The 91,122-nt window shown below is 72.9% G+C and carries 73 protein-coding genes, 1 pseudogene and 1 riboswitch (1 of these 75 running past the window's edge); of the genes and pseudogenes, 38 read left to right on the plus strand and 36 right to left on the minus strand.

The window, feature by feature from the left end; translation table 11 throughout:
- From GA0070560_RS19005 to GA0070560_RS19025, 5 genes are all read left to right on the plus strand, one after another.
- Positions 1–493 carry the 3' portion of an acyltransferase family protein gene (locus tag GA0070560_RS19005; protein ID WP_091299647.1) on the plus strand. Its footprint begins 767 nt before the window's first position, so 493 of the gene's 1,260 nt are visible here — the last part of the coding sequence; its start codon lies off the left edge, out of view; its stop codon occupies positions 491–493.
- A gap of 117 nt (positions 494–610) precedes the next feature.
- On the plus strand, positions 611–1,111 hold the full coding sequence (locus GA0070560_RS29130; protein WP_211565911.1) for a hypothetical protein: 501 nt from the start codon (positions 611–613) through the stop codon (positions 1,109–1,111).
- Positions 1,112–1,238: 127 nt separating this feature from the next.
- On the plus strand, positions 1,239–2,003 hold the full coding sequence (locus GA0070560_RS19015) for a hypothetical protein (protein WP_245675591.1): 765 nt from the start codon (positions 1,239–1,241) through the stop codon (positions 2,001–2,003).
- 306 nt (positions 2,004–2,309) lie between these two features.
- Positions 2,310–2,451: riboswitch (cyclic di-AMP (ydaO/yuaA leader) on the plus strand.
- Between the two features lie 205 nt (positions 2,452–2,656).
- Complete coding sequence (locus GA0070560_RS19020; protein ID WP_170839480.1) at positions 2,657–3,505, plus strand: C39 family peptidase; 849 nt, start codon at positions 2,657–2,659, stop codon at positions 3,503–3,505.
- A gap of 136 nt (positions 3,506–3,641) precedes the next feature.
- Positions 3,642–4,391, plus strand: a complete 750-nt coding sequence (locus GA0070560_RS19025) for an alpha/beta fold hydrolase (protein WP_091299400.1) — start codon at positions 3,642–3,644, stop codon at positions 4,389–4,391.
- A 22-nt stretch (positions 4,392–4,413) separates the two neighbouring features.
- Here GA0070560_RS19025 and GA0070560_RS19030 read toward each other — a convergent pair whose 3' ends face one another.
- From GA0070560_RS19030 to GA0070560_RS19045, 4 genes are all read right to left on the minus strand, one after another.
- Positions 4,414–6,126, minus strand: coding sequence for a CDP-glycerol glycerophosphotransferase family protein (locus GA0070560_RS19030; RefSeq protein WP_091299403.1), 1,713 nt, complete (start codon positions 6,124–6,126; stop codon positions 4,414–4,416).
- A 32-nt stretch (positions 6,127–6,158) separates the two neighbouring features.
- The gene (locus GA0070560_RS19035) at positions 6,159–7,658 is read right to left on the minus strand and encodes a bifunctional cytidylyltransferase/SDR family oxidoreductase (protein WP_091299407.1); all 1,500 of its coding nucleotides are present in this window, start codon (positions 7,656–7,658) and stop codon (positions 6,159–6,161) included.
- Positions 7,659–7,802: 144 nt separating this feature from the next.
- Positions 7,803–8,603: an ABC transporter ATP-binding protein gene (locus GA0070560_RS19040; RefSeq protein WP_245675599.1), complete on the minus strand. Its 801-nt coding sequence runs from the start codon at positions 8,601–8,603 to the stop codon at positions 7,803–7,805.
- 28 nt (positions 8,604–8,631) lie between these two features.
- The gene (locus GA0070560_RS19045) at positions 8,632–9,525 is read right to left on the minus strand and encodes an ABC transporter permease (RefSeq protein WP_091299413.1); all 894 of its coding nucleotides are present in this window, start codon (positions 9,523–9,525) and stop codon (positions 8,632–8,634) included.
- A 178-nt stretch (positions 9,526–9,703) separates the two neighbouring features.
- Here GA0070560_RS19045 and GA0070560_RS19050 point away from each other — a divergent pair, with 178 nt between their 5' ends.
- The 3 genes from GA0070560_RS19050 (at position 9,704) to GA0070560_RS19060 (ending at position 14,568) form a co-directional block, all read left to right on the plus strand.
- The gene (locus tag GA0070560_RS19050) at positions 9,704–10,342 is read left to right on the plus strand and encodes a TetR/AcrR family transcriptional regulator (protein WP_170839481.1); all 639 of its coding nucleotides are present in this window, start codon (positions 9,704–9,706) and stop codon (positions 10,340–10,342) included.
- Positions 10,343–10,502: 160 nt separating this feature from the next.
- Positions 10,503–12,578 (plus strand): DUF6077 domain-containing protein, encoded by a 2,076-nt coding sequence (locus tag GA0070560_RS19055; protein WP_091299415.1) that lies wholly within the window; start codon positions 10,503–10,505, stop codon positions 12,576–12,578.
- Between the two features lie 226 nt (positions 12,579–12,804).
- Complete coding sequence (locus tag GA0070560_RS19060) at positions 12,805–14,568, plus strand: CDP-glycerol glycerophosphotransferase family protein (RefSeq protein ID WP_091299418.1); 1,764 nt, start codon at positions 12,805–12,807, stop codon at positions 14,566–14,568.
- Positions 14,569–14,633: 65 nt separating this feature from the next.
- On the opposite strand, the gene GA0070560_RS19065 is transcribed toward GA0070560_RS19060, so the two are convergent.
- Positions 14,634–14,972, minus strand: coding sequence for a DUF952 domain-containing protein (locus GA0070560_RS19065; protein ID WP_091299421.1), 339 nt, complete (start codon positions 14,970–14,972; stop codon positions 14,634–14,636).
- A gap of 146 nt (positions 14,973–15,118) precedes the next feature.
- Here GA0070560_RS19065 and GA0070560_RS19070 point away from each other — a divergent pair, with 146 nt between their 5' ends.
- Both GA0070560_RS19070 and GA0070560_RS19075 read left to right on the plus strand, forming a co-directional pair.
- Entirely contained in the window at positions 15,119–15,775 is a 657-nt protein-coding gene (locus tag GA0070560_RS19070) for a response regulator transcription factor (protein ID WP_091299423.1), read from the plus strand.
- 10 nt (positions 15,776–15,785) lie between these two features.
- Complete coding sequence (locus GA0070560_RS19075; protein WP_091299426.1) at positions 15,786–17,171, plus strand: sensor histidine kinase; 1,386 nt, start codon at positions 15,786–15,788, stop codon at positions 17,169–17,171.
- Here GA0070560_RS19075 and GA0070560_RS19080 read toward each other — a convergent pair.
- From GA0070560_RS19080 to GA0070560_RS19095, 4 genes are all read right to left on the minus strand, one after another.
- Positions 17,161–18,129 carry a TAXI family TRAP transporter solute-binding subunit gene (locus tag GA0070560_RS19080; protein ID WP_091299429.1) on the minus strand — a complete coding sequence of 323 codons (969 nt, stop codon included), beginning with the start codon at positions 18,127–18,129 and terminating at the stop codon, positions 17,161–17,163. The two genes, GA0070560_RS19075 and GA0070560_RS19080, sit on opposite strands and share 11 nt — an antisense overlap.
- A gap of 64 nt (positions 18,130–18,193) precedes the next feature.
- Positions 18,194–18,853 (minus strand): hypothetical protein, encoded by a 660-nt coding sequence (locus GA0070560_RS19085; protein ID WP_091299432.1) that lies wholly within the window; start codon positions 18,851–18,853, stop codon positions 18,194–18,196.
- A gap of 99 nt (positions 18,854–18,952) precedes the next feature.
- Positions 18,953–19,750, minus strand: coding sequence for a peroxide stress protein YaaA (gene yaaA, locus GA0070560_RS19090; protein WP_091299435.1), 798 nt, complete (start codon positions 19,748–19,750; stop codon positions 18,953–18,955).
- 22 nt (positions 19,751–19,772) lie between these two features.
- Positions 19,773–21,380 (minus strand): hypothetical protein, encoded by a 1,608-nt coding sequence (locus GA0070560_RS19095; RefSeq protein WP_091299439.1) that lies wholly within the window; start codon positions 21,378–21,380, stop codon positions 19,773–19,775.
- Between the two features lie 117 nt (positions 21,381–21,497).
- On the opposite strand from GA0070560_RS19095, the gene GA0070560_RS19100 reads away from it, so the two are divergent.
- Positions 21,498–22,538 (plus strand): App1 family protein phosphatidate phosphatase, encoded by a 1,041-nt coding sequence (locus GA0070560_RS19100; RefSeq protein WP_245675592.1) that lies wholly within the window; start codon positions 21,498–21,500, stop codon positions 22,536–22,538.
- Positions 22,539–23,039: 501 nt separating this feature from the next.
- Here the strand turns inward: GA0070560_RS19100 and glgB are convergent.
- A complete protein-coding gene (gene glgB / locus GA0070560_RS19105) occupies positions 23,040–25,142 on the minus strand; it encodes a 1,4-alpha-glucan branching protein GlgB (RefSeq protein ID WP_091299445.1) in 2,103 nt (700 codons plus the stop codon).
- On the minus strand, positions 25,130–27,223 hold the full coding sequence (locus GA0070560_RS19110) for an alpha-1,4-glucan--maltose-1-phosphate maltosyltransferase (RefSeq protein ID WP_091299449.1): 2,094 nt from the start codon (positions 27,221–27,223) through the stop codon (positions 25,130–25,132). The genes glgB and GA0070560_RS19110 overlap by 13 nt, the downstream gene beginning before the upstream one ends.
- A 171-nt stretch (positions 27,224–27,394) precedes the next feature.
- On the opposite strand from GA0070560_RS19110, the gene GA0070560_RS19115 reads away from it, so the two are divergent.
- From GA0070560_RS19115 to GA0070560_RS19125, 3 genes are read left to right on the plus strand one after another with little or no spacing between them, the layout of a single operon-like run.
- Positions 27,395–27,742: an ArsR/SmtB family transcription factor gene (locus tag GA0070560_RS19115; RefSeq protein ID WP_091299452.1), complete on the plus strand. Its 348-nt coding sequence runs from the start codon at positions 27,395–27,397 to the stop codon at positions 27,740–27,742.
- The gene (locus GA0070560_RS19120; protein ID WP_139131539.1) at positions 27,739–28,203 is read left to right on the plus strand and encodes an SRPBCC family protein; all 465 of its coding nucleotides are present in this window, start codon (positions 27,739–27,741) and stop codon (positions 28,201–28,203) included. The genes GA0070560_RS19115 and GA0070560_RS19120 overlap by 4 nt, the downstream gene beginning before the upstream one ends.
- On the plus strand, positions 28,200–28,595 hold the full coding sequence (locus GA0070560_RS19125; RefSeq protein WP_091299454.1) for a nuclear transport factor 2 family protein: 396 nt from the start codon (positions 28,200–28,202) through the stop codon (positions 28,593–28,595). The genes GA0070560_RS19120 and GA0070560_RS19125 overlap by 4 nt, the downstream gene beginning before the upstream one ends.
- A 49-nt stretch (positions 28,596–28,644) precedes the next feature.
- Here the strand turns inward: GA0070560_RS19125 and glgA are convergent, their stop codons facing one another.
- Positions 28,645–29,853 carry a glycogen synthase gene (gene glgA, locus GA0070560_RS19130; protein WP_091299457.1) on the minus strand — a complete coding sequence of 403 codons (1,209 nt, stop codon included), beginning with the start codon at positions 29,851–29,853 and terminating at the stop codon, positions 28,645–28,647.
- A 95-nt stretch (positions 29,854–29,948) separates the two neighbouring features.
- Between glgA and glgC the strand changes: the two genes are divergently transcribed.
- Positions 29,949–31,181, plus strand: coding sequence for a glucose-1-phosphate adenylyltransferase (glgC, locus tag GA0070560_RS19135; RefSeq protein WP_091299461.1), 1,233 nt, complete (start codon positions 29,949–29,951; stop codon positions 31,179–31,181).
- Between the two features lie 65 nt (positions 31,182–31,246).
- Positions 31,247–32,890 (plus strand): phosphoglucomutase (alpha-D-glucose-1,6-bisphosphate-dependent), encoded by a 1,644-nt coding sequence (pgm, locus tag GA0070560_RS19140; RefSeq protein ID WP_091299464.1) that lies wholly within the window; start codon positions 31,247–31,249, stop codon positions 32,888–32,890.
- 71 nt (positions 32,891–32,961) lie between these two features.
- Here pgm and GA0070560_RS19145 read toward each other — a convergent pair whose 3' ends face one another.
- Positions 32,962–33,891, minus strand: coding sequence for an NAD(+)/NADH kinase (locus GA0070560_RS19145; RefSeq protein ID WP_091299467.1), 930 nt, complete (start codon positions 33,889–33,891; stop codon positions 32,962–32,964).
- Positions 33,892–34,002: 111 nt separating this feature from the next.
- Here GA0070560_RS19145 and wecB point away from each other — a divergent pair, with 111 nt between their 5' ends.
- The gene (gene wecB, locus GA0070560_RS19150; protein ID WP_091299470.1) at positions 34,003–35,127 is read left to right on the plus strand and encodes a non-hydrolyzing UDP-N-acetylglucosamine 2-epimerase; all 1,125 of its coding nucleotides are present in this window, start codon (positions 34,003–34,005) and stop codon (positions 35,125–35,127) included.
- Positions 35,128–35,220: 93 nt separating this feature from the next.
- Here wecB and GA0070560_RS19155 read toward each other — a convergent pair whose 3' ends face one another.
- Positions 35,221–38,322 carry a M14 family metallopeptidase gene (locus GA0070560_RS19155; protein WP_091299473.1) on the minus strand — a complete coding sequence of 1,034 codons (3,102 nt, stop codon included), beginning with the start codon at positions 38,320–38,322 and terminating at the stop codon, positions 35,221–35,223.
- A 197-nt stretch (positions 38,323–38,519) separates the two neighbouring features.
- Here GA0070560_RS19155 and GA0070560_RS19160 point away from each other — a divergent pair, with 197 nt between their 5' ends.
- On the plus strand, positions 38,520–39,239 hold the full coding sequence (locus tag GA0070560_RS19160) for a class I SAM-dependent methyltransferase (protein WP_091299476.1): 720 nt from the start codon (positions 38,520–38,522) through the stop codon (positions 39,237–39,239).
- Positions 39,240–39,395: 156 nt separating this feature from the next.
- Here the strand turns inward: GA0070560_RS19160 and GA0070560_RS19165 are convergent, their stop codons facing one another.
- Both GA0070560_RS19165 and GA0070560_RS19170 read right to left on the minus strand, forming a co-directional pair.
- Positions 39,396–40,247 carry an FkbM family methyltransferase gene (locus GA0070560_RS19165; RefSeq protein ID WP_091299478.1) on the minus strand — a complete coding sequence of 284 codons (852 nt, stop codon included), beginning with the start codon at positions 40,245–40,247 and terminating at the stop codon, positions 39,396–39,398.
- Positions 40,248–40,288: 41 nt separating this feature from the next.
- Positions 40,289–41,587, minus strand: a complete 1,299-nt coding sequence (locus tag GA0070560_RS19170) for a hypothetical protein (RefSeq protein ID WP_211565913.1) — start codon at positions 41,585–41,587, stop codon at positions 40,289–40,291.
- Positions 41,588–41,876: 289 nt separating this feature from the next.
- On the opposite strand from GA0070560_RS19170, the gene GA0070560_RS19175 reads away from it, so the two are divergent.
- On the plus strand, positions 41,877–43,073 hold the full coding sequence (locus GA0070560_RS19175; protein ID WP_170839482.1) for a glycosyltransferase family 4 protein: 1,197 nt from the start codon (positions 41,877–41,879) through the stop codon (positions 43,071–43,073).
- Positions 43,074–43,149: 76 nt separating this feature from the next.
- Here GA0070560_RS19175 and GA0070560_RS19180 read toward each other — a convergent pair whose 3' ends face one another.
- Complete coding sequence (locus GA0070560_RS19180; protein WP_091299488.1) at positions 43,150–44,385, minus strand: glycosyltransferase; 1,236 nt, start codon at positions 44,383–44,385, stop codon at positions 43,150–43,152.
- Between the two features lie 388 nt (positions 44,386–44,773).
- On the opposite strand from GA0070560_RS19180, the gene GA0070560_RS19185 reads away from it, so the two are divergent.
- From GA0070560_RS19185 to GA0070560_RS19200, 4 genes are all read left to right on the plus strand, one after another.
- Positions 44,774–46,192, plus strand: a complete 1,419-nt coding sequence (locus GA0070560_RS19185) for a hypothetical protein (protein WP_139131541.1) — start codon at positions 44,774–44,776, stop codon at positions 46,190–46,192.
- Between the two features lie 137 nt (positions 46,193–46,329).
- Positions 46,330–47,367, plus strand: a complete 1,038-nt coding sequence (locus tag GA0070560_RS19190) for an SDR family NAD(P)-dependent oxidoreductase (protein WP_091299499.1) — start codon at positions 46,330–46,332, stop codon at positions 47,365–47,367.
- Positions 47,361–48,485 (plus strand): polysaccharide biosynthesis C-terminal domain-containing protein, encoded by a 1,125-nt coding sequence (locus GA0070560_RS19195; RefSeq protein WP_091299502.1) that lies wholly within the window; start codon positions 47,361–47,363, stop codon positions 48,483–48,485. The genes GA0070560_RS19190 and GA0070560_RS19195 overlap by 7 nt, the downstream gene beginning before the upstream one ends.
- Positions 48,482–49,720 carry a glycosyltransferase family 4 protein gene (locus GA0070560_RS19200; protein WP_091299506.1) on the plus strand — a complete coding sequence of 413 codons (1,239 nt, stop codon included), beginning with the start codon at positions 48,482–48,484 and terminating at the stop codon, positions 49,718–49,720. The genes GA0070560_RS19195 and GA0070560_RS19200 overlap by 4 nt, the downstream gene beginning before the upstream one ends.
- Positions 49,721–49,792: 72 nt before the next feature.
- Here the strand turns inward: GA0070560_RS19200 and GA0070560_RS19205 are convergent, their stop codons facing one another.
- The 6 genes from GA0070560_RS19205 to GA0070560_RS19230 all read right to left on the minus strand — a co-directional run bounded on the left by GA0070560_RS19205 (position 49,793) and on the right by GA0070560_RS19230 (position 54,960).
- Positions 49,793–50,431, minus strand: coding sequence for a GNAT family N-acetyltransferase (locus tag GA0070560_RS19205; RefSeq protein ID WP_091299509.1), 639 nt, complete (start codon positions 50,429–50,431; stop codon positions 49,793–49,795).
- Entirely contained in the window at positions 50,425–51,546 is a 1,122-nt protein-coding gene (locus tag GA0070560_RS19210; protein WP_091299512.1) for a hypothetical protein, read from the minus strand. Before GA0070560_RS19210 ends, GA0070560_RS19205 begins: the two co-directional genes overlap by 7 nt.
- Positions 51,543–52,142 carry a sugar transferase gene (locus tag GA0070560_RS19215; RefSeq protein WP_245675593.1) on the minus strand — a complete coding sequence of 200 codons (600 nt, stop codon included), beginning with the start codon at positions 52,140–52,142 and terminating at the stop codon, positions 51,543–51,545. The genes GA0070560_RS19210 and GA0070560_RS19215 overlap by 4 nt, the downstream gene beginning before the upstream one ends.
- A gap of 31 nt (positions 52,143–52,173) precedes the next feature.
- The gene (locus GA0070560_RS19220; protein ID WP_091299518.1) at positions 52,174–53,214 is read right to left on the minus strand and encodes a GNAT family N-acetyltransferase; all 1,041 of its coding nucleotides are present in this window, start codon (positions 53,212–53,214) and stop codon (positions 52,174–52,176) included.
- Complete coding sequence (locus tag GA0070560_RS19225) at positions 53,211–54,341, minus strand: DegT/DnrJ/EryC1/StrS family aminotransferase (RefSeq protein WP_245675594.1); 1,131 nt, start codon at positions 54,339–54,341, stop codon at positions 53,211–53,213. Before GA0070560_RS19225 ends, GA0070560_RS19220 begins: the two co-directional genes overlap by 4 nt.
- A gap of 187 nt (positions 54,342–54,528) precedes the next feature.
- Positions 54,529–54,960: a hypothetical protein gene (locus GA0070560_RS19230; RefSeq protein WP_091299521.1), complete on the minus strand. Its 432-nt coding sequence runs from the start codon at positions 54,958–54,960 to the stop codon at positions 54,529–54,531.
- Between the two features lie 218 nt (positions 54,961–55,178).
- Between GA0070560_RS19230 and GA0070560_RS19235 the strand changes: the two genes are divergently transcribed.
- Positions 55,179–56,138 carry an LCP family protein gene (locus GA0070560_RS19235; RefSeq protein ID WP_245675595.1) on the plus strand — a complete coding sequence of 320 codons (960 nt, stop codon included), beginning with the start codon at positions 55,179–55,181 and terminating at the stop codon, positions 56,136–56,138.
- A gap of 39 nt (positions 56,139–56,177) precedes the next feature.
- Here GA0070560_RS19235 and GA0070560_RS19240 read toward each other — a convergent pair whose 3' ends face one another.
- Complete coding sequence (locus GA0070560_RS19240) at positions 56,178–58,583, minus strand: Tex family protein (protein ID WP_245675596.1); 2,406 nt, start codon at positions 58,581–58,583, stop codon at positions 56,178–56,180.
- Positions 58,584–58,789: 206 nt separating this feature from the next.
- Between GA0070560_RS19240 and GA0070560_RS19245 the strand changes: the two genes are divergently transcribed.
- Positions 58,790–60,301 (plus strand): deoxyguanosinetriphosphate triphosphohydrolase family protein, encoded by a 1,512-nt coding sequence (locus tag GA0070560_RS19245; protein ID WP_091299662.1) that lies wholly within the window; start codon positions 58,790–58,792, stop codon positions 60,299–60,301.
- Between the two features lie 68 nt (positions 60,302–60,369).
- Here the strand turns inward: GA0070560_RS19245 and GA0070560_RS19250 are convergent, their stop codons facing one another.
- From GA0070560_RS19250 to GA0070560_RS19275, 6 genes are all read right to left on the minus strand, one after another.
- Positions 60,370–61,515: an MBL fold metallo-hydrolase gene (locus tag GA0070560_RS19250; RefSeq protein ID WP_091299527.1), complete on the minus strand. Its 1,146-nt coding sequence runs from the start codon at positions 61,513–61,515 to the stop codon at positions 60,370–60,372.
- A 441-nt stretch (positions 61,516–61,956) separates the two neighbouring features.
- Entirely contained in the window at positions 61,957–62,901 is a 945-nt protein-coding gene (locus tag GA0070560_RS19255; RefSeq protein WP_091299530.1) for an SDR family NAD(P)-dependent oxidoreductase, read from the minus strand.
- Positions 62,898–64,082, minus strand: coding sequence for a zinc-dependent alcohol dehydrogenase (locus tag GA0070560_RS19260; protein WP_091299533.1), 1,185 nt, complete (start codon positions 64,080–64,082; stop codon positions 62,898–62,900). Before GA0070560_RS19260 ends, GA0070560_RS19255 begins: the two co-directional genes overlap by 4 nt.
- A gap of 182 nt (positions 64,083–64,264) precedes the next feature.
- Positions 64,265–65,026, minus strand: a complete 762-nt coding sequence (locus tag GA0070560_RS19265) for a succinate dehydrogenase/fumarate reductase iron-sulfur subunit (protein ID WP_091299536.1) — start codon at positions 65,024–65,026, stop codon at positions 64,265–64,267.
- Positions 65,023–66,960 (minus strand): fumarate reductase/succinate dehydrogenase flavoprotein subunit, encoded by a 1,938-nt coding sequence (locus tag GA0070560_RS19270; protein WP_091299539.1) that lies wholly within the window; start codon positions 66,958–66,960, stop codon positions 65,023–65,025. Before GA0070560_RS19270 ends, GA0070560_RS19265 begins: the two co-directional genes overlap by 4 nt.
- Positions 66,961–66,962: 2 nt before the next feature.
- Positions 66,963–67,694: a succinate dehydrogenase cytochrome b subunit gene (locus tag GA0070560_RS19275; RefSeq protein WP_091299542.1), complete on the minus strand. Its 732-nt coding sequence runs from the start codon at positions 67,692–67,694 to the stop codon at positions 66,963–66,965.
- Positions 67,695–67,729: 35 nt separating this feature from the next.
- Between GA0070560_RS19275 and GA0070560_RS19280 the strand changes: the two genes are divergently transcribed.
- Both GA0070560_RS19280 and GA0070560_RS19285 read left to right on the plus strand, forming a co-directional pair.
- Positions 67,730–68,659 (plus strand): LysR family transcriptional regulator, encoded by a 930-nt coding sequence (locus tag GA0070560_RS19280; RefSeq protein ID WP_091299545.1) that lies wholly within the window; start codon positions 67,730–67,732, stop codon positions 68,657–68,659.
- A 61-nt stretch (positions 68,660–68,720) separates the two neighbouring features.
- On the plus strand, positions 68,721–70,082 hold the full coding sequence (locus tag GA0070560_RS19285) for an FAD-dependent oxidoreductase (protein WP_091299548.1): 1,362 nt from the start codon (positions 68,721–68,723) through the stop codon (positions 70,080–70,082).
- A gap of 4 nt (positions 70,083–70,086) precedes the next feature.
- Here GA0070560_RS19285 and hrpA read toward each other — a convergent pair whose 3' ends face one another.
- Positions 70,087–74,145, minus strand: a complete 4,059-nt coding sequence (gene hrpA, locus GA0070560_RS19290) for an ATP-dependent RNA helicase HrpA (protein ID WP_091299551.1) — start codon at positions 74,143–74,145, stop codon at positions 70,087–70,089.
- Positions 74,146–74,354: 209 nt separating this feature from the next.
- Here hrpA and GA0070560_RS19295 point away from each other — a divergent pair, with 209 nt between their 5' ends.
- Positions 74,355–74,828 (plus strand): cytidine deaminase family protein, encoded by a 474-nt coding sequence (locus tag GA0070560_RS19295; protein ID WP_091299554.1) that lies wholly within the window; start codon positions 74,355–74,357, stop codon positions 74,826–74,828.
- Between the two features lie 5 nt (positions 74,829–74,833).
- Here the strand turns inward: GA0070560_RS19295 and GA0070560_RS19300 are convergent, their stop codons facing one another.
- The 4 genes from GA0070560_RS19300 to GA0070560_RS19320 form a co-directional block, all read right to left on the minus strand.
- Complete coding sequence (locus GA0070560_RS19300; protein ID WP_091299558.1) at positions 74,834–75,193, minus strand: YciI family protein; 360 nt, start codon at positions 75,191–75,193, stop codon at positions 74,834–74,836.
- A gap of 326 nt (positions 75,194–75,519) precedes the next feature.
- Complete coding sequence (locus GA0070560_RS28805) at positions 75,520–76,824, minus strand: endonuclease domain-containing protein (protein ID WP_170839483.1); 1,305 nt, start codon at positions 76,822–76,824, stop codon at positions 75,520–75,522.
- Between the two features lie 136 nt (positions 76,825–76,960).
- Positions 76,961–77,557, minus strand: coding sequence for a GNAT family N-acetyltransferase (locus GA0070560_RS19315; RefSeq protein ID WP_091299571.1), 597 nt, complete (start codon positions 77,555–77,557; stop codon positions 76,961–76,963).
- Entirely contained in the window at positions 77,554–79,620 is a 2,067-nt protein-coding gene (locus GA0070560_RS19320; protein ID WP_091299667.1) for a penicillin acylase family protein, read from the minus strand. Before GA0070560_RS19320 ends, GA0070560_RS19315 begins: the two co-directional genes overlap by 4 nt.
- Positions 79,621–79,719: 99 nt before the next feature.
- On the opposite strand from GA0070560_RS19320, the gene GA0070560_RS19325 reads away from it, so the two are divergent.
- From GA0070560_RS19325 to GA0070560_RS19355, 7 genes are all read left to right on the plus strand, one after another.
- Entirely contained in the window at positions 79,720–80,430 is a 711-nt protein-coding gene (locus tag GA0070560_RS19325) for a siderophore-interacting protein (protein WP_091299576.1), read from the plus strand.
- On the plus strand, positions 80,427–81,671 hold the full coding sequence (locus GA0070560_RS19330) for an MFS transporter (protein WP_091299580.1): 1,245 nt from the start codon (positions 80,427–80,429) through the stop codon (positions 81,669–81,671). Before GA0070560_RS19325 ends, GA0070560_RS19330 begins: the two co-directional genes overlap by 4 nt.
- Before the next feature lie 136 nt (positions 81,672–81,807).
- Entirely contained in the window at positions 81,808–83,367 is a 1,560-nt protein-coding gene (locus GA0070560_RS19335; protein WP_091299583.1) for a pyridoxal phosphate-dependent decarboxylase family protein, read from the plus strand.
- Positions 83,368–83,386: 19 nt separating this feature from the next.
- Positions 83,387–84,679: a lysine N(6)-hydroxylase/L-ornithine N(5)-oxygenase family protein gene (locus GA0070560_RS19340; protein ID WP_091299585.1), complete on the plus strand. Its 1,293-nt coding sequence runs from the start codon at positions 83,387–83,389 to the stop codon at positions 84,677–84,679.
- Entirely contained in the window at positions 84,676–85,251 is a 576-nt protein-coding gene (locus GA0070560_RS19345) for a GNAT family N-acetyltransferase (protein ID WP_091299588.1), read from the plus strand. The genes GA0070560_RS19340 and GA0070560_RS19345 overlap by 4 nt, the downstream gene beginning before the upstream one ends.
- Entirely contained in the window at positions 85,248–87,032 is a 1,785-nt protein-coding gene (locus tag GA0070560_RS19350) for an IucA/IucC family protein (RefSeq protein ID WP_091299591.1), read from the plus strand. Before GA0070560_RS19345 ends, GA0070560_RS19350 begins: the two co-directional genes overlap by 4 nt.
- Positions 87,029–88,528, plus strand: a complete 1,500-nt coding sequence (locus GA0070560_RS19355; protein ID WP_091299595.1) for an MFS transporter — start codon at positions 87,029–87,031, stop codon at positions 88,526–88,528. The genes GA0070560_RS19350 and GA0070560_RS19355 overlap by 4 nt, the downstream gene beginning before the upstream one ends.
- A gap of 213 nt (positions 88,529–88,741) precedes the next feature.
- Here the strand turns inward: GA0070560_RS19355 and GA0070560_RS19360 are convergent, their stop codons facing one another.
- Positions 88,742–89,389, minus strand: coding sequence for a hypothetical protein (locus GA0070560_RS19360; RefSeq protein WP_091299670.1), 648 nt, complete (start codon positions 89,387–89,389; stop codon positions 88,742–88,744).
- A gap of 176 nt (positions 89,390–89,565) precedes the next feature.
- Between GA0070560_RS19360 and GA0070560_RS19365 the strand changes: the two genes are divergently transcribed.
- From GA0070560_RS19365 to GA0070560_RS19375, 3 genes and pseudogenes are all read left to right on the plus strand, one after another.
- Positions 89,566–90,348 (plus strand): TnsA-like heteromeric transposase endonuclease subunit, encoded by a 783-nt coding sequence (locus GA0070560_RS19365; protein WP_091299599.1) that lies wholly within the window; start codon positions 89,566–89,568, stop codon positions 90,346–90,348.
- Positions 90,305–90,838, plus strand: coding sequence for a hypothetical protein (locus GA0070560_RS19370; RefSeq protein ID WP_091299603.1), 534 nt, complete (start codon positions 90,305–90,307; stop codon positions 90,836–90,838). Before GA0070560_RS19365 ends, GA0070560_RS19370 begins: the two co-directional genes overlap by 44 nt.
- Before the next feature lie 24 nt (positions 90,839–90,862).
- Positions 90,863–91,122 (plus strand): annotated as a pseudogene (locus GA0070560_RS19375) (IS982 family transposase); the annotation flags it as partial.

A 91,122-nucleotide genomic window follows, 5' to 3' on the forward strand; every position in this document is an offset into this window, starting at 1 on the left:
GGCAGCCATCCTCTCCGCCGCGTACGTCCTGGTGATCGCCGCCGCGGCGGACGCCGACGTGCGCGGGCGGCGCTCGCCGTGGCGGCATCCCCGGCTGGTCTGGCTCGGTGAGGTGTCGTTCGCCTTCTACCTGGTGCACGTGCTGGTGATGGTCACCGTGCTGCGGGCCACCGGGCATCTCGGGGTCGGGCTGCCCGGCTGGTGGGGCCCGCTGGTCGTGCTCGGCTTCCTGGCGGTCAACCTGCTACTCGCCGCACTGATGCACCGCTGGGTCGAGATGCCGATGATGCGCCGCCTCGCGCCCCGCCGCCGCCCGGCGCCCGCCGGTCCACCGACCGCCGTCGCCGGTCCGGGCGACACCGCGCCCCCGGTCGCTCGTGCCGGCGCCACCCCCCGGCCCCGGTCCGTGGCCACTTCGCCGCCGCGGCCGGCCGTCGGCGAGGCGCCCGCCGGCCGACCCGTCGAGTACGCACACCGGCACGACCCGGCCTAGCGGTCTCCACGGTGGCCGGTGGCGGACGCGACGTGCCGGCCAGGGTCCACTCGCGGCGGATGCCGCGACACGCCCGGCGCCGCTGCGCCCGGGTGGCATCGGCGGTAGCGTGGAACCGTGCTCCCGGTCGCGCTCACCAGTCCTCTGTGGTGGGTGGCGCGCTGGAGTTCCCGACTGCTGACCGGCCTCGCCGTGGCGCTCGCGCTCTCCCTCGGTGGCTCCGCCGTGCCGGACGGGGTGGCCCTGCCGGCCGGTGCGGTCCCGCCCGCCGCCGCGTTCCTCGCCGGTCCCTCGGCGCCCGCCGCCGTGGCGCCACCGGTCCGGCACGCAGGCGTGGAGCCTCTGGTCCGGCCCGTGGCCGTGCCCGCCGGCCCGGCGTACCTGGCGCCTGCCGCCGCGAGGGCCCCGGGCTGCGGGTCCCCCGCCGCGGCGCCAGGCCGGGACGTCCGTGGCGCGGTTCCGGCCCTCCCCGACGCCCCGCTGGTCGCGCCCTGCGCCGCCGAAGGGCCCGGTGTCGACGCGCCGGGCGGCCCGGCCGCCCCGCAGCCGCACGCGCCGCCCGCCCTGAGCGGGTCGTCGCCGGCCGGCTCCGGCCCGCGCGCGCCGCCCGCCGGCTGACCGCCGCGCGGCGACGACCCGCGACCACACGCCCTCCGACCTCACCCCCGCATGCGCCCCTGGGCCCAGTCGCCCGTCGCGTGGTGCGGGCTCCTCTTCCGCGTCCCGCTCCCGGGAGGTGCCCACCGTGAACACCGTCCTCTACCAGTTCCTGATCGAGGTCCCGACCGCTGCCGCCATCTGGTCGGCGCTGCTCGTGCTCGCCCTGACCGTGCTCACCGTGCTGGTGGCCCGCCCCGAGCGGGACCGCCGGTCCGACGAGGCGGCGGCCGAACCGGCCCCGGCCGACGTCGCCGTCGAGGCGGCCGACCTGCGCCGGTACGCCGAGGAGGTCGCCGTCGCCGCGTCCGGCGCGGCGCAGACCGCCCGCCGCTGGCGCGAGATGTGGCTGGCCGCCCAGGAAGAGGTGGACCGGGCCTGGTCGGCGTACGACGAGGCGGAGTCGGCCGCCCGCCGGTTCGCCGGGGCCGGTGCGCTGCCCGTCCCGCGCACCCCGCGTACCCCGGCCGAGTACGCCGCCCGGGAGCGCTGGCTGCACCAGGCGGCGGTGGTCGCCCACTGGCGGGGTGAGCTGCCGGTGGAGCGGCTGCGGGACGTCTTCGCCCACCGCGACGGCTGGGATCCCCGGCGGCACCCGGTCGAGCAGGAGGTGCTGCTCGCCCGGGCGGTACGTGACAGCCGGCGGGACGACTACCGGCGGGCGGTCGCCCGGGAACGGTCGGCGTGGCGGGACGCCGATCTGGCGGCCGACGCGGCCCGTGCGCTCGCCGCCGAGGCGTACGCGGCGGCGCAGCGGCTGCGCCCCGGTCGGGTGCCCGCCGTGCCCCGGACCGCGCCCTCGGTGGCGCCCGCGTCCTCGGCGGCGCGGTTACGGCCGGCCCGGGTCGGTTGAGCGGCGGAGAGCGCCGAAATCGTTACCCGGAATTCGGTGAGCCCGGTCACGGCCGGCGGGAACCGGACTCTGGTGACAGAGCGTGACAGTGGCGTCGGTGCGTCGGGGAAGTGTGGTCGCGGCTGTCCGGTTGTCCCCCGCCGGTGCCCGGACAACCGCTTGTCCCATTGAGTGACGTCAGTGCAGAACTGCACGGAAATTGCTCGTCTTGATCAGGTTTACGCAGCTCGGAGCGCTTGGCGAGGCGCATACCGACCAGTACTGTCACTTCGGTCCGGCGCGGTTCCCGATCGCACAAGGCGACGCCGCGTCGACCCGCTCAATCGTGGATTCCACGAACCGGGGACCCATGCACCACTGGGGTGAATCCGCGGGCCACGGCCCGTGGTAGGGCGATCTTCCCGCCCGAATCCGTCAGCTAACCCGGTAGGCGGCGTCGGAAGGAGTTCCATCCTCGTGCAGCACCACACCATCCCTGCCTCGGTACCGGGGTGCATCCGCCGGTAGGTCGCGCCGTCGCGTCCTGAACTCCGGCATCCGCCCCCGACGCCCGGTCGCCCGGGCGCTCCCCCCGCCGAGCGGCCTGAGATCCCCGATCCGCGTGTGACGCCCCGTCACGCGCCGGTCCGGCGTGCCGCTCCCGCCCTCGTACCGTGGAGGACACGTTGAAGCACCACCTGAAGCGGCAGTTGCGGCGCCTGGCCACCGAGCGCCCGTACCAGGTCGTCGCCGGCTCCGCCGCAGCCCTCCTGCTGGCCTCCGGCACCGGCGCCCTGCTCGCCGGCACCGACGAGTCGCCGGCCCGCCAACAGGCCCCGGCCGCCGTCGCCGAGGCGGCTCCGCGCCTGGCCGACGTGGCCACCCGCTCCCAGGCCCGGGTCGCCGCCACCACCCCGGCGGCCAGCCCTTCGCCTTCGGCGAGTGCCACCAGGTCGGCCAGCCCCCCGAAGGCCAAGGCCGACCCCGACGTGACCCGCAAGGCGGCCCCGAAGCCCCCGTCGTCGAAGGTCCTCGACTACGACTACCAGGCCCAGTTCACCTACTACACCTGCGGTCCGGCGGCGGTGCGCAACGCGCTCAGCGCGGCCGGCATCGAGCGGACGCAGGACGAGCTGGCCGGGCCGCTCGGCACCACCGAGATGGGCACCAACTCGGCGCAGGACACCACCCGGGTGCTGAACCAGGTCGTCAAGGGCGACCCGTACCGGACCCGGATGTTCGCCGGCACCCCGAGCTCCGCCCAGATCGACCAGCTCCAGGCCGACATCGTCGCCGCGGTCACCGCCAAGCGTGGCGTGGTGGCCAACGTGGCCGGCACGGCCACCGACACCAACGGCGGATGGCACTCCTTCCCGGGTGGCCACTACGTCGCCGTGGTCGGCTACCGCGACGGTGGCGAACTGGTGCGGGTCGCCGACTCGGCGGACCCGAACCTGCCGGAGTACTGGATGACCACGATCGACCTCGCGAACTGGATCGCCACCCGCGGTTACTCCGCCTGATCCCGCGCGTACGCCACGGGCGCCGATCCCCTCCGGGGGACCGGCGCCCGTGCGCGTCCGACCGCGCTTGCCTGGCCGTCGTGGTGGGCATCCTGGCACTCGCGCCGACTGTGCCGGCGATGGCACACTGCGGCGCATGGACGACGACTCGGGCCGCGGACCGGTCCTGGTGCTGCTGCACGGCATGGGGGCGACCGGCGAGGTGTGGCTGCCCTGGGCGCCGCTGCTGGAGGAGCGCTGGGCGGGCCGCTGGCTGGCGCCCGACCTCGCCGGCCACGGGCACGCCCCACCGCTGGCGCGGTACTCCTTCGCCGGTCTGGCCGACCGGGTCGCCGACGGGCTCGCCCGGCTGGGCGACCGGCCGCCCCGGCGGCTGGTGCTGCTCGGTCACTCCCTCGGCGGTGTGGTCGCGCTGGCACTGGCCGCCCGCGCCGGTGGGCTGCCGGTCGACGCCGTGGTCGGGCTCGGCATCAAGGCGGTGTGGTCCCCGACCGAGCTGGCCAAGGCCGGTGAGCTGGCCCGACGCCCGGTGACCTGGTTCGCCACCCGGGACGAGGCGGCTCGCCGCTACCTGCGGGTGGCCGGCCTGACCGGCCTGTTCGCGCCAGAGGACCCGGTGGTCGACGCGGGACTGCGGCGGGTGGACGGGCGGTGGCGTCTGGCCATGGACCCGGCGGCCTTCGCGGTCGGCCCACCCGACCTGGCGGCGCTGCTGTCGGCCACCGACGTGCCGGTGGTGCTGGCCCGGGGCGAGCACGATCCGATGGTCACCGACGCCCAGCTCGAGGAGGTCGGCGTGCCGGTGGTGACCCTGCCCGGCCTGGGCCACAACGCGCACGTCGAGGACCCGGCGGCGGTGCTCGCGCTGCTCGACGCGTACCGCTGAGACGACGGCCCGACCGGGGCGGTCAGCCGGCGGGGGAGAAGGTGCCGCCCCGCTCGACCGGCACCGACGTGCGCGGCGACGGGGGCTCCCAGGCGCCGTCCAGCTCGCGCCGGGCCGCCTCCAGGAAGCCCTCGGCGTACGAGGCGGCCGGGAAGTCGCCGAGGTAGCGGCGGCGGGTCTCCCACCGGGCCTCGGCCAGCGGGTCGGTGTCCAGCAGCCGGGTCAGCACGTCGTCCACGTTGGACATGTCCCGACGCAGCACGTAGCCCGAGCCGGCCAGCGGGAACCGGGCGACGAAGTCGTCGCCGTCCACCCCCATGTCGGTCACCGCGTACGGCTTGCCGGAGTAGAGGAAGTCGGAGATCACCCCGGACACGTCGGAGACCAGCGCGTCGGCCCGGTTGACGCAGTCGGTCAGGGTCAGCTCTCGGCTGGCCGCCGCACCCCACAGGTGTGCCCGGCCGGTGCGGGACCGGTCGGCGGCGAGCAGCTCGGTCAGCCGGGCGAGCTGCCGCGCCGACGCCGGGTTCTGCGTGGTGTACGGGTGGGCCCGCAGGATCACCGTGGCACCCCGGTCGAGCAGGCGGCGCAGCAGCGTCTCGGCAACCGGTAGTGAGCAGTAGTTGGCGTCGGCGTGGTGCCCCGTCCAGGTCGGGGTGTACAGCACGGTCGGGCCGGTCAGGCCGCCGGCCGGCGTGGCGCGTACCTCGATCGCCTCGACCTGGGGCCGGCCCACCACGACGAACTTCTCCGCGGGGATCTCCACGCCGGCCCGGGCGTACCGCTCGATGGCGGCCGGGCCGGCCACGAAGATCCGGTCGAAGATCGCCGAGACCGGGTTGGCGCTGGGCGCCTTGTCGCTGTCGCCGTGGTGCAACTGCACGTGGGTGAGCTGGTGGAACCGGATGCAGTGGCTGTTCTTCGCGCCGTGGTTGACGTAGAACGCCACCCGCAGGCTCGGCACCAGCGCCTCGTCCATCGCCTTGAGGGTGGGGCAGTGGACCACCGGGGCGGAGGTGGCCGCGGCGATGGTCGGCAGGAACTCCGGCTCGCGCAGCATCACCAGGAACGGCCGGCCGAGCCGCTCCAGGTACGGCAGCCACATGGTCACCTGGTACTCCGACCCGGGCGGGGCGGAGAAGTAGAGCAGGAACTCCGGCTGGTGCGCCCGCAGCGCCCGGGTCACCGGCCCGCCCCCGGCGCCCGGTCGGAACCGTCGCCGGGCCAGGTCGAGGCCGACCGCCCCGCACCCGGCGGTCACCAGCAGCGCGGCGGCCAGCGCGACGACGGCGGGCAGCGCGAGGGCGGCGGCGACCGCGACCGCCCCGAGCAGCGCCAGCAGCACCCCGCCGAGCCGCGCGGCCACCACCGGCGTCCAGGTGCGCACCGGCAGGTTGGCCGCCCGGATCTCCAGGTTGCCGGCGTCGCGCAGCGGACCGACGAGCAGCACCAGCCCGAGCAGCACCAGCGCGGTCGCCGTCAGCGTCGGGTCGAAGCCGTTGTCGAGCCGGCGGGCGTACCCGATGAGGATGCCGGCCGCGAGCAGCACCGTCTCGGCGGTGATGTCGGCGTTGGCCCGGACCCGGCGCTCCACGGCCGCCGCGGCCAGCGCGGCCACCGCCAGCGCCAGGCCCGCGCCGGTCGCGCCGGTGAGCGCCACCACCAGGAACGCGACCACGGCCAGGCCGGTGGTCAGGCCCCGCGCGATCAGCTTCCTGACCAGGTCACCACGCATGTCGCTCGCCCGTTTCGCCTGATGGGTCGGGGTCAGCCGGCGGCGACGCCGCCGGCCAGCCGGTCGGCGTCGGCGGCGGCGGGCTGGGCCGGGACCTCGCCCGGCGCCCGGCGTACGTCGATCACCTGGCCGGTGAGGTCGGAGATCAGTACGTCCAGCGAGGACTGGGCCACCGTCTCGGCCGCCAGCAGGGTGTGCTCCGGTTCCTCCCCGAACGCCTTGGTGCGCATCGGGGTGGCGGTGCGCTCCGGGTTGATGCAGTTGACCCGTACGCCGAACTCGGCCCACTCGTCGGCGAGCGCCTGGGTGAGGTTGACCAGGGCGGCCTTGGTGGAGGAGTAGAGGGCGTACCGGGCCCGGCCCCGGGTGTAGGAGCTGGAGGTGTAGAGCAGCAGCTGGCCCTTGGTCTGCTGCAGGTACGGCAGCGACTGCCGGGCGGCGATGACCGGCCCGACGAAGTTGACCTGGAGCACCCGGTCCATGGTCTCCTGGTCCATGTCGGTCAGCGCGCCCTTCTCCAGGATGCCGGCGGTGACCACCACGTGGTCGATCCGGCCGGTGGCCTCGAAGGCGGTCTTCAGCGCGGCCTCGACGTCCTCGGCGCGCTCGACGTGGGTGCCGGTGCTGGAGCGGCTGAACGGGAAGACCTGGGCACCGTAGCGGCGGGCCAGCTCGGCCAGGTCGTGGCCGATGCCGTAGCTGCCGCCGAAGATGACGACCGTCCGGCCGGTCAGCTCCTCGGTGTAGCCGCGGTCGCTCAGGCGCGGGGCCTGGGCGGCGGCGAGTTGGAAGAGCTTGTCCGCCAGGTGCACGTCGACCGGGTGGGTGACCTTGATGTTCTCGTCCGAGCCGTCGATCACCTTGATCGGCGTGCCGGGCAGGTAGCGCAGCACCACACCACAGTCGTCGGTGGCGGCGAAGTTCGGGTCGCCCTCGGCGCGTCGGTACGCCTCGCGGATGGTGCCGGAGCGGAACGCCTGCGGGGTCTGGCCGCGGCGCAGGGTGGCGCGGACCGGGATGTCGGTGATGCAGTCGTTCTCGTCGACCTGGATGATCGTGTCGGCCGAGGGGATCGCCACGTCCACGGCGCAGTAGGTCCAGAGCGCGTTCACGCACTCACGCACGATCCGGGCGCTGACCAGCGGCCGTACGGCGTCGTGGAAGAGGATGTTGACGTCGCCCTCGCCCACCGCGTCCAGTGCGATCCGGGTGGTGGCGTTACGGGTGTCGCCGCCCTCGATCACCTTGCTGACCTTGCGGAAGCCGGCCTTGTCGACGATCTGCTGGGCCTGGTCGACGTGGCCGGTGGCCATCAGCACGATGATCTCGTCGATCTCCGGCGCGGCCTCGAAGACGGCCAGGGTGTGCTCGATGATCGGCTTGCCGGCGATCTTCAGCAGCTGCTTCGGGATGCCCAGGCCGAGCCGGGTCCCGGTGCCGCCGGCCAGTACCACCGCCACCGTCCGCGAGGGCCGCCACGGCGCCGGGTTCTCCGGTGCGGCGTCCGGGCCAGTGGTGTGGTCCTGCGTCATTGCCGATCCTCACTCTCAGGGATACCTGAACGAAAGATTGCGCCAGCCTGGCGACGGGATGAACCTTAACGCGCGGACCGCGTCGCCCCAACGGGGCGACGCGGTCTCCGGCACCGTGTCGGCACTGCGGCGTTCACGGTGATTTTACTTGCTGTTCGAGAATGCCTCGTATGCCCGGATGACCTCGTCGGTCGGCCCGTCCATCCGCAGGACGCCCGATTCCAGCCAGATCGTCCGTTCGCAGGTGTCCCGGATCGAGGAGAGCTGGTGGCTCACCAGGAACACCGTGCCGGCGCCTTCACGCAGTTCGCGCACGCGCTTCTCGCTGCGCTTGCGGAAGCCCTTGTCGCCGGTGGCGAGGGCCTCGTCGATCAGCAGCACGTCGTGCTTCTTGGCCGCGGCGATGGAGAACCGCAGCCGGGCCGCCATGCCGGAGGAGTACGTGCGCATCGGCAGGCTGGCGAAGTCGCCCCGCTCGTTGATCCCGGAGAACTCGATGATCTCCGGGGCGATCCGGGCCACGTGGTCCGGGTGCATGCCCATGGCCAGACAGCCCAGGGTGACGTTCCGCTCGCCGGACAGGTCGTTGAGCAGGGCCGCGTTCACGCCGAGCAGCGAGGGCTGGCCCTGGGTGTAGACCGCGCCCCGGTTCACCGGCAGCAGCCCGGCGATGGCCCGCAGGATGGTCGACTTGCCGGAGCCGTTGCTGCCGATCAGCCCGATCGCCTCGCCCCGGTACGCGGTGAAGGTGACCCCCTTCACCGCGTGCACCTCCCGGACGTTCGGCGCGGAGGTGCGCTTGATCAGCCGCCGCAGCGCGGCCACCGGGGTGGTGCCGCCGCCGGCGCCCTTGTGCACCCGGTAGATCACGTGTGCGTCGTCCACCACCACGGTCGGGATCCGCTCTTCGGTGGGGATCTGCTCCTCGACCCGGGGCAGGGTGATCGTCGCGTCGTTGGACGCCTCGTAGTGCTCAACCACGGCCGTACTCCTGTTCGCCGCGCCAGAAGTAGATGAAGCCACCGATCCCGGTCGCCAGGGCCCAGGCCAGGGCGACCAGCCAGAGCTGGACCAGGGACCCGTTGAGCACCGGCGCCTGCTCCAGCAGCGCGTGCCGGGCCAGCTCGATGTAGACCAGCATGGGGTTGTACTGGATGACCGTCGCCGCCCATTCCGGCAGCCGGGTGAACAGCGTCACGCTGTACAGCACGCCGGAGCCGTACATCCAGGTGCGCAGGATGAAGGGCATGACCTGCTTGAGGTCGCCGGCCTTCGCGCCGAGCCGGGCGACCGTCATCACCACCCCGGCGTTGAACACCGCGTGGAGCAGCAACGCCGGCACCAGCATCAGCCAGTCCAGGGTGATCGGCTCGCCGGTCACCAGCACGATGGCGATCAGCACCACCATCGACGCCAGCAGCTGCTGGAACTGGGTCAGCGTGGCGGCCAGCGGCAGGCTGGCCCGGGGGAAGTGCAGGGCCCGGATCAGCCCCAGGTTGCCGCTGATCGACTGGATGCCGGCCAGCACCGCGGTCTGCGTGAAGTTGAAGATGAACAGCCCGGTGCTCAGGTACGCGATGAAGTTCGGGATCTCTCTCTGCTCCAGCACCACGCCGAAGATCAGGTAGTAGACCGCGACGTTGGTGAGCGGGGTCAGCACCTGCCAGATCTGACCCAGCTTCGCGTTGCTGTACGAGGCGACGAGCTTGGCGTTGGCGTACGCGGCGATGAAGTGCCGGTAGGCCCACAGCCGGCGGCTGTATTCGGCCAGGGAGGGGCGCTCGCCCGCGACCCGTAGTCCGTGCCGGGCGGCCAGCTGCGCCTGGGTCAGGCCCGTTGCGGGGTCGACCAGCGCGGTGTCGGCCATGGAAGGGCGCTCCGATCTTTCGTGCCAAAGGGATGCGCGCGACGATGGAATCTTAGAGGGAGCTGTGCGCGGGAGGGCCGCCTCGTCGCTGCGTGGACGGTAGTGCAAAACACGTCGGGACGCAACCGTACCGTCGTTGCGCTACCCTGGCCTGCGTGACAGGTGCGGAGATACCCCGATGACCAGCGAGAAGAGGCGTACGCCAGCCGGCGCCGCGGTGCTCCGGGGCGACATCACCAGGGCCATCCGGCGGGCGCTGATGCAGGAACTCGCCGCGGTCGGCTACGGCCGGCTGTCGATCGAGGCGGTCGCCCGCCGGGCCGGGGTCAGCAAGACGGCCATCTACCGGCGGTGGAGCTCGAAGCTGGACCTGGTCCTGGAGACGGTGGTGGCCGCCGCCGGCAGCAAGCTGCCCGCACTGGACACCGGCACCCTCCGCGGTGACCTGGCGCTGCTGTTCCAGGTCGTGGCGCACGCGCTGAGCCACCCGCTGGCCTCGCAGATCATCCCGGACCTGCTCGCCGAGGCGGCCCGGAACCCGACCATCGACCAGACCCTGCAGCAGGTGCTGCGCGCCAAACAGCAGGAGATCGGCGGCCGGCTGATCGCCCGGGCGGTGGAGCGGGGCGAACTGCCGGTCGGCACCGACCCGGACGCCGCGGTCGACCTGATCGTCGGTCCCCTCTACTGGCGACTCGCCATCGCCCGCACCCCGCTGACCGGGACGTACCTGGAGACGCTGGTGGAGTCGGTCGCAGCCGGGCTGGCCGCCGAGACGGCGCTGCCCCGGCAGCGGGATGCGTCGGTCGGCGGGTGACCATGACCACGAAGCGACACCCCGAGGCCACCGCCCGGAGCTCACGAACCGACCGCTGCGGCTAGTCTCGGTCCGGACCGGAGCAGAGCGGACCGCCTGGTGCCGCCGCCCGCCCCCGCGCTCTTCGCGCACCTCGCCCGTACGACGACAAGGACGATTCGTGTCTGACGCCGATCCCGTTGCCGTCGCGCCGCGCCCCGCGGCGGACGCCGCCGACCGACCGCAACCGCCGCGCGGTGGCCGCCTGCGGTCCCTGCTCGCCGCGGCGCCCGCCGTCGTCGTCGACGCCGCGGTGCTCGGCTTCGCCCTCTGGACGGTGCTCTACCACGCGGCCCTCGTCGTCGACCTGCGCCCGTCGGTGACCTTCCTGACCTGGGTGGCGGGCTGCGTCGTGCTCGCCGGCGTGGTCGCGGTCCGGGCCTGGCGTCGTGGCGACGCCGGGACCGCGTCGCAGGTGCCGGTCGCCGAGGCGCCCGCCGACGCCGTTCCGCCGCGCCGCTGGCTGCTTGCGGTGGTGGCGGCCGGTGTGGTCGCCGCGGTCACCGCCGGCCTCGCCGGCACCCAGGCCGGCGATCCGATCTCCTGGTGGATCCCGGCCGCCGCCGGCGCCGTCGCCGCCGTCGGTGTCATGCTGCTGACCCGCCGCGCCTGGCGGGCCGGTCCCGCGCCCACCGCGCCCGCCCCGACCGCCCTCCAGTCGGCGTACGCGCTGCTCGTCTCCGTCGGCGTGGCGATCTCCTCGCTCTACATCGTCCGGAACACCCCGGACGACGTCTACTACGTCGGCAAGTCGACCTGGGTCGCCGAGCGCGACACCGTGCCGATGAACGACTTCCTGTTCAGCGAGAACGTGCTGCCGGCGATGGGCTCGCAGCCGCCGACGCCGTCGATCGAGGTCTTCACCGGCGCGCTCGGGCACGTGCTCGGCATCCACGGCGCCTCGGCCACCTGGTACCTGGCGCTGCCGGCGATGGCGGTGCTGGCCGTCCTGGCGCTGTGGCGGCTGACCCACCGGTGGGCGCCGCGCCGGCCGGTGCTCGCCTTCAGCGTCGCCGTCACCTACCTCTACCTGGTGGCCGGGGCCGACGCCGCGCTCGGCACCTTCCACCTGCCCCGGCTCTACGAGGGCAAGGGCATGTTCGTCTCGGCGGTCATCCCACTGATGTGGCTGTACCTCACCGAGTGGTTCGACACCCGGTCCCGCCGGTCGCTGCTGATGATCTTCGCGCTCTCGGTCACCGCGACCGGTCTCACCACCACCTCGGCCATCATCCTGCCGATGCTGGTGGGCGCCGCCGGGCTGGCCATGCTGCTGGTCGGCCGCTGGAAGGACGCCGTCATCGGCGGGATCGCCGCGGTCGCGTACCCGGTCGGGGCGATCGTGGTGTCCCGGCTGCTGCTGGGCGGGACGGAGGCGGCCGGCGCGGACGACGCCTTCTTCGACGCCGAGTACACCTACCGGCGGACCCTGATGGTCGGGATCGTCGGCGTGATCAGCGGGCTCGCCCTGTGGTGCGGGCCGCTGCTGGCCCGCCGCCGCACCCCGGCGCTGCTCGCCGCCGGCGCGGCGCTGACGATGAGCGTGCTGCTGGTTCCCGGGGTGCTGGAGGTGCTCGGCGAGCTGAGCGGCATCTCGGTGGTGCTCTGGCGGGTGCCGTGGCTGCTGGCCCTGCCGACGCTGATCGGTCTGCTCTGCACGGTCGACGTGCCGTCGCCGTCCCGGCTGCTGCGCGGCGCCGTCGGCGCCGTCGTCGCCGCGGCGATGGTCGTCTCGTTCGCGGTCTGGGCCACCCCGATGTGGTCGCCGGACAGTTGGGTCGAGATGCAGGACCGGCCGACCTGGAAGCTGCCCCAGCAGCGGCAGAAGATCGCCTTCTGGATCGCCGGGCAGGACCGGCCGGACGGGCTCCTGCTCGCCCCGTCGGTGATCATGCGCACCTCGCTGATCGTCACCAGCGAGGTGCGGGTGGTGCTGCCCCGTGACTTCTACCTGGTGGAGTACGACCTCGAATCGGAGTTCGCCAAGGACCGGACGCTGCTGGCAGGCTTCGCCGACGGCACGGAGAAGCCGTCCCGGGCCGAGGTCGAGGCCGCGGTCCAGCGGGTCGGCGTGGGCACCATCTGCGTCTACAACGGCAACCGTCACGCCCGGGACATGGCCGTCGACATGGGCTTCCAACAGCTCGCCCAGCGCAAGAAGCCGGGCGCCATGACCTGTTTCGGCCGGTCGGGCTGAGCCGCCGGCAGGTCGCCGGGGCCCTGACGTCGTACGGAAGATCGCATGCGGTGTGACCGTCATGGGCCCGCTACCCGAAGAATGCCGGAACGTCCCTTCGCGTTAAGGTCGCAGTCACCGTCCGACCGGTCGGCCGGTCACGGTGCAGTGGCGGCCACCGGGTCGCACTGTGCCGTCGACCGCCGTCGGGCCCGGCCCGTCATCGATCTCGTAGGGAGCGAACTCGTTGTTCGGCACGTTGACAGGACGCATCGGCACGGCCGCCCGCAGCGCGCTGCTGGTGCTGTCCTACCTGGTCATGCTCGTCGCGGGCACCTTTGGCTGGGTGCCCGTCTTCGCCGTCGCCGGGCTGGCCGCCGTCGTCGGCGAGTACGCCCTCACCCGGTGGTCGCCACCGTCGGACGTGCTGCTGGAGAAGGTCGGCCTCAACAGCGGCTACCGGCAGCTCAGCCGGGACCTCGCCACCGTGCTGCTGGTCGCCGCCACGGTGCCGCTCACCCCGGTCGAGCTGACCTGGCTGCTGCTCCTGCCCGCGGTGGTCTGGGTGGCCGCGGTCTTCGGCGGTGCGCTGAACACGATGATCGACCGGCGTAACCCGCTCTCCGCGCTGGTGCGCAACATCGAGCTGGGGGCCATCCGGTCCGCGCCGCGCCCCCCGCGGTGGGCGTCGGAGAACGCCGGCGTGCGGATGGCCGTGATCAACGTGCTGCTCATCCCGGCCGCCGTGGTGGCGGCCGTCCAGGAGGACGTCGCCCCCGTCCTTCTCGTCGGTGGGGTCGCGGTCGCCGTCGCGGCGGTGGTCGGCGCGATCATCGTGCTGACCTGGCTGCGCGGCCGGGGCACCGGCACCGGCAAGGACCAGCTGCTGGCGCAGGTGCAGCGCTGGCTCGACAGCTACCGCCCCGAGGTGGCGCTCTACTTCGCCGGCCCCGCCAAGGACGTCTACCAGGCCAACATGTGGCTGGCCCCGACCGAGGCGCTCCAGCAGCGGGGCGTCGTGCTGATGCGCAGCAGGGAGGCGTTCCAGGAGCTGGCGGACACCCGGCTGCCGGTCATCTGCGTACCGGCGGGCGTGGACTTCATGAACCTGGAACTGGGCAGCGTGCGCACCGCCCTCTACGCCGCCAACGTCGGCGCGAACATCCACATGCTGCGCGAGCCGGGCATGAAGCACGTCTTCGTCGGCCACGGCGACAGCGACAAGCAGGCCAGCGTCAACCCGTACAGCAAGGTGTACGACGAGGTCTGGGTCGCCGGCCTGGCCGGTCGTGAGCGCTACGCCCGCGCCGGGGTGGGCGTACGCGACGAGGACATCGTCGAGATCGGACGCCCGCAGCTCGCCGGTGTGCACACCTTCGGCTCGGAGGCCGTGCAGCGGCCGTTCACCGTCCTCTACGCCCCGACCTGGGAGGGCTGGCTGGACGACGACCCGTACCACACCTCGCTGGTGCTGATGGGGGAGCGGATCGTCAAGGGCCTGCTCGCCACCTCGCCGGCGGTGCGGCTGATCTACAAGCCGCACCCGCTGACCGGCTCCCGGTCCAAGGAGGCCAAGGCCGTGCACGAGCGGTTGGTGGCGCTGATCCGGGCGGCCGGCGGCGACACCGAGGCGACCTCGCTGGACGGGCCCGCCCACCGGGTGGTGACCGGCCGCGTCCCGGCGCTGTTCGACTGCTTCAACCAGACCGACCTGCTGATCAGCGACGTCTCCAGTGTCGTCTCCGACTTCGTGCAGAGCCAGCGGCCGTACGTGGTGGCCAACCCGAGCGGCCTTCCGGAGGACCAGTTCCGCCGGGACTTCCCCACCTCGCGGGCGGCGTACCTGCTCTCGGTGGACTGCGGTGAGCTGGAGAAGATCCTCGCGCTGACCCGGGCCGGCGACGACCCGATGACCGACGCCCGACGTGAGCTGAAGACGTACCTGCTCGGGCCGGCCGAGGCGAACCCGATGGACCGGTTCCAGGAGGAGATCGCGCGGCTCTGCCGCTGACCCCACCGGCACCGTACGGGCCCGGGACGACACCGCGTCGTCCCGGGCCCGCGTGCGTCGGCCCGTCAGCCCAGCAGGTCGGCGACCGCGTCCGCGACCGGCACGTCCGCCGGCAGCTCGTGCACCCCGACGACCGCCTCGACCGGCAGCGACCCGTACAGGTGGGGGAAGAGCGCGCCGCCACGGGACGGCTCCCAGCGCAGGTCGCCGCCGAGGCGCTCGGCGTCGACGGCGAGCAGGACCAGCCCGGTGGCCCCCGCGTAGTGCCGCCGAGCGGTCTCCACGATCTGGTCCTGCGCCGACAGGTGGATGAACCCGTCCTGGCGGTCCAGGGCCGACGGCGGCACCTCCTGCTCGGCCGCCACCCGCGCCCAGTCTGCGATCGGCACCAGCTTGTAGATCATTCCGGCAGCCTACGGCCCGCCCCCGACGCCCGGGCCTCCTCGCCCGATCCGGCCCGCCGGACGTCCGCGCCGGAGGCGGGCCTCCCGCCGCTCGCGCGCTTCTGCCACCATTCGCACGTCATCCGTACGACGGAAGGGAGTCACCGGTGCGCATCCTGCTGGTCGAGGACGACCGACGGGTGGCCGCCGCCCTCTCCTCGGCGCTGACCCGGCGCGGGTACGAGGTCGAGCACGCCGCCACCGTCGCCGCCGCGCTCTCCGCCGCCCCGTGCGACCTGGTGCTGCTGGACCTGACCCTGCCCGACGGCGACGGCACCGACGTCTGCCGGGAGCTGCGCCGACGCAGTCCGCAGCTCGGCATCATCGCGGTGACCGCCCGGGGTGAGGAACGGGACCGGGTCCTCGGACTGCGCATCGGGGCCGACGACTACGTGGTGAAGCCGTTCTCCATGGTCGAACTCCAGGCCCGGATCGAGGCGGTGCTGCGCCGGGCGGCGCACACCGTGCCGACGCGGAACCTGATCGAGGCGGGGCCGGTCCGCATCGACGTCGCCGCCCGTACGGTCACCGTCGACGGGCGTGCGGTGGCGCTGACCCGCAAGGAGTTCGACATCCTGCTCTCGCTGGCCCGCCAGCCCGGGGTTGCGGTGCCCCGCGACCGGATCCTGCTCGACGTCTGGGGGACGACCTGGGCCGACCGGCACACCGTCGAGGTGCACGTCGGCTCGCTGCGCGGCAAGCTGGGCGACCCCCGCCTGGTGGAGACGGTACGCGGGGTCGGCTACCGGCTCCGCGCCGAGTGAGAGGCCCGCGGTGCGTCGTCGACTGGTCATCAGCTACCTGCTGCTGATGGTGCTGGTGCTCATGGCGTTGGAGACGCCGCTCGCGGCGACCCTCGCCTCCCGGGAGACCGACCGGGTCCGTGCCGACCGGCTCGCCGACGCGACCCGGTTCGCCTCGTTGGCCGGGCCGGCGCTGCGCGGCAACGTGCCCGGGCCACTCGGCGGCGAACTCGCCGCCTACGACGAGCTGTACGGCATCGGCGCGGCCGTCGTCGACCGGGACGGGCGCACGGTCGTGGTGTCGCCGGCCTGGCGGACCGGCCCGGGCACCGAGGCGGCGTTGGCGACCGCCCTGGCCGGCCAGCAGTTCAGCGCCCCCGAGGCCGTCTGGCCGTGGGTGGACGGCCCGCTGGTGGTGGCGGTGCCGATCAACGACGGCGGCGAGGTGCTCGGTGCGGTGGTCACCGCAACCCCGGCGGACCGGGTCCGGAGCACCGTCACCGCCTGGTGGCTGCTGCTGGCCTTCATCGGGCTGATCGCCGTGCTGGCCTGCGTCTCCACCGCGTTCGGGCTGGCCGGCTGGGTGCTGCGCCCGGTGACCGAGCTGGACGCGGTCACCCACGAGATCGCCGAGGGGGACCGGGGCGCGCGGGTGCAGCACCAGCTCGGCCCGCCCGAGCTGCGCCGGCTCGCGGCCAGCTTCAACCACATGGCCGACGTGGTCTCCGACGTGATGGACCGACAGCGCGCCTTCGTGGCGCACGCCAGCCACCAGCTGCGCAACCCGCTGACCGCGCTGCGGCTGCGGGTCGAGGAGCTGGGGTTGAGCCTGACCGATCCGGAGGGCCGGGCCGAGCACCGGCTGGCGCTGGAGGAGACCGACCGGCTGGCCCTGGTGCTCGACGCGCTGCTCACCCTGGCCCGCGCCGAGCGGGAGGAGAACGAGCGGGTCACTGTCGACGCGGCGGCGCTCGCCGCCTCCCGGGTCGCTGCGTGGCAGCCACTGGCCCGGCACCGCGCGGTGACGCTGCGGCTGTGCGCCGACGGACCGGCGTACGCCCGGACCGTGCCCACCGCCGTCGACCAGGCCCTCGACGCGCTGATCGACAACGCGGTCAAGTTCAGCGGTGTCCAGGGCGAGGTGACCGTGACCGTCCGGCCCGTCGACGGCGGCACCGCCCTTCAGGTGCGCGACACCGGCCCCGGCATGACGCCGGCCCAGCTCGACCAGGCCACCGAGCGGTTCTGGCGGGCGCCGGACGCGCAGAACGTCGAGGGGGCCGGGCTGGGGCTGACCATCGTCGCGGTGCTGGTCGACGCCTCGGACGGGCGGCTCACCATGCGCGCGGGCGACCCGCGCGGCCTGGTCGCCGAGGTGTGGTTCCCGGCCCCGGGAGACGGTTCCGTCAGGGCTTGACCGAGCGGTACCACTGCGCTGCGCCCGGGTGCAGCGGCAACGGCGCGGTGGCGATCGCCGAGCGGGGGCTCATCCGACCGGCGGCGGGGTGCGCCGCCGCCAGTTCGGCCCGGCGCTCCATCAACAGTCGGGTCACCTCGCGTACCAGGGGTTCCGGCAGGTCGGCGCGGACGGTCAGGTAGTTCGGGTTCGCCACGGTGGTCACCGGGGCCGCGCCGTACACCGAGCGGGGGATGTCCCGCGCCACGTACACCTCGCGGTAGCTGCGACGCAGCGGCTCGGTCCACTCGCCGAGGTCGACGATCCGGGTGGCCGAGGCGTCGGCCAGCTCGTCCACCGCCCGCACCGGCAGCCCGCCGGAGAAGAAGAACGCGTCGATCCGGCCGTCGCGCAGCGCCGCGACCGAGTCGTCGAGGCCGAGGCGCTGCCGGCGTACCCGGTCGCCGCCGAGCCGGGCCACCTCCAGCAGCCGGGTCGCGGTGATCTCGGTGCCGGAGCCGGGGGCGCCCACCGAGACCCGACGGCCGCGCAGGTCGGCGACCGTCTGCACGGGTCCACCGGCGGTGGTGACCAGGTGCAGCAGGTCGTCGTAGACCCGGGCCACCGCGAGGATCGACGGCTGCGACGCGGGGCCGGTGGGCAGCACGTCGGCCTGGGTGAAGCCCAGCTCGGCCCGACCGGCGCCGACCAGCCGCATGTTCTCCGCCGAGGCCGCGGTGACCACCACGCTGGCCCGCACGCCGGGCAGCTCACGGTTGAGGATGGCGGCCAGCGACTGCCCGAAGGCGTGGTACACCGCGGTGGGGCTGCCGGTGGCGATCCGGATCGCCACCGGCTCGGCGGGGGACTCGCGGCAGCCGGCGAGCCCGGCCGCCGCCAGGACCAGCAGCATCAGCAGCGCGGACGGGGCGGCGACGCGCCGCCGGCCGGCGGCGGACCAGCAACGGCTCACGGGCATGCACTCTGCGCCGTGGGCCGCCCCCGGCGCAAGCTCAGGCCGGTGGCGGGTCGTGGGCGAGCCCTCAGGCGGGCGGCCTGGCGGGGGCCAGGGCGGCGCGTTCCATGATCCTCCGGCGGTCCGGGCCGTCGGCCACGCTCACCACGAAGCAGCCGGCACCCGGGCGGAGCAGGGCGGGCACCTCCAGCAGGGCGGCGCCGCGCACCAGCACGGCAGCCAGCTCCCGGTCGGTGAGCCGGACGCCGAGGATGTGCCGGCGCACGTGCCGCCCGCCGGCGAGCAGCGCGGAGCGCCAGGCCGCCGCGGCGAGCCGGCCCCGCCAGGCCGCCCGGGCCGTCGACGCGCCGGGCGCCGGCCCGCCCAGCAGTTCGCGGCGGCCCCGCCGCCACCCCGACTCGTACAGTTCGGCGTACGTCGCCCGGTGCTCGCCGGGCACGTGCAGCCGGTGCAGCTCGTAGCGGCGGCGCAGGCCGCCACTGACCACCTCGTGCTCCACCGGCACGTCGAGCCGGGTCAGCAGTTGCCGCAACCGCAGCGCGGCCTCCGGCCGGTTGAACTCCGCCACCGGCCGGTACGGCTCGGCCGGGCCGCGAACGGCGGCGGGCGGGGGCGTGCAGCGGACCAGACAGGCCACCTCGAACGCGTCGCCCAGGGTCAGCCAGTCCATCGGCGGTGGGGGCGACGACGGGCGGGGCCGGTCGAGCAGGGTGGTGTGCGGGGCCATCGACCGCTCCTTCGTCGGCTCGGGATCTCCATACCGTGGCCCGTCGGCCGGCCCGGTTCCACTGATCCGGCCGAGCCTTGAGGAAATCTTGCGGCTGGCCTAGAGGGCGGTCACCACCACGTCGAGCTGCCGGGGCCGGCCGGTCGTCACCGGCTGCTCCTCCACCGTGTACTTGAGGTCACGCAGCGCGGTGACCAGTCCGGCCGCGCTGCGCGGCCGGGCGCCGGCGAGCAGCAGGTCGCGCACCAGCCGCCCCTTGGTGGCCTTGTTGAAGTGGCTGACCACCGTCCGGGTCACCCGACCGTCGGTCTCCCGCTCGTGCAGCACCCGCACGGTCACCGTCCGCCCGGCCCGCTCGCCGCGGGGCGTCCAGGTGGCGGCGTACGCGCCGGAGCGCAGATCCAGCACCGGCCCGTCGCCGGCCGCCGACTCCAGCGCCGGGGCCAGCGCCCGCCGCCAGTACGCCGACAGCGCGCCCACCTGCGGCAGTCGCGCCCCGATCGGGCAGCGGTACGGCGGGATGCGGTCGGTGAGGCGTACCGCGCCCCACAGGCCGGAGCTGATCAGCACCGACCGGCGGGCCGCCCGCAGCGCCGGGGCGGGCAGCGTGGCCAGGTCCAGCGCCTCGTAGAGCACCCCGGTGTAGACCTGCCCGGCCGACGCGGTGGCGGCCCGGTCCAGCCGCGCGTTGCGGGCCAGCTCGCCCCGCTGGCCGGCGCTGAGCCCGAGCGCGGCCAGCGCCGCCGCCTCGTCACCGGAGCCGCTGAGCGCCATGAGCGCGGCCAGCACCTCCTCCCGGGCCGGGTTCAGCTCGGGCAGGGAGAGCCGGGCGAGGTCGAGCCGGCGGCCGGCGCCGGCGTCGGCCTTGCCCTCGGAGGGCGGCAGCAGGATGAGCACGCGGCCAGCGTACGGGCCGGTATCAGCGCCACGGCCGTACGGCGCTCGGCGGGTGGTACACGCGATACCCGGCCACCTCGACCAGGCGGGCGGCGTCCGCGCCGTCGCCGAGCAGCCGGCGTAGCCGGCGTTCCGCCGGGGAGTCGACCGGCAGCACGTACCCGGGGCGCTCCGCCCGCCCCACCTGCCGCCAGTACGGCCGGTAGCGGTTCTGCCCGGGGGTGAGGGCGTCGTCGAGCACCGCGCAGACCACCCGTTCACCGGTGTCGAAGGTGAGCCGGTTGCAGGTCCAGTAGTCCCCGTACACCTCGCGCAGGCCGGTGGCGCGCACGGCGGCGGCCAGCTCGACGGCCCGGCGCTGGTCGGCGCGGGGCGCGTCGAGGTCGGTGACGAAGAGGCCGGTGGCCACCGCGGCGGTGGCGGTGAGCCCGGCCAGCGCGGCGGTGGTGGCCGCCCCGACCAGCCGTCCGAGGACCCCGACCGTGCCCTGCCAGCAGGCCACCGCCGCCGCCCAGAGCGGCCAGAGCACCGCCGGCAGCGAGATCTGCAGCACCGACAGGTAACGCGCGTTTCCCAGCGGGTCGGTCGCGGCGAGCGGGCTGCGCACGTACGCGATCAGGGTCAACGCCGCGCCGGCGACCAGGGTGAGTTGCGCGACCGGCCGGACCCGTTCGGCGGTCGGCCGGCCCGCGGCGCGACGGTACGCGAGCAGCGCGAGCAGCGCGGCGGCCACCAGCAGCACCGGGTACAGCGCGCCGAACCACTGCTGCCAGCGGGCGCAGCCGGTCACCGGGCAGAGCCCGGAGGCCAGCGGCACCCCCTCCAGCAGCCCGCCGCCGATCCGCTGCGACCACGGCGGCGCCGGCCCGGCCCCGGCGCTGATCTCCCGCAGCACCGACAGCGAGTCCTTCCCCGGCGGCGCGCGCAGGTTGTCCCAGATCATCGGCGCCACCCCCACCACGAACCCGGCCACCAGCAGCACGCCGGCCCGGCCGAGCAGCTCCCGCCGGGCCGCGTAGACCAGCAGCAGCCCCGCCACCGCCAGGTACGGCACGATCAGCCAGTCCGACCAGAGAGCGAACCCGGCGAGCAGCCCGGCCAGGCCGAGCGCGGCCGGACGGTGGGCCACCCGACGCTCGGCCAGCCCCACCGCGATCAGCAGCATCGCCAGCACCGCCGGTTTCACCTCGGGCCGCCCGCCGACCACGGTGAGCTGGTCGCGCACCACCCGCTCCGTGCCGAGCGCGAGCAGGCCCACCACGAAGGTGGCGAGCCACGGCGACCAGAGCCGGCGGGTCAGCCGGTACGACAGCCAGAGGAAGACGGCGTAGAGCGCCAGCAGGGGCAGCCGCAGCACCGGCCAGCTCGGCCCGGCCAGCGCCACCAGCGGCGCGGCCAGGTAGGACTCCGCCATCCCCATGTAGTGCTGCCCGTACAGGAAGACCGGTCGTTCCCGGCCGTCGGCGATGTGCAGCGCGGCCAGGCCGAAGGTGGCCTCGTCGCTGTTGCCGTTGGGGACGGTGAGCAGGGTCAGGACCAGCCGGTAGCCCACCCCGGCCAGTCCGAGCAGCAGCGCTACCAGCGCGGGCGGGTCGAGCCGCGCGCGGTGCTGCGGTGCAGGTGTCGACACGACCAACGCCCCCGTCGCCGTCCCGATCCGGAGTGTTTCATGCCGCACCGGGCACCCGTGGTCGATCCCACGACTCCTCGCGTGGCCGGTTCCGCCGGGGTGTGGCAGGGTTGCCGTGTGCCACCCACTCCCGCAGGCCAGCTGGCCGTACCGAACCTGCACCGGGCAGCGCGGATCGAGGACGCCGTGCACCAGCTGGTGGAGCGCCGGCTGCGGCGCACCGGGTGGCAGATCAACATCGTCGCGTACGCCGGCTACGGCGCGCCCGGTTGGGCGCGGGTGCTGTGCCGGGTGCTCCTCGGCCGGCCGGACACCCGGCAGCGCGGCCGGCTGGAGAAGGTACGCGGCTGGCGCAGCTTCACCACGCTGCCGGCCAAGCACGTCAGGGTGACGATCGAAGCGGGCGGGGTCGTCCACGAGGCCCAGGCCGACCGCAGCGGCTTCGTCGACACCGTCATCGAGGGCGATTTCACCCCCGGCTGGTCCTCGGTACGCCTCAGCGTCGCCGACGCCGAACCGGCGGAGGCCCTGGTCCGCGTCCTCGACCCGGACGTCCGGTTCGGCATCCTCTCCGACATCGACGACACGGTCATGGTGACCGCGCTGCCCCGGCCCCTGCTGGCCGCGTGGAACACGTTCGTCCTCGACGAGCACGCCCGTGCCGCGGTGCCCGGCATGGCGGTGCTCTACGAGCGGCTGGTCACCGCCCACCCGGGCGCCCCGGTCTTCTACCTGTCCACCGGCGCGTGGAACGTCGCGCCGACGCTGACCCGCTTCCTGTCGCGGCACCTCTACCCGGCCGGTCCGCTGCTGCTCACCGACTGGGGGCCGACGGCGGACCGGTGGTTCCGCAGCGGCCGGGAGCACAAGCGGGCCACCCTGGCCCGGTTGGCGAAGGAGTTCCCGGAGGTCCGCTGGCTGCTGATCGGCGACGACGGGCAGCACGACCAGGAGATCTACCGCGAGTTCGCCGCCGCCCACCCGGAGAACGTCGCCGGGGTGGCGATCCGCCGCCTCTCGCCCACCCAGTCGGTGCTCGCGGGCGGCCTGCCCGCGCCGGCCGGTCAGTCCTCGACCGGGCCGGTGGGGCAGAAGTGGCTCTCCGCGCCGGACGGCGCCGGACTGTGGAAGCTGATGCGGGACGCGGGCCTGGTCTGAGGTACGACCGGCCCGCGCTCCACGTCCGTCGGGTCAGCCGCTCTTCGAACCGGTCAGCGCGCCATCGTCCGCGCCCGCGCCGTCCGCCTCGTTCGCGCTGTCGCCGGTACCGGCGTTCGCGTCCGCGCCGGGGCCGGGCAGGGTTCACGCCGTTGGATGGTGCCGTCCCGTCCGCCATCCACGTGACGCACGGTGTAGATGGTGATGCGTCACTGTGTGTCACAACCGTGGCGGGGGTCGGTGGGACGTGCTGGTCCCTTTGCTGTGCAGCCACGGGCGCACCACCCCGGCATCCTGCGGTTTCGTTCTTCCTGTGCCGCCATGGGCCGGACCATCCGGCTACCATCCGTGACCGGTGCGTCGGTGGCAGCAGAGCAAAGGATGCGAACAGCAGAGGTGGGGTGTCCCACGGACAGCACTGCCGGTGACGGACCTTCCGGGGTGCCCGGACCACCGCCCGCCAGGCAATGACGAAGGCGGGGCGGGGACCGGCGGACGGCGTCAGCCGCGGCGGAGCCAGAGCACGCCCAGCGGCGGCACCCGCAACGCCACCGACGCCGGCAGCCCGTGCCACGGCACGTCCTGCGCGTGCACCGCGCCGAGGTTGCCCACCCCAGACCCGCCGTAGTGGTGCGCGTCGGTGTTGATCACCTCGGTCCACGTCCCGCCCGCCGGCAGTCCGACCCGGTAGTCCTCCAGTGGCGTGGCCGAGAAGTTGGCCACGCAGACCAGGGTCGCGCCGTCGGGGGCGATCCGCACGAACGAGACGCTGTTGTTGGCGACGTCGTCCCCGGCGATCCACCGGAACCCGGCCGGCTCGGTGTCCTGCGCCCAGAGCGCGGGCGTGGCCCGGTAGGCGGCGTTGAGGTCGGCCACCAGCCGTTGCACCCCGGCCCGGGCCGGGTCGTGCAGCAGGTACCAGTCCAGGCCCCGCTCCTCGCTCCACTCGCGGTCGTCGGCCAGCTCGCAACCCATGAAGAGCAACTGCTTGCCCGGGTGCGCCCACATGTACGCCAGCAGCGCCCGGACATTGGCCAGCCGCTGCCAGGTGTCTCCGGGCATCTTGCCCACCAGGGAGCCCTTGCCGTGCACCACCTCGTCGTGGCTGATCGGCAGCACGTAGTTCTCGCTCCAGGCGTACGCCAGGGAGAAGGTCAGCTGGTGGTGATGGTGCTGGCGGTGGATCGGGTCCTTCGAGGTGTAGAGCAGGGTGTCGTGCATCCAGCCCATGTTCCACTTGAACCCGAAGCCGAGCCCGCCGTCGGCGGTGGAGCGGGTCACCCCGGGCCAGGCGGTGGACTCCTCGGCGATCATCACCACCCCGGCGTGGTGCTTGTAGACGGTGGCGTTGACCTCCTGCATGAAGGCGATCGCCTCCAGGTTCTCCCGGCCGCCGTGCACGTTGGGCAGCCACTGCCCCTCCGAGCGGGAGTAGTCCAGGTAGAGCATCGAGGCCACCGCGTCCACCCGCAGGCCGTCGACGTGGAACTCCTCGCACCAGTAGAGCGCGTTGGCGACCAGGAAGTTGCGCACCTCGTGGCGGCCGAAGTCGAAGACGTACGTGCCCCAGTCGGGGTGCTCGCCCCGGCGCGGGTCGGGGTGCTCGTAGAGCGGGGTGCCGTCGAAGCGGGCCAAGGCCCACTCGTCCTTGGGGAAGTGCGCCGGCACCCAGTCGAGGATCACCCCGATCCCGGCGGCGTGCAGCCGGTCGACCAGGTGGCGGAACTCGTCCGGGTCGCCGAACCGGGCGGTGGGCGCGTAGTAACCGGTGACCTGGTAGCCCCAGGATCCGCCGAACGGGTGCTCCATCACCGGCAGGAACTCCACATGGGTGAAGCCCAGCTCGGTGACGTAGGCGGTGAGCTGCTCGGCGAGCTCGCGGTAGCCGAGGCCGGGCCGCCAGGAGCCCAGGTGCACCTCGTAGACGCTCATCGGCTCCTGGTGCGGCTGCCGTTTCGCCCGCCGCGCCAGCCACTCGGCGTCGTGCCACTCGTACGTCGAATGGTGCACCACCGACGCGGTGGCCGGCGGCACCTCCGCGTACGTGGCCAGCGGATCGGCCTTGTCCCGCCACTGCCCGTCGGCGCCGAGGACCCGGTACTTGTACCGGGCTCCGACCGGCACGTCCGGCACGAAGATCTCCCAGACGCCGGTGGAGCCCAGGCAGCGCATCGGCCAGCCGTCGTCCGGGCCCCAGCCGGTGAAGTCGCCCACCACGCGCACCCCGCGCGCGTTGGGCGCCCACACCGAGAAGGCCACGCCCTCGTCGAAGACCCGCGCGCCGAGCGCCTCCCAGAGCCGTTCGTGCCGCCCCTCGCCGATCAGGTGCAGGTCGAGGTCACCGAGGGTCGGCGGGTACCGGTACGGATCGTCGGCGAGCCGGCCGTCGGCCTCGATCCGGTAGTCGAGGACCTCGCCCGGCACCACGGCCTCGAAGACGCCGACGTCGTGCACCTGCTCCATCGGGTGCCGCTCGCCGTCGACGACCACGGCCACGTCCCCGGCGCCCCGGCGCATCGCCCGGATCGTCGTACGCCCGTCGGTGGGATGCGCGCCGAGCAGAGCGTGCGGATCGTGCGTCTCGCCGGCGATCAGCTGGTCCATCGGTCCTCGTCCTTCGGGGCGGGAGCGGTCGGGGCGGTGCCGCCGGAGAGGTCTGCCGGCACGTCGGTCACGGTCAGTTCGGCCGGGGCGTTCCCGGCCGGCGTCGGCTCGCCCGCCGTCGGCCGACGCAGCGTGAACACGTGCGCGGGCTGCAGGTACGGGTCGAGGCGGACCGCATTGCGCTGGCCCCACTCGTAGTTCGCGCCGGTCAGCTCGTCGTGCACGGTGAACCGGTCGTGCCAGTCGAGGCCCAGCGCCGGCATGTCCAGGGTGGTGTTGCCCCACTGCACCGACCGGGAGTCGAACGAGCAGACCACCAGGACGGTGTTGCCGGTGTCCGGGTCGTGCTTGGACCAGCACAGCAGAGCCGGGTTGTCGATGTCGTGGAAGCGCAGGTTGCGCAGCCGGTGCAGGGCGGGGTTGTCGCGGCGTACCCGGTTGAGGGTGGCGATGAACGGGGCCAGCGAACGGCCCTGCTGCTGCGCGCCGGCCCAGTCGCGGGGGCGCAGCTCGTACTTCTCGTTGTCCAGGTACTCCTCCGCGCCGGGGCGGGCGACGTGCTCGAAGAGCTCGTAACCGGCGTACATGCCCCAGGAGGGGGAGAGCAGCGCGGCCAGCACCGCCCGGATCTTGAACATCGGCGGGCCGCCGTGCTGCAGCGAGGAGTGCAGGATGTCCGGCGTGTTGGGCCAGAAGTTGGGCCGCATGTAGTCGGCCGCGGCGACCAGTTCCTCGCAGTACTCGCGCATCTCGGTCGCGCTGGTACGCCAGGTGAAGTACGTGTACGACTGGGTGAAGCCGATCTTGCCGAGCCCGTGCATGATCGCCGGACGGGTGAACGCCTCGGCGAGGAAGAGCACGTCCGGGTCGACCTTCTTGACCTCGGCGATCAGCCAGTGCCAGAAATCGAACGGCTTGGTGTGCGGGTTGTCCACCCGGAAGATCCGGATGCCCTCGCCCACCCAGTGCAGCACCACCCGCAGCACCTCGGCCCGGATGCCCTCGGGGTCGTTGTCGAAGTTCAGCGGGTAGATGTCCTGGTACTTCTTCGGCGGGTTCTCCGCGTACGCGATGCTGCCGTCGGCGCGGGTGGTGAACCACTCCGGGTGCTCGGTCACCCAGGGGTGGTCCGGCGCGCACTGCAACGCCAGGTCCATCGCCACCTCCAGGCCCTGCTCGGCGGCGGCGGCGACGAAGTCGCGGAAGTCCTCCGGCGTACCCAGGTCGGGGTGGATGGCGTCGTGGCCGCCCTCGGCGGCGCCGATCGCCCACGGCGAGCCCACGTCGTCCGGGCCGGCGGTGAGCGAGTTGTTGCGGCCCTTGCGGTTGACCCGGCCGATCGGGTGGATCGGCGGCAGGTAGAGCACGTCGAAGCCCATCGCCGCCACGCCGGGCAGCCGGTCCATGGCGGTGACGAAGGTGCCCGACTGCGCCGGGGCGTCGACCGTGGCCGGGATCGCTCCCTCCGAGCGGGGGAAGAACTCGTACCAGGCGGAGAAGAGCGCGCGGGGGCGGTCCACCCAGAGCCGGTGCTCCTCGCCGGTGGTGACCAGTTCCCGCACCGGGTACGCCCAGAGCAGCCCGGCCAGCTCCAGCGCCGGGGCGACCCGCGCGGGCAGCGCCCGCCCGGTGTCGCGCAGCGCGGCCACCGCCGCCCGCACCCGCGCCACGTCGGCCGCCGGCACCAGCTCCAGGGCCTCGGTGAGCACCCGTACGCCCTCGGCCAGGTCGTTGGCGAGATCCTCCACGCCCTGCCCGGCGGCGAGCTTCTTGGTCACCGCGTTCTGCCAGGTCAGGTACGGGTCTCCGAACGCCTCGACGGTGAAGACCCACTCGCCGACGGCGTCCGGGCGGATGGTGGCGTGCCAGCGGTCCTGGCCCGGCTCGCCGGGGCGCATCCGGATGAACGGGCGCGCCACGCCGTCCGGGCCCAGCCAGACCACGTTGCAGCCCAGCGCGTCGTGCCCCTCCCGGTACGCGCGGGCCGACACCGGGACCATCTCGCCGACCACCGCCTTGGCCGGGTAGCGACCGCAGGCGACGACGGGGGAGACGTCTTCGATCGGGAACCGTCCGCTCACGTCTGTCAACCTACTGCCAGAGATCGGCACGCGCTCGGCCAAGTACCCCGTTTGGGGCGGCACCGGGCATGGTCTCGCCGAGGTGCGCCGGTGTCGGGCGGCGAGCGCCGACACCCGGGGCCTTCACAAACAGGTGCTTGCGCAAACCAACGTTTTAATTATGCTGGGGCAATGTCCTCGACTCTTGTGGCGCCCGGCCCGGACCTCGACTCGGCCTTCGCCGCGCTCGGCGATCCCGTCCGTCGGGCCCTGGTGGCTCGTCTCGCCCGGGGTGACGCCACGGTCGGCGAACTCGCCGAGCCGTTCGATCTGACCCCCCAGGCGATCTCCCACCACGTCGGCGTGCTGCGCCGGTGCGGCCTGGTCGAGCAGCGACGCGAGGGCACCAGACGTCCCTGTCGGCTGAGCGTCGACCGACTGTCGCTGCTGGGCACCTGGATCGATGCGCAGCGCCGCACCTGGAACGACCGGCTCGACGCCCTGGAGCGGCACCTCGCCGACGACGGAGTGGTCCGTTGACCGCCGGAGCGGAGTTGCGCGGTGACGAACTGATCGCCAGGCGCCAACTCCCGGTGGCACCCGAACGCGTCTGGGCCGCCTTCACCTCACCGGCGAGCATCGCGGCGTTCTGGGGCGGCTCGCACGCCACCGTGCCCGCCGGGTCCGTCACCGTCGACCTGCGACCCGGCGGAGAGTTCGCGCTCGACACCCGCGCGCCGAACGGCGCGACCCGCCGGCTCCGCTTCGTGTACGTGCGCGTCACCGCACCGCACGAACTCGTGTTCGACGAGCCCGTCACCGGCCTGCGCACGACCGTCACCGTCCTCCCGGCCGGCGACGGCACGGAACTCACCGTCCACCAGCGCCGGCTCCCGCCGGAGCTCCGGACGGCCCAGGCGGCCGGCGGACTCGCCTCGATCCTCGACGCCCTCGCCGCGCACCTGCGGCATCAACCCACACCGGCACGGAGGACGCCATGACCCAGCCGACCCAGCGTGACCTCGTCGCGGAGTACTTCGACGGATTCCGGACCAGCGACCACCCACGCATCCTCGCGACCCTCACCGACGACGTGGAGTGGGTCATCCACGGCCACCGGACCACCCGGGGCAAGGCGCAGTTCGACGACGAGATCGAGAACCCGGCGTTCACCGGCAGCCCCGAACTCGACGTCCAGCGGGTCTACGAGGACGGCCCGGTCGTCATCACCGTCGGCGAGGGCCGGGGCGTCAGCCTCGTCCACGGCCCGTTCCGGTTCGCCTTCAACGACCTGTTCACCTTCCGCGACGGGCGCGTCGCCCGCGTCGACTCCTACCTGGTCCCGCTGTCGGCGACCGCAGGGGACCCCACCGGCGGGGACTCCGCGCACTGAGCGGACTCCGCCCGTCAGGGCCCGTCGCCCCCCCGGGGGGGGCGACGGATCAGCCCGCCGCGCCCACCGACCGGTACACCTCGACGGTGCGGGCCGCGATCGCGTCCCAGGAGAAGTGCTCCACCGCCCGCCGACGGCCGGCGAGACCGAACGCCTCGGTCCGCTTCTCATCGGCCAGCAGCTCGTTGATCGTCGCGGCCAGGTCGGCCACGAAACGCCCCGGGTCCAGCGGCCGGCCGCTGCCGTCGGCGGCCTGCTCGATCCCGACCAGCAGCCCGGTGTCGCCGTCGGCCACCACCTCGGGGATGCCGCCGGTCGCGGTCGCCACCACCGCCGTCTCGCAGGCCATCGCCTCCAGGTTCACGATGCCCATCGGCTCGTACACCGACGGGCAGACGAAGATCGTCGCGTGGGTGAGCACCTGGATCACCTCGTGCTTGGGCAGCATCTCGGCCACCCAGACCACCCCGGAGCGGTTGGCCCGCAGCTCGGCCACCAGCCCTTCCACCTCGGCGGCGATCTCCGGGGTGTCCGGTGCGCCGGCCAGCAGCACGAGCTGGGTGTCGGCGGGCAGCTCCCGGGCCGCGCGCAGCAGGTACGGCAGGCCCTTCTGCCGGGTGATCCGCCCGACGTACACCACGCTGGGGCGGGACGGGTCGATGCCGAGCCGGTCCACCACGTCGGTGCCGGTGTCGGGGGCGTACTGCGCGGTGTCGATGCCGTTGTAGACCACCCGCACCCGGTCCGGGTCGACCGCCGGGTAGGCGGTCAGCACGTCGCGCCGCATCCCCTCGCTGACCGCGATCACCGCGTCGGCCGCCTCCACCGCCGTGCGCTCGCACCAGGAGGAGAGCGCGTACCCGCCGCCGAGCTGCTCGGCCTTCCACGGACGCAGCGGCTCCAGGCTGTGCGCGGTCACCACGTGCGGCACCCCGTGCAGCAGCTTCGCGGTGTGCCCGGCGAGGTTGGCGTACCAGGTGTGGCTGTGCACCACGTCGGTGCCGGCGCAGCCCGCCGCCATCTCCAGGTCCACCCCCATGGTCCGCAGCGCGGCGTTCGCGCCGGCCAGGCCGGCCGGCTCGGTGTACGCGGTGACGCCCGGCTCCGCGCGCGACGCGCCGAAGCAGTGCACCCGTACGTCGGCGAGTCGGCGCAGCTCCCGGGCCAGGTACTCGACGTGCACGCCGGCCCCGCCGTACACCTCCGGCGGGTACTCCCGGGTCAACAGGTCGACGCGCAGCGACGCAGAGTCCGTCATGTCCGGCACCCTAGTGCAGAAACACGCCCCGCACCGGATGCGTGACTCGGCCCGTACGAGTGGTGAAGTGGCGGCGGGATGGATAGCGTCGGGACATGGCTGCCAAGGTGCTCGCGATCGTCCTGGCCGGCGGAGAGGGCAAGCGCCTCATGCCGCTCACCACGGACCGGGCCAAGCCGGCCGTCCCGTTCGGCGGGATGTACCGCATGGTCGACTTCGTCCTGTCCAACCTGGCGAACGCCGGCTTTCTGAAGATCGTCGTGCTGACCCAGTACAAGTCCCACTCGCTGGACCGGCACATCACCAAGACGTGGCGGATGTCGACGCTGCTCGGCAACTACGTCACGCCCGTGCCGGCGCAGCAGCGCCGCGGCCCGTGGTGGTTCGCCGGCTCCGCCGACGCGATCTACCAGAGCTTCAACCTGATCAACGACGAGCAGCCGGACCATGTGATCGTCTTCGGCGCCGACCACATCTACCGGATGGACCCGCGGCAGATGGTGGAGGACCACATCGCCTCCGGCGCGGCGGTGACCGTCGCCGGCATCCGGCAGCCGCTGGCGATGGCCGACCAGTTCGGGGTGATCGAGGTCGGCGAGGACGGTCGGCGGATCCGGGCCTTCCGCGAGAAGCCCACCGACGCGGTGGGCCTGCCCGACGCCCCGGACCAGATCTACGCCTCGATGGGCAACTACGTGTTCAGCACCCGGGCGCTCTGCGAGGCCGTCGAGCGCGACGCGGAGGACAAGACCAGCAAGCACGACATGGGTGGCAGCATCATCCCGATGCTGGTCGAGCGGGGCGAGGCCAACGTCTACGACTTCAAGGACAACGAGGTGCCCGGCAGCACCGACCGGGACCGCGGCTACTGGCGGGACGTGGGGACGCTCGACTCCTTCTACGACGCGCACATGGACCTGATCAACGTCCATCCGGTGTTCAACCTCTACAACTTCGACTGGCCGATCTACACCGAGCAGCCGCCGTGGCCGCCGGCCAAGTTCGTGCACCAGTGGGGCGAGCGGGTCGGCCGGGCGGTCGGCTCGATGGTCTCGCCCGGCGCGGTGATCTCCGGCTCGCTGGTGGAGAGCTCGGTCGTCTCGCCGAAGGTGAAGGTCCACTCCTGGGCGCACGTGGACGGCGCGGTGCTGATGGAGGGTGTCGAGATCGGCCGGCACGCCGTGGTCCGCCGGGCCATCCTCGACAAGAACGTCTTCGTCCCGGAGGGGGCGGAGATCGGCGTCGACCTGGAGAAGGACCGGCAGCGCTACACCGTCTCCGACAACGGCATCGTGGTGATCGGCAAGGGGCAGCGCGTCGAGCCGTGAGTCACGTGTGACCCCGGTGCCCGCCGGGTAAGAGTGAGCCCACCCGTACCGAGGAGGATCCCGCAGTGGCCCACCCCCGTGCCGGACAGCCCGCCGAGCCCGCCGACCTGGTGGACGTGCCCCGGCTGGTCACCGCCTACTACGCCGAGCACCCGGACCCGGACGACCCGGCGCAGCAGGTCTCCTTCGGCACCTCCGGCCACCGCGGGTCCTCGTTGCGCAACGCCTTCAACTCCGACCACATCCTCGCGGTGACCCAGGCGCTCTGCGACCACCGGCGGGAGCAGGGGATCGACGGGCCGCTCTTCCTCGCCCGGGACACCCACGCGCTCTCCGCCCCGGCCGCCGTGGACGCCCTGGAGGTGCTCGCCGCCAACGAGGTCGCCGTGCTCGTGGACAGCCGCGACGGCTACACCCCGACCCCGGCGTTGTCGCACGCCGTACTCACCCACAACCGGGGTCGCACCAGCGGCCTCGCCGACGGCATCGTGATCACCCCGTCGCACAACCCGCCCGACGACGGCGGCTTCAAGTACAACCCCACCCACGGCGGCCCCGCCGACTCCGACGTCACGAGGTGGATCCAGGACCGGGCCAACGCGATCCTCGCCGCCGGGCTCAAGGAGGTGCGGCGGATCCCGTACGCGCGGGCCCGCGCCGCCGACACCACCGGGACGTACGACTTCCTCGCCGGCTACGTCGACGACCTGCCCGCCGCGATCGACATCGACGCGATCCGCGACGCCGGGGTGCGGATCGGCGCCGACCCGCTCGGCGGGGCCAGCGTGGCGTACTGGGGCGAGATCGCCGAGCGGCACCGCCTCGACCTCACCGTGATCAACCCGACGGTCGACCCGACCTGGCGGTTCATGACCCTCGACGGCGACGGCAAGATCCGGATGGACTGCTCCTCGCCGAACGCGATGGCCTCGCTGATCGCCGCCCGCGCCGACTACCAGGTCTCCACCGGCAACGACGCGGACGCCGACCGGCACGGCATCGTCACCCCCGACGGGGGGCTGATGAACCCCAACCACTACCTGGCGGTGGCGATCGGCCACCTGTTCCGTACCCGCCCGCAGTGGGGTCCGGCCGCGGCGGTCGGCAAGACGCTGGTCTCCTCCTCAATGATCGACCGGATCGCGGCCGACCTGGAACGGCCGCTGCTGGAGGTGCCCGTCGGGTTCAAGTGGTTCGTGCCCGGCCTGCTCGACGGCGCGGTCGGCTTCGGCGGTGAGGAGAGCGCCGGCGCATCCTTCCTGCGCCGCGACGGGAGCACCTGGACCACCGACAAGGACGGCATCCTGCTCTGTCTGCTCGCCTCGGAGATCGTCGCCACCACCGGGCGCACCCCCAGCCAGCACTACACCGAGCTGACCGAGCGCTTCGGCGCCCCCGCGTACGCCCGGATCGACGCCCCGGCCGACCGGCAGCAGAAGGCGGTGCTCGGCAAGCTCTCCCCGGAACAGGTCGGCGCCACGGAGCTGGCCGGTGAGCCGATCACCGCCACGCTCACCGCCGCCCCGGGCAACGGCGCGGCGATCGGTGGACTGAAGGTGACCACCGCCTCCGGCTGGTTCGCCGCCCGGCCCTCGGGCACCGAGGACGTCTACAAGATCTACGCCGAGTCGTTCCAGGGCCCGGAGCATCTCGCCCGGATCCAGGAGGAGGCGAAGGCGCTGGTCGACGGGGTGCTGGCGAAGGCCTGACGCGGTCCGGCGAAATCGGCGCCCAGGACCGGAAGGCGGCAGTGGCGAGCGGGCCGCTGCCGTGCCCCTGGTCAGCGCGGTGGGGGCAGCTCCTTGCGGTGCAGCTGCTCGCGTAGCCCGTCCGGCAGCAGCTCCCGCAGCTGCTCGGGCAGCAGCGGCAGGTCCAGCAGGCTCAGCTTGAGCTGGTTGCGCTCCTGGTAGCGGCGGGGGTCGAGGCGGACCACCAGCCCGGCGTCCCGCTGGTACCGCACGTGCACCGTCCCCTCGGTCGCGGCGTCCCGGATCACCAGGCCGTCCATCTCCACGGTCACCGGCGCGGAGTCGGGGCGCAGCTCCAGGTGGATGGTCTCGCCCGGGGAGAGCACCACCGAGCGGGAGATACCGGCCATCGGCGCCGACGGGGTCACCACCACCGCCTGCGTCGCCGGGGAGACCAGCGGCCCGCCCGCCGCGTAGCTGTACGCCGTCGAGCCGGTCGGCGTGCTCACGATCAACGCGTCACAGCGGTAGTAGCCGTACCGTTGCCCGTCCACGGCGAGGGTGGCGGTGACGAAACCGGAGCCGGGTTGGCGCACCAGGGCCACGTCGTTGAACGCCACCACGTCGTCGCCGCAGACGTCACAGGCCAGGCAGGCGTGCGATTCCACGGTGAAGTCGTGCGCCACCAGCCGGTCCAGTGCGCGCGGCAGGTCCGGCGGCTCCACCTCGACCAGGAAACCGACCCGGCCCAGGTGCACCCCGAGCACCGGCTTCGGGGTGCGTACCGCCGAGCGCAGGGCGCCCAGCATGGTGCCGTCCCCGCCGATGCTGATCAGCGCGTCCGACCGGGTGGCCAGTTCCGCCGCCGGGACCGCCTCCACGGAGGCGGGCACCCGGTGCCGGTCCTCGGCCCGGACGGCGAGGGCCTTACCGTGTCGGGCCGCCCATCGCTCGATGATCCCGACCACCTCGGTGACGTCCCGAGTGGGATGCAGCACCAGACCGAAGACGTAGCCCGCCACCGGTACAGCTCACCACAGGGTCCACGCCCCGCGGAGTAACTCGGGCCGAGGATCTCTCGTTGAGGCGACAGCGGCGGTGGTCGTCGGTGCGACCTGCGGGACGGGGGACGGATGACTCGCGTGATGACGGTGGTGGGCACCCGGCCGGAGATCATCCGACTGTCCCGGGTGCTGGACCGGCTGGACCGGACCGTGGACCACATCCTGGTGCACACCGGGCAGAACTGGGACCGCAGCCTATCGGAAATATTCTTCACCGAGTTGCGGCTGCGCCAGCCGGACCGGTACCTCAACGTGGACACTTCCTCGCTGGGGCGCGTCCTCGCGGGCGTGCTGACCGGTGCCGAGGAGGCCATCGGGGAGCTCCGCCCGGACGCCCTGCTGGTGCTCGGTGACACCAACAGCTGCATCACCGCCCTGATGGCCCGGCGGATGCGGGTGCCCGTCTACCACATGGAGGCGGGCAACCGGTGCTTCGACCTCAATGTTCCTGAGGAGACCAACCGCCGGGTGGTCGACCACGTCGCCGACTTCAACCTGGTCTACACCGAACACGCCCGGCGGAACCTGCTCGCCGAAGGACTGCACCCCCGCCGGATCCTGCACACCGGCTCGCCCATGCGCGAGGTGCTGGAGCACTACCTGCCGGACGTCGAGCGGTCCACCATCCTCGACCAGTTGGCACTCGCCCCGGGTGGGTACTTCCTGGTCAGTGCCCATCGCGAGGAGAACGTCGACCGACCCGACCGGCTCCGCCGGCTGCTCGACTGCCTGCGGGCGGTCCACGACCGGTGGCGGTTGCCCGTCCTGGTCTCCACCCACCCCCGGACCCGTAAGCGGCTGGAGGCCCTCGCCCCCGACCCGACCGTCCTGGACGGCATCACCTTCCACGAGCCCTTCGGCCTCATCGACTACGTCCGTCTGCAACGCCACGCGCGCTGCACCCTCTCCGACAGCGGCACCATCAGCGAGGAGGCGGCCATTCTCGGATTCCCGGCGGTGACGCTGCGCGAGTCCATCGAACGGCCCGAGGCGCTGGACACCGGGGGCATCGTCATGACCGGGCTCGACCCGGCGGGGGTGGTGGAGGCGGTCGGTGTGGTGGTCGACCAGGTGGCCGCCGACGGTGTGCCCTGCCCGGCGGACTACCGGGTCACGGACACCTCGCGGCGGGTGGTCGACTTCATCCTCTCCACGGTCCGCCGGCACCACGACTGGGCCGGCATCCGTCGCTGAGCCCGGACGTGCGGCGAAGGCCCGAAGCCGCCCCGCCGTGCGACCGTCGGCCCGGCGGTGCGGCGGGAGGCACTGCCTCCCGCCGCACCGTGCTCACCGTCGGGCGAACAGGTGCCTCAGCGACCGGGCGACCAGGTCGTCCCGGGCCGCCGGGGCCAGCCCTTCCAGGCCGAAGCCGAGGTAGACGGTGTCGTCGGTGACCACCACCGCCCCTTCCTCGAACGCCTGCTGGCTGCGGGCCCAGTCGTTGGCGCCCGTCGTGGAGCCGGCCGGCGGCCCGCTCACCGTCCAGCCACCCAGGTCGGCGGACTCGAAGGAGGTTTCCGAGACCACCGTGCCGTCGACGAACACCCGGGCGTCGTCCAGGAAGACACCCAGGCCCTGGGTGCCCCAGTCGGAGACGTACGAGATGGAGATCTCGACCTGCCTGCCGGCGTACGCCGACAGGTCGACCGAGAACTCCTGCCAGCCGCCGGACGCGCCGGTGGCCGCGTTCCAGGTGCCCGTGCTGCCGGTGGGGGAGCAGTCCGCGCCCTGGTAGTGGGCGAGGAACGGGTGCACCGTCACCCAGCCCGAGGCGCAGCTCTCCCCGGTCACCGTGCCGGTGCGGCCGTTGCGGTCCGGCAGCGTCGTCCAGTCGTCGCTGCCCACCTCGTGCGCCTCGACGATCAGGAAGTCCCAGTCCTGCTCGATGTCGTACGAGGTGAAGAAGCGCAGCTCACCGCTGGTGGCCGAGGTCAGGTCGACGGTCCGGGTGAGCCGCTTGTACGACTCGTCGGCCCGCCCGCTGTACAGGTACCAGTCACCGGTGCGCGGATCGAACGGGGCGGCGCCCGGCCGGCCCCAGTCCACCGTCGCCGAGCTGGCGAACTGCGGGAACTGCTCCGGCGACAGGAAGCTCGACGTGGACAGGAACGACGCCGTGTGGTCCTGGTTGCCGGCGGAGCCCGCCGCGTTGAGCTGACCGGAGAACCCGGCGAACGCCCCGTCCGCGCCCCGCACCGGGTACGGGTCACCGTCCGGGCCGCTGCCGCCGTCGCTGACGTAGTTGTACGCCCCCAGGTAGTACTGCTGGAAGTCGTTGAACAGCGCCAGGCAGGTGACGTCGTCGGGATCGGTGCACTCCGCCGGCCCGTTCGGCTGGTACGCGTACGTGCCGTTCGCGGCCTGCGCGAAGAGCGCGTACTTGCCGCTGACCAGGAGCTTGCCGCCCTCGTTCAGGTAGTCGCGGACGGCCAGCTCGGTCTCCAGCGCGGCCCGGGCGGCGGTACCGGCGACCTGGCCCGGGGAGCGGAGGATGATGTCGTCGCCGGTCTCCCAGACCACCGCCCGGTAGTGCGACAGCACGCCCAGGTGGTGCGGCGCCCGGCGCCCCATGACGTCGAAGTCGTACACGTCGCTGCTGCGGCCGGCCCTGGTCAGGGAGGCGGCGATCTCGTCGGCGTACTTCGCCGTGGTGTCGGTCTGCGCCGGGCTCAGCCCGGTCACGTCCTCCATCGCCAGCACCAGCACGTCGCCGCCGATGTCGTCGTGCACCCGGTAGGTGAAGCGTTCGCTGGCCACCGGGCCCTTGCGTGGCTTGACCCCGGTGAACCAGACCTCGACCCGGTCACCCGGTTTCGTGCCGGTCACCGTGCCGCGCAGCTCGGCGTAGTAGTCGGAGTGCGTGTCGCCGTACCGTTCACCGCCGCGCCACTCGCGGACCTTGGCCGTCTTCGGCCGGCCGCCGTTGACCACGTAGTGCATCCGGACGTCCTTCAGCGCCCGCCGGGTGATCGAGGCGACCTGCTGGGTGCGCCCGTACGAGGTGTCGAAGGCGTCCACCACGAAGTCGGGGGTGCTGCGGCCGACCACCGACACCGGGTCGTCCGGGTCGGCCGCCGACTTCGCCACCGCCAGGGCGAAGGGCAGGTTCTTCGCCACCTCCGCCGAGATCAGCTTCTCGTCGTCGGGGAAGACGAAGCCGCTGACGCAGTCCTCCGGTCGCCACTGGTCGTCCGGGTCGGACGCCGCCGCCGACTGGCAGGTGGACATCTCCGGGGTGAAACCGAGGGTGCCGTAGCGGACCGTGGCGTGCGAGTCGGTGTCGCCGTTGGTGGTGTACAGCTCGGCGGAGATGTCCGGGTCGTAGCCGGGCACCGCCGGGTGGGCGTCGTCACCGACCATCGCCTCGTAGATGACGTCGTCCGGGGTCGGCGTGCTCACCTGCCAGCCGACGCCGTAGAGCAGCAGCTGGGCGGCCGAGTGGTAGTTGACGAAGAACTCGAAGCCCACCCGCTTGAACAGCCGGTCCAGCGCCTTCGTCTCCGGCTCCGAGTTCGGGCCGGCGCCCCGGTAGGTGTCGCTGCTCGGCTCCGGCGACGAGCCCTCGTCGTCGTACCCCCACTTGTAGCTGAAGTTGCGGTTGAGGTCGACGCCGTCGGCGGCGGTGATCTGCCCGTCGCCGTCGTTGTCCCGCAGGTTCTTGCGCCACAGCCGGTTGCCCGGGGTGAAGGTGTGGTCGTAGCCGTCCGGGTTGGCCACCGGCAGGAACCACAGCTCGGTGCTGTCCACCAGCCGGGTGATCTCCGGGTCGGTGCCGTAGTTGTCCAGGACGTGGTGCATCAGCCGGCGGGTCATCTCCGGGGTGATCCACTCACGAGCGTGCTGGGCGCTGCCGTAGAGCACCGCCGGGCGCCGCCCGTCCGGCACGGTCCGGGCGTTCTTCGTGACCTTCACCGCGAGGATCGGCTTGCCCTGCACGGTCCGGCCGATGGTCTCCAGCTTCGCCAGCCTCGGGTGCCGTGCCACGGTCGCGGTGATCTCGTCCCGCAGGCCGCCCGGCTCGCTGTACGACCGGAACGCCGTCCAGCCCGCCGCGGCCTGCTCGCGCAACGCGTGGGAGGCCGTCTTGCCGCGTACCTTCTTGACGTCGAGCTTCACGCCCTGGCCGGCGAGGCGGCGTGCCTGGCGCTCGCTGAGCACGGTCTCCACACGGGTCGACCCGTCGTGCTCCGTGCCACGGTGGTCGTGGCCGAGGTCGACACCGGACGCCCGCAGCTTCTCCAGCTGCCCCGCGTCGAGCGTGCCGACGTACACCTCCAAGCTGTCGCGGCCGTCCGGGTCGGACGGTGGTCGCGCGGTCGCCGGGGCGGTCAGCGCCAGCGCGCCGACCAGGGTGAACACGCCGGCGATCGCCAGCCGTGTGGGTCTCATTCGCATCCCCCTCGGTGGAAGGACCGGTGGGACGAGCCTTCCGCCTGGCGGAGATCGATGTCAATGGGTGGTCAGGGCCGTTGCCGAGGTCGGTTCGGACGGGACGGCTTGGTGAACGTCTCCGTTTTGGACAGTTTCGCGACTTCCGTCGGTTATGTTACTCAAGGTGTGTCGTCTCCTGCGGAAGCAGAGGTTCCATGAACAAGATCACCGTCCGTGAGGTCATCCGGCACGGCCTGCACGCCACCGCGTTCGACCGGCTGCTCCTGCGGCGTCGGGCTGCTCGCGGCGTGGACGTCGGATACCTGTTCGCCGGCTCCCGCCGGCAGGTGTTCGAACAGATCTACCGGCAGGGGGCCTGGCTCAAGGGCGAACAGCAGTGGTCGCGCTCGGGTGCCGGATCGGAGATCGAGGCCACCGGTGAGCTGCGGGCGGCCCTGCCCGGCGTGCTCGCCCGGCTCGGCGCGCGCTCCCTGCTGGATGTCGGGTGCGGCGACTTCAACTGGATGCGCGAGGTCGAACTCGGCGTCGAGTACACCGGCGTCGACATCGTCGAGTCGGTCATCCGCGCCAACACCGAGAGCCACGCCTCGCCCCACCGGTCGTTCCGGTGCCTGGACGCGGTGCAGGGGCCCTTGCCGCGGGCGGACGCCGTCCTGTGCCGGGAGGTGCTGTTCCACCTCTCCTTCGCCGACGCCGAGCGCGTCCTGGCCAACATCCGCTCCTGCGGTGCCCGCCACCTCATTGCCACCTCGGACGACGCCACCGGGTTCAACGCCGACATCAGGACCGGTGACTTCCGACTGCTCAACCTCCGTCGTCGCCCCTTCACGTTCCCCGCACCCCTGCACCGGATCGCGGACGACGCCGTGCAACCCGGTCGGGGAATCGGGGTCTGGCGGATCGAGGACATCTGAGCGGCCGGCGCACGGCGCTCGACGACCGGGCGGGGGTCCGCCGCGCGCCCGCCCGGCTCGACGCGGGTGCTGGACCCCTCCCGCCGGGGCGTCGACCTCTTCCTCTCCACGGTTCGCCGACACCACTGCTGGGCGGTATCCGAGTCTGACCGGTTGTCACCCGCCCGGCGCCCCGGCGTGAAGGTCGGCGCCGTCCACGACCGCGAAGAGATCCTCGCCGTAGCCCGACGGATCCGTCGGGACGAGCCGGCCATCGGCATCGGGCCTGGTGAGGTGGTAGCCGTGCCGGCGGAGGGTCGCGGCGACCGGCTCTCGGTCCTCCCCCAGCGTCGACCGGCTCTGCTCGTTCCACTCGAGTTGCAGCACACGGATGCGCCGTTCGGCCAGGGCTCGCTCAGCCCCGTCGAGCACCAGGCGCTCGGCGCCTTCGACATCGATCTTGACGCCCGTGACGTACCGGTCTCCGATGATGTCGTCCAGGGTGCGGGTGGTCACCGCGCGACCCTGCTCGCTGCCGTTCATGACGAGATGGTTGGTGCAGTCCCGGCCGACGGTGAGACTCATGGTGCCGGGCTCGGCGGCCAGAGCGCAGTTGAGCACCTCGATGGGGAACCCGTTCAGCGCGATGTTGCGGCGCAGTCGGGCGGCCGCGTCGGCATCCGGCTCCACGGCGATCACCTCCGCACCGGACTCCGCGGCCCACAGCGCGTAGGCGCCGATGTTGCTGCCCACGTCGATGAAGAGGGAGTCGGGCCGCAGGATGCTGCGCCAGACGCGCATCTCGGCCCAGTCCGGTGGGTTGGCGTACACGACCTTCGACGCCCCGCTCTGGTGGATTTCGGCCCACAGCCTCGCCCCGGTGCCGATCGGGGTGACGGTCGGCAGGCCGAGGCGTCCTCGCACCTGGAACCGGACGGCACGCCCGACGGCGTGCAACCGTCGCTCCCGGTTGGCGGGATGGCGCCACACGAACCTGAGCACCTGGTGCGCATCCTTCAGCACCCCCATGCCTGACCTCCTGACAAGGAATAAATCGGACAATCGGTGTCTTAACGAGCGATGGGGTCCGAGAGACCCGGGACCACGGCGGCCATCTGCGGATCTCGTCTGCGCCGCCTGGACACCCTCCGCACCATGAGGATCACCAGCGTCAGGATCTCCGCGAACGCGGCCGTTCCCGCAGCCCCCGTGGCGTCGAGACCGGGTAGCTGCCCGAGCAGCGCGACGGCGGTGAGGCCGGCGATGAGTACCGCGACGGCAGTCGCGCCACGGTAGTCGCCGTCACCGATACGGTTCATCGAGATGGCCCGGTTCATCGTCAGGAAAGGCAGCGCCAGGGCGAGCAGTTGCAGCCAGAGCGCAGCACCCGGAAGAGGCAGCAGGAGCAGGCGGGTGGTGATCCAGGGCGCCGCGACGATCAACCCGGCGGCGAGCAACGTGGCCGCCGCCACAGAGATCGTCTCGCTCTCCCGGCCGGGGTGTCCCGAGTGGCCGGACAAGCCGTGCCGCCGCCGTGTCCGGATCACCATGGGCACCCGGAGACCGCTGTACAGCACCGCGACGATCGCCTGGTAGACGCTGTACAGGGCGCCGAAGCAGCCCACCACGGCGGCCGGCGCGACCAGCGACAACGCGAGACCGGCAGCTCGTCCGGTGAACACCTCGGCGGTGTTGTAGACGAAGAGCTGACGGTTCATCCGGAACGTGGCGACGGCGGCTCGCAGCGACAGGGCGGCCCAGAGCGGGCGCCGAGCCCCGGCTCCGCGGCAGAGCAGCATCTCCAGGACGACGAACTGCACCACCGACACGACCGCCAGCGCCGTGGTGAACCGGGTACCCGCGACGACGAAGGCCAGCGCGACCAGCCTCGAGGCGCTGACCGCCACCGCGCCGGCCAGGAAGCGCATCTGGCGGACGAGGTCTCCCGACTGGAGTTCGAAGAAGCTGTTGGCGATGGCGACCACGGCGACCATGACCAGCGCGCCGGCGTCGTAACCACGGGTGGTGTAGGTGATGGCGACGCCGCCGGTGGCGAGAACCATCGCCGGTACGGCTATCAGGATCCGCTGGCTGCGGACCGCGTCGCGCTCCGCCTCCGTACCACTGACATAGAGCAGCGAGGACCCGCCCACCACGATGACGCAGACCCAGGCCAACGCGGCTGTCATGACGGTGTAGGCAGCGATCTCCCCGGTCTGGCCGGACCGGGCGCTGACCGCGAGGATGGCCGCGTTCAACGCCCCGCTGACGAGTCCCGTCATCGAGGCGACCAGGGTGTCGCGCCGCACGTTCCCGGTCCGGCCGGTCGCGGCGCCGGTGGGCGGCGCCGGTGGGCCTTCTCTCGGCATCGATCCTGTTGCCCTGCTCTGCCCGCTCGTCATCCGTGCCGGCTCCGGCCACCCGCCTCGCACTTCGTCGCCGTGCGGCACGTCGGCGCGCGCGCAGCCCTCCGGCCCTTGTCGACCAGCGCGCGCATCGGACCTCCTCAAGCCCTCGTTCCCACTCCCGTGCCCAACGAGCGGTCGCCGGCGAAGTCGTTACAGCCGGGCGTTTCCGATCGTTGACGGTCTGTCGGAACGACGGCGGACCGCAGACCCGCCCACACCCGGGCACCGAGATCGACAGGATGGGCACGTCATGGCGGAAGTCCTGATCCTCCTGGAGCAGCCGACGCCCTACCGGAATCCGGTGCTGAACCACCTGCACGACGGTGGGCTGGACGTGCTCGTCCTCTACCACGATGCGGCTCTGGCCCTGCACGGGTGGGGGCCGGTGCGGCCGGCCCATCCCTCCGGCACGGTCCCCGAGGGCACCCTGGCCGCCTGTGCCTTCGTCGCGCGGCAGATGCTGGCCGAGGATCTGCGCGTGCTGTGCTGCTTCGGCTACCACCGACCGGCCAACCTGCTGGCGGTCCTGCTGGCGCGGTTGCGCGGCGTGCGGGTGGTGACCCGGTCGGACAGCAACTGGCTGGACGAACGGCGGCGTCCCCGGCTCCGGCGGCTGCTCAAGAAGGCCGTACTGCGCCTGGTCTTCGGCAGCCGGACGCGGGTGTGGACGGTGGGCCGCCAGAACGACCTCTACTGGTCGCACTTCGGATTCGTCGACCGGCACCTGATCCCGTTGGACGTGCCCACGCCCCCGGTCGGCACCGGGGCCGAGGGTGCCGCCTTCCGCCGTGCCCTCGGTTCCGGCGTCGGCCTGGTCGTGCTGTATGTGGGCAGGCTGGTCGCGAACAAGGGCCTCGACACGTTGATCGAGGCCTTCCGGGCTTTCGAGGACCCCTCCGCGCGGTTGCTGGTCGTGGGGAAGGGGCCGTTGCGGCCGGCGGTCGACGAAGCGGCCCGGAGGGACCCTCGGATCGTCGCGGTGGGGCCACTGACCCAGGACGAGCTCGGGTCCGCGTACGCCGCCGCCGATCTCTTCGTCCTGCCGTCGCACTACGAACCCTGGGGGCTGGTGGTGGCCGAAGCCCAGGCCAACGGTCTGCGGGTCGCGGTGAGCGACGTCGTGGGCTGCCACTGTGACCGGGTCGGACCGGAGAACGGCTGGGTGTTTCCCGTCGGGGACAGTCGGCGGCTGGCGGAGGTGTTCCGGGAGGCGGCGACCCTGCGGGACAGCGCAGGGGGCCTCCGGATCCCGCCCACACCGTCGTTCCACGCCGGCCCCGCCATGCTCGCCGACCTGGCCCGGCTCGGGGCGACGCCACGGCTCCGGGAGCCGGCCCGCGCGACGGGGCATGGCGAGCACCCGATGGACGCCACACCGGTTCCCGCGCCGGTGGCCTCCGAGCAGTTGCCCGCCGGTCGCTTCGACCGCGGCTCGCGCCCGGCGTGAGGGCGGCAGCTGGGCGGCCGCTCCGACCCGTGCCGCCTCGCCGGGCCGCCGACCACGCGGCGGCCCGGCAGCACTTTCAGGCGCGGGCCCGCACCTGGTCGAGGATGTTCGACCTGTCGAGCGCGGCCCACCACGCCCGGTACGCGTCGCCGGCCGCCTGCCGGGCCCGCAGCCGCTCCTCCGGTGGCGCCCCGGCGAGCCGGTCGAGAACCCGGGCCAGGTCCGTCACCGTGAGATCCCGCAGCACGACACCGCCACCGTTGTCGAGGACCTCGTTCCACGGCGTCTGGTCCGAGCAGATCACGGGGCACGAGGCGGAGAGACTTTCCGCGATGACGTAGCCGAAGTTCTCCCCGAGCGTCGGGAACACGAAGGCGTCGTAGCCGGCGAAGGTGTCGCGCACCTGATCCGGTGGCACCTCGCCGCGATATTCGAAGGTCACCGACGGCGGCAGCCGGTCGGCCAGCTGCTGACAGTGCCGCCAGTGGTCCAGGTCCTCGACCGGTCCGTAGGCGTGCAGGACGACCGGCGTGGTCAGGTCCGCCAGTGCCGCCAGGACCAGCGCGAGGTTCTTCTTGGGAGAGATCCGTCCGATGAAGACGAGTCGTGCCGTCGGGCCGGTGGAGGCCACCGCGAGTGGTTCGCCCGGGAGGCGGACCTGGTTGGCGCTCACCTCCACCCGGGCCCAGGGCAGGGCGTTGCGGATCAGATCGGCCTCCTCGGCGCACGTCGCGTGCCAGAGCGTGTCGCCCCACCTGAGAAAGCGTTGCCAGAACCAGAGGAAGGCGCGCTTCTTGCGCGCCTTCAGGGTGAGCGCCCCGGGCGAGAATTCGCCGTGCGGCGCGACGAGGATCCGCCCGGCGTGGATCAGACCGGATCGCGCGACGATGATCGACGCGATGGAGAAGGTGGACCACAGGCTGTTGACGTACATCAGGTCGAAGCGTTCGGTCCGCAGCGTCCGCCACAGCTCCCACCACTGTCGCGGGCGAGTGACGTCGAGGTAGAAGACACGGGACCGGCCCCGCTGCGCCCAGCGGCCGCTCAGGCCTGGGTAGGGGGCGGAGTCACCCAGGTCCCGGTCGCTCGTCACCATCGTCACGGTGACGTCCTCCGGGCAGGTGTCGAGCAGTCCGGCGATGGCTCGTACCGGACCGCCGGCGCGGAAACCCGGTTCGAAGTACCGGTAGGTCAACAGGACCCGGAACGGGCCGGCCCGATCGTCGCGCCGACGAGGGTCGGCGGGGATCGCCCGGTCCCCGGGGCGAGGGGAGCGGACCGGGTGGTGCGTGCCGCGCTCTGAGATCGCCACACCGATACAACGATGTGGACGGAGAAAAGTGGTGAAAATATGTTTTCGGGGTTAAAAGTCCGATTCTTGGTAGAGTCACCCCAGTCGTCGGTGACGATGTCTTCAGGGCGTCGCGGTCGGCAGGGCCGGCCGGCGTAACCCGGTCGGCGGAAGCCGCGTTGAGCGGGATGCCGGGCACGCACCCCCGCTCACGTCGGGACGTCGGACGACAAGTGTCGCCAAGGGCGCCCGTGATCCGAGCCTGCGGCACGAGCCGGCACCGACCGTCGGGGCGTCGAAGTGCAGGGGGACTGTTGCCGTGCTTGATCAGCGTGTGGAATCCCGGTCCGGGGTGGCGCCGGCTCCGGCGGCGCCCGCGGTGGCCGGTCCACGGCCGGCGCAGTTGGGCGTGCCCGCGGGACTGGCCTGGCTCTGCCTGGGACTGGTGGCGCTCGCCCTGGACGCCCTGACGGACTACGGCGACCGTCGCTACCTGGCCACGCTCGCCCTCGGCGTGCTGTCCGTCGTCTTCGGACTCTGGGTCTTCTGGTGGGACGGTGGCGGACGGATCACCGCGATCGGCGCCTACAACTTCGGCTTCGCCCTCCTCGTCGGCTTCGCGGCGGTCTACCAGACGGTCAAGACGGCTGTCGAGGCTCCGCAGGTCCCACTGTTGCGCGCGATCGCACTCTGCTACTTCATCCAGGTCACCACCTGGCTTGTCTTCTGGACCAGGCGGCCGGTCCGGCCCGTGCCCCGCTACGTCCACTCGGATCCGGCGCTGACCGGCCGGATGGCGGTGTGGGGCGGCGTGCTGCTGGCGGTCGCGGTGCTGCTCGGGTTCACCGCGCAGAGTCGGCATCCGTTGGTGCAACCCGCGGGTTTCGTCGGCGTGGTGCTGTTGGGCGTCGGTCTGCTCAGCGGCAGACGCCGGAGCCGTCGCCTCTGGTACGGCCTGGTGCCGGCGGCCGGCTTCGCCGTGTACGTGATCTACCTGTTCTCCGGCTTCGGGCGCATCATTCTCGGGTCCCTGGGCCTGGCGCTCGCGATCATCCTGGCCGACCGGGCTCGTGGCCGACGGTACGTCAAGAGCGCGGTCCTGGCTGTCCTGGCGCCGACGATCTTTCTGCTCGGACGCGCCCGGGCCACCGCAGGGGACGCCACCGCGTTCGACGTGGATCCGGACGGTATGGGTTCGGCCGTGGGGCCCTTCCATCAGTTCGCGAGGTTGCTGGGGTTCGACGACTTCGGGATGCTCCCCAGGGGTTGGGGCGACACCTTCCTCACCGCCGCCGTGGCCCTGGTGCCCCGGTCGGTGTGGCCCGACAAGCCCGTCGGGTTCGGCGCGGAACTTGTGCCGTACCTGACCCCCGAACTCGCCGGCACCGGGCACTCGGACGCGGCGCTCTTCTTCGGGGAGTGGCTGTTCAACTTCGGACCCGTCGGTCTGTTGCTGATGATCCCGGTGACCGGACTGGCGGTCCGAGGGCTCGACGGCCTGATGAACCGGATGGCGTCGAGGTCGACGCCGGCGGGACTGATCGGCTACGTCGCCGTCGTCCTCGGCGTCGCCGGTCTCATCGATCTGCTCTGGGTGGGCACCTTCACCTACGTCGCCCGGACGGGTTCGCGTCTCCTGGTGGTCCTGGTGCTGCTCGTGATCGTCGTCCTCTGGCGGAAGGGCCTGCCGCAGGTCCCGGGCGCGATCGGCGGCGTGCCGGACGTGAATCGGCGTCGGCGCGCGCAGGGCCCGTCCTGGTCGGTCTCGAGCGGGGGCGGGGAGCGGCCGGTGCAGGTGTCGTCGCGGACGCTCACCAACCGTTCCTAGCCGGCTGTGTCCGAAATGTGCATATAAGCCAGCGTCTGACGTTATCCAACGTCGTTATCCAGGTCAGTTCCCCTTTCTGCCGTCCGGGGCGCGCCGCCGCACAGAGATTCCGCCCGACAGAACGAACAGGAGCGTCCGTGAGTACACCACTTGCCGGCCGTCGAGTGTTGATCACCGGCGGCACGGGTTCCTTCGGCCGCACGATGGCCCGCCGGCTGCTCGACCGTGGCGTCGAGGAGATCCGCGTGCTCAGCCGGGACGAGGCCAAGCAGGACGCGATGCGTCGGCTGCTCGGTGACGATCGGGTGCGCTACTACGTCGGCGACGTGCGTGACCTGGACTCGGTGTACCGGGCCACCCGGGAGATGGACCTCGTCTTCCACGCGGCCGCCCTGAAGCAGGTGCCCTCGTGCGAGTTCTTCCCGCTGGAGGCCGTCCGCACCAACGTGCTGGGCAGTGCGAACGTCATCGAGGCGGCGGAACGCAGCGGGGTCGGCTCGGTGGTGATGCTGAGCACCGACAAGGCGGTCCACCCGGTCAACGCGATGGGGATCAGCAAGGCGCTGATGGAGAAGGTCGCCCAGGCGTACGCCCGCAACAACCCACGCGGCCGGACCGTGGTCTCCTGCGTCCGGTACGGCAACGTCATGTACTCGCGCGGCTCGGTCATCCCGCTCTTCGTCGAGCAGATCAGGGCGGGGGTGGCCCTGACGGTCACCAACCCTGGCATGACCCGCTTCCTGATGTCGTTGGACGACTCGGTCGAACTGGTCGAGCACGCGTTCGAGCGGGCCCGCCCCGGGGACGTCTTCGTCCGCAAGGCCGCCGCCTGCACCATCGGTGATCTCGCCGAGGCGATCTGCCGGCTGTTCGACGTGCCGGCCAAGCTCGACGTGATCGGGGTCCGGCACGGCGAGAAGCAGGACGAGACGCTGGCCAGCCGGGAGGAACTCGCCCGCGCCGACGACTTCGGTGACTTCTTCCGGGTACCGGTGGACGCCCGCGACCTGAACTACGCGCTCTACGTGTCCGAGGGGGAGTTCGCCGGGTCGGTCGGCGAGGACTTCAACTCCGCCAACGCGCCGCGACTCGACGTCCGGCAGATCATGGACCTGCTGCGGACGCTGCCCGAGATCCGGGCGGAGCTGGCGGTGCGGGAGCCGGTGTCGTGCTGAGGCTGGCCGTCACCGGCGCCGGTGGCTTCCTCGGCTGGCACGTCCGGGTGCTCATCCGGGCGCTCGGCTGGCCGGAGCCGATCGTGATCAGCCGGGCCGACCTGGCCGACGCGGACACCGTGGCGGCCCGGATCGACGGGCTCGACCGGGTGCTGCACCTGGCCGGCGTCAACCGTGGCGAGCCGGCGGACGTCGCCGCCGGCAACGTGGAACTGGCCGCCGCGCTCGCCCGCGGGCTGCGCCGCTGCGCCGCCCCGCCCGCGGCGGTGGTCTTCGCCAACTCCGTGCAGGCCGGCAACGGAACCCCGTACGGCGACTCGAAGGCCGTGGCCGCGGCCACCCTGGCCAACGTCGGCCTCGACCTCGTCGACCTGCGGCTGCCCAATCTGTACGGGGAACACGGCCGGCCCTACTACAACTCGGTGGTGGCGACCTTCTGCCGCCAGCTCGCCGAGGGCGTACGGCCGGAGGTCCACGAGGATCGGGAGCTGACCCTCGTACACGCGACCGACGCCGCCGCGGCGCTGGTCGCCGCGCCGGCCGCCGGCCCGTGGGACGCGACCATGCCGGGACTGCGGACCGGGGTACGGGAGCTGGCCGCCCGCCTGTCCGGGTACGCCGCCGTCTACGACGCCGGTGAGATCCCACCGCTGACCGACCGGCACGCGGTCCGGCTGTTCAACACCTACCGTTCGCACCGTTTCCCGACGCGGCGCCCGTCGTCGCTGCCCCGACACGCCGACCGGCGGGGTGAGCTGGTGGAGGCGGTCAGGGCGCACGGTGGGCAGGGGCAGACCTTCTGTTCGCGCACCCGCCCCGGCGTCACCCGCGGCGAGCACTTCCACCTGGCGAAGGTCGAGCGCTTCGTGGTGCTGAAGGGCAGCGCCGAGATCAGCCTGCGACGGATCGGGCACGGCGACGTGGTGCGGTTCACGGTCACCGGTGACCGACCGGTGGCGGTGGACATGCCGACGATGTGGGCCCACAACATCACCAACACCGGGTCGGACGACCTGCTCACCCTCTTCTGGACCAACGAACTGTTCGATCCGACCCGGGCGGACACCTGGCCCGAGCCGGTCGAGCGCAGGGCCGGGACACCGGCGGTGACGGTGTGAAGATCGGACTGCTCACCCAGTGGTTTCCACCCGAGCCGGCGTACATTCCCGGCGGCCTCGCCACGGAACTCGCCGGTCGTGGTCACGAGGTCCGGGTGCTCACCGCGTTCCCGAACTACCCGGGCGGACGGATCTACCCGGGTTACCGGCAGCGGTGGGGGACACGGGAGACGTACGCAGGAGCGGTCGTGCGGCGCGTGCCGGTGTACCCGAGCCACGACGCGTCGGCCGTCGGACGGGTGGGCAACTACCTCTCCTTCGGCGTCACCAGCTCGCTCGCGGCGCTCCGTCACCTGCGCGACGTGGACGCGGTCTACGTCTACCACCCACCGGCCACCACGGTGGCCGCCACCGTCCTGCCCCGACTGATCCGGCGGACCCCCGTGCTGCTGCACGTACAGGACATCTGGCCGGAGTCGGTCACCGCCTCCGCGATGGCTCCCGACGGCACGGTGGGACGGCTCCTGGAGCGGACGCTCGCGGCGACCATGCGTCGGATCTACCGGACAGCCGACGCGATCGCCGTGCTCTCCCCGTCGATGGGCGAGCTCGTCGTCGAACGTGGCGCCGATCCGGCCCGGGTGCGGGTGGTCTTCAACTGGACCCAGGAGGAGCTGTTCCGTCCGCTGCCGCCGACCCCTGCCGCGCGGACGGCCGTCGGGCACCGGGGCCGGTGCACCGTGATGTTCGCCGGCAACATGGGTCCCTTCCAGCGGATCGAGACGGCCGTACGCGCGGCCGCGGCGCTGACCGACCGCGTCGACCTGGTGCTGGTGGGGTCCGGCACCGAGGAGGACCAGGCGCGGCGACTGGCCACCGACCTCGGGGCGACGAACGTCCGGTTCCTCGGTCGACGACCGCCGCACGAGATGCCCGATCTGTACGGGGCGGCGGACTTCCAACTGGTGATCCTGCGCGACCTGCCGGCACTGCGGGGCACCGTCCCGTCCAAGCTGCAGGCGGCGCTGGCCTGCGCCCGGCCGGTGGTCGTCGCCGCACACGGCGACGCGGCCGGCCTGGTGCGGGCGCACCGCGTCGGGTTGACCTGCCCGCCGGAGGACTGGCGGGCCCTGGCCGACCGGTTCGCGGCCGCAGCGGCGATGCCCGAGGCGGAGCGGGCCGAGATGGGCCGCCGGGCCCGGCAGGTCTACCTCGAGCGGATGTCATTGCGTACGGGTGTCGACCAGATCGAGGACATGCTCGTCAAGATCGCAGCCGGCGGGCGCGGGGTGTGACGGTGACCGCACCGGCCTGACCGGTGTCGTCAAGGGCACGGCGTCGCGGGCACCCGCGCCCATCGTGGCCGCTCAGTGCCCGTTCGGGGCGTACGCCACCGGTTCCGACCCCACCCGTTCGACGCCGGACACGGGCACCGGCCGGGGCCCGCAGACGCGCTCGACGTACTCGTCGGCATCCGGCAGGGCGTCGAAGTCGGACCGCAGCGCCGCCACCCGGATCAGGTCCCGCCACTCGCCCCGCCGGAAGACCGAGGCGCGTTCCCGGCCCTCCACCCGGAAGCCGCAGCGACGGACGTACGCGCCGAGGCTCGCGCCGTTGAAGTCGAGGATCGTGCTGTGCAGCCGGCGCAACCCCACCTCGTAGAAGGCCCACGCCATGAGCAGCTTGATGGCGTCACTGCCCGCACCCTTGGGTGCCAGCCCCGGCATGAGCTTCGCGGCGGTCAGGGCGGACTGGTTGTGCCAGTCGAGCTCCCAGAGGCCGGTGAGCCCGATGGGCTCGCCGGTCGCCTGGTCCGTCACGGTCAACCGATGGAGGTGCGGGTCGCCGATCGACCTCTGCAACCACTCCCGTTGTCCTTCGGCGCTGATCGGCCAGCCCCACCCGACGACGTGCGTCCGCACGGGGGTGCAGTTGGCCAACGCCGCCAGGAAGTCCAGGTCGTCGGCGCGCACGGGGCGCAGCTCGACGAGTCGTCCGGTCAGCATGGTGCCTCCTTCGTGGCCGCCGAGGCGGCCCGGGTCGGTGCCGACCCCCGCATCGGCGGCACCTCGGTCCGGTCGGAACCGGTGTCCCGACCGGCCGGGACGAGCCGTCGGACGGCCGCGGCCACCCGCGTCATGTCCTCGGGCCCCCACCGGAAGTCGGTGTGCAGGTGGAGCATCCGGCGGGAGTACGCGACGAACCGCTCCGGTGCGTCCGCGTCGTCCATCGGCCAGAGCACCGCCGGGTAGATGCGGGCGGAGAGCAGTCCGCGTCGTACCGCCTCGCGTCGCTGCGCGGAGTCGAACAGCAGGATGACGCCGTACGGGTCCGCCGACACCGTCACGCCCGCGATCCCGGTCAGTCCCCGTGCCAGCACCTCGGTGTTCCTGAGCCGCTTCCGGCGCATGTCGTGCACGGGAAGCCGGTCCAGCAGGTACCGGGTGTGCGGGGACGCCGCGCACGGCCGCGACCGGCCCAGCTCCTTCTCGCCGGCGGCGTAGCGGGCGAGATACCGCTCCTTCTCCGCCGCGCCACCCGCGTGGGCCAGGTACGCCGACTTCATCGCCATCGCCGAGACGATCGTCGCGACGGCGGCGAGGTGCCGGTCGTCCTCGAGCGGCTGCGGCGGCAGGCCCCGTCCACGCGGCGACCAGAGGGCGCCACCGTCGGGCACCGGCAGGGTCTTGCGCAGGGCGGCGACGACGAAGTCCGGGCACAGGTCCGGCAGCCACGGCGCCAGCGGGTCGTGGGTGGCGTCCACGATCAGCCCCGCGCCCGGCCCGACCGGCAGCACCGGTGGCCGGCCGAAGAACGAGACGGCGAGCACCACCTCGCCCGGCCCGGGGTCGGGTCTCACCACCGGGCCGTGCGGCCCGGCCTCGTACCGGGACACCGGCACGACCGTCGACAGTGCCCGCACGACCGGCGGGCAGTAGTAGGCGGGCACATGGACCCGGTCCCACCCGTGAACCTCGTGGCCGAACCGCAGCAGCGCGGCGAGTGCCTGTCGACCGTTGCCGTAGAGCCGCATCGGCCGGGGATCGTCCGTCCAGCCGGCACCGGCACCCGTCCACAGCGGAAACGACGATCCGACCTCCCAGCGGGTGCCGGGGGTCACTCCACCCGCTCCAGCATGGGCACCAGCAGGCCGACGTCGTCGATCTCCTCCAGTGACTGTCCGCGGATCTCGCCGCGGCGGAACGGCTCGGCCAGGGTCCGCACCAGGATCGCCAGGTCCAGTGGGAGCGACCAGTTCTCCACGTACTCGACGTCGAGGTCCAGCCGCTGGCCGAGGGTGAGCGAACGTCGGCCGCTCACCTGGGCCAGGCCGGTGATGCCGGGCCTGACCTCGTGTCGCCGCGCGTGTCGCGCGCTGTAGCGGGGCAGGTAGTCCATCACCAGCGGCCGGGGTCCGACCAGACTCATCCGGCCGGTGACCACCTGGAACAGCTCCGGCAGCTCGTCGAGGCTGGTCCGACGCAGGAAGCGGCCCACCCGGGTGGAGCGGATCTCGTCGGTGGTCCACAGCTGCTCGCCGGGGGCCGGCGGGCGCATGGTGCGGAACTTGCACAGCAGGAACGGTTCGCCGTGCAGGCCGGGGCGGAGCTGGCGGAACAGCACGGGCCGTCCGGAGGTGAGCACGATGGCGAGGGCGATCACCGCCATCAGCGGGCTCAACAGCACCAGCAGGACACCCGCCACGGTGACGTCCATGAGCCGTTTGGTGATTCGGCGCCGGGCCATGTCAGCCGGCCTCCCATCGGTACGCGGGAAAGAAACCCGAGGCGGCCAGGTCGGTGACGGGTCGCCCGAGGCGTTGCGCCCGACGGCGTACGAGTGCGTCGTAGCGCGCCTGGTCGAGTACGAGTGATCCGGTCCAGAAGGGCGTACGCACCCCGCCGAAGGAGGTCTTGAACCGGAAGAGGCTGTCGGCTGCGCGTACCCCGCCGCCGAGGTGGACCCGGGCACAGCCGGCGTCCGCGGCCCACTCCAGCGTCGTCCAGAGCAGCAGGTTGTTCGCCCCGTCGCGGGCGGCGGCCGGTTCCGAGCCGGCGAGGTGGTAGTGCATCCGCTCGCCGTGCCACATGAGCAGCGCGGCGGCGACCACCTCGCCCCCGGGCCCGTGCACCTGGCAGATCAGCAGCGACTTGCCGAGGCCCTGCAGGAGCAGCTGGTAGTACCGGTCGGGGAAGAGGTAGGCCGGTGAGCTGCCGACCCGGGCCATCGTCCGGGCGTACAACCGGCGGAACGGTGAGCCCGGGGCCAGGTCGTCCGCGCCGGCGGGGCGGACGGTGGCCTCCAGGCCGACGCGTCGCGCCTTCCGTACGGCGGTGCGCGACCTGCCGGCCATGCCGTCCCAGACGACCGCGGCGCCCTGGTCGACCGGGACCGTAACGGTGTCGGCCCGCCGGGTCGTCGTCACCGCGCCGATCGCCCGCACCGCCGCCACCGACCCGGGATCCAGCGGGGAGAAGCGCAGGAAGAGGCTGACCAGCCCGCTGTCCCGCCACCGGGCGACCGCCTCGGACCAGCAGCGGGCGAGTTCATCGGCCGGGCAACCCGGCTCGACGTGCACCCCGGAGTAGCCGTACGGGGTCTGCGCGTCGTACCCGTCGTCGGAGATCGATCGTACGAGGTACGGCGCCATCATCCGGCCCGGCGCGTACGCGAGGTGCCAGGTGCCGCCGTCGGCCGCGGCGACGGCCGCGCCGTAGCCCGCGGTGAAGTAGACGTCCGGGTGGGACGAGGGGCCGTCGTCGCCGATGTCGAGGATCCGCACCGTCATCGGCGGTCCAGGAACTGCTTGACGCGGCCGGTCAGCCGGTCGATCTGGTCCTCGGTCAGCGACGACCCGCTGGGCAGTGCCAACCCGTGGGCGAAGAGTCGCTCGGCGGCTCCGGTGAGCAGGCCGCGGCTGCCGGCGAAGGCGGGTTGCAGGTGCATCGGTTTCCACACCGGCCGGGTCTCGATGTCCGCCCCGCCCAGGTGCCGGGCCAGGTCCTGCGCCGTCCAGCCGGCCTGTACCGGATCGACCACGATCACGGAGAGCCAGCAGTTGGCGCCGGCGTCGCCCTCGGCGAGCAGCCGTACGCCCGGTGCCGCGGCGAACAGCTTGGCGTACCGTTCCCGCAGCCGGCGCCGGCGTGCGATCATGCCGTCCAGCCGGCGCAGCTGGGCGCGCCCGAGGGCGGCCAGCAGGTTGCTCAGCCGGTAGTTGTAGCCCGTCTCGCTGTGCTCGTAGTGCACCGCCGGCTGCCGTGCCTGGGTCGAGAGGTACCGGCAGCGCCGGATCAGGTCCACGTCGTCGGAGACCAGCATGCCGCCGCCCGACGTGGTGATGATCTTGTTGCCGTTGAACGACAGGGCGGCGGCGCGGCCGAACGATCCGGCCGGCCGGCCGTGGTGACTCGCCCCCAGCGCCTCTGCGGCGTCCGCGACGACCGGCACGCCGGCGGCCGCGCAGAGCGGCAGCAGCGAGGTGTAGTCGGCGCAGCAGCCGAACATGTCGACCGGCACCACGGCGGCGATCCGGCGGCGCTGCGCCCGCATGCTGTCGAGCAGGTCGCCGACGAGTGCCACGTCGATGTTGCCGGTCTCGGGGTCACAGTCCACGAAGACCGGTTCCGCGCCGGTGTAGCGCACGGCGTTGGCGGTGGCGACGAAGGTCAGGCTGGGCACCACGACCACGGTGCCCGGGCCGGCACCCGTGCTCAGCAGTGCCAGGTGCAGCGCTGCCGTACCCGAACTGACCGCCACGGCGGCCCGCGTGCCGGTACGTTCGGCCACCTCCCGCTCGAATTCGTCGAGTTCGGGGCCGGCCGGCGCGGCCCAGCCGGAGCGGAGCGCCCGCGTCAGGTACGACTCCTCCAGCGGTCCGACGTCCGGTGCGGACAGGTGGATGCGTGTGCTCACCGCAGGCGCTTCGCCGACGGTCGGCGGCGGTCGGGTCGGTGGTCGCCGGCCCGGACTGCTCGGCGTACCCGGTCGGGGACCCACAGTGACGTCCTAGAATTCACTCCTGGGTTATATCAGGACAACGGGCCATAAACCTCCATTTCGGAACTCCCGGGGCGACCGGGCGCGGCGGGCCGCCGGCCGGTCAGGGCCAGTCGTCACCGGCGGCCAGTCGGCGGGTGAGCAGTTCGCGCAGCGGGACGGACTCACCGTCGCGCCCGCCTTCCCCCACGATCAACGGCGCCGGCTGCGGCCGGGGGGTGGCGCCGAACAGTCGCGCCCGGAGGCCGGATGGGACGCTCAACAGGTAGAAGTTGCCGTGCGCGTCGACGGCACGGCTCCGGGCCCGGTCGACGTACCAGCCGGTGAGCCGGCTGCGGTACCGTCCGCCGCCGTCGTACGGCTGGACCGAGAGCCGCCGGCGGCGCAGGCCGCGCTGGTTCGCCTCGGCCGCGAACCAGGCCACCAGTCGGGCGGCTTCCGCCGCCTCGTCGGCCCGGCGCTGCTCGTGCGCCGCCGCGTGTGCCCGTACCGCCCGCTCCCGTTGCTCGCGCCAGGCGTGTGCGCCATCGTCCATGGACCAGGACGGTACGCGACCGGCCGACAGTGAACTCCGGCCTGTTCAGCCGCTTTATGGCGCTCTGTGTCGTAATCTCCATTTCCATGGTGGAACAGGCTCATCTGGACGAGGCGTCCCCGGCCCGACGGCCGTGGGACCCGAACGGCCATCGGACCGACCCGGGCGGACACCGCCGGCGGTGGTGGCCCCGGCGCCGATGGGCGCAGGTGGCCGTCGTGCTCACGATCCTGGCGGCCCTGCTGACCGGCGGCGCCGGCCTCGCCGGCTGGCTGTACGTGCGGTCGCTGGAGAACGGGGTCGACCGGGTCGACGCGTTCCAGGGCCTGCAGGAGGAGCAGCGGCCGGTGCGGGCGGCGGACTCGGCGCTCAACTTCCTGGTGCTCGGCAAGGACCTGTCCGCGCCGGGTGACAGCGTCTCGCGTACCGACACGATCATGCTGGTCCATGTGCCGCACAGCCGGGACCGGGCCCAGCTGATCTCGATTCCCCGGGACACCTGGACCACGATCCCGCGGTCCTCGCCGGAGGACGGCGGCCGACCGGCGAAGGCGAAGATCAACGCGGCGTACGCCTGGGGCGGGACACCGCTGCTGGTCCGCACGATCGAGCAGTTCACCGGGGTACGCGTCGACCACGTCGTCGTGGTCGACTTCGCGGGCTTCGGCAAGGTGATCGACGTCCTTGGCGGCGTGGACGTCGTCGTCGACAAACCGTTCAGGCCACAGTTCGTCCGTGGCCCGGTCCTGCAACCGGGTGTGCACCACATGGACAGCGCCCTGGCGCTGGACTACGCCCGGCAGCGCAAGCAGTTCGCCGACGGCGATTTCAGCCGGATGCGGCACCAGCAGGCGATCGTCGCCGCGGTGATGCGGGAGGCCGGCCGCAAGGGCGTGCTGACCAATCCCGGCCAGCTCGACGACTTCCTGCGGGCCACCGCCGGCGCGGTGCAGGTGGACCAGGGCATGTCGGTGTTCGACACCGTGTGGGGCCTGCGCCAGATCCGGCCCGACGACATCACCATGCTGACGAGCCCCACCACCGGGGTGGGCACGGTCGGCGACCAGAGCGTGATCTTCCCCGACCTGCCCGCCTCGGCGAAGCTCTTCGCGGCGGTGCGGAACGACAAGATGGACGACTGGCTGCGCGAGAATCCGGCCGCGGTCAACGGGAACTGAGCCGGCGGCCCGGGACCCGGAGTCCCGGGCCGCCTACCGTCACGCCAGACCGGCCCGGCGTAGCGCGTCGGCCATCGCGCTGTTGGCGGCGGCGGCACCGCCCCCGCCACGCCCCTGCCGCTGCTGCGGGCCGCCGCGGGAGCCCGCCCGGTCCCCGCGCCCGCCGCCCTGCCCGTCCCGCGGACCGCCGCCCTGGCCACCGCGAGCAGCACGCTCCCGCCGGCCGCCGTCGCTCGCCGGCCGCCCGCCACCGGCCGGCGCCTCGTCGTCCAGCCGCAGGGTCAGCGAGATCCGCTTGCGCGGTACGTCCACGTCGAGCACCCGGACCTTGACCACGTCGCCGGACTTGACCACGTCGCGCGGGTCCTTGACGAAGGTGTGCGACATCGCCGAGACGTGGACCAGGCCGTCCTGGTGCACGCCCACGTCGACGAACGCGCCGAAGGCGGCCACGTTGGTGACCACGCCCTCCAGCACCATGCCCGGGGTCAGGTCGCTGATCTTCTCCACGCCCTCGACGAAGGTGGCGGTCCGGAACTCCGGCCGGGGGTCGCGGCCCGGCTTCTCCAACTCGGCGAGGATGTCGGTGACGGTGGGCAGGCCGAACGTGTCGTCGACGAAGTCGGTGGCCCGCAGCCCACGCAGGATCGCCGACTTCCCGATCAGGGAGCGCAGGTCCTGCCCGGTGGTGGTGAGGATCCGCCGCACCACCGGGTACGCCTCGGGGTGCACGCTGGAGGAGTCGAGCGGGTCGTCGCCGCCGGGGATGCGCAGGAAGCCGGCGCACTGCTCGAAGGCCTTCGGGCCGAGCCGCGCCACCTTCCTCAGCTCCGCCCGGGTACGGAACGGCCCGTTGGCGTCCCGGTGCAGGACGATGTTCTCCGCGAGCCCCGCGCCGATGCCGGAGACCCGGGTGAGCAGCGGCGCGGAGGCGGTGTTGACGTCCACGCCGACGGCGTTGACGCAGTCCTCGACGACCGCGTCGAGCGAGCGGGAGAGCTTCACCTCGGACAGGTCGTGCTGGTACTGCCCGACGCCGATCGAGCGGGGGTCGATCTTGACCAGTTCGGCGAGCGGGTCCTGCAGGCGGCGGGCGATGGAGACCGCCCCACGCAGCGACACGTCCAGCCCGGGCAGCTCCTGCGAGGCGTACGCGGAGGCGGAGTAGACCGACGCGCCGGCCTCGGAGACCACCACCTTGGTCAGCTTTAGCTCCGGGTGCCGCTTGATCAGGTCACCGGCGAGCTTGTCGGTCTCCCGGCTGGCCGTGCCGTTGCCGATCGCGACCAGCTCGACGCCGTGCGCCCCGGCCAGCCTCGCCAGGGTGTCGATCGAGGCGTCCCACTGCCGGCGCGGCTCGTGCGGGTAGATCGTGTCGGTGGCCACCACCTTGCCGGTCGCGTCGACCACCGCCACCTTGACGCCGGTGCGCAGCCCCGGGTCCAGCCCCATCGTCGGCCGGGCCCCGGCGGGCGCGGCGAGCAGCAGGTCGCGCAGATTGGTGGCGAAGACCCGCACGGCCTCCTCCTCGGCCGCCTGCCACAGCCGCATCCGCAGGTCCGCGCCGAGGTGGATGAGGATGCGGGTACGCCAGGCCCAGCGCACCGTGTCGGTCAGCCACCGGTCCGCCGGGCGGCCGGCGTCGCGGACACCGAACCGGCCGGCGATCGCCGCCTCGTACCGGGTCGGGCCGGTGACCGGGGCGTCGGAGTCGCCGTCGGACTCCGGGTCCATGGTCAGGTCGAGCACGCCCTCCTTCTCGCCCCGGAACATCGCCAGGATCCGGTGCGAGGGCAGCCGGGTGTACGGCTCGGCGAAGTCGAAGTAGTCGGCGAACTTCGCGCCGGTGGTCTCCTGGCCGTCGCGTACCCGGGAGACCAGCCGGCCCCGCGACCACATCTGCTCGCGCAGGGTGCCGATCAGGTCGGCGTCCTCGGCGAAGCGCTCGATGAGGACGGCCCGCGCCCCCTCCAGCGCGGCGGTGGCGTCCGCGACCCCCTTGTCGGCGTCGACGAAGCCGGCGGCGGTCGCCTTCGGGTCCTGCGTCGGGTCGGCCAGCAGCGTGTCGGCCAGCGGCTCCAGCCCGGCCTCGCGGGCGATCTGCGCCCGGGTCCGCCGCTTCGGCTTGTACGGCAGGTAGATGTCCTCCAGCCGGGACTTCGAGTCGGCGGCCATGATCTGCGCTTCCAGGGCCTCGTCGAGCTTGCCCTGGCCGCGGATGGACTCCAGCACGGCGGCCCGCCGCTCGTCCAGCTCCCGCAGGTAGCGCAGCCGCTCCTCCAGGGTGCGCAGCTGCGCGTCGTCGAGCAGGCCGGTGGCCTCCTTGCGGTAACGCGCGATGAACGGCACGGTGGCGCCGCCGTCGAGCAGTTCCACGGCCGCCCGCACCTGACGTTCGGCGACGCCGAGCTCGTCGGCGATCCGCTGATGAACAGACTGGGTCACGATCTTGATCCGCCTTCGCTGTGGGTTCCGTGCTGCATTCTGCCGTCCGCCCCCGACGTCGCCCACCACCCCCGCCGCTCCGCGCGGCGGGTCCGGCACCGCGCTGCGCGCCGTGCCGGACCGGGCACCGCAGGTCCGGTGCGCGAACCCGGCGGGCGGGACGGACCCGTCGCTGGCCGGGGGCCCGCTGCGCTAGCGTGGCGATCATGGAACAACCTGCGGATCCGCGGGCCCGTCGGCTCTTCGGCGGCAGCGCCCGTGCGCTCGGGGACCTGGCCGCCAGCCCCTTCCGGGCCGACCGGGACCGGATCGTCGCCTCGCCCTTCTTCTCCCGGCTGAACGGCGTCACCCAGGTGATCAGCCCGGGCGGATCCGGCCTGCTGGTGCACAACCGGCTCACCCACAGCCTCAAGGTCGCCCAGGTGGCCCGGGCCGTCGCCGAGCGGCTCACCGCCGACGAGCACCATCGCGACCTGCTGGAGAAGCTCGGCGGCTGCGACCCGGACGTGGTGGAGGCCGCCGCGCTCGCCCACGACCTGGGCCACCCGCCCTTCGGGCACCTGGGGGAGCGGGTGCTGGACCGGCTGGCCCGGCAGCGGCTCGGGCTGGCCGACGGCTTCGAGGGCAACGCCCAGTCGTACCGGATCGTCACCAGCACCGAGATCCGCGGAGCGGCCACCACCGGCCTCGACCTGACCGCGGCGGTCCGCGCCGCGATGCTGAAGTACCCGTGGACCCGGCTGGACCACCCCGACCCGCACCCCCGGCACCTCACCCCCGCGCCCCGGGGCGCCGCCGCCCCACCGGACGACCCGGAGAGCGGCTCGGTGAAGTTCGGGGCGTACCGCACCGAGCTGGCCGACCTGCGGCAGGCCCGGGAGCCGTTCGTCGGGCGCATCCCGGACTGGCAGCAGACCGTCGAGGCGTCGGTGATGGACACCGCCGACGACATCGCGTACGCCATCCACGACGTGGAGGACTTCTACCGGGTCGGGGTGCTCCAGCAGGGGGCGGTGGCCGCCGAGCTGATGGCCTGGCAGCGCGAGGGCGGGCACCTGCGGGCGGTCACCGACGCGGCGCTGACCGGCGCGGCCCGCCGCCCCGGCTCGGCGATCGAGCGGCTGCGCCGCCAGCTGCACCGCAAGGACTCGTGGATCGCCGACGACGAGGCGTTCGCCGCCGCCGTCGAACACGTCCGCCAGGAACTGGTCGAGGGGCTGCTCGCGCTGCCCTTCGACGGCTCCATCGAGGCCGAGCAGTACGTGGCCCGCTTCTCCGCCCGCTGGACCACCCGCTTCGTCGACGCGATCGGGGTGACCGCCGAGCCGGACGTCCGCTCCGGCCACGTGCTGCTGGCGAAGGCGCAGTGGCACGAGGTGCAGGTGCTCAAGTTCGTCCACCACCGGTTCGTGCTGGCCCGCCCCGACCTGGCCCTGCACCAGCGCGGCCAGGCCCGGCTGCTGGGCACCCTGGTCGAGGCGCTCTGGGAGTGGCTGCTCGACCCGGAGGAGGAGTCCCGGTTGCCCCGCCGGCTGCACGATCTGGTCGAGCTGGCCGAGGCGGAGCTGCATCCGCGTACCCCGGACCGGATCGGCCGGGCCCGCGGCCGGGCCATCGTCGACTTCGTCGCCCAGCTCACCGACGGGCAGGCGGTGGCGATGCTGGACTCGCTCTCCGGCCGGTCCGGCGCCCTCTGGACGGACGCCTTCGTGCTCTGACCGCCGCGCCCCTCCCGGTCGTCCGCCGCGCCCGTCCCGACGGTGGCCGTCCTCCCGCCGGGGGTACGTCAGGCGACCGCCTGCCACCAGCCGTCCACCGGTGGCGGGTCGTCGACCACCACCCGCTCGCCGGGCCGGGGCACCGCGATGCGCACGTCGCGGGCCTTCGCCTCGGCCCAGAGCCGGTCCACCGGTTCGGCCCAGTCGTGCAGGGCCAGGTTGAACGTCGCCCAGTGCACCGGGAGGAACAGCCCTCCGCGCAGGTCGAGGTGGGCGGCGACCGCCTCCTCCGGGAACATGTGGATCGCCGGCCACGCCTTGTCGTACGCGCCGATCTGCATCAGCGTGGCGTCGAACGGCCCGTGCGCGGCGCCGATCTCGGCGTACCCGTCGAAGTAGCCGGAGTCCCCGGTGTAGAAGACCTTCCGGTGCGCCCCGGCGACCACCCACGAGCTCCAGAGCGTGCCGTCGCGGCGCAGCCCCCGGCCGGAGAAGTGCTGGGCGGCGGTGGCGGTGATCTCCAGCCCGCCCACCCGGTGGCTCTCCGACCAGTCCAGCTCGACGATCCGCTCCGCCGGTACGCCCCACCGGTCGAGATGGGCGCCGACGCCGAGCGGCACCAGGAACGGCGCGGACTGCCGGCGGGTCAGCTCCTGCACGGTGGGCATGTCGAGGTGGTCGTAGTGGTCGTGCGAGATCAGGATCGCGTCGAGCGGGGGCAGTTCGTCGAGGCGGAGCGGGGGTTCGTGCAGCCGCTTCGGCCCGACGGTCGCCGACGGCGAGCAGCGGTCGCTCCACACCGGGTCGAGGAGCACCCGGTGCCCCTCGATCTCGATCAGGGTCGAGGCGTGGCCGTACCAGACGATGTCGAGTTGACGTTCTGTGCTGGGCGCCGCCGCAGGGGTGGGGCGCAGCAGCGGCACCGGGGCCGTCGGGCGGCGGCGCTGCTTGCCGAAGATCAGCTCCCGGACCAGGTTGCGGCCCGGCTCGCCGGTGGTCATCGTCCGGATCGGCTCCCGGTTGTGGAAGGTGCCGTCCCGGAACTGCGGGGAGCGGGCGGCACGTTGCGCCCGGGCTCCGGTGAGCCGACCGCCCAGCGCCGCCGGCACGTCCCGGGCCGCCCACGCCAGTCCGGCCACCGCGGCCAGCCCCGCCATCCGCCACAGCCGCCCGCCGATCGCCCGGTCCGGTGCCCGGTCCGCTGGTGCCCCCATCGTCCTCGTCCCCTCCGCAGTACACGGTATCCACCGCGTCGGCCCCCGTGCCGGAGATGCGGTGCCGGCACCACCCACGCCCCGCCGGCCGGCCCGCGCACCCCGCCCATGATCGTGCCGGATCCAGGAAGGTGTGGCCTCCCGAGCTGTGGAGGCCACTACATCCTGGATCCGGCACGATCTTCCCCCGCTGTGCCGGGCCGGGCTGCTGCGTTCCAGCGGGCCCACCGCGCTCTTGTCCGTCAGGAAGCGAGCCGGGCCGCCCGTGTCGGGAGGGCGGGGCTGCGTCACCCCGCGTCGGGCGGCGTAGCGGTGCACCAGGTACGGCGCGAGCACCCGGCTGCCCCGGGCGGGCCGGGCCCGCGTCTTCCGCGTCGGCCGGGCCCGGGCCGGCAGGGCGTGGCGGTGCGATGTGGCAGGGGCAGGGAAGGCCCGGGGCGGTCAGCGGAGACGGCGGAGCACGGCCGCGCCGGCCGACGCGGCCGTGCCGCCGACCGTGCGGACCAGCCCCGGCAGGGCGGGCAGCCAGCCACCCCGGACCGCCGCGCCGGCCGGGTTCGGTCGGAAGACCACCCCCTCGGTCGGCGGGACCGGCCGGTTCGTCAGACCGCCGAGGCGCATCAGCGGCCCGACCAGCATGTCGTAGACCGCCGGCAGCGCGGTGAAGCCGACCCGCATGAGGACGTTGACCCGTCCCACCGAGATCTCCCGGCGGGGCCGGTCGGCGCATCCGACGATGGCGCGGGCCACCCGCTCGGGGGTGGTGATCGGCAGCGGTGGGCGGCCCACCCGGCCGACGTAGTTCGCCGCCTGCTGGTAGACCGGGGTGTCCACGCTGCCCGGGGTGACCAGGCAGACGTGTACGCCGGGCAGGTCCCGGGACTCCTGCTGCAACGCCCGGGCCAGCCCGTGCAGCCCCCACTTGCTGGTGACGTAGCCGCTCATGTAGGGCGCGGTGATGTGCCCGAGCACCGACCCGGTGAGGATCAGCGTGCCGCCCCCGGCCGCCCGGAAGTGTCGCAGCGCCACCCGGGCGGCCCCGGCGGCGGCCAGCAGGTCGGTCCGGACCACCTGCTCGAAGACCTCCGCCGGGATCTCCTCGAAGCGCCCGTACGCCATCACCGCCGCGGTGTGCACCCAGACGTCGAGCCGGCCGAACTGCCCGACCGCGGCGGCGGCCAGCGCGTCGAGCGCGCCGGGCGCGGTGACGTCGGTGGGCACGTCGTGCGCCTCGGCGCCGGCCTCCTCGCACTCCCGGCGCACCTGCGCCAGGGTCCCGGGGGAGCGGGCCGCGAGGACCAGCCGGTCCCCGCGCCCGGCGAACTCCCGGGCGGCGGCACGGCCGATACCGCTGGTCGCTCCGGTGACCACCACCACCCGACTCACGGGGCGAGCACGACCTTCACGCAGCCGTCCTCCTTCTTCTGGAACATCTCGTACGCCTTCGGCGCGTCGCCCAACGGCACCCGGTGCGTCCGCAGGTCCTCCACGCCCAGCGGGTCGTCGTCGCCGGAGAGCAACGGCATGATCTGGTCGGTCCAGCGGCGGACGTGGCACTGTCCCATCCGCAGCTGGATGCCCCGGTCGAACATCTCCATCAGCGGCATCGGGTCCACCTCGCCGCCGTACACCCCGGAGATGGAGACGGTGCCGCCCCGGCGGACCGCCTTGAGCGCGGCCTTGAGCACGACGAGGCGGTCCACGCCGACCTTGTCGGTCAGCGCCTGGGCCAGCTTGTCGGGCAGCAGGCCGGCGGCGGTCTGCGCGATCCTGCCCAGCGGGGCGCCGTGCGCCTCCATGCCCACCGCGTCGATCACCGCGTCCGGGCCGCGCCCGTCGACCAGGTCGATCAGCGTGCCCGGTACGTCGTCGAGCTGGCTGACGTCGAGCGTCTCGATGCCGTGCCGGCGGGCCATCTCGAGCCGCTCCGGCACCAGGTCCAGCCCGATCACCCGGTCGGCGCCGAGGTGGCGGCCGATCCGGGCGCAGAACTGCCCGACCGGGCCGAGACCGAAGACGGCCAGGGTGCCACCGGGCGGGGTGTCGGCGTACTTCACCGCCTGCCAGGCGGTGGGCAGGATGTCGCTGAGGTAGAGGTAACGCTCGTCGGATCCGGTCTCCGGGACCTTGATCGGGCCGAACTGCGCCTGCGGGACCCGCAGGTACTCGGCCTGGCCGCCGGGCACCGAGCCGTAGAGCGAGGTGTAGCCGAACAGGGCCGCGCCCTTGCCCTCTGCGGTGACCTGGGTGGTCTCGCACTGGGCGTAGAGCTGCCGCCGGCACATCCAGCAGTCGCCGCAGGAGATGTTGAACGGGACGACCACCCGGTCGCCGGGCTTGAGCCGGGTCACCCCGGAGCCGACCTCCTCGACGACGCCCATCGGCTCGTGCCCGAGGATGTCGCCCGGCCTGAGGTACGGACCGAGCACCTCGTACAGGTGCAGGTCGGAGCCGCAGATCGCGGTCGAGGTGATCCGGACGATCGCATCCGACGGCTCCTCGATGCGGGGGTCCGGTACGTCGTCCACCCGGACGTCACGCTTGCCGTGCCAGGTCAGTGCCCTCATGCCTGTCTTCCCCTCTGGGTGCCGTCCAGGGGACTGCTACCCGCAGCGGGCAGGTTGAACCGGCGAGGCCGGCACGCCCCGGGTCGGCCCGGGTGGGCCGTTGCGTTCCCGGCGTACCCCGGCCGAAACGCCGACCGCCGCACCCCGGAAGGGATGCGGCGGTCGGTGTGGAGACGGCGGCGTCAGGAGCCCGGGGTGTTGCCCCGCTTCGTCGTCGCCAGCAGGTAGTCCCGGTTGAGCCGGCCGATGGTGTCCAGCGGGATGCCCTTCGGGCACACCACCGTGCACTCACCGGCGTTGGTGCAGCCACCGAAGCCGGCCTCGTCGTGCGCGTCCACCATGCCGATCACCCGGGTGTAGCGCTCGGGCTGGCCCTGCGGCAGCAGCGAGAGCTGGGTGATCTTGGCGGCGGTGAAGAGCATGCCGGAGCCGTTCGGGCAGGCCGCCACGCAGGCGCCGCAGCCGATGCAGGCGGCCGACTCGAAGGCGGCGTCCGCGTCGACCTTGGGCACCGGGGTGGAGTGCGCCTCGGGGGCGCTGCCGGTCGGGGCGGTGATGTAGCCACCGGCGGCGATGATCCGGTCGAAGGCGTTCCGGTTGACCACCAGGTCCTTGATGACCGGGAAGGCCCGGGCACGCCACGGCTCGATGTCGATCGTCTCGCCGTCGGAGAACTGCCGCATGTGCAGCTGGCAGGCGGTGGTGCCGCGCTGCGGCCCGTGCGCGTCGCCGTTGATCATGAGGCCGCACATGCCGCAGATGCCCTCGCGGCAGTCGTGGTCGAACGCGATCGGCTCCTCACCCTGAAGGATGAGCCGCTCGTTGAGCACGTCGAGCATCTCCAGGAACGACATGTCCGGGGAAACGTCGTCGACCTGGTAGGTCACCATCCGACCCTTGTCCTCAGGGCCCTTCTGGCGCCAGATGCGCAGGGTCAGATTCACTTGTAGCTCCGCTGCGTGGGGTGGACGTATTCGAACTTCAGGTCTTCCTTGTGCAGCACGGCCGGCTCATCGGTGCCGGTGTACTCCCAGGCCGCCACGTAGGCGAACCGGTCGTCGTCGCGCTGCGCCTCGCCGTCGGGGGTCTGGTGCTCGGCCCGGAAGTGGCCGCCGCAGGACTCCTCGCGGTGCAGGGCGTCGATGCACATGAGCTCGGCCAGCTCGAAGAAGTCGGCCACCCGGCCGGCCTTCTCCAGCGACTGGTTGAGCCCTTCGCCGTCGCCCGGGACGCGGACCCGCTGCCAGAACTCCTCGCGCAGGGTGCGGATCTCGTCGATCGCTTTGCGCAGGCCGGCCTCGCTGCGCTCCATGCCGCAGTGCTCCCACATGATCTGGCCCAGCTCGCGGTGGAACGAGTCCACCGTCCGGTCGCCGTCGACCGCGAGCAGCCGGGAGATCCGGTCCTCGACGTCGCGGCGGGCCGCGACCGCCTCCGGGTGCCCGGCGTCGACCTTCTCCAGCGGTCCGGCGGCCAGGTAGTTGGCGATGGTGCTGGGCAGCACGAAGTAGCCGTCGGCCAGGCCCTGCATCAGCGCCGAGGCGCCGAGCCGGTTCGCGCCGTGGTCGGAGAAGTTCGCCTCACCGATCACGAACAGGCCGGGGATGGTCGACTGCAGGTCGTAGTCGACCCAGAGGCCGCCCATCGTGTAGTGCACGGCGGGGTAGATCCGCATCGGGACCTCGTACGGGTCCTCGCCGGTGATCCGCTCGTACATCTCGAAGAGGTTGCCGTACTTGGCCTCGATGGCCTTGCGGCCGAGCCGGTCGATCGCGTCGGCGAAGTCGAGGTAGACGCCGAGCTTGGTCGGCCCGACGCCCCGTCCCTCGTCGCACACGTTCTTCGCGGCCCGGGAGGCGATGTCCCGGGGGACCAGGTTGCCGAAGGACGGGTAGATCCGCTCGAGGTAGTAGTCCCGCTCGTCCTCGGGGATGTCCCGGGGGCTGCGGTCGTCGCCCTTGGCCTTCGGCACCCACACCCGGCCGTCGTTGCGCAGCGACTCGCTCATCAGGGTCAGCTTCGACTGGTGGTCGCCGGAGACCGGGATGCAGGTCGGGTGGATCTGCGTGTAGCAGGGGTTGGCGAAGTACGCGCCCTTGCGGTGCGCCCGCCAGGTCGCCGTGACGTTGCAGCCCTTGGCGTTGGTGGAGAGGTAGAAGACGTTGCCGTAGCCACCGGAGGCGAGCACGACCGCGTCCGCCATCTCGGTGCTGATCTCGCCGGTGACCAGGTCCCGCACGACGATGCCCCGGGCCCGGCCGTCGACGACGACCAGCTCCAGCATCTCGTGCCGGGAGTTCATCTCCACGTTGCCCAGGCCGATCTGCCGCTCCAGCGCCTGGTACGCCCCGAGCAGCAGCTGCTGGCCCGTCTGGCCCCGGGCGTAGAAGGTCCGCTGCACCTGCGCGCCGCCGAAGGAGCGGGTGTCCAGCAGGCCGCCGTACTCGCGGGCGAACGGCACGCCCTGCGCCACGCACTGGTCGATGATGTTGACCGACACCTCGGCCAGCCGGTGCACGTTCGACTCCCGCGAGCGGAAGTCGCCGCCCTTGACGGTGTCGTAGAAGAGCCGGTGGATCGAGTCGCCGTCGTTGCGGTAGTTCTTGGCCGCGTTGATGCCACCCTGCGCGGCGATCGAGTGGGCCCGGCGCGGGCTGTCCTGGTAGCAGTAGGACCTGACCCGGTAGCCCTGCTCGGCCAGGGTCGCCGCGGCGGAGCCGCCGGCCAGGCCGGTGCCGACGACGATCACGGTCATCTTGCGGCGGTTCGCCGGGTTGACCAGCTTGGCCTCGAAGCGGCGGCGTTCCCAGCGGGTCTCGATCGGGCCCTCGGGAGCCTTGGCGTCGGCGATCGGGTCGCCCTCGGTGAAGAGATCCATGGTCAGCGCACCAATCCGATGAGTACGGCGAACGGGACCACCAGGTAGCCGGCGGTCAGCGCGACGGCGAAGACCAGCGCGAGGCTGCGCGCCCGGCGCTCGCCCTTCGGCGTCTGCTGCCCCAGGCTGCGGAACGCGCTGAAGGCGCCGTGCCGCAGGTGGAAGCCGAGAGTGACCACCGCGAGGGTGTAGAAGAGGGTCACGTACCAGCGTTCCGGCGCGAAGTCCGCCACCACGTTGGCCTGCGGCCGGGTCGGGTCGCCGACCGGGTTCAGGTGACCCGTGGTCAGGTCGAGGATGTGGTAGATCACGAAGAGCCCGATGATCACACCACCCCAGCGCATGGTGCGGGCGGCGTAGCTGCCCTGCACCTTCTTGCGGTGGGCGTACCTGACCGGGCGGGCGGCCCGGGCGCGCATCGCCAGCACGGTGGCGGCGGCGATGTGGCCGAGCAGGGCGACCAGGAGCACACCGCGCTGCAGCCACAGGTACCAACCCGGGGCCAGCAGCGGCGTGCCCAGGTCGCGCAGCCAGTGCGCGTAGTGGTTGAACGCCTCGGCGCCCGTGAAGATCTTCAGGTTGCCGAGCATGTGCGCGATGAGGAACAGCACCAGGAGAATGCCCGTCACCGCCATGACGGCCTTGAGGCCGACGTTCGAGCGAATGGGCGACCGAGTTTTCGTGATTACCACCCGACCGACGCTAGGAGGACTTTGATCAGTCGTCCAATGCATCGACCTCGCAGTCTTGATAGCCGTAGGCTATGTAGATGCAACTCCATCAGCTGAAGTACTTCGTCGCGGTCGCTGAAGTGCGACATTTCACCCAGGCCGCCGACATCGTCGGCATAACCCAGCCGTCGCTGAGTAAGCAAATTCACGCCCTGGAGACCGACCTCGGGGCCCCGCTCTTCGAACGGGTAAGGGGCAACATCACCCTCACCGCGGCGGGTGACGTGCTGCTGCCGCTGGCCAAGCGGATCCTCGCCGACGTGGACACCGCCACCCGGGAGGTGCAGGAGCTGGTCGGCCTGCGCCGGGGACGGGTCCGCCTCGGCGCCACCCCCAGCCTGGCCACCTCGCTGGCCCCGCCGGTGCTGCGCCGGTTCCGCGACGCCCACCCCACCGTCGACCTGCGGGTGGAGGAAGGCGGCTCGCAGGACCTGGTCCGCGACCTGCTCCGCGGTGACCTCGACCTCGCGCTGGTCATCATGCCGGGCCAGGGCGCCGACCCGGGGCTGCGCCTCGACCCGATCCTGCGGGAGAGCCTGGTGGTCGCCTCGGTCGACCCGCTGCCCGTCGCCGTCGAGAGCGGCCAGCTGCGCATCACCGACCTGCGCGAGCAGCCGCTGGTCATGTTCCGCGAGGGCTACGACCTGCGCGACGCCACCCTCCAGGCCTGCCGGGACGCCGGCTTCGAACCGACCGTCTCGGTCGACGGCGGCGAGATGGACGCCGTGCTCAGCTTCGTCGAGGCGGGACTGGGCATCGCCCTGGTGCCCGGCATCGTGGTCGCCCGCCGGCCCGGCGTCCGGGTCACCCGGCTCGCCCCGCCGGGCGTACGGCGCACCATCGCGGTGGCCCGGCGACGCGACGTGGTGCCCACCCACGCCGGTCGGGAGCTGCGCCGGATACTGCTCGAATACGTCCACGACGCCACCGCCAACGAGGACCTGCCTCCGGGCGTGGAGCCGCTCTGAGCCCGCCGGTCGCGCACTCTGGAAGACGCGCCGCCGCCCGCGTCCCGCCTACGCTGCCCACATGGCAGCCAGCGGACGCGCCGTCGTGGTCGGCGCCAGTATGGGCGGCCTGCTCGCCGCCCGCGCCCTCAGCGACGCGTACGACGAGGTGCTGCTGCTCGACCGGGACGCCCTGCCGGCGACCCCGACCAGCCGCCGCGGCGTGCCCCAGGGGCGCCAGCTGCACGTACTGCTGGACCGGGGACGGCAGGTGCTCGTCGAACTGTTCCCCGGCATCGGCGAGGAGCTGACCGCCCGGGGCGCCTGCCCGGTCGACCTGCACGGCGAGGTGCACTGGTACAACGACGGGCACCGGATGCGCCGCGCCCCCTCCGACCTGGTCGCCTACGGCATGAGCCGGCCGTTGCTGGAGCAGGTGGTGCGGGCGCGGGTCGCCGCCCTGCCCGGCGTACGGGTGCTGTCCGGGCACGAGGTCACCGGTCTGCTCACCACCGGCGACGGGACCCGCGTCACCGGCGTGCGGGTGGTCCCCGGCGGACCGGACCGGACCGAGATCGCCATCCACGCCGACCTGGTGGTCGACGCCGGCGGCCGGGGCAGCCGCAGCCCGGTCTGGCTCGCCGAACTCGGCTACCCGGGCGCGCCCGAGGAGCGGGTCGAGATCAACGTCACCTACGTCACCCGCACCTACCGCCGGGAGCCGGGTCAGCTGGAGGGACTGCTGGGGGCGCTGGCCAACGCGGTGCCGGGCCGGCCGCGCGCCGGCATCGTCGCCCCGCACGAGGACGACCGGTTCGCGGTGGTGCTCAGCGGCGTGCTCGGGGAGCAGCCGCCCACCGACGACGAGGGCATGGCCGCGTTCGCCGGGTCGTTGTTCGCCCCGCAGATCGGCGAGCTGCTGCGTACCGCGCCACCGCTGAGCGAACCGGTCCGGATGCGCTACCCGGCCAGCGTCCGCCGCCGCTACGAGCGGCTGCGCCGGCCGCCCGAGGGCCACCTGGTCTTCGCCGACGCGCTGTGCAGCTTCAACCCGATCTACGGACAGGGCATCACGGTGGCCTCGCTGGAGGCGCTGCTGCTGCGCCGGCTGCTCGCCGAGGGCGGCGCCGGGCTGGCCCGTCGCTTCTACCGGGGCGCGGCCCGGCTGATCGACGTGCCCTGGCAGATCTCGGTCGGCACCGACCTGCGCTTCCCCGAGGTCGCCGGCCGGCGCACCCTCAAGGTGCGGCTGGTCAACGCCTACATCGCCCGGCTGCACGCGGCGGCCACCACCGACGCGGACCTCGGTGCGGCCTTCCTGCGGGTGATCAACCTGGTCGACCCGCCGACCCGGCTGCTCACCCCGGGCCGGATGCTGCGCGTGCTGCGCGGCCCGCGTCCGGCCCCGGCGCCGGTCCGGCAGGTGCAACGCCACCCGGCCTGACCGGTCAGCGCCCCTCGGCGTCGTCCATGGCCCGGTAGATCCGCTGCTCCGACACCGGGTACGGGGTGCCCAGCGCCTGGGCGAAGACGTTCACCCGCAGCTCCTCGATCATCCAGCGGATCTGCCGTACCGCCGCCGACTGCCGCTTCGACGGCGGCAGGGCGGCGAGCAGGTCGGCGTACTCCTTCCGCACCACCGCGATCCGGTCCTGCTGGGACTTGTCGCGCTGCGGGTTGCCGGGGAGCCGGTCCAGCCGCCGGTCGATCGCGGTGAGGTAGCGCAGCAGGTCGGGCAGGCGGGCGTACCCGGTCTCGGTGATGAAGCCGGGGTGCACCAGGCCGGTGAGCTGGGCCCGGATGTCGGCCAGGGCGGCCACCACGGCCAGGTTCCGGGTCGCGCCGAGGCGCTGCTCGACGGCGTACGCGGCGGCGAGCACCCTGCGGACCCGGTCCATCACCTCGACGACCGTGTCGACCAGGTCGGCGCGGACCCGGTCACGCAGCGCGGCGAAGCCCTCGGCGTCCCAGGCGGTGCCGCCCGCGTCGCCGATGAGCTTGTCGATCGCCGCGCCGGCCGCGTCCTCGATCAGCTGCTGCACCCCGCCGTGCGGATTGCGGCTGAGCGCCAGCTTCGCCTCGTTGCTCAGCCGGCCCTGGAGGAACTTCGCCGGGGACGGCACGGTCAGCCGCAGCAGCCGCCGGGTGCCCGCCCAGTGCGCGGCGGCCTGCTCGGCCTCGGAGTCGAAGACCTTCACCCCGACGGTCGTGCCCTCGTCCACCAGCGCCGGGTACGCGGTCACCGCGTACCCGGCCCGGACCTGCTCGATGGTGCGCGGCAGGGTGCCGAGGGCCCACTGGGTCAGCCCGGTGCGGGCCACGTCCGGCGCGGCGGCGGCGACGACCTGGCGTACCTCCTGGCGGAGCTGGCGTTGCAGGGCCGAGAGGTCCTTGCCCTCGGCGACCGGCTTGTTCTCCTCGTCGAGCACCCGGAAGCCGACCCGCAGGTGCGCCGGGAGCTTGCCCGGGTCCCACGCCTCGCGCGGCACGGTGACCCCGGTCATCCGGCGCAGCTGCCGGGTCAGCGCGTCGAGCAGCGGCTCCTCGCCCGGGGTGATCGCGGCGAGCGCGGCGCGGGCGTAGTCCGGGACCGGGACGAAGTTGCGCCGGACCGCCTTGGGCAGCGACCGGATCAGCGCGACGACCAGTTCCTCGCGCAGCCCCGGCACCTGCCAGTCGAAGCTCTCCGCCGGCACCTGGTTGAGCAGCGGCAGCGGGATGTCCACGGTGACGCCGTCGGTGGGCGCGGTCGGGTCGAAGGTGTACGTCAGCGGCAGGGTGACCCCCTCGGCCCGCCACTGGTCCGGGTAGTCGGCCTCGTCGACGCCGCCCCGGCCCGCGTTGACCAGCAGCTCGCGGGTGAAGGTGAGCAGGTCGGGCCGCTCCCGGCGGGCCGTCTTCCACCAGGCGTCGAAGTGCCGCCCGGAGACCACGTCGGCGGGGATCCGCTCGTCGTAGAACTGGAAGATCGTCTCGTCGTCGACCAGGATGTCCCGCCGCCGGGCCCGGTTCTCCAACTCCTCGATCTCGGCCAGCAGCCGCTGGTTGTCCGTCCAGAACCGGTGGTGGGTGGACCAGTCGCCCTCGACCAGGGCGTGCCGGATGAACAGCTCCCGGCTCAGCGCCGGGTCGATCCGGCCGAAGTTGACCTTGCGGGAGGTGACGATCGGGATGCCGTAGAGGGTGACCTTCTCGTAGGCCAGCACCGCGGCCTGCTTCTTCTCCCAGTGCGGCTCGCTGTGGCTGCGCTTGACCAGGTGCTGGGCCAGCGGCTCGACCCACTCCGGCTCGACCCGGCCGGCCACCCGGCCCCACAGTCGGGAGGTCTCCACCAACTCGGCGGCCATCACCCAGCGCGGCGGCTTCCTGAACAGCGCCGAGCCGGGGAAGATCGCGAACTTCGCGCCGCGCGCCCCCAGGTACTCGTGCTTCTGCGCGTCCTTGAGCCCGATGTGCGACAGCAGGCCGGGCAGGAGCGACTGGTGCACCTTCGGGGTGTCGATCTCCTCCGGCAGGTCCGCGCCGGCCCCGCGCCGGCCGCCGTCGGGCGCGGCCTGCCCCGCCGGCCGCCGGCCCCGTCGCCCGTCACCCGGCTCCGGGGTACGCAGCACCTGGCGCAACTGGCTGACGATGTCCTGCCACTCGCGTACCCGCAGGTAGTTCAGGTACTCCGCCTTGCACATCCGGCGGAACGCGCTGGACGACAGGCTCCGCTGCTGCTCGCGCAGGTACCGCCAGAGGTTCAGGTAAGCGACGAAGTCGGACTCCTTGTCGGCGAACCGGGCGTGCGCCTGGTCGGCCTGGGCCTGCTTCTCCGCCGGCCGCTCCCGCGGGTCCTGGATGGAGAGCGCGGCGGCGATCACCACCACCTCGGTGGCGCAGCCGTTGCGCTCGCCCTCGAGGACCATCCGGGCCAGCCGGGGGTCGACGGGGAGCTGGGCCAGCCGCCGCCCGAGCGGGGTGAGCCGCTTCGCCGGGTCGGTCTGCGTCGGGTCCAGCGCCCCCAGTTCGTGCAGCAGGTTGACGCCGTCGGTGACGTTGCGCCGGTCCGGCGGGTCGATGAACGGGAACGCGGCGATGTCACCGAGCCCGATCGAGGTCATCTGGAGGATGACCGAGGCCAGGTTGGTGCGCAGGATCTCCGGGTCGGTGAACTCGGGACGGGAGGCGAAGTCCTGCTCGTCGTAGAGGCGGATGCAGATGCCGTCCGAGGTGCGACCGCAGCGCCCCTTGCGCTGGTTGGCCGACGCCTGCGAGACCGGCTCGATGGGCAACCGCTGCACCTTGAGCCGGCTGGAGTACCGGGAGATGCGGGCGGTACCCGGGTCCACCACGTACTTGATGCCGGGAACGGTCAGTGAGGTCTCCGCGACGTTGGTGGCCAGCACCACCCGGCGGCCGGAGTGCGGGGCGAAGACCCGGTGCTGCTCGGCGGTGGAGAGCCGGGCGTACAGCGGCAGGATCTCGGTGCCGAGCAGGGACCGTCGCTTCTCCACCAGCCTGCCCAACGCCTCGGCGGTGTCCCGGATCTCCCGTTCGCCGCTGAGGAAGACCAGGATGTCGCCGGGCCCCTCGGCGGCCAGTTCCTCGACCGCGTCGCCGATGGCCTGGATCTGGTCCCGGACGTTCTCCTCGTCGGCCTCGTCCTCCTCGTCGGCCTCGCTGACCTCGACCAGCGGCCGGTACCGCACCTCCACCGGGTACGTCCGGCCGGACACCTCGACGATCGGCGCCGGCTCACCCTCGGGCGCGTCCTCGGTCGGGGGGCCGGCGAAGTGCCGGGCGAACCGGTCGGTCTCGATGGTCGCCGAGGTGATGATCACCTTCAGGTCGGGGCGGCGGGGCAGGAGCTGCTTGAGGTAACCGAGGATGAAATCGATGTTGAGGCTGCGCTCGTGCGCCTCGTCGATGATCAACGTGTCGTACTGGCGCAGCATCCGGTCGGTCTGCAACTCCGCCAGCAGGATGCCGTCGGTCATCAGCTTGACCAGGCTGTTCTCGCCCACCTGGTCGGTGAAGCGCACCTTGTAGCCGACCACGTCGCCCAACTCGGTGCCGAGTTCCTCGGCGATCCGGTCGGCGACCGTCCGGGCGGCCAGCCGGCGGGGCTGGGTGTGCCCGATCAGACCGGTGATCCCGCGCCCCAGCTCCAGGCAGATCTTCGGCAACTGGGTGGTCTTGCCGGAGCCGGTCTCGCCGGCCACGATCACCACCTGATGGTCGCGGATGGCGGCGGCGATGTCGTCGCGGCGCTCGCTGACCGGCAGCTGCGCCGGGTAGGTGATCGTCGGCACGGCGGCCCGCCGGCTCTCCAGCCGCGCCTCGGCCCGCGCCACCTCGGTGGCGATCTCGGCCAGCGCGCCGTCGCGGCGCTGCGGGTCCCTGAGCTTGCGGACGCCGTCCAGCCGTCGTTGCAGGCGGCGCTGGTCGCGGAACATCAGGGGGGTCAGGCGGCGGTGCAGCTCGCGGACGGTCACGGCCTCGGCGGGTGCGGCTGGATTCTGCATGTCGTCGCCAAGGATAGGCAGCCCGGCGACGGACCGCCGCCGGGTTACCGCCGCCCCCGGCCGCCGGGCCGCCGACTGCGCAGGTGAACTCCGCCGCCGGCCGCCGGCCCGCCGTCCTGCCGGCCACGCCACACCCGGTGACCGGGCTGCCGAGGGTGGCGTGCCGGTCGGGCTAGAGTTTCGCCCACCGACACGACCGGGGGGCCGACATGACGATGCTGGACACCGACCGCGCGCTGGTGCAGGCCGCCACCGCGGTCGCCAAGCTGCGCTGCCGCAGTGACAACCACACTGTCGCCGCCGCCGCCCGCACGGCCGACGGCCGGGTCTTCACCGGAGTCAACGTCTACCACTTCACCGGCGGCCCGTGCGCCGAGGTGGTGGCGATCGGCGCCGCCGCGACCCAGGGGGTCGGGGACCTGGAGGCCATCGTCGCGGTGGGGGACCGGGGACGGGGGGTCATCCCGCCCTGTGGCCGGTGCCGCCAGGTGCTGCTCGACTACTTCCCGTCGATCAAGGTGATCGTGGGGCCGATGGACGCCCTGCGGCCGGTGCCGGTGACCGAGCTGCTGCCCGAGACGTACGTCTGGGCGGACCAGCAGCTCGACCCGTCGGCGATCGTGCGGACCGGGCAGTGGCCGATGCCGACCGTGCCGAGCAGCCGCCCGGCCTCGGAGGACTGAGCCGCTCAGTCCCCGGCCGCCGCCTCCAGCATCGAGCGGGGCACCGCGACCTCGCCGTAGCGCACGTTGCCCTCGGGCACCAACCAGCTCGCCACGTGGGCGACCAGTTGCCCGGAGCGCACCGCCGGGTCGTTCGCGTACAGTTCCCGGGCCTCCGCCGGGCTGATCGGCAGCACGGCGAGGCCGCGCAGCGTCTCGTCGTCCGGGTCCAGGAACGGCCCGGCGGCGAGCACGAGCCCCTGCTCCACCAGCCCCTTCTGGTGCGCCAGATGGGCGTCGCGCAGCAGGTCGGCGGCGTCGCGCGGCAGCTCCGGCGCGTCCGCCGGGCGGACCAGGAGGACGAGGGTGTGCTGGTCGAATCGCATACCTGGAGCCTAGGCACTCCAGCGCGTGCTTCGTCCCGCTCTCGCCGGATACCAGCCACTGCCCGCTGCCCCGCCGCCCGCCGCCTGCTGCCCGCTGCCCGCCGCCTGCTGCCCGCTGCCCGCCGCCTGCTGCCCGCTGCCCGCCGCCTGCTGCCCGCTGCCCGCCGCCTGCTGCCCGCTGCCTGCTGCCTGCCGCCCCGCCGCCCCGCCGCAAGATCGTGCTCGATCCAGGAAACAGTGGCCTCATCCTTGTGGGAGGCCACTGTTTCCGTGTTCGAGCACGATCTTGCGGGTGGTGGTGGTCGCGCGGCGGAGGCGGGGGCGGGTCAGAGCCGCCGGCGGTGGCCACGGGAGCGCAGCGCGGCGCGCACCTCGGCGAGGAAGCCGTCGAAGTCCTCGCGGAGGCGGCGCGCCGTCACATGCAGGACGATCCAGTCCTCGCCGAGCAGCCGGTTGAGTCGGCGGCGGTCCCGGTGGAACTGTTCCGGGTCGTCGTGCCACAGGCCGTCGTACTCGACGGCGACCCTGAACTCCGGCCAGGCCAGGTCGAGCCGGGCGACGAAACGACCACCGGTCGAGACGACCCACTGCGTCTCGGGCCGGGGCAGCCCGGCCAGCACCAACCGGACCCGGGTCCGCGACTCCTGCGGCGACTCGGCCCCCGCGTCGGCGAGATCGACGGCCCGAAGCAGCGTCCGCCAGCCCCGCCGGCCGGCCCGGGCCAGGGCGTACTCACGCAGCTTCGGCACGTCGGTCAGCCGGCGGGCCAGCAGAGCGTCGATGAGGACCACTGCCTCCACCACGTCCAGCCAGCGGGCGAGGTCCCAACAGGTACGCGCCGGCGTGGTGACCGGCAGCCCGCCGTGCCGCCCGACGTCACCCGGATCCATGCGGCCCCGGTGGATGCGCAGTCCCGCCATCGGGCCCCGTCGTCGGCCGGCACGCCGGCCGCCCGTTCTCGTGCCTGCCGCCCCGCCGGCCACCGCCGCCCCGCCGGCCACCGCCGCCCCGCCGGCCACCGCCGCCCCGCCGGCCACCGCCGAAGTCGTCTCCGTCCTGGTCGCTGCGTCTGCCGGGGTCGACCCGTCGGTCCTGGTCGCCGCGTCTGCCGTGGTCGTCGCGGCCGTGGTCATCCCTGCCGTGGTCGAGAGCAGTGGCGACGGTGATCGGGCAGCGTCAGCGGGGCGCTCCGCTGCGGCCGTGATCGCTGCAGCCGTGGTCGTCGCCTCCGCCGGGGTCGCCTCCGCCGGGGTCGTCCCTGTCGTGGTCGTCCCGTCCGTCGTCGGTGGGTCCGACGTGGGTGAGTCCGCCGATCTGGCCGCGGCGGCGTCCACGGTGCTCGGCACGAGCACGTCGACCGGGTCGTCGGCGCAGAGCCGTCCGACGCCGTACAGCGCGGCGGCCGACCGGCCGGCGATCGCGGAGCCGGGCGGGACCAGCCAGCGGGCCACCGCCGCGCACCGGTGGCGATGGGTGATGGTGAGTCGGGCGTCGGCGTACACGTCGCGGAACAGCGGACGCCAGGCGGAGCTGCGCAGGTCGTTGCGGGTCACCAGGCCGCGGGACACGGCCGACGAACCACGGAAGATCCTCCCGCGCAGCTGGGGAGGTCGACGGGGTGCTTTCGGCATGCGTACACCCTCGCGGCTCGGGCCGTCGGCCGCCGTCCCCTGTGGATAACCCCGATCGCGGGCGAAGGTCGTGCTCGAACATGGATGTGGTGGCCATCCTGAGCCACGAGACCACTACATCCCGGATCGAGCGCGATCATGACGAGCCGCCAGCCCCGGCGGGGCAGGGGTGGGGTGGGACGGGATCCTGGCGGGACTCGAAACGGGCGCGGGTGAGGAAGGCCAGTTGGGCGCGCTTGTCGGGCATGTCGATCTCCTCGTCGAAGGTGAAACCCTCCCGTTCCAGCCGGCGCAGGGCGAGCTGGTTGCGGACGTCCGGTTCGACCACGATCCGCTGCCGGGTCGGGTCGGTGAACAGGAAACGGGCCAGGGCGGGGCCGACGGCGGTGGTGAGTCCGCGCGGTGGACGCCGCCCCGGCGCGAGCAGCAGGTGCATCCCGATGTCGCCGGGGCGTACCCGGTAGCGTTCGCCGACCGGGTCGGCCTCGGGCCGGTACGTCTGGAACAGCCCGATCGGCGTGCCGTCCAGCGTGATCAGGTACGCGTGGTGGGTGGCGAGACCGTCGAGGTACGCGTAGACGTCGCGCACCTCGTCCACGGTGTACGACCCCATGCCCCAGAACGTGGCCCGGGGCTGGGTCACCCAGCCGTGCAGCAGTTCGGCGTGGACGGCCGGGTCGATCACGACGAGCCGCAGCTCGCCGAAGCCGGGGATCTTCTCCTGGTGGGTCACGGGTGCCTCGTCTCGTGCGGGTCGGGGGTGAGGTGCTTCCAGTCGGTGGTCACCGGGTTCAGTTCGCCGGCGGCCCAGCGGGGCAGCTGGTCGTCGAAGTGCGGGTCGCCGGGGCGTCCGGACGCGCCGAACGGGACGATCCAGCGGCTGCGGTCGGCGTCGCCGAGGTCGAAGACGTAGCGGGCGACCGGCCCCCGCCAGCAGGCGTCGGAGGTCCCGGGGACGCTGGCGGTGGCGAGCACGCAGTCGGTGTCCCCGGCGAGGGCGATGCGGCGGCGCATGGCGGCGACCGCGTCGTCGACGGCCGGCGCCACGCCGAGGTGCACCGGGTGCAGCACGTGCCGCTGTCCCCACGTCTGTGCCGGTGCGGTCGCGGCGTCCTCCAGCGCCGCCGCCACCACCGGTGCGACGTCCGCGCCGAGCCGGTGCAGCCCGGCGACGACGCCGTCGAGGGCGTGGCCGATGCGGGCCAGCGGGTCCGTCCACGGTCGGAACAACCTGTCGTACGCGCCGGGGGCGCGCAGCGGGCGCAGGCGCGGGTGCTCGTGCAGCCGGCGGGCCAGGGCGGTACGCCATGCGGCGAAGGCGCCGGCGTCGAGGCTGTCGGCCCGCATCCGCCCGTCCCAGGTGGTGAGTCGTTCCCGTAGCGCCCGGGCGGGCGGGGTGAGGGTGTCCGGGGCGAGCCGGTGCAGGGCGTCGCGCAGTGGCGTGGTGGCGAGCCGGGTGTCCGTGTGGATGGTCTCCGGTGCGACGCCCTCGGCCAGCAGGGCGCGGATCCGCGCGGCACGGTGCGGCGGGGCGAAGTCGCCGCCGAGGTCGGCCACGTCGTCGCGGCGGTCGTTGGCGCAGACGGCGAATCCGTCGACCACGACGGGTTTCGACTCCGCGTAGCCGCCCTGCCACCGGTACCGGGGGTCCCAGCCGGGTACCGGTCCGCGCCGGCACCGGTCGTCGCGGGTGGGGACGAGTCCGGCGACCAGTTGGTGCACGGCGCCGCTGCGGTCGGCCACCAGGACGCTGTTCACCGGCTCCACCCAGACCCGCAGCGCGTCGGCGACGTCGTCGACGGTACGGGCGCGCAGCAACGGCAGCAGCGCGTCGAAGCCGAGGCTCTCCTCGACCCGGGCGGGGGTGCGCAGGCTGATCGCCTCACCGGTGTGCCGGTCGTGGTCGACGACGGGTCCCCGGGGGGTCTCGATCACCTCCACGGTCTCGGTGTCGCCGCCGCGTACCGTGATCTCCTCGGCGTGGCGGCGGGCCGGCACCCAGCCGTCGGCGTCGCGGACCAGCACCCGGTCGCCGTCGCGGCGCAGCTGCTCCCGGTAGAGGTCCTGGTAGTCCGCCATGGCGTTGGTGACCGCCCAGGCGACCTCGCCGGCGTGGCCGAAGTGGGGCAGCCCCGGCACGCCGGGGAAGGCGAGACCGAACACGTCGAACTCGTCGCAGGCGAGGCGGACCTGCTGGTAGATGCCGGGCAGTTCGAGCAGGCGATGCGGGTCCCCGGCGATGACCGGCGCGCGCCCGGTGGCCGGGTCGCCGGGCACCGCCCAGGCGTTGCTGCCGGAGCCGCCCGGTCCCTCGACGGCGAACAGGTCGACCGCGTCGGGGCCGAGGGTGGCCGTGACGTGTGCGCGCCACAGCTTGTTCGGGAAGGTGGCGAAGAGGATGTGCTGCACGAGGAACACGCCCAGTGGCGTCCACGGCCGCCACCGGCCGGGCGTGCAGCCGGTGGCCGTGAACTCGGGCGCGCCGGCCGCGCCCTCGGCGAGGGCGTCGTTGACGCCGTCGGTGTACGCGGTGACCCACCGTCGGGTGGCGGGGGAGAGCCGGTGGAAGCACCGTTCGGCGGTGTCGTCGAGGCGGGCGCGGCGGGCGAACCGGTCCCAGTCGAGGGCGTCGGGGCCGACGTGTTCGGCGAGCCGGCCCTCGCAGCGCCGGCGCTCGGTCTCGATCTGCCAGGCCCGGTCGAGGGCGGCCACCCGGCCCTGCAGCCGGGCCAGTTCGTCGACGTTGCCGGCGCGCAGGTGGGGCACGCCCCAGGCGTCGCGATGGATGCCGGTCACGGTGCGGTTCCGCGGGGACACGCCCGAGCCGGGCACAGTACGAATATCAACTTAGGCTACCCTTCCCTAACTAAGGTGAACCTTACTGGAGGGGGTCGCGTGAAGCGCAACTGGGAAGCCCTGGTGCTCAAGGCGATGGGTGGCCGGGACTTCCGGCTCACCGTGCTCGACGCCGAGTCGGTGGGCGGGGCGTACCGGCGGCTGCTGGTGAACGGCGGTGGCCTGCTGGAGTCCTGCGGGGTGCACCCCACCATGTGGATCCGGTTGTGGTTCGACGACGGCGGTCGCCCGCACCAGCGCGCGTACACCCTCGTCGACCCGGACCCCGCGACCGGGCGGTTCCACCTGGAGTTCGCCCTGCACGACGGGTGCGCCGCCCGGTGGGCCGTCGCCGCCCGGGCCGGCGACACCATCGACGCCACCGTGCAGGGCACTGCGTTCCAGTTGCCGGACCCCGCGCCGCGTCACCTCTACCTGGTCGGCGACGCCGCCTCGCTGCCGGCGGTCAACAGCCTGCTCGACGCGGCCGCCGACATCCCGGCGACGCTCTGGCTGGAGTACGCCGACGAGGGCGAGCAGGCGCTGCCGGTGCGCGCCCGGAAGCACCACGAGGTCACCTGGGTGCCGCGCAAGGACGAGGGGCGGTACCTGGTCGAGACCGTGTGCGCGGCCCTGCCCGCCGCCGACGACGCGCACTACTGGTTCGCCTGCGAGGCGGCCAGCACCCGCGCCGTCACCCGGCACGCCCGCCGTACGCTGGGTGTCGGCAAGCACCAGGTGACCTCGCTCGGCTACTGGAGCGCCCGGTGAAGGGCCGTCTCGGCGCGCTCGGCGCGCTCTACGTCACCCAGTACCTCGGCATCGGCTTCATCACCGTCGGCCTCACCGCCATCCTGCGCGACGGCGGCACCTCGCTGGACACCCTGGCGCTGTTGCAGGTCGTCGGCCTGATCTGGCCGGTCAAGTTCCTCTGGGCGCCGGTCCTCGACCGGTACGGCTCCCGCCGCCGCGGCCACTACCGCTCCTGGCTGCTGGTGCTCCAGGGCGGTCTGGTGCTGGCCCTGCTGGCCCTCGTCCCGTTCGAGGACCCGGGCGGCCGGCTCGGTCCGGTCGTCGCGATCTGCGCCGGGTACGTGTTCCTCTCCGCCACCCAGGACATCGCCGTCGACGCCGTCGCCGTCCGGCTGCTCGCCGAGCGCGCCCGGGGCGCCGGCAACGGCATCCAGGTCGCCGCCAGCTACCTCGGCAACCTGCTCGGCGGCGGCGCGTGCGTGGTGGTCTACGACCGGTACGGCTGGCGGGCGGCGATCCTGCTGCTGGCCGCGTTGACCTCGCTCGGGCTGCTGGTGGTCTGGCGTTTCCGCGAACCGGTCCGCACCGACCGGGTGGAGTCCACGCGGGCGGCGTACCGGGCGCTGTTGTCGGTGTTCGGCCAGCCCGGGTGCCGGTGGTGGACCTTCGTGGTGGTGCCGCTGGTCTACGTCGGCGCCGGTGCGGCGTACGCGCTGGTGACCCCGGCGCTGGTGGACGCGGGCTGGTCGCTGGCCCGGGTCGGCGTGGTGACCGGGGTGGTGACCAGCGTCCCGGCGATCGTGGCCGGTCTGCTCGCCGGGGTGGCGGTCGGGCGGTTCGGGCGCAGCGTGGTGCTCGTGGCGGCGGGCGTCGCCCTCGCGGTCTCCACGGCGATGCTGCTGCCGTTGCTGACCGGACGGGCCCCGCTGGGTGGGACGGTGACCGCGCTGTGCTGCTTCATGGCCGCCTACACGGTCGCCAACGTGGTGCTCTACACGGTCAACATGGACTACTCGCGGCCCGGCACCGGCGGCACCGACTTCACGATGCTGTCCTCGGTCGGGCTGGTCTGCTCCTTCGTGGCGGCCTCGGCCGGGCTGGCCGCCGCCGAGCGGGTGGGCTATCCCACGGTCGCGATGGCCGCCGTTGCCCTGGTCGTGGCCGGTGTCGCGGCGGGCGTCGCCCACCAGCGGCGGTTCCGGCGGGCCCCTCGGGTCGAGCGGGTCCGCACCACCGAGCCGGCGGCGGCGTCGCACTGATCGCAGGGCACACCGGGGGCCGGCGACTCCAAAGTTAGGTTAGGCTAACCTAACTTCACGATCGTCGCCGGAGCGCCGGTGGGCGGCGCGCGCTCCGGCGTCCCCTCGTCTCCACTCTCGACCTCTGAGGACCAACATGAGTCTGTCCGGACCAACTGCCGCGGCCCTTCCGCCCGCGGCGGTCCGCGCCCCGGCGGCCACCGGCCGGGCCCACCTGTTCCACACCGGCTCGGTGGAGCACTACCGCCGGGTGCTGGCCGACGGGATCGACCGGGTCGCCGGCCGGGTGGCCACCGCCGAGACGCCGTTCACCGGCGTCACCCCCGAGCAGCTCGCACCCCGGATCAACGGCATCGACCTGGACCGGCCGCTGGGCGACACCGGGGCGGCCCTGGACGAGCTCCAGGACGTCTACCTGCGCGACGCGGTGTACTTCCACCACCCGCGCTACCTGGCCCACCTGAACTGCCCGGTGGTCATCCCCGCCCTGCTCGGCGAGGCGGTGCTCAGCGCCGTCAACTCCTCGATGGACACCTGGGACCAGAGCGCCGGTGGCACCCTGATCGAGCGCCGGCTCATCGACTGGACGGCGCAGCGGATCGGGCTCGGCCCCGCCGCCGACGGTGTGTTCACCAGCGGTGGGACCCAGTCCAACCTGCAGGCGATGCTGCTGGCTCGCGAGGAGGCCTGCGCCCGGGCGGCCGGCCGGCCCGGCGTACGACCGTCCCGGCCGGAAGCGTTGTCGCGGTTGCGGATCATCACCTCGGTGGCCGGGCACTTCAGCGTGCAGAAGGCGGCGAAGCTGCTCGGCCTCGGCGCGGACGCGGTGGTCACCGTGGCCACCGACGCCGACCGCCGGATGCGTACCGACGAACTGGCCGCCACGATCGAGCGTTGCCGGCGCGACGGGCTCACCGTGATGGCCGTGGTGGCGACCGCCGGCACCACCGACTTCGGCAGCATCGACCCGCTGCCCGCGATCGCCGACGTCTGCGCGGCGGCCGGCGTGTGGCTGCACGTCGACGCCGCGTACGGCTGCGGCCTGCTGGTCTCGCCCACCCGGCGGTACCTGCTCGACGGTGTCGAGCGGGCCGACTCGGTGACCGTCGACTACCACAAGTCGTTCTTCCAGCCGGTCAGCTCCAGCGCCCTGCTGGTGCGCGAGGCCCGGGTGCTGCGGCACGCCACCTGGCACGCCGACTACCTCAACCCGGCCCGGGCCGTCGAGCAGCGCATCCCGAACCAGGTCGACAAGAGCATCCAGACCACCCGCCGGTTCGACGCCCTGAAGCTCTGGCTGACCCTGCGCATCATGGGCCCCGAGGCGATCGGCGCGCTCTTCGACGAGGTCGTCGACCGCGCGGACGCCGCCTGGCGGCTGCTCACCGAGGACCCCCGCTTCGAGGTGGTGACCCGTTCGCAGTTGAGCACCGTCGTCTTCCGCTACCTGCCGACCGGCGCCGGCCGGCGACTCGTCGACGACGCCAACCTGTACGCCCGCGAGGCCCTCGCGGCGTCCGGGGCCGCCCTCGTCGCCGGCACCAGGGTGGACGGCGCGCACCACCTGAAGTTCACCCTGCTCAACCCCGAGACCACCGTGGACGACGTCGCCCACGTGCTCGATCTCATCGCCGAGCACGCTGGCTGGTACGTGCGTACCCGCACGGCCGGCGAACTGTCCTGTCCCGTCGGCTGACCGCACCTGGAGAAACTCCGTGTCGACCCACGACTTCATCGCCGTCGGGCTGGGCCCGTACAACCTCGGCCTGGCCTGCCTCACCGAGCCGATCGGCGACCTCGACGGCCTGTTCCTGGAGGCGCGCGACGCCTTCGACTGGCACCCCGGCATGCTGCTGGAGTCCACCCACCTGCAGACGCCGTTCATCGCCGACCTGGTCACACTGGCCGACCCGACCTCCCCGTACTCCTTCCTGAACTACCTCAAGGAGGCCGGCCGGCTCTACCCGTTCTACATCCGGGAGAACTTCTTCCCGCTGCGCGCCGAGTACAACGACTACTGCCGCTGGGCCGCCGCGAAGCTGCCCGGCGTCCGGTTCGGCCACGAGGTCACCGCCATCGAGTACGACCCCGCCGACGAGCGGTACGTCGTGCACGCCACGGTGGCCGGCGACCGGGTGACCCACCGCGCCCGGCACCTGGTGCTCGGCACCGGCACCCCGCCGCACCTGCCCGAGGCGTGCCGGGGGCTGGGCGGCGACCTGATCCACAACTCGCGGTACCGGGAGCACCGGGCGGCGCTGCGGGCCAGGCGCAGCATCACCGTCATCGGCAGCGGGCAGAGCGCGGCCGAGATCTACCACGACCTGCTCACCGACATCGACAGGTACGGCTACCAGCTCAACTGGGTGACCCGCTCGCCGCGGTTCTTCCCCCTGGAGTACACCAAGCTCACCCTGGAGATGACCTCCCCGGACTACGTGGACTACTTCCACGCCCTGCCCGAGCCGACCCGCTACCGGCTGGAGTCGGAGCAGAAGGGCCTGTTCAAGGGGATCAACGCCGACCTGATCAACGAGATCTACGACCTGCTGTACGCCAAGAACGTGCACGGCCCGGTGCCGACCCGGCTGATGACCAACACCACGCTGAGCACCGCCGCGTACGACGAGCCGTCCGGCACGTACACGCTGGGGCTGCGCAACGTCGAGCAGGGACGCGACCTCACCCTCACCACCGAGGGGCTGGTGCTGGCGACCGGCTACCACTACCAGGTCCCCGAGTTCCTGGACCCGATCCGCGACCGGCTCCGCTGGGACTCCCACGGCCGGTTCGACGTCGCCCGCAACTACAGCGTCGACCACACCGGCCGGGGCGTCTTCCTGCAGAACGCCGCCACCCACGCGCACAGCGTCACCTCGCCCGACCTGGGCATGGGCCCGTACCGCAACTCGTGGATCATCCGGGAGCTGACCGGGCGGGAGCACTACCCGATCGAGGCGCGCATCGCCTTCCAGGAGTTCGGCGTGCCGGCCGGAGCGGCGTCGTGACCGCGCCGACCTTCCGCCGGGTCGACGACCGGCTGGGGGAGTTCACCCTGCGCCCCCTCGACCCGGACGGTGACGCGGCGCTGCTGCACCGCTGGGTCACCCACCCCAAGGCCGCGTTCTGGATGATGCAGGACGCCGACCTGGCCCGGGTGGCGGAGGAGTACCGGCGCATCGCCGTGCACCCGCACCACGAGGCGTTCCTCGGGTCCTGGCGCGGCCGGCCGGCGTTCCTCGCCGAGCGGTACGACCCCGCCCACGTCGAACTCGCCGGCCGGTACGACCACGCCGACGGCGACGTCGGCATGCACTTCCTGTGCGCGCCCACCGACACCCCCGTGTCCGGCTTCACCCGCGCGGTCATCACCACCGTGCTGGCCTGGCTCTTCGCCGACCCCGCCACCCGCCGGGTCGTGGTGGAGCCGGACGTGCGCAACACCGCCGTGCACGCGCTCAACGCGGCCGTCGGCTTCACCGTCGTCGGCCCGATCCGCAAGCCGGAGAAGGACGCCCTGCTCAGCGTCTGCACCCGCGACCAGTTCCGGACCGCCACCCGAGGAGACGTGCCCGCGTGAACGCGACCGCATCCGTGGACCATCTGACGCCGGCACGCTGGGACGCGGCCAACCGGCTGCTGGTCCGCAAGGCCCTCGCGGAGTTCGCCCACGAGCGCCTGATCGTCCCCGAGCCGCTGGGCGCGGACCGCTACCGGGTGCGCAGCGACGACGGCGCGGTCGAGTACCGGTTCACGGCCCGCCGGTTCGCCCTGGACCACTGGCAGGTCGACGCCGCCGGCATCACCCGGCACGCCGGGGGACGGGAGCTGCCCCTCGACGCCGTCGACCTCTGCCTGGAACTGCGTGGCGCGCTCGGCCTCTCCGACGAGGTCCTGCCGGTCTACCTGGAGGAGATCAGCTCGACCCTGGCCGGGACCGCGTACAAGCTCGGCAAGCCGGAGGTGAGCGCCGCCGACCTGGTCAAGGCGGACTTCCAGGAGATCGAGACGCAGATGACCGAGGGGCACCCCTGCTTCGTGGCCAACAACGGCCGGATCGGCTTCGGGGTGCACGAGTACCACCGGTACGCCCCGGAGGCCGCCCGGCCGGTCCGGCTGCTCTGGCTGGCCGCGCACCGCGACCACGCCACCTTCAGCAGCGCCGCCGACCTGGACCACGACACGCTGGTCCGGGCCGAACTGGGCGAGGACACCCTCGCCGGCTTCGCGCGCACCCTCACCGATCTCGGCCTGGACCCGGCCGACTACCTGCTCATCCCGGTGCATCCCTGGCAGTGGTGGAACAAGCTCTCCGTCAGCTTCGCCGGCGAGGTCGCCCGGCGTCGGCTGGTGTGCCTCGGCGAGGGGCCGGACGAGCACCTCGCCCAGCAGTCGATCCGCACCTTCTTCAACGTCACCGACCCGACCCGGCACTACGTCAAGACCGCCCTGTCGGTGCTGAACATGGGCTTCATGCGGGGCCTGTCCGCCGCGTACATGGAGAACACCCCGGCCATCAACGACTGGCTCGCCGACCTCGTCGCCGCCGATCCGGTGTTCCGGCGTACCCGGTTGTCGATCATCCGGGAGCGGGCCGCCGTGGGGTACCGGCACCGCCAGTACGAGGCGGCGACCGACCGGTACTCCCCGTACCGCAAGATGCTGGCGGCGTTGTGGCGGGAGAGCCCGGTCCCCGGCCTGGAACCGGGGCGGCGGCTGGCGACCATGGCGTCCCTGCTGCACGTCGACCGGGCGGGCCGCTCGTTCGCCGGCGCGCTGGTCGCCCGGTCCGGGCTGGCCCCGCAGGTGTGGCTGCGCCGCTACCTCGACACCTACCTGGTCCCGTTGCTGCACAGCCTCTACGCCCACGACCTCGCGTTCATGCCGCACGGGGAGAACGTCATCCTCGTCCTGCACGACGGCGTGGTGGAGCGGGTGATCTTCAAGGACATCGCCGAGGAGATCGTGGTGATGGACCCGGAGGCCGACCTGCCGGAGCCGGTACGCCGGATCCGGGTCGCCGTTCCCGAGGAGGAGAAGATCCTGTCGATCTTCACCGACGTCGTCGACTGCTTCCTGCGCCACCTCAGCGCCATCCTGGTCACCGAGGGCGTCCTCGACGAGGACACCTTCTGGCGCACGGTCGCCGCCACCGCCGTGGACTACGCCGACAGCGTCCCGCACCTGGCCGACCGGCTGCGCCGGTACGACCTGTTCGCCGCGGAGTTCCCGCTGTCGTGTCTCAACCGGCTGCAACTGCGCGACAACCGGCAGATGGTCGACCTCGCCGACCCGTCGGCCGCGCTCCAGTTCGTCGGCGCCCTGGCCAACCCGCTCGCCCGCTTCGCCCCGCAGCGGTGAGCGCCGCCGCCCCGCCGGCCGGGCGGGAGATCGGCGCCGCGGCCCCGGTCCGCCACCGGTGGCTGATCCTGGCGGTGCTCTGCCTCGCCCAGGTGATCGTGGTGCTGGACAACACCGTGCTGACCGTGGCGATCCCGGTGCTCACCACCGAACTCGACGCCACCACCGGCGACGTCCAGTGGATGATCAACGCGTACGCCCTGGTGCTCTGCGGCCTGCTGCTCAGCGCCGGCAGCGCCGCCGACCGGTACGGCCGCCGCCGGATGCTGCTGGCCGGGCTGGTCCTGTTCGGGGCCGGCTCGCTCGCTGCCGGGCTGGCCCGCTCCGGCGGCCAGTTGATCGCGGCCCGGGCCGGCATGGGCATCGGCGGGGCGCTGCTGGTCACCGCCACCCTCGCGGTGGCCATGCAGGTCTTCCACGGGGCCGAGCGGCAGCGGGCGATCGGCCTCTGGGCGGCGACCAGCGCGCTGGGGTTCGCCGCCGGGCCGCCGGTCGGCGGGGCCATCCTGGCCCACCTGCCGTGGCAGGCCGTCTTCCTGGTCAACCTGCCGGTGGTGCTGGTCTGTCTGCTGGCGGTCCGGGCGCTGGTCCCGGAGTCACGCGACCCGCGTGGTGGCCGTCCCGACCTCGGTGGCGTGCTGCTCTCCACGGCCGGGTTGACCGGGATCGTCTGGGCGGTCATCGCCGGCCCGGACGTGGGGTGGCGCGCTCCGGCGGTGCTCGGCGCGGCCGGTGGCGGGATCGTGCTGCTGGCGGGCTTCGTGCTGTGGGAGCGGCGGATCCCCGACCCCATGCTGGACATGGACCTGTTCCGGCACCGGCGGTTCGTCGGCGCGGTCTGCGGGGTCGTGCTGATCACTTTCGGGGCCACCGGGGCGTTGTTCCTGCTCACCCAGCATCTGCAGTTCATCCGCGGCCACACCGCCTGGGAGGCCGGCCTGCGGATGGTGCCGTTCGCGCTCTCCATCGTGGTGCTCAACGTCGCGGGCGTCGCCGCCGCGCTGATCCGTCGGCTGGGGGTGCCGGCGGCGATCGCGGTCGGCATGGTGCTGCTGGCCGCCGGGCTCGCGCTGGTCACCCACGCCCCGGGGGACGGCTATCCGGTGCTGCTCGCCGGGCTGCTGGTGATGGGCACCGGCTGCGCGCTGGCCAACCCGGCCATCGTGGAGGCGGTGATGAGCGCGATCCCGGCGGAGAAGGCCGGCGCCGGGGCCGGGGTGGACGGCACCATGACCGAACTCGGCGGCAGCCTCGGCATCGCCGTGCTGGGCGCGGTGCTCAACGCCCGGTTCAGCGCGTTGCTGCCGGCCGCCCTGGCCGGCGCCGGGTCGTTCCCGGCGGCGCTGGCCGCCGCCCGCACCGAGGATGAGCGCGGGCTCGTCTCGGACGCCTTCCGGGTGGCGCTGGAGACCGGGCAGACGGTCGGCGCCATCGCCGTCCTGGTCGGTGGGCTCGTGGCGGCCGGACTGATCCGCCGGGCCGAGCGCGCCGGTTGATCCGCCGGCCGTCCGTGCGCGCCCCGACGGCTCACCCGGGCGGCCGGTGCGCACCGGGGCGGCGTCCCGCCCCTGTCCGCGAGCAGGCCGACGCCCGCCCTCGCGGCTGCGGTGACGGAGCCGAAAGGACGGGCGGCGGAGTCAGGCTGCGAAGGTCAGGGCGGCGGGATCAGGGTTGGGCAGGTCAGGGGGGCGGATGTCGGAAGGCGCAGGTCAGGCGGCGGTGGACCAGATGGCGCGGAAGGCGGCGGCCTCACCGGCCAGCCAGCGCTCCACCTGGTCGGGCTTGGTGTCGGCGGGCATCCGGTGAGCCGTGCCGCGCCGCACGTCGACCAGGACCGGCTCGGCGTGCGGCAGCACCGCGTCCATGTGGCGGGCCATCAGGTGCAGGGTCGCCAGCGTCGCCTCCTCGCTCGGCGGCGTCTCGTCGAAGTGCAGGCGGACCGCCTCGGCGTGGCCGTCGGCGTACCGGACGCCGAAGTGCGGGTTGATCTTGACGGGCAGGTCGCCCAGCATGGCGAGCGCGTCGCGGGTCTGGGCCAGCTCGACCGACCTCGGGTCGCCGAGGGACTCCAGCCAGGCGGTCGCCCCGGGGACCAGCGCCTGGTAGAGCGGGCGCCAGCGGGGCTTGACCAGATCGGCCACCTGCGCGAGGTGGGTGCCGCCGGTGTGGAAGGCGACGTCGGCCTTGAGCGCCTTGACGAACTGACCGTGCGGGTTGAAGCCGGAGCGGCTGGCCCGCTGCTTGCGCAGCCCGCCGACGAAGGTGGCCTTGGTGGGGCCGGTGCGGTCGACGTACCGGGTGAAACCGAGGAGGGTGGCGTAGGGGGTGAGCGGGGTCGCGGAAGTGGGCGCGGTCACGAGCATCCTCCCAGGTCAGGAACTCGATTAGTACATACATTCTAATCGACGGGCCTGACATCGCCCAGGGCACGAAAGGGTCGATGTCCGGTCCAGCCGAAGATGGCCAGTCCACGGGAAGTTGGCCAACGGCGTGGCCACGTCCGGCTGAAGGTGGCCAGCGGTACGGTGCCGGGATGCTTCGCGCGGTGCCTGGCTCTGGTGTTCCGGTTACGGCTGAGTTCGAGATCGGCTACGTGGTCGCCGACGGAGCCGAGCCTCGTGCCAGCTTGATCAACTCGGCTGAGGTGCGGTTCGAGCTGGGTAAGCCGGTGCGGGCCTTCTCGTCGCGTAAGCGGCAGCGGCACTTCCCGGGCCTGTGGTGGTCGTCAACGACCGGTGGGCATGTCGGCTATGAGTCCTGGCTGGAGCGGGACCACCTGATGTTGTTGGATTTCGATCCTGCGGTGGTCGGCATCGCTTCGCAGCCGTTCTGGCTGTTCTGGGACGAAGAAGGCCGCCGTCGTTCGCACGCGCCGGACTACTTCGCGCGTCTTGTCGATGGCTGTGCGGTGGTTGTCGACTGCCGTCCGGTGGAGCGGATCAAGCCGCGCGACGCCGCAGCGTTCGATGCGATGCGGCGGGCATGTGAGCTGGTCGGATGGGACTATCGCCTCGTTGGAGTGCCTGACCCTGTGCTCAGTACCAACGTGCGCTGGCTAGCCGGTTACCGGCATCCGCGTTACCGCGTGCCCGGCGTCGTGGCGGCGCTGCGCGAGGTGTTCGTCGATACCGCACCGCTGATCGCCGGGGCGGAAGAGGCCGGTGATCCGATCGTGGTCCTGCCGGTGCTGTTTCACCTGCTGTGGTGTGGTGACCTCACCGCCGGCCTGGGCACGGTGCTGCACGACGCCACGCCGGTGACACTGTTGGAGCGTGGTGATGGCGGTCGGACGGATGCCGATGCTACGCATCGGTGAGTGGGTGCGCTTCGACGGCGATGAGCACCAGGTGGTTGCGTTGGCGGGCACCTCGGTGCGGCTGCAGTCCAGCTCCGAAGCGGCGCAAGTCGTACTCTTGCCGTTCCTGCTTGCCGCGCCGGACTTTGAGCTTGTCGATGGACCTGCAGCACCGGTGGTGGAGCCGTTCGGGCTGCTGGACAGCTTGCCGGATGACGTGGCGGAACGGGCCCGCTGGTGGCAGCGGCAGGTGGTCGAGGTGATGACCGGGCTACCGTCCGCCGCGGAGCCAGGCAGTCTCCCGCAGCCCGGATTCGACCCAGCGAGTTCGACCTTGGCGCAGCGCGAGCAGGCCAAGGCGGAGGAGTTGACCGTCGCCGGCAGGCCGGTTTCGGCATGTACGGTGCGCCGGATGCGGGTTCGCTATGCCGAGCAGGGACTCTGGGGCCTGGTCGACCAGCGCGCCACTAGACGAGTAGTTCCGAAGTCAGGGGTCGATGTGTGGGCATGAAGAGAGGGCATCCAAGATCATGTTGTGACGCAAGACCTGGATACCCTCTTGACCACACTGTACGTGAAGATCGACGACTGCATCCGCACGCCCCGGTGGCGCGGCAGGCCGCCGCTGCTCACTGACTCCGAACTGGTCTGCCTGGCCGTGGCGCAGGTCCTGCTCGGTGCCCGTTCGGAGGCGCACTGGATCCGTTACGCCCGTATTCATCTGGCCGGCATGTTCCCGTACCTGCCCCAGCGCCCCGGATACAACAAGCGGCTCCGCGCCGCGCTGCCGTTGAT

It is taken from the genome of Micromonospora halophytica (assembly GCF_900090245.1).
GTDB lineage: Bacteria > Actinomycetota > Actinomycetes > Mycobacteriales > Micromonosporaceae > Micromonospora > Micromonospora halophytica.

Excerpts from the sequence above, each read along its gene's own strand:
- GA0070560_RS19025 (WP_091299400.1), top strand. The coding sequence starts at position 3,642 with ATGGACGACGACTCGGGCCGCGGACCGGTCCTGGTGCTGCTGCACGGC.
- GA0070560_RS19030 (WP_091299403.1), bottom strand. The coding sequence starts at position 6,126 with ATGCGTGGTGACCTGGTCAGGAAGCTGATCGCGCGGGGCCTGACCACC.
- GA0070560_RS19035 (WP_091299407.1), bottom strand. The coding sequence starts at position 7,658 with ATGACGCAGGACCACACCACTGGCCCGGACGCCGCACCGGAGAACCCG.
- GA0070560_RS19045 (WP_091299413.1), bottom strand. The coding sequence starts at position 9,525 with ATGGCCGACACCGCGCTGGTCGACCCCGCAACGGGCCTGACCCAGGCG.
- GA0070560_RS19050 (WP_170839481.1), top strand. The coding sequence starts at position 9,704 with ATGACCAGCGAGAAGAGGCGTACGCCAGCCGGCGCCGCGGTGCTCCGG.
- GA0070560_RS19065 (WP_091299421.1), bottom strand. The coding sequence starts at position 14,972 with ATGATCTACAAGCTGGTGCCGATCGCAGACTGGGCGCGGGTGGCGGCC.
- GA0070560_RS19080 (WP_091299429.1), bottom strand. The coding sequence starts at position 18,129 with ATGCCCGTGAGCCGTTGCTGGTCCGCCGCCGGCCGGCGGCGCGTCGCC.
- GA0070560_RS19085 (WP_091299432.1), bottom strand. The coding sequence starts at position 18,853 with ATGGCCCCGCACACCACCCTGCTCGACCGGCCCCGCCCGTCGTCGCCC.
- glgB (WP_091299445.1), bottom strand. The coding sequence starts at position 25,142 with ATGGACCAGCTGATCGCCGGCGAGACGCACGATCCGCACGCTCTGCTC.
- GA0070560_RS19115 (WP_091299452.1), top strand. The coding sequence starts at position 27,395 with ATGTCCTCGACTCTTGTGGCGCCCGGCCCGGACCTCGACTCGGCCTTC.
- GA0070560_RS19125 (WP_091299454.1), top strand. The coding sequence starts at position 28,200 with ATGACCCAGCCGACCCAGCGTGACCTCGTCGCGGAGTACTTCGACGGA.
- glgA (WP_091299457.1), bottom strand. The coding sequence starts at position 29,853 with ATGACGGACTCTGCGTCGCTGCGCGTCGACCTGTTGACCCGGGAGTAC.
- glgC (WP_091299461.1), top strand. The coding sequence starts at position 29,949 with ATGGCTGCCAAGGTGCTCGCGATCGTCCTGGCCGGCGGAGAGGGCAAG.
- wecB (WP_091299470.1), top strand. The coding sequence starts at position 34,003 with ATGACTCGCGTGATGACGGTGGTGGGCACCCGGCCGGAGATCATCCGA.
- GA0070560_RS19155 (WP_091299473.1), bottom strand. The coding sequence starts at position 38,322 with ATGAGACCCACACGGCTGGCGATCGCCGGCGTGTTCACCCTGGTCGGC.
- GA0070560_RS19160 (WP_091299476.1), top strand. The coding sequence starts at position 38,520 with ATGAACAAGATCACCGTCCGTGAGGTCATCCGGCACGGCCTGCACGCC.
- GA0070560_RS19165 (WP_091299478.1), bottom strand. The coding sequence starts at position 40,247 with ATGGGGGTGCTGAAGGATGCGCACCAGGTGCTCAGGTTCGTGTGGCGC.
- GA0070560_RS19170 (WP_211565913.1), bottom strand. The coding sequence starts at position 41,587 with ATGCCGAGAGAAGGCCCACCGGCGCCGCCCACCGGCGCCGCGACCGGC.
- GA0070560_RS19175 (WP_170839482.1), top strand. The coding sequence starts at position 41,877 with ATGGCGGAAGTCCTGATCCTCCTGGAGCAGCCGACGCCCTACCGGAAT.
- GA0070560_RS19205 (WP_091299509.1), bottom strand. The coding sequence starts at position 50,431 with ATGCTGACCGGACGACTCGTCGAGCTGCGCCCCGTGCGCGCCGACGAC.
- GA0070560_RS19215 (WP_245675593.1), bottom strand. The coding sequence starts at position 52,142 with ATGGACGTCACCGTGGCGGGTGTCCTGCTGGTGCTGTTGAGCCCGCTG.
- GA0070560_RS19220 (WP_091299518.1), bottom strand. The coding sequence starts at position 53,214 with ATGACGGTGCGGATCCTCGACATCGGCGACGACGGCCCCTCGTCCCAC.
- GA0070560_RS19230 (WP_091299521.1), bottom strand. The coding sequence starts at position 54,960 with ATGGACGATGGCGCACACGCCTGGCGCGAGCAACGGGAGCGGGCGGTA.
- GA0070560_RS19245 (WP_091299662.1), top strand. The coding sequence starts at position 58,790 with ATGGAACAACCTGCGGATCCGCGGGCCCGTCGGCTCTTCGGCGGCAGC.
- GA0070560_RS19250 (WP_091299527.1), bottom strand. The coding sequence starts at position 61,515 with ATGGGGGCACCAGCGGACCGGGCACCGGACCGGGCGATCGGCGGGCGG.
- GA0070560_RS19260 (WP_091299533.1), bottom strand. The coding sequence starts at position 64,082 with ATGAGGGCACTGACCTGGCACGGCAAGCGTGACGTCCGGGTGGACGAC.
- GA0070560_RS19270 (WP_091299539.1), bottom strand. The coding sequence starts at position 66,960 with ATGGATCTCTTCACCGAGGGCGACCCGATCGCCGACGCCAAGGCTCCC.
- GA0070560_RS19275 (WP_091299542.1), bottom strand. The coding sequence starts at position 67,694 with ATGCATTGGACGACTGATCAAAGTCCTCCTAGCGTCGGTCGGGTGGTA.
- GA0070560_RS19280 (WP_091299545.1), top strand. The coding sequence starts at position 67,730 with ATGCAACTCCATCAGCTGAAGTACTTCGTCGCGGTCGCTGAAGTGCGA.
- GA0070560_RS19285 (WP_091299548.1), top strand. The coding sequence starts at position 68,721 with ATGGCAGCCAGCGGACGCGCCGTCGTGGTCGGCGCCAGTATGGGCGGC.
- hrpA (WP_091299551.1), bottom strand. The coding sequence starts at position 74,145 with ATGCAGAATCCAGCCGCACCCGCCGAGGCCGTGACCGTCCGCGAGCTG.
- GA0070560_RS19295 (WP_091299554.1), top strand. The coding sequence starts at position 74,355 with ATGACGATGCTGGACACCGACCGCGCGCTGGTGCAGGCCGCCACCGCG.
- GA0070560_RS19300 (WP_091299558.1), bottom strand. The coding sequence starts at position 75,193 with ATGCGATTCGACCAGCACACCCTCGTCCTCCTGGTCCGCCCGGCGGAC.
- GA0070560_RS28805 (WP_170839483.1), bottom strand. The coding sequence starts at position 76,824 with ATGCCGAAAGCACCCCGTCGACCTCCCCAGCTGCGCGGGAGGATCTTC.
- GA0070560_RS19335 (WP_091299583.1), top strand. The coding sequence starts at position 81,808 with ATGAGTCTGTCCGGACCAACTGCCGCGGCCCTTCCGCCCGCGGCGGTC.
- GA0070560_RS19365 (WP_091299599.1), top strand. The coding sequence starts at position 89,566 with ATGCTTCGCGCGGTGCCTGGCTCTGGTGTTCCGGTTACGGCTGAGTTC.